The sequence below is a fragment of the Rhodococcus globerulus genome, from assembly GCF_019334125.1.
Classification (GTDB): domain Bacteria; phylum Actinomycetota; class Actinomycetes; order Mycobacteriales; family Mycobacteriaceae; genus Rhodococcus_F; species Rhodococcus_F globerula.
Genome location: NZ_CP079698.1, coordinates 4,462,539 through 4,577,881 on the forward strand (window position 1 = coordinate 4,462,539; position 115,343 = coordinate 4,577,881).

General features: G+C 61.6%; 86 protein-coding genes and 3 pseudogenes (2 of these 89 cut by a window edge). 46 read left to right on the forward strand and 43 right to left on the reverse strand.

What is annotated here, in order from left to right:
• A protein-coding gene (locus KYT97_RS20330; protein WP_033235191.1) for a superoxide dismutase crosses the window boundary here: on the reverse strand, nucleotides 1–410 show its 5' portion. Its footprint begins 214 nt before the window's first position; 410 of the gene's 624 nt are visible here — the first part of the coding sequence; its start codon is at nucleotides 408–410; the stop codon falls past the left edge of the window.
• Nucleotides 411–643: 233 nt separating this feature from the next.
• On the opposite strand from KYT97_RS20330, the gene KYT97_RS20335 reads away from it, so the two are divergent.
• The 3 genes from KYT97_RS20335 (at nucleotide 644) to KYT97_RS20345 (ending at nucleotide 3,175) form a co-directional block, all read left to right on the forward strand.
• Nucleotides 644–1,843, forward strand: coding sequence for an acyltransferase family protein (locus KYT97_RS20335; protein WP_219110542.1), 1,200 nt, complete (start codon nucleotides 644–646; stop codon nucleotides 1,841–1,843).
• Entirely contained in the window at nucleotides 1,761–2,474 is a 714-nt protein-coding gene (msrA, locus tag KYT97_RS20340; RefSeq protein ID WP_045066262.1) for a peptide-methionine (S)-S-oxide reductase MsrA, read from the forward strand. The genes KYT97_RS20335 and msrA overlap by 83 nt, the downstream gene beginning before the upstream one ends.
• Nucleotides 2,475–2,581: 107 nt before the next feature.
• Nucleotides 2,582–3,175: an Rv1733c family protein gene (locus tag KYT97_RS20345; protein ID WP_245005885.1), complete on the forward strand. Its 594-nt coding sequence runs from the start codon at nucleotides 2,582–2,584 to the stop codon at nucleotides 3,173–3,175.
• A gap of 64 nt (nucleotides 3,176–3,239) precedes the next feature.
• Here KYT97_RS20345 and KYT97_RS20350 read toward each other — a convergent pair whose 3' ends face one another.
• The gene (locus KYT97_RS20350) at nucleotides 3,240–4,169 is read right to left on the reverse strand and encodes an LLM class F420-dependent oxidoreductase (RefSeq protein WP_219110543.1); all 930 of its coding nucleotides are present in this window, start codon (nucleotides 4,167–4,169) and stop codon (nucleotides 3,240–3,242) included.
• A 27-nt stretch (nucleotides 4,170–4,196) separates the two neighbouring features.
• A complete protein-coding gene (locus KYT97_RS20355) occupies nucleotides 4,197–5,972 on the reverse strand; it encodes a hypothetical protein (RefSeq protein WP_245005886.1) in 1,776 nt (591 codons plus the stop codon).
• 477 nt (nucleotides 5,973–6,449) lie between these two features.
• On the opposite strand from KYT97_RS20355, the gene KYT97_RS20360 reads away from it, so the two are divergent.
• Genes KYT97_RS20360 through KYT97_RS20375 form a run of 4 tightly spaced genes read left to right on the forward strand, consistent with a single transcriptional unit; the run spans nucleotide 6,450 to nucleotide 9,849 of the window.
• Nucleotides 6,450–7,307, forward strand: a complete 858-nt coding sequence (locus KYT97_RS20360; RefSeq protein WP_245005887.1) for a DUF4328 domain-containing protein — start codon at nucleotides 6,450–6,452, stop codon at nucleotides 7,305–7,307.
• The gene (locus KYT97_RS20365) at nucleotides 7,304–8,068 is read left to right on the forward strand and encodes a glycerophosphodiester phosphodiesterase (protein ID WP_033235185.1); all 765 of its coding nucleotides are present in this window, start codon (nucleotides 7,304–7,306) and stop codon (nucleotides 8,066–8,068) included. The genes KYT97_RS20360 and KYT97_RS20365 overlap by 4 nt, the downstream gene beginning before the upstream one ends.
• 30 nt (nucleotides 8,069–8,098) lie before the next feature.
• A complete protein-coding gene (locus tag KYT97_RS20370; protein ID WP_033235247.1) occupies nucleotides 8,099–9,013 on the forward strand; it encodes a DUF5926 family protein in 915 nt (304 codons plus the stop codon).
• A gap of 47 nt (nucleotides 9,014–9,060) precedes the next feature.
• On the forward strand, nucleotides 9,061–9,849 hold the full coding sequence (locus KYT97_RS20375; protein WP_172936910.1) for an alpha/beta fold hydrolase: 789 nt from the start codon (nucleotides 9,061–9,063) through the stop codon (nucleotides 9,847–9,849).
• Here KYT97_RS20375 and KYT97_RS20380 read toward each other — a convergent pair.
• The 5 genes from KYT97_RS20380 to KYT97_RS20400 form a co-directional block, all read right to left on the reverse strand.
• Entirely contained in the window at nucleotides 9,846–10,391 is a 546-nt protein-coding gene (locus KYT97_RS20380; protein WP_033235246.1) for a ferritin, read from the reverse strand. The genes KYT97_RS20375 and KYT97_RS20380 overlap by 4 nt on opposite strands.
• A 90-nt stretch (nucleotides 10,392–10,481) precedes the next feature.
• Nucleotides 10,482–11,027 carry a ferritin gene (locus tag KYT97_RS20385; RefSeq protein ID WP_219110549.1) on the reverse strand — a complete coding sequence of 182 codons (546 nt, stop codon included), beginning with the start codon at nucleotides 11,025–11,027 and terminating at the stop codon, nucleotides 10,482–10,484.
• 46 nt (nucleotides 11,028–11,073) lie between these two features.
• Nucleotides 11,074–12,411: an LCP family glycopolymer transferase gene (locus KYT97_RS20390; protein WP_371851340.1), complete on the reverse strand. Its 1,338-nt coding sequence runs from the start codon at nucleotides 12,409–12,411 to the stop codon at nucleotides 11,074–11,076.
• A gap of 16 nt (nucleotides 12,412–12,427) precedes the next feature.
• Nucleotides 12,428–13,282 carry a CPBP family intramembrane glutamic endopeptidase gene (locus KYT97_RS20395; protein ID WP_045066276.1) on the reverse strand — a complete coding sequence of 285 codons (855 nt, stop codon included), beginning with the start codon at nucleotides 13,280–13,282 and terminating at the stop codon, nucleotides 12,428–12,430.
• Nucleotides 13,254–14,051 carry a DUF2470 domain-containing protein gene (locus tag KYT97_RS20400; protein ID WP_033235181.1) on the reverse strand — a complete coding sequence of 266 codons (798 nt, stop codon included), beginning with the start codon at nucleotides 14,049–14,051 and terminating at the stop codon, nucleotides 13,254–13,256. The genes KYT97_RS20395 and KYT97_RS20400 overlap by 29 nt, the downstream gene beginning before the upstream one ends.
• Nucleotides 14,052–14,190: 139 nt before the next feature.
• On the opposite strand from KYT97_RS20400, the gene KYT97_RS20405 reads away from it, so the two are divergent.
• Genes KYT97_RS20405 through KYT97_RS20415 form a run of 3 tightly spaced genes read left to right on the forward strand, consistent with a single transcriptional unit; the run spans nucleotide 14,191 to nucleotide 16,445 of the window.
• Nucleotides 14,191–14,844: a hypothetical protein gene (locus tag KYT97_RS20405; protein WP_033235180.1), complete on the forward strand. Its 654-nt coding sequence runs from the start codon at nucleotides 14,191–14,193 to the stop codon at nucleotides 14,842–14,844.
• Nucleotides 14,845–14,865: 21 nt separating this feature from the next.
• Entirely contained in the window at nucleotides 14,866–15,780 is a 915-nt protein-coding gene (pheA, locus tag KYT97_RS20410) for a prephenate dehydratase (RefSeq protein ID WP_033235179.1), read from the forward strand.
• Nucleotides 15,777–16,445: a histidine phosphatase family protein gene (locus KYT97_RS20415; RefSeq protein WP_033235178.1), complete on the forward strand. Its 669-nt coding sequence runs from the start codon at nucleotides 15,777–15,779 to the stop codon at nucleotides 16,443–16,445. The genes pheA and KYT97_RS20415 overlap by 4 nt, the downstream gene beginning before the upstream one ends.
• A gap of 9 nt (nucleotides 16,446–16,454) precedes the next feature.
• Here KYT97_RS20415 and KYT97_RS20420 read toward each other — a convergent pair whose 3' ends face one another.
• The 6 genes from KYT97_RS20420 to KYT97_RS20445 all read right to left on the reverse strand — a co-directional run bounded on the left by KYT97_RS20420 (nucleotide 16,455) and on the right by KYT97_RS20445 (nucleotide 22,550).
• Nucleotides 16,455–18,518, reverse strand: coding sequence for an acyltransferase family protein (locus tag KYT97_RS20420; RefSeq protein ID WP_033235177.1), 2,064 nt, complete (start codon nucleotides 18,516–18,518; stop codon nucleotides 16,455–16,457).
• 40 nt (nucleotides 18,519–18,558) lie between these two features.
• Entirely contained in the window at nucleotides 18,559–19,386 is an 828-nt protein-coding gene (locus tag KYT97_RS20425; protein WP_219110550.1) for an ESX secretion-associated protein EspG, read from the reverse strand.
• Nucleotides 19,383–20,600 (reverse strand): PPE domain-containing protein, encoded by a 1,218-nt coding sequence (locus KYT97_RS20430; RefSeq protein WP_219110552.1) that lies wholly within the window; start codon nucleotides 20,598–20,600, stop codon nucleotides 19,383–19,385. Before KYT97_RS20430 ends, KYT97_RS20425 begins: the two co-directional genes overlap by 4 nt.
• Nucleotides 20,601–20,657: 57 nt before the next feature.
• Complete coding sequence (locus KYT97_RS20435) at nucleotides 20,658–20,957, reverse strand: PE domain-containing protein (protein ID WP_033235175.1); 300 nt, start codon at nucleotides 20,955–20,957, stop codon at nucleotides 20,658–20,660.
• 141 nt (nucleotides 20,958–21,098) lie between these two features.
• Nucleotides 21,099–21,449 carry a metallopeptidase family protein gene (locus tag KYT97_RS20440; protein ID WP_033235174.1) on the reverse strand — a complete coding sequence of 117 codons (351 nt, stop codon included), beginning with the start codon at nucleotides 21,447–21,449 and terminating at the stop codon, nucleotides 21,099–21,101.
• Nucleotides 21,450–21,452: 3 nt separating this feature from the next.
• Complete coding sequence (locus KYT97_RS20445; RefSeq protein WP_245005888.1) at nucleotides 21,453–22,550, reverse strand: septum formation family protein; 1,098 nt, start codon at nucleotides 22,548–22,550, stop codon at nucleotides 21,453–21,455.
• Nucleotides 22,551–22,632: 82 nt separating this feature from the next.
• Here KYT97_RS20445 and KYT97_RS20450 point away from each other — a divergent pair, with 82 nt between their 5' ends.
• The 3 genes from KYT97_RS20450 (at nucleotide 22,633) to KYT97_RS20460 (ending at nucleotide 27,913) form a co-directional block, all read left to right on the forward strand.
• Complete coding sequence (locus KYT97_RS20450; protein WP_092805552.1) at nucleotides 22,633–23,028, forward strand: ankyrin repeat domain-containing protein; 396 nt, start codon at nucleotides 22,633–22,635, stop codon at nucleotides 23,026–23,028.
• Between the two features lie 67 nt (nucleotides 23,029–23,095).
• Nucleotides 23,096–24,349, forward strand: coding sequence for a serine--tRNA ligase (gene serS / locus KYT97_RS20455; RefSeq protein ID WP_033235171.1), 1,254 nt, complete (start codon nucleotides 23,096–23,098; stop codon nucleotides 24,347–24,349).
• Between the two features lie 423 nt (nucleotides 24,350–24,772).
• The gene (locus KYT97_RS20460; RefSeq protein ID WP_245005889.1) at nucleotides 24,773–27,913 is read left to right on the forward strand and encodes a beta strand repeat-containing protein; all 3,141 of its coding nucleotides are present in this window, start codon (nucleotides 24,773–24,775) and stop codon (nucleotides 27,911–27,913) included.
• An 85-nt stretch (nucleotides 27,914–27,998) separates the two neighbouring features.
• Here KYT97_RS20460 and KYT97_RS20465 read toward each other — a convergent pair whose 3' ends face one another.
• Nucleotides 27,999–29,546 carry an MBL fold metallo-hydrolase gene (locus KYT97_RS20465; protein WP_219110554.1) on the reverse strand — a complete coding sequence of 516 codons (1,548 nt, stop codon included), beginning with the start codon at nucleotides 29,544–29,546 and terminating at the stop codon, nucleotides 27,999–28,001.
• A 167-nt stretch (nucleotides 29,547–29,713) separates the two neighbouring features.
• On the opposite strand from KYT97_RS20465, the gene KYT97_RS20470 reads away from it, so the two are divergent.
• The gene (locus KYT97_RS20470; protein WP_045066842.1) at nucleotides 29,714–30,469 is read left to right on the forward strand and encodes a lysophospholipid acyltransferase family protein; all 756 of its coding nucleotides are present in this window, start codon (nucleotides 29,714–29,716) and stop codon (nucleotides 30,467–30,469) included.
• Between the two features lie 4 nt (nucleotides 30,470–30,473).
• Nucleotides 30,474–31,208: a lysophospholipid acyltransferase family protein gene (locus tag KYT97_RS20475; protein WP_219110556.1), complete on the forward strand. Its 735-nt coding sequence runs from the start codon at nucleotides 30,474–30,476 to the stop codon at nucleotides 31,206–31,208.
• Nucleotides 31,209–31,700: 492 nt separating this feature from the next.
• On the opposite strand, the pseudogene KYT97_RS20480 reads toward KYT97_RS20475, so the two are convergent.
• The 9 genes and pseudogenes from KYT97_RS20480 to KYT97_RS31185 form a co-directional block, all read right to left on the reverse strand.
• Nucleotides 31,701–32,373: pseudogene (locus tag KYT97_RS20480) on the reverse strand (IS6 family transposase).
• A gap of 231 nt (nucleotides 32,374–32,604) precedes the next feature.
• On the reverse strand, nucleotides 32,605–33,471 hold the full coding sequence (locus KYT97_RS20485; protein WP_219110558.1) for a hypothetical protein: 867 nt from the start codon (nucleotides 33,469–33,471) through the stop codon (nucleotides 32,605–32,607).
• A gap of 1,186 nt (nucleotides 33,472–34,657) precedes the next feature.
• Nucleotides 34,658–34,906, reverse strand: coding sequence for a hypothetical protein (locus KYT97_RS20490; RefSeq protein ID WP_219110561.1), 249 nt, complete (start codon nucleotides 34,904–34,906; stop codon nucleotides 34,658–34,660).
• A gap of 285 nt (nucleotides 34,907–35,191) precedes the next feature.
• Nucleotides 35,192–35,938, reverse strand: coding sequence for a DUF4839 domain-containing protein (locus tag KYT97_RS20495; protein ID WP_219110562.1), 747 nt, complete (start codon nucleotides 35,936–35,938; stop codon nucleotides 35,192–35,194).
• Between the two features lie 136 nt (nucleotides 35,939–36,074).
• Entirely contained in the window at nucleotides 36,075–36,635 is a 561-nt protein-coding gene (locus tag KYT97_RS20500; RefSeq protein WP_219110564.1) for a hypothetical protein, read from the reverse strand.
• A gap of 87 nt (nucleotides 36,636–36,722) precedes the next feature.
• On the reverse strand, nucleotides 36,723–37,769 hold the full coding sequence (locus tag KYT97_RS20505) for a hypothetical protein (RefSeq protein ID WP_219110566.1): 1,047 nt from the start codon (nucleotides 37,767–37,769) through the stop codon (nucleotides 36,723–36,725).
• A gap of 87 nt (nucleotides 37,770–37,856) precedes the next feature.
• Entirely contained in the window at nucleotides 37,857–38,012 is a 156-nt protein-coding gene (locus KYT97_RS20510; RefSeq protein WP_219110568.1) for a hypothetical protein, read from the reverse strand.
• A gap of 142 nt (nucleotides 38,013–38,154) precedes the next feature.
• Nucleotides 38,155–38,979, reverse strand: coding sequence for an O-acetyl-ADP-ribose deacetylase (locus KYT97_RS31180; protein WP_342393917.1), 825 nt, complete (start codon nucleotides 38,977–38,979; stop codon nucleotides 38,155–38,157).
• A gap of 159 nt (nucleotides 38,980–39,138) precedes the next feature.
• Nucleotides 39,139–40,077 (reverse strand): annotated as a pseudogene (locus KYT97_RS31185) (ADP-ribosylglycohydrolase family protein); the annotation flags it as partial.
• Between the two features lie 60 nt (nucleotides 40,078–40,137).
• On the opposite strand from KYT97_RS31185, the gene KYT97_RS20520 reads away from it, so the two are divergent.
• Nucleotides 40,138–40,818 carry an NUDIX hydrolase gene (locus KYT97_RS20520; protein ID WP_219110571.1) on the forward strand — a complete coding sequence of 227 codons (681 nt, stop codon included), beginning with the start codon at nucleotides 40,138–40,140 and terminating at the stop codon, nucleotides 40,816–40,818.
• Nucleotides 40,819–40,946: 128 nt separating this feature from the next.
• On the opposite strand, the pseudogene KYT97_RS20525 reads toward KYT97_RS20520, so the two are convergent.
• Nucleotides 40,947–44,015, reverse strand: a pseudogene (locus tag KYT97_RS20525) (DEAD/DEAH box helicase); the annotation flags it as partial.
• Nucleotides 44,016–44,129: 114 nt separating this feature from the next.
• On the opposite strand from KYT97_RS20525, the gene KYT97_RS20530 reads away from it, so the two are divergent.
• Nucleotides 44,130–46,781: a DEAD/DEAH box helicase gene (locus tag KYT97_RS20530; protein ID WP_219110573.1), complete on the forward strand. Its 2,652-nt coding sequence runs from the start codon at nucleotides 44,130–44,132 to the stop codon at nucleotides 46,779–46,781.
• Nucleotides 46,782–46,911: 130 nt separating this feature from the next.
• Here KYT97_RS20530 and KYT97_RS20535 read toward each other — a convergent pair whose 3' ends face one another.
• The 3 genes from KYT97_RS20535 to KYT97_RS20545 form a co-directional block, all read right to left on the reverse strand.
• The gene (locus KYT97_RS20535) at nucleotides 46,912–47,202 is read right to left on the reverse strand and encodes a hypothetical protein (RefSeq protein WP_219110575.1); all 291 of its coding nucleotides are present in this window, start codon (nucleotides 47,200–47,202) and stop codon (nucleotides 46,912–46,914) included.
• A 385-nt stretch (nucleotides 47,203–47,587) separates the two neighbouring features.
• A complete protein-coding gene (locus tag KYT97_RS20540; RefSeq protein ID WP_219110576.1) occupies nucleotides 47,588–48,427 on the reverse strand; it encodes a hypothetical protein in 840 nt (279 codons plus the stop codon).
• Between the two features lie 38 nt (nucleotides 48,428–48,465).
• Entirely contained in the window at nucleotides 48,466–49,347 is an 882-nt protein-coding gene (locus KYT97_RS20545; protein WP_219110578.1) for a ribonuclease H family protein, read from the reverse strand.
• Nucleotides 49,348–49,525: 178 nt separating this feature from the next.
• Here KYT97_RS20545 and KYT97_RS20550 point away from each other — a divergent pair, with 178 nt between their 5' ends.
• From KYT97_RS20550 to KYT97_RS20575, 6 genes are all read left to right on the forward strand, one after another.
• A complete protein-coding gene (locus KYT97_RS20550; protein WP_219110579.1) occupies nucleotides 49,526–51,610 on the forward strand; it encodes a helix-turn-helix transcriptional regulator in 2,085 nt (694 codons plus the stop codon).
• Between the two features lies 1 nt (nucleotide 51,611).
• Nucleotides 51,612–53,225 (forward strand): class I SAM-dependent DNA methyltransferase, encoded by a 1,614-nt coding sequence (locus tag KYT97_RS20555; protein ID WP_219110581.1) that lies wholly within the window; start codon nucleotides 51,612–51,614, stop codon nucleotides 53,223–53,225.
• The gene (locus KYT97_RS20560) at nucleotides 53,222–54,436 is read left to right on the forward strand and encodes a restriction endonuclease subunit S (RefSeq protein WP_219110583.1); all 1,215 of its coding nucleotides are present in this window, start codon (nucleotides 53,222–53,224) and stop codon (nucleotides 54,434–54,436) included. Before KYT97_RS20555 ends, KYT97_RS20560 begins: the two co-directional genes overlap by 4 nt.
• Entirely contained in the window at nucleotides 54,433–54,906 is a 474-nt protein-coding gene (locus KYT97_RS20565) for a DUF6508 domain-containing protein (protein WP_219110585.1), read from the forward strand. The genes KYT97_RS20560 and KYT97_RS20565 overlap by 4 nt, the downstream gene beginning before the upstream one ends.
• 15 nt (nucleotides 54,907–54,921) lie before the next feature.
• A complete protein-coding gene (locus tag KYT97_RS20570) occupies nucleotides 54,922–55,857 on the forward strand; it encodes a hypothetical protein (protein WP_219110587.1) in 936 nt (311 codons plus the stop codon).
• A gap of 96 nt (nucleotides 55,858–55,953) precedes the next feature.
• Nucleotides 55,954–57,270 (forward strand): AAA family ATPase, encoded by a 1,317-nt coding sequence (locus tag KYT97_RS20575; protein ID WP_219110589.1) that lies wholly within the window; start codon nucleotides 55,954–55,956, stop codon nucleotides 57,268–57,270.
• 1,568 nt (nucleotides 57,271–58,838) lie between these two features.
• On the opposite strand, the gene KYT97_RS20580 is transcribed toward KYT97_RS20575, so the two are convergent.
• Nucleotides 58,839–59,462 carry a DUF4352 domain-containing protein gene (locus KYT97_RS20580; protein ID WP_219110591.1) on the reverse strand — a complete coding sequence of 208 codons (624 nt, stop codon included), beginning with the start codon at nucleotides 59,460–59,462 and terminating at the stop codon, nucleotides 58,839–58,841.
• 57 nt (nucleotides 59,463–59,519) lie between these two features.
• Entirely contained in the window at nucleotides 59,520–60,113 is a 594-nt protein-coding gene (locus tag KYT97_RS20585; protein WP_219110593.1) for a hypothetical protein, read from the reverse strand.
• A gap of 260 nt (nucleotides 60,114–60,373) precedes the next feature.
• On the opposite strand from KYT97_RS20585, the gene KYT97_RS20590 reads away from it, so the two are divergent.
• Both KYT97_RS20590 and KYT97_RS20595 read left to right on the forward strand, forming a co-directional pair.
• Complete coding sequence (locus KYT97_RS20590) at nucleotides 60,374–63,559, forward strand: type I restriction endonuclease subunit R (RefSeq protein ID WP_219110595.1); 3,186 nt, start codon at nucleotides 60,374–60,376, stop codon at nucleotides 63,557–63,559.
• Between the two features lie 693 nt (nucleotides 63,560–64,252).
• Complete coding sequence (locus tag KYT97_RS20595; RefSeq protein WP_219110597.1) at nucleotides 64,253–65,011, forward strand: hypothetical protein; 759 nt, start codon at nucleotides 64,253–64,255, stop codon at nucleotides 65,009–65,011.
• Nucleotides 65,012–65,528: 517 nt separating this feature from the next.
• On the opposite strand, the gene KYT97_RS20600 is transcribed toward KYT97_RS20595, so the two are convergent.
• Together KYT97_RS20600 and KYT97_RS20605 are read right to left on the reverse strand one after the other, a co-directional pair.
• Nucleotides 65,529–65,786, reverse strand: coding sequence for a hypothetical protein (locus tag KYT97_RS20600; RefSeq protein ID WP_245005890.1), 258 nt, complete (start codon nucleotides 65,784–65,786; stop codon nucleotides 65,529–65,531).
• A gap of 77 nt (nucleotides 65,787–65,863) precedes the next feature.
• Complete coding sequence (locus tag KYT97_RS20605) at nucleotides 65,864–66,526, reverse strand: hypothetical protein (protein ID WP_219110600.1); 663 nt, start codon at nucleotides 66,524–66,526, stop codon at nucleotides 65,864–65,866.
• Nucleotides 66,527–66,955: 429 nt separating this feature from the next.
• Between KYT97_RS20605 and KYT97_RS20610 the strand changes: the two genes are divergently transcribed.
• Nucleotides 66,956–68,773 (forward strand): lipase family protein, encoded by a 1,818-nt coding sequence (locus KYT97_RS20610; protein WP_219110602.1) that lies wholly within the window; start codon nucleotides 66,956–66,958, stop codon nucleotides 68,771–68,773.
• Nucleotides 68,774–68,973: 200 nt separating this feature from the next.
• On the opposite strand, the gene KYT97_RS20615 is transcribed toward KYT97_RS20610, so the two are convergent.
• Nucleotides 68,974–69,168 (reverse strand): hypothetical protein, encoded by a 195-nt coding sequence (locus KYT97_RS20615; RefSeq protein WP_219110604.1) that lies wholly within the window; start codon nucleotides 69,166–69,168, stop codon nucleotides 68,974–68,976.
• A gap of 75 nt (nucleotides 69,169–69,243) precedes the next feature.
• Here KYT97_RS20615 and KYT97_RS20620 point away from each other — a divergent pair, with 75 nt between their 5' ends.
• Nucleotides 69,244–70,083, forward strand: a complete 840-nt coding sequence (locus KYT97_RS20620) for an HAD family hydrolase (RefSeq protein WP_219110605.1) — start codon at nucleotides 69,244–69,246, stop codon at nucleotides 70,081–70,083.
• A gap of 33 nt (nucleotides 70,084–70,116) precedes the next feature.
• Here KYT97_RS20620 and KYT97_RS20625 read toward each other — a convergent pair whose 3' ends face one another.
• Complete coding sequence (locus KYT97_RS20625; protein ID WP_154883477.1) at nucleotides 70,117–72,015, reverse strand: N-acetylmuramoyl-L-alanine amidase; 1,899 nt, start codon at nucleotides 72,013–72,015, stop codon at nucleotides 70,117–70,119.
• A 331-nt stretch (nucleotides 72,016–72,346) separates the two neighbouring features.
• Between KYT97_RS20625 and KYT97_RS20630 the strand changes: the two genes are divergently transcribed.
• Nucleotides 72,347–73,900: a SpoIID/LytB domain-containing protein gene (locus tag KYT97_RS20630; RefSeq protein ID WP_154883479.1), complete on the forward strand. Its 1,554-nt coding sequence runs from the start codon at nucleotides 72,347–72,349 to the stop codon at nucleotides 73,898–73,900.
• A gap of 96 nt (nucleotides 73,901–73,996) precedes the next feature.
• On the opposite strand, the gene KYT97_RS20635 is transcribed toward KYT97_RS20630, so the two are convergent.
• Complete coding sequence (locus KYT97_RS20635) at nucleotides 73,997–75,490, reverse strand: PucR family transcriptional regulator (protein WP_219110606.1); 1,494 nt, start codon at nucleotides 75,488–75,490, stop codon at nucleotides 73,997–73,999.
• A 155-nt stretch (nucleotides 75,491–75,645) separates the two neighbouring features.
• Here KYT97_RS20635 and KYT97_RS20640 point away from each other — a divergent pair, with 155 nt between their 5' ends.
• The 3 genes from KYT97_RS20640 (at nucleotide 75,646) to KYT97_RS20650 (ending at nucleotide 79,519) form a co-directional block, all read left to right on the forward strand.
• The gene (locus KYT97_RS20640; RefSeq protein ID WP_219110607.1) at nucleotides 75,646–77,088 is read left to right on the forward strand and encodes an amino acid permease; all 1,443 of its coding nucleotides are present in this window, start codon (nucleotides 75,646–75,648) and stop codon (nucleotides 77,086–77,088) included.
• A 95-nt stretch (nucleotides 77,089–77,183) separates the two neighbouring features.
• Nucleotides 77,184–78,365 carry a thiolase family protein gene (locus tag KYT97_RS20645; RefSeq protein WP_045066844.1) on the forward strand — a complete coding sequence of 394 codons (1,182 nt, stop codon included), beginning with the start codon at nucleotides 77,184–77,186 and terminating at the stop codon, nucleotides 78,363–78,365.
• Nucleotides 78,366–78,367: 2 nt separating this feature from the next.
• On the forward strand, nucleotides 78,368–79,519 hold the full coding sequence (locus tag KYT97_RS20650) for an acyl-CoA dehydrogenase family protein (protein WP_219110608.1): 1,152 nt from the start codon (nucleotides 78,368–78,370) through the stop codon (nucleotides 79,517–79,519).
• Nucleotides 79,520–79,549: 30 nt separating this feature from the next.
• On the opposite strand, the gene KYT97_RS20655 is transcribed toward KYT97_RS20650, so the two are convergent.
• Complete coding sequence (locus tag KYT97_RS20655; RefSeq protein WP_219110609.1) at nucleotides 79,550–80,116, reverse strand: DUF3558 family protein; 567 nt, start codon at nucleotides 80,114–80,116, stop codon at nucleotides 79,550–79,552.
• Nucleotides 80,117–80,254: 138 nt separating this feature from the next.
• Here KYT97_RS20655 and glf point away from each other — a divergent pair, with 138 nt between their 5' ends.
• The 13 genes from glf (at nucleotide 80,255) to KYT97_RS20720 (ending at nucleotide 100,980) form a co-directional block, all read left to right on the forward strand.
• Nucleotides 80,255–81,469 carry a UDP-galactopyranose mutase gene (gene glf, locus KYT97_RS20660; RefSeq protein WP_045066334.1) on the forward strand — a complete coding sequence of 405 codons (1,215 nt, stop codon included), beginning with the start codon at nucleotides 80,255–80,257 and terminating at the stop codon, nucleotides 81,467–81,469.
• Nucleotides 81,466–83,379, forward strand: coding sequence for a glycosyltransferase (locus tag KYT97_RS20665; RefSeq protein ID WP_045066335.1), 1,914 nt, complete (start codon nucleotides 81,466–81,468; stop codon nucleotides 83,377–83,379). The genes glf and KYT97_RS20665 overlap by 4 nt, the downstream gene beginning before the upstream one ends.
• Nucleotides 83,360–83,893: a phosphatase PAP2 family protein gene (locus KYT97_RS20670; RefSeq protein ID WP_092805589.1), complete on the forward strand. Its 534-nt coding sequence runs from the start codon at nucleotides 83,360–83,362 to the stop codon at nucleotides 83,891–83,893. The genes KYT97_RS20665 and KYT97_RS20670 overlap by 20 nt, the downstream gene beginning before the upstream one ends.
• Nucleotides 83,890–84,795, forward strand: coding sequence for a decaprenyl-phosphate phosphoribosyltransferase (locus KYT97_RS20675; protein ID WP_033235162.1), 906 nt, complete (start codon nucleotides 83,890–83,892; stop codon nucleotides 84,793–84,795). The genes KYT97_RS20670 and KYT97_RS20675 overlap by 4 nt, the downstream gene beginning before the upstream one ends.
• Nucleotides 84,773–86,689, forward strand: coding sequence for an arabinofuranosyltransferase AftB family protein (locus KYT97_RS20680; protein ID WP_280639067.1), 1,917 nt, complete (start codon nucleotides 84,773–84,775; stop codon nucleotides 86,687–86,689). Before KYT97_RS20675 ends, KYT97_RS20680 begins: the two co-directional genes overlap by 23 nt.
• A gap of 318 nt (nucleotides 86,690–87,007) precedes the next feature.
• Nucleotides 87,008–88,018, forward strand: a complete 1,011-nt coding sequence (locus KYT97_RS20685) for an alpha/beta hydrolase (protein ID WP_116103834.1) — start codon at nucleotides 87,008–87,010, stop codon at nucleotides 88,016–88,018.
• 379 nt (nucleotides 88,019–88,397) lie between these two features.
• On the forward strand, nucleotides 88,398–90,284 hold the full coding sequence (locus KYT97_RS20690) for an alpha/beta hydrolase-fold protein (RefSeq protein ID WP_116103832.1): 1,887 nt from the start codon (nucleotides 88,398–88,400) through the stop codon (nucleotides 90,282–90,284).
• Nucleotides 90,285–90,402: 118 nt separating this feature from the next.
• Entirely contained in the window at nucleotides 90,403–90,954 is a 552-nt protein-coding gene (locus tag KYT97_RS20695; protein WP_033235159.1) for a DUF732 domain-containing protein, read from the forward strand.
• Nucleotides 90,955–90,957: 3 nt separating this feature from the next.
• On the forward strand, nucleotides 90,958–91,911 hold the full coding sequence (locus KYT97_RS20700; protein WP_033235237.1) for a cutinase family protein: 954 nt from the start codon (nucleotides 90,958–90,960) through the stop codon (nucleotides 91,909–91,911).
• 157 nt (nucleotides 91,912–92,068) lie between these two features.
• Nucleotides 92,069–92,344: a hypothetical protein gene (locus tag KYT97_RS20705; RefSeq protein WP_033235158.1), complete on the forward strand. Its 276-nt coding sequence runs from the start codon at nucleotides 92,069–92,071 to the stop codon at nucleotides 92,342–92,344.
• Nucleotides 92,345–92,508: 164 nt separating this feature from the next.
• A complete protein-coding gene (fadD32, locus tag KYT97_RS20710) occupies nucleotides 92,509–94,398 on the forward strand; it encodes a long-chain-fatty-acid--AMP ligase FadD32 (protein WP_033235157.1) in 1,890 nt (629 codons plus the stop codon).
• 37 nt (nucleotides 94,399–94,435) lie between these two features.
• The gene (gene pks13 / locus KYT97_RS20715; protein WP_219110610.1) at nucleotides 94,436–99,442 is read left to right on the forward strand and encodes a polyketide synthase Pks13; all 5,007 of its coding nucleotides are present in this window, start codon (nucleotides 94,436–94,438) and stop codon (nucleotides 99,440–99,442) included.
• Nucleotides 99,439–100,980 (forward strand): acyl-CoA carboxylase subunit beta, encoded by a 1,542-nt coding sequence (locus KYT97_RS20720; RefSeq protein ID WP_045066350.1) that lies wholly within the window; start codon nucleotides 99,439–99,441, stop codon nucleotides 100,978–100,980. The genes pks13 and KYT97_RS20720 overlap by 4 nt, the downstream gene beginning before the upstream one ends.
• 62 nt (nucleotides 100,981–101,042) lie before the next feature.
• Here the strand turns inward: KYT97_RS20720 and KYT97_RS20725 are convergent, their stop codons facing one another.
• Nucleotides 101,043–101,975, reverse strand: coding sequence for a LysR family transcriptional regulator (locus tag KYT97_RS20725; protein WP_219110611.1), 933 nt, complete (start codon nucleotides 101,973–101,975; stop codon nucleotides 101,043–101,045).
• Nucleotides 101,976–102,049: 74 nt separating this feature from the next.
• Here KYT97_RS20725 and KYT97_RS20730 point away from each other — a divergent pair, with 74 nt between their 5' ends.
• A complete protein-coding gene (locus KYT97_RS20730) occupies nucleotides 102,050–102,979 on the forward strand; it encodes a DMT family transporter (RefSeq protein ID WP_371851339.1) in 930 nt (309 codons plus the stop codon).
• Here the strand turns inward: KYT97_RS20730 and KYT97_RS20735 are convergent.
• The 3 genes from KYT97_RS20735 to KYT97_RS20745 all read right to left on the reverse strand — a co-directional run bounded on the left by KYT97_RS20735 (nucleotide 102,976) and on the right by KYT97_RS20745 (nucleotide 111,532).
• Nucleotides 102,976–106,209 (reverse strand): arabinosyltransferase domain-containing protein, encoded by a 3,234-nt coding sequence (locus KYT97_RS20735; RefSeq protein ID WP_373557463.1) that lies wholly within the window; start codon nucleotides 106,207–106,209, stop codon nucleotides 102,976–102,978. The genes KYT97_RS20730 and KYT97_RS20735 overlap by 4 nt on opposite strands.
• Nucleotides 106,210–106,349: 140 nt before the next feature.
• Nucleotides 106,350–109,631, reverse strand: a complete 3,282-nt coding sequence (locus KYT97_RS20740; RefSeq protein WP_425332389.1) for an arabinosyltransferase domain-containing protein — start codon at nucleotides 109,629–109,631, stop codon at nucleotides 106,350–106,352.
• 59 nt (nucleotides 109,632–109,690) lie between these two features.
• Nucleotides 109,691–111,532: a glycosyl transferase gene (locus KYT97_RS20745; protein ID WP_219110612.1), complete on the reverse strand. Its 1,842-nt coding sequence runs from the start codon at nucleotides 111,530–111,532 to the stop codon at nucleotides 109,691–109,693.
• Nucleotides 111,533–111,885: 353 nt separating this feature from the next.
• Here KYT97_RS20745 and KYT97_RS20750 point away from each other — a divergent pair, with 353 nt between their 5' ends.
• On the forward strand, nucleotides 111,886–112,632 hold the full coding sequence (locus KYT97_RS20750) for an MspA family porin (RefSeq protein WP_072782726.1): 747 nt from the start codon (nucleotides 111,886–111,888) through the stop codon (nucleotides 112,630–112,632).
• Nucleotides 112,633–112,672: 40 nt separating this feature from the next.
• Here KYT97_RS20750 and KYT97_RS20755 read toward each other — a convergent pair whose 3' ends face one another.
• The 3 genes from KYT97_RS20755 to KYT97_RS20765 form a co-directional block, all read right to left on the reverse strand.
• Entirely contained in the window at nucleotides 112,673–113,290 is a 618-nt protein-coding gene (locus KYT97_RS20755) for an ANTAR domain-containing protein (RefSeq protein WP_095887651.1), read from the reverse strand.
• Nucleotides 113,291–113,419: 129 nt separating this feature from the next.
• On the reverse strand, nucleotides 113,420–114,028 hold the full coding sequence (locus tag KYT97_RS20760) for a TetR/AcrR family transcriptional regulator (protein WP_072782704.1): 609 nt from the start codon (nucleotides 114,026–114,028) through the stop codon (nucleotides 113,420–113,422).
• Between the two features lie 101 nt (nucleotides 114,029–114,129).
• A protein-coding gene (locus KYT97_RS20765) for a galactan 5-O-arabinofuranosyltransferase (RefSeq protein ID WP_245006176.1) crosses the window boundary here: on the reverse strand, nucleotides 114,130–115,343 show its 3' portion. 631 nt of this gene lie beyond the right edge of the window; only the last 1,214 of its 1,845 coding nucleotides appear in the window; its start codon lies off the right edge, out of view; its stop codon occupies nucleotides 114,130–114,132.

A 115,343-nucleotide genomic window follows, 5' to 3' on the forward strand; every position in this document is an offset into this window, starting at 1 on the left:
CGTGCGCCGATGGAATCCCACGCGAGGATGGACCAGCCGGAGCCCTGGATGGCGTTGGCGTTCGCGGAGAAGTGTGCGCGGAAGAGATCGAACGAACCGAAGTTGTCGTCGATCGCTGCGGCGAGTTCGCCTTCGGGCTTGTCGCCACCGTCAGCGCTGAGGTTGTTCCAGAAAACGGTGTGGTTGGTGTGGCCACCGAGGTGGAAAGCCAGGTTCTTCTCGAGCAGGTTGGCCTGCGCGGCGATGGTGTCGTTCTCGCGAGCCTCGGCCAGCTTCTCGAGTGCAGCGTTGGCGCCGGCGACGTATGCCGCGTGGTGCTTGTCGTGGTGCAGCTCCATGATCTTGCCCGAGATGTGCGGCTCGAGGGCTGCGTAGTCGTAGGGGAGTTCCGGCAGCGTGTAAACAGACACGAGGGTCCCTTCTTTGCGGGCTCCGTGAGCCCTGCTTCTTCGAGAGTATGGTGCTTGGATTGCGGATCAATCTTGGGTATCCACCCAATAACATTCGTACACGGTCTGCAACAGTTCAGCTCAGGTAGTCATTCCCTGACAATAAAGTTCGGGTAACCGAAAACTGCGTGATCTCGGACATTGGGGCATCCGGAAATTCGTCGTAAAGGTGAACGGAACCTTAAACTTGCTCGATGCCCGCACCAGTTTTTCTCCCGGAGTCATCAGAGGCGGCACCGCCTCGGGTGTACCTTCCGGGCGCTGACCTGCTGCGCGCACTCGCTGTTGCGGCGGTAATCTACTCCCACATCTCGTTCTACGTCATCGACGATCTCGGCTCCGGTTGGTGGCTGATCGACGTCGTGTACGGCGCCTTGATCGAACCGGCCCAGCTCAATCAGCACCTGTCTTTTGTCGGAGTCGCGACGTTCATGATGTTGACCGGCGCCCTGGTGACTCGGTCCGCGATACGTGATCGGCCCGGCAAATTCCTGACCAACAGATTGAGTCGACTGGTACCGGCCTTCTGGGTGGCAATTGCGATAGCCATCTTGTTGGTTCGTCTCGGTATCAACGGCATGTTCAGTGGCCAGGACGGTATTTCGAATACCCAGGCGCTGATGAGTTTCTTCCTCGGCGGGTTCTTTCTCACGCCTGAAGTGGCTGTTCTCGGTGTGACCTGGACGTTGACGGTCCAATTCCTGTTCTACCTTGCCTGCGTGGCGCTGCGGCCGATTCTGCGCATGCGGCCGGTCATCATGCCGCTCGGCGGGGCAGCGCTGTGTTCGCTGGTGTTGCTCTACAACATTTACGCACCGATGCCGTACACCGTTCCGATGCTCTCGAAGATCGCGGCGACACTCCCGGCGGTTTTCCTCGGACAGATCATGTACCTCGCGTGGGCGCGGCTGGCCCCGGGGCGGTGGCTGATCGTCGCCGTTCTGGCACAGATTCACGTGATCCTCGTGGCCACCGAGTTCCGCGTCTACTGGGCCGGTGAGAACTACTTGTGGACCATCACCGTCGTAGCCGCCGCGGTGGTCCTCATCGGCCGCTACGACGGCGGCCCGACGCGCTGGGCGTTCGTGAAGTGGTTGTCGACGCGGAGCTACATCATCTACCTCGTCCACACGCTGATTCTGTATCGCGTCGTCGAGAACACGACCCCCCACGTCGGTCCGACGCTCGCCTTCGGCCTCTTTCTTGTTGTCACGGCGATCGTCGCGGAATTCGGATATCGCTGGGTCGAACTGCCAGGTGCCAGAGCCATCACGGCATGGCGGAACAAGCGCTCACGCGTAGAATCAAAGAATGAGCTGGTACGACGACATTCTGGGGCGAGCGTCCGCACAATCCACCCTGATCAGTCCGCAGGACGCACTGCCAGGACGTGAGACCGCGATGCCAGTGCCTGCCGCGCATTACGTGAACGGGCATCCGCTGACGCCGCCGTTCCCCGAGGGGATGCAGACCGTCGTCGTCGGTATGGGTTGTTTCTGGGGTGCGGAGAAGGAGTTCTGGCAGCTTCCGGGCGTCTACAGCACCGCTGCCGGATATGCGGGCGGATACACCCCCAATCCCACGTACGAGGAAACCTGCTCGGGACGCACCGGGCACACCGAGGTAGTGCTCGTCGTCTTTGATCCGGCCGTCATTTCGTACGAGCAGATCCTGGCTCACTTCTGGGAAAATCACGATCCGACGCAGGGGATGCGTCAAGGAAACGACCAAGGTTCGCAGTATCGATCCGCGATTTTCACGACTTCCGAAGATCAGGAACAGATCGCGCACGCATCTGCACTTGCATTCGGCAAACGATTGACTGACGCCGGTTATGGCGCAATTACGACGGAAATAGGTCCGCTGCGTGATTTCTTCTATGCCGAGGACTATCACCAGCAATATCTTGCAAAAAACCCCGGCGGATATTGCCCAGTGCATGCCACGGGAGTCAGCTGCCCGGTAGGACTATTGCGCCAAGATCAGGTGCCGGCACAAACCGATATTCTTCCGCCTCACGAATAGTTGGTGTTGGAGGACACATGTGATTCCGATCGTTAATACTTGCAACTAGATCGAAATAGAGGGAATCTCGATAGCAAGAGTGTCTTGTCGAGAGAACTGAGCGCATCATGTCCGCTAGTACGCGAGCAACAGCGTCGTTGCTCCGACGCACCATTCACGTCGGCCACGACCCGATGGTCAGGCGTAGTGATCGCATCGAAGGATTCATGTCCTTCGGCTTGATCGTTCTTGCGATCCTGCTGGTGCCGTTTGCCATCTGGGCAGGCGGCGCTACGGCGGCAAGCCAGAATGCCCTGATCGCCGACCAGGCCAGGAGCACCCATTCCATCGCCGCCGTCACGACGGGCGACTCGGTCACGTCCAGTGTCGCGACCGCCGATTACATTCCTGCGAACACCGAAACAGCACCGGCTCAGTGGAACTGGAACGGACAGGTTCATCGCGAAGACATCACCGTCGACGAGACCACGCCTGCCGGCACTTCCGTCGACATCTACGTCGACAACAACGGTGACAAAACCATTGCCCCGATCACGCAGAGCGCAGCTGACGTAGCCGCGGTTGTGACCGGAATCTTCACGTGGTTCAGCATCATGTCGCTGCTGACCATCGGTTTCATGCTGATTCGGGTATGGCTCGACCGTAGCCGCGACGCACAGTGGGACCGGGACCTGCGCGCATTCCTCGACGCACACGGCTAAGGGCTTCGCCCCTGTGCGCCTTTTTGGTAGTGGGCGCTACCAAAAAGACGCACAGGCCGAAGGCCTAGGCGATCTGCGGCATGACCTCGCTCGCCACCAGTTCGAGATGATCGAGATCGCTGAGATCAAGCGTCTGCAGGTACATACGCTCTGAACCGGCCTCGGCAAATGCTCCGAGTTTGTCCACCAGCTCCGACGGCGTTCCCGCCAAGCCGTTTTCGCGCAGTTCGGCTACTTCGCGGCCGATGGCAGCGGCCCGCTTGGCGATTTCCGCCTCGTCACGTCCGCAGCACAAGACCAGTGCGTTGGAATACGTCAGCTCGTTCGGGTCCCGGTTGATATCGACACAGGCCTGACGAACGCGCCCGAAGATCTCCTTGGTGTCGCCCGCGGACTGGAACGGGATATTGAACTCACTGGCATACCGCGCAGCCAAAGCCGGTGTCTTCTTCTTACCGACGCCGCCCATCAGAATGGGCGGTCCGCCGGCCTGGTGCGGCTTCGGCAACGCCGGAGAATTCTTGATCTGCACGTGCTTGCCGTCGTAGTCGAACTGCTCGCCGACGGGAGTGCGCCACAAGCCCGTCACCACGTCGAGGGTTTCCTCGAGCAGCTCGAACCGGTCCTTCAGCGCCGGGAACGGAATCCCGTACGCCTCATGCTCCTTCTCGTACCAGCCGGCGCCGATACCGAAGTCGACGCGGCCGCCACTCATCTGGTCCACCTGCGCGACGGAGATGGCAAGCGGGCCGGCGTACCGGAACGTTGCCGACGTCACGAGCGTGCCGAGGCGGATCGTCGATGTCTCGCGGGCAATGCCGGCCAGCGTGATCCACGCGTCGGTCGGTCCGGGAAGGCCGTCGGAATTCATGGCCAGATAGTGATCGGAGCGGAAGAACGCTCCGTACCCGAGCTTTTCGGCCGTCTGGGCCACCGCGAGTAGTTGTTCGTAAGTAGCGCCCTGTTGGGGTTCGGTGAAGATACGTAGATCCATGCGCTCAACTCTGCCACTGCGGGTGCGTCAGGGCAGCGCGGGAACGACAACACCCACCTGTCCGGCGGCAAGGCACAGTGACAGTCCGGGGGTCCGCGGCGCTACCTTGACGGTTGTGCCGTCGCCGACAACCTGCACGAATGCCGAGTGCAAGCCCTGCTTCACGGGTACGGAGACCGCGTCACCGGTGGTCAAGGACACGTCGATCGTTCCGTCTGCGCTCGCGAGATAGTTGAGCTGAACTGTCCAATCCCAGACGGCCAACGGTCCGTCCAACGTCAGTTCTGTCGGGCCGTCGACACGTGTTCCGCACTGCGGATCCGTGCCCTCGGGAATCCGTCGCGTGAACGTGACTTCGCCGTCGACGACAGTGCCGTTGTCGTTGATCAGTCGCAGAATCGGTGTACTGGAAGCAAATTCGGGTCGATCGGGCAGTGGGCCGAGTACCTGGGAAGCCATGTTGTTCGGGTTGGTGAAAGGAAGGAGAACCCAGATCGAAACCGGCTGATCGAGCAGCGGCGTATCCGTGTTCTGCGCCAACGACACCCGGGCATTCTGAAGATAGTCACGGGTTGGGCTTTCCCGCCAGACATTCACGAACGAGAATGTCGAGACCAGGGAACTGACGACAAACAGAACCGAAAGACCCACGGCAATAGCGCGGATCGGCACCGTGGTGTGGGAGTCGACGCGGGGTTCGACCCGGGGTGGCGCCGCGAAGTAGAGCGCAATTGCGAGAGCGAACACCGTGGCCGAATCCGTGAAATACCGCAGAGTCTGTGCCAATTCGTACGTCGTGCCCTCGGCGGTGCGGGTGACGGTCATCGCAGCAACCGACGCCAGAAAATACACAGCGGCGCAGATCCAGATCCAGGCAGCGCCTTGTCGGGAGCGCACGGTGACCACGAGTGCGGTGAGAAGCATGATCCAGGCAGCAATGACCAGGAACATCGGGGGATTCGCCCACGCGGGACCCGGAATCCATCGCTCCCACTGCCACGGCCCACCCAACAAAGTCGGGAGCATTCCCAAGGAAGTTCCGTGGTGCAGCAGGGCCGTGGACATGCTGCGACCGTTGCCCGTCACCGGCGATTCGACGGTGAACAGGTACACCGGAATCCAGATCGCGAGCACAACGGCGCACGGAATCCACAGCGCCTTGGCTTTTTTCGCAGCGGTGAGAATCGGCGACGCGTCGGACTGCGTGCGCAGATACAAGACGACGAACACGAGCGCCACAAACGGCACGAGTACCGACTTCTCGAAGAACAGCAACGAGACCACAAAAACAGCGGTCCCCGAGACGGCATAGTGCCGTCGGCCGGTCCGCACGAGTTGTATCGCGTCGCCGCACACCCAGGCGAGAGCAATCTGCAGGGGAAGCGCATTGAGCGCCGCCGACCACCAGGCAAATGCCGGCAGAGTGAGCGGGATGAACAGATAGCCGAGCAACGGAATCAGCAGCGCCGGACGCCATCCGAGCACCAGTCTGAGCGTGCGGAGCAGCGCGAGTGATGCCAACGCCTGACCGAGGACGAGCAGCATCACCGGAAGAGCCCACTGGTACGGGGCAATTCGCGTCACGAGGCCCGTCAGGAAGAAGGCTGCCGGCATGAAGTGACCGTCGTGGTCGTAGAGCAGCAGTTCGCTCGAGAAGAGGGGGAAGCGAGCTCCGCGTCCGATCAGGATGAGATCGTCCCAGTAGAAGTAGTTCTGCGACGCCACCCACGTTCGAATACCGAGTGCGATCGCGATCGACGCGAGTGCAGTCGGCAAAACGCACCTGGCACTGGGCTTGGTCATCGGGAGAGTCATCGCCTGGCAATGCTGCCAGGTGCCGTCCCACAGTGCTGCCAGGTGCCGCGTGAACGGATTGTCCGGTGGACTCCGGCCGCGAATTCACAGGGAATTCGCCCGCTTGTCAAATTCATCCTCGAGCCTGTGCATCGTTCGCTAACACCTGTCAGTAAACCCACAACCCATGAGCCCTGACCTGTGGATAAAGGTCTGTGGATTCATCCCAAGCTGGGGATGAACCTGTGGATAGTGTGGATAACTCGAGTTTTTCGGTGTCGCAGGTCACATTATCGGCACAAAGTTGTACCTGGAGATGAAGTTCAGGTTACGGAACAGCTCCGAAACCATTTGCTGCCGTTACCGATACGGCGTGACAGAATCGAGCATGTGAACCAGCTACAGGTCTGCGCACGGTGCGCCGCACGATGGCCCGTCGTCGGTCCCGCGGGTAGATGGTGTCCCCGCTGCGGCGGTGTCCTCCTCATGCCGGTCCGCACCGACGTGTATCTGCCCCCTTCCCGTCGCGGCTTCCGGTGGATCGCCCGCAACCCCGGGGAACCACGTGGCGTCGGAGATCCCAACCCGCCGCGCGCCGACCCGTCGACGCCCCGCTACGACGCCGTCCCGACGTGGGGACTCACCGACGTCGTCGACACCAGCCCAGCCGAGGAGTCTCGCGCCGACCGGATGGCCGATCGCGTCGGCTCGTTGCTCACCATTGCGGCAGTCCTGTACGGGTTGGCCGTCTTCGCGGAACTCGGCCGCTACACGATCCTGGTGTACAACCAGACCCGTCTGGTCCCACAACTGTTGTTGCGGCTGTCGGACGCCGCCGTCTACTTCACGCAACTCGGTGGGCTGCTTACGGCTGTTCTCGCCGCCGTGGCCGCGGTGTGTTGGCTGCTACGTGCGCGCCGCGACCTGTACGCGCGGGAAAAGCGCGCTGATCCGCGCTCACGCGGTGAAATCCTGGTCGGCTGCGCCGTGCCGGTCCTCAATCTCGTGATGCCGCCCGTATATCTACTCGAACTCGTGCGCCGCGACCCGCGCGGGAGCCGGCTCGTCAAGATCTGGTGGGGGTTCTGGGCGTTCAGTGGCTTCCTCCTTGTCGTGAACGCGTATTGGCGCTCGCGACCCGGCCTCCAGGCAATGGCCGATGGAGTGCTCCTCTCGGCCTTCATTGCGTTGATCGCCGCTGTCACCGCTGCGCTCCTGCTGGCGGTGATCCGGCGTATCGAGCACAAGGATTGGCGAGGCGAACCGGACACCGCGACCAGATGGGTGCCGGTTCCACGATCGGTGCTGGAAAACGCCGTGCCGGAAAAAGCAGCCGCTCAGTGAGCCCGGATCGCCGAGGCCCGCTTGTCGTAGCGCATCGAGGCGCGTCGGCTGCGCGGCCGGAACACACGCTTGCCGCCTACGAGCTTGCCCTCGAAGAAGGGGCAGACGGGCTCGAGTGCGATGTCCGGCTCACCCGCGACGGCCACCTGGTCTGTGTCCACGACCGCAAGGTCGACCGCACGTCCAGCGGCACCGGCATCGTCAGCGAGATGACCCTCGATTCCCTGACCGCACTCGACTTCGGATCAACCGGCGAGCCCGCAGATCTGCTGACCCTGTCCGAACTCATCACCTTGGCGCTGGATTTCTCGCGTCCGGTGAAACTGTTCATCGAAACCAAACACCCCGTGCGGTACGGCGGACTGGTCGAAGCGAAACTCCTCGCCGAACTGCACCGCTTCGGCATAGCGTCGCCGCCGTCCGCGGATCATTCCCGGGCCGTCGTGATGTCCTTCTCGGCCAGCGCGGTGTGGCGCGTGCGCCGAGCAGCTCCCCTTCTGCCGACGGTCCTTCTCGGGGATGCGTCGCGGTATCTCGGCGGCGGCGCGTCGACGGCTGTGGGAGCGACGGCGATCGGCCCGTCGGTCAAGGCGCTGCGAGAGCATCCCGATCTTGTGGACCGCGCCGCTGCGGCCGGACGCGCTACCTACTGCTGGACCGTCGACGACAAGGCGGATGTGGACCTGTGCCGTGAGCTCGGGGTCAGTTGGGTGGCCACAAACCATCCCGGACGCACGAAGCAATGGCTGGGCAGTGCTTGATCGCGGGTGATGCCGTGTAGTTTTGCCCTCGTGGCTAAGAAGAGCAAGAGAAACAGTGGACCGAAGGTAGACAGTGGGCGCGCAGCGAAGCTCGCAGCCCGCCAAGCAGAGCGTGACGCCGCATCAGGCGCGGTCAACCGCCCGTTCGAAGGCCTCGCGGCAGAGTGCGACCTGGTTGCCATGCGCGAATTCGTTCCTTCGGCCACGGCTCCGCTGCCCGTCATCGGCTCGGATCGTCCCGTCACCGTCGCGACGGTTCTTCCCGGCGCTGTTGCCGCTCTCGTCCGCAACGAGGGTGAGACGGCAACCGGATTTGTCGGTGTTCAGGTTCAGGCTCACTCCGCAGATCTGGGCGCAGACCTCGCCGCATCCGTGACGTGGGTTGCCGACGCAGCCCCCGGCGACGCGCTCCCCGCTGCCGATCCGGCGGAGGACACCCCGGCCGTCACCGCTGTCGTCGATCCCGCCGCACTGCTCGACATCACCGTCTACCAGGATTTCAACTGGTGGATCCCCGAAGGCACCGAAACGGATGCCCAGGTCAAGGCCACCGTTGAGCAGGCCAACGCGGCAATCATGCCGTCGGCTCGGCTCGAAGGTGACGGCCTCGTCGCAGCCTGGTGGGTAGACGCCGGAGAGAAGGCGCACCTGCGTTGGGTTCGCCCCGAAAGCGAAGACGATCTGATGCTTGCACTGGCTCGCGTTCACGCTGCCGGCGGACTGAACCTGGGTGAGGGTTCGCGTTACGCGGGATCCTTCCGCACCCACGGACTGCTGGTTCCGGTCTTCGACCTGGACCCTGAGAAGCACGCAAACGAGTGGGTTGCGGCAACGGTCGAGTTCGGCGATCGCCTGGCGCAGGCCCTGGCCGTCGACGCACCTTTGACGTCGGCCGAACTGCGTTCGCGCGACGGACTGCGTGGACGTCAGGTCACGCTGCGCTGATAGCGCTTCTATAGACGTTACGCGAGGTCACGTATAAAGTTCTACGGATGACCTTGGCGCACGACATCTCCGGTAGCGGTCCCACGCTTGTGCTCGTCCATGGCATTGTTCATCGGCGCCAGGCGTGGGATTCGCTTTTGGATCAGTTGACGCCGTATCGGCGCGTCGTCACGGTTGATCTCCCCGGTCACGGGGATTCTGCGCTGCCCGAACTCGGGACTGATGTCATGGGCCAGTTGATCGACGACGTCAGTGCATTCATCACAGAGGTGACGCCGCCGGGCGAGCGCGCCCACGTCGCCGGTAATTCTCTCGGCGGGTGGATCTCACTCTGCCTCGCGGCACGCGGCGACGTTGCTTCGGCAACGGCGCTCTCGCCGGCCGGATTTTTTGTCAATCATCTGGATCAGGTGCGCGCGATAGGCACGTTTCAGGCACTCCGAAGCACGGCCAAACTCTTCGGCGACGGATTGCCCCGCGCGTTGCAGTACAAGCTGATTCGCTATCCGGCGCTTGCCGCATTCTTCGCGCATCCGAGTCACGTCGACTACTCCGCTGCCCTGGCCGACTGCCGTTCACTTATCTCGAATGAGCTTGTCGATCTAGGGATGGAACTCGATTTTGTGCTGCCGCCGATCGTGAATCCGGCTGTGCCCGTGACAGTTGCGTGGGGCCGACGCGACCTGATCCTGCCGGTCTATCAAGCCCAGCGCGTGAAAAAGCCCTTCCCGCAAGCAAAACTCATAGTTTTGCCTGGGGTAGGGCATGTTCCGATGACCGACTCACCCGAGCTGATCAGCTCGATTCTGCTGGCCGGCAGTGAGTTGCGGCGTTAGACGGCTCCACCGGCAACGGCGGGTGCTCCCGAAGAATCGCCAACGACGCTCATTTCACGAGACACGAAATCCTCGATGTCGAACAGGTTGGCGCCCGCACGATCCGCGATGGTGAGAAGTGTTGTCATGCTCGCAACTTCCTCGACCTGCTCCTTGAGGAACCACTGCATGAACTGCTCACCCAAGTAGTCGCCTTCCTCACGAGCGGTGCTCGCGAGCTGAACGATCTGCTCGGTGACGGACTTCTCCTGGGTGAGTGCAAGCGCAATGGCTTCCCGGACATCCTTGAAGTCGGACTTGGCGCCGTCGACACCCGTGAGTTCGACGTTGATGCTGCGATCGAGGAAGTACTGGACGATCATCATCGCGTGATTGCGCTCTTCAACGGCCTGCTTGTAGAAGTGCTTGGCAAGCTGCGGAAGATCGGCGTAGTCGAAATAAACAGCAGTTGCCGTGTACTGGTGCGAGGCGTTGAATTCGTTGCGAATCTGGTCTCGGAGGAGCGCATGGAATTTAGTCATGTGTGTGTCACCAGAAGTCATGAACCCCAAGATAGTGCAGGTCAGGGGCACTGTCATCCCAGTGCAGCCTTATTGTGGTAAGCGTTTCCAAACTAATGGAAACCTAATTATTCAAGCCCCGGCACCCGCAATTTTCGGAGCAGTGGCATCGGTTGCGGGCGGATTGTTCATCTCGCGCGCCACAAAGTTTTCCAAGTGGAAAAGATTGTTTCCTGCCCGATCCACGATCGACAACAACGTGGTCATACTCGCGACTTCCTCAACCTGTTCCTTGAGGAACCACTGCATGAACTGCTCACCCAGATAGTCTCCGGTGTCACGAGCAGTGCGAGCCAGACGCGTGATCTGAGCCGTGACGGTGTGCTCCTGCTCGAGCGCCAATTCCACAGGTCCGCGCACATTTTCGAACTTCGTGACAACCTCGCCGACTCCGGGAATCTCGACGTCGAGATCGTTGTCCAGCAAGTACTGGATCATCATCATGGCGTGGGAGCGTTCTTCGCTCGCCTGGTTGTAGAAACGCGTCGCCATTTGCGGAAGATCATGCGAATCGAAGTACACGGCCACCGCGACGTACTGCTGAGACGCCGTGAACTCGTTCCGGATCTGCTCACGCAGAAGAAGGGTGAATTCGCTCGAGTTCTTCGCCTGTGTCATGTCTCCAGGTTACTGCGTGCAGGCCGCCGTCCGGGATCTACGTTGCTCAGCCGGGTGTGACCAATTCCGCAGGAATCTGCTGATCATTGGCGAGCGCGTCGAAGAATTGTGATGCCTTGGTCTTGTCCCACAGCAGAACGTCACCCGAGCCGTCGACGTAATCGAATCCGCCGACGGGAACCGTTGTAGTTGTCATGCCGCCGCGCAAAGCCCACGCGAGTGACGCCAGATTCCAGATGTGGTCACCGTTGTCGACCTGAAGCGACTTTGCCGTGTCGGTGGCAAGGGACCACAACCGGAACGGATTGAGGAACGTCGTAGGACTGGTGGCCTTCGACAGCAGAGCCGACATGAACTTGCGCTGATTGTTCATGCGATCAAGATCGGCCAGCGCCGTTGCGCGGGTACGCACAAATCCGAGCGCCTCCGAGCCTGTCAGGTCCTGACACCCGGCAGGCAAGTTGATACCGGCAAGGGGATCGTCGATCGGAGAATCCAGGCACACGTTGACCCCGCCGACAGCATCGACGATTCCCGCAAAACCGCTGAATCCGATTTCCGCGTAGTGGTCGATCCGCAAACCCGTTGCTTCCTCGACGGTCTGCACCAGCAACGGCGCTCCGCCCCACGCGAATGCGGCATTGATCTTGTCGGAACCCTCACCCGGAATCGGAATATACGAGTCACGCGGAATGCTGACCATCGTGGTCTTCCCACTCTTGGGCACATGGACCAGCATGATCGTGTCCGTGCGCTTGGGTCCGGTATCGCCACCGGTCGCGAGCGCCTGCTCCTGCTCCGGAGTCAGACCGTCGCGGCTGTCCGAACCCACGATCAACCAGTTCGTGCCAGGTGTATCCGCGACGCGGCCGGCGTAGTCGGGAAGTGCGTCGATCCGATTCAGTGAATTGTCGACGTAGAAAATCGCGCCGACAAACGCGAGAAGCAGCACCAGCAACGTGATGCCGATGCGCTTGCCCCAATTCTTGCGTCGACGAGGCGCCGACGGCGGCTGCTGACGCGGCGGTGGCTGGCGGGGTGGCTGATTCGGCGGCGTCCTCCGCGGGGGTGGCGGGGGAGCTTGACGGTATTGCTGCGCTTGCCGATCCTGCGGTGGCTGCCGGTTCTGCTGGGGGTCCCGGTACGGCTGTGGTTGCTGCGGCGGGGCCCAGTTGTTGCGGTTTTGGGGTGGCGGGGTCTGCGACCACGCCCGGTTCTGGGGTGGCTGGTTCTGGGGTGGCCGGCCGTCACGGCGAATGACCTGAGTTCCCTCGGGCGGGCGCTGTCCCTCGGGCGGGCGCGGCGGCTGACGCCGCGGCGGCGGACCCTGAGGTGGAGGACCCGGTCGCGGCGGGCGCTGAGGATAGGGGGAGTCGCCGGTCACCAGTTCACGGTACCGGTCACGGCAACCAACCCACATGATCGCGAAGCAGGGCGTAACCGATGAACGCCACCATGTCGATGAGCGCGTGGGCGATGATCAACGGCCACAGGCGTCCCGTTCGCTGCCAGTACCGACCGAAGATCAGACCCATGACGACGTTGCCGACACCACCACCGAAACCTTGGTACAGGTGATAGCTGCCCCGCAGCAGCGACGACGCGAGCAACGACGAGTTCTCGCCCCACCCGAGCAGGCGCAGCCTGCTGATCAGATACGCGACAACAAGAACTTCTTCGGCGCTCGAGTTCGCGATCGCCGAGAGAATCAGGATCGGGACGCGCCACCAGTGATCGTCGAGGGCACTCGCCTGGACGGTGAGATTGATGTTCAACGCCTGCGCCGCGAGATAGAACAGCAGTCCGGGAAGGCCGATCAAGGCGGCAAGGCCAAAGCCGGGCGCGATGTCGCGTCGTAGCTTCGGTTTGGGAGGAAGGCCGGCTGCGGTCGGGCCGATACCCGCCCGCCAGAGCAGGTACAGGCCGAGTGCAGCCCACGCGAACAGTCTTGTCACACTCAGCAATTGACGAGCAAGGTCGATCCAGTCGATCGCTGCCTGCGACGGATTGAGCGCCACCGTCTGATCGGACAGGGCGACCGGCGTCGCGAGGGATTCGAGGAGCGACAAGACGCCGGAAAGGCCACTGAGGCCGAAGGTGACCAGCAGGACGATCGTGATCTCGATCCGCACACCGCGACGTTCGGACGCATCGAGAGCAGGTCCGGCGGGAGCGGGTGGGTTCAACCACGAGCGGACGGTTTGGCGGGCATTCACCCGCGCAACGCTATCCGTTGGCGGCGCCGCCTGTGACATGTGAACCGCCGGGGCGCAGGCCGTTGAGGAACGGGCAGCCGACAAGGATGCGGATCGCGCGGGACAGCGAGATGGCGTCGTCGACGGGGTTGGCAAACGGCATCCAGACGTCCCGGTCGCCGGTGTGGTCCTCGACGCGCAGACGCAGTCCGTAGCGATCGATTCCGAGGGGGCGTACCCGTCCGGTGCGCAGGTACGAGGGCAGTTTGCGTGTGAGCATGTCCACAAGGTCGCTGTGATCTTCGTCGAGGTGCTGCAACCACGCCGTTTCCATTTCGCAGAACGGATCGGGATGAGCGGCGAGCAGGTCTTCCACGGCGACGGGTTCGGCTCCTGACGAGTCTGCGACAACGGCCGACGCGAGGCTCAACCGGAGTAGTACCGAGGTGTGACCGAGGTCGAGGAGTGCCGGGTGCGGGTGTTCGGCGGCGACGTCGTCGGCCAGTACCCGCGATTCGTAGTCCGGCACCGCGTGCAGTGTGCCGCGCAGCCAGACGAGTGAGCGGACAGGTTCGCGCAGGGCCAGCGGCGCGTGGTCGGTGAGCTCCAACACTGCAGGTAGGCCGCCGTTTCCGGCGCTCCAGGCAAGTGCTGTTGCAGCCGAGCCGGAGGGGACGGCCACAACGATGTCGCCGTTGGATCGCAGGTGGTGCACCGATGTGACGGTCGGTTCGCTGCCTTCGATCGCGAGAACCGCATCCTGGGCTCGGGCGCAGGCGCTACGTACTCGTTCGGCGGTGGATGGACCGGTGCTCGTTTTCGTAGCCATGCTGCCCCCTCGGTGGGTGTTTCCGGTTACCTCACCGGCTGATGAGGTAACCCTAACCTAAGCTGCTGTGGTGTGAATCGCAAGACTTTTGCGCAACTCGCCTGAAATCCCCGACCGCACCCGCCACTACGGTGGAGCGGTGGCCATACCTCTTTCTCTCGGGTTGCCCCCGAAAAGTTCCCGTGGACTGCTCGACGGACTCCTCCTCGGCGCCCCTGGCGAACCCCGCGTTGTTCCCGCATCTGCCCTGCTCGGAGCCGAATCCGCTGGACGCGTCGTAGTTCTCCTCGATATCGACCCCGCGCGGTTGCGAGCGGACGCCGGTGCGTCGTACGAAGCGGTGCGCTTTGATCTGGAGTGCACAACCGAACAGATCGACGACGCCATCGCACTTCGCGTGCCCGCCCCGCTCGCGGTGTACGTCGACGGCGGCGACGAGGTTCTGTCTCCGGCCGAATCGGCTGCGTTGCTCTGTGAAGGAGGACGCATCCCGGGCCTCGATTCAGGGCACTCACCTGCCGAAATCGCCGATTTTCTGGCCGTGCTGGCCCACGAATCGGTGGGATTTGTCGCCCGAGCGGCCGACGCGGACGAGGTGATCGGATTGCTGTGCGGAACCATGGCGGCCCTGCGCGGCGACGACGCCCGCGCTGCCATTCTCGACCCGCAGCCGGCAAAACTGGCTGCGCTCATCCCCGAAGCCCAGTCCGCGTTGCGCGAGGTTCTCCTCACGATCGAGGTATCCGACCCGACTTCGGTGGAAACGGCACTGCATTCGGCAGGTTTGAGCTGATCGTTGCGTAACCTTTGAGGCGTGCCAAAAATCGCGTATTTCGGTCCGTCGGGAACCTTCACGGAGATAGCGCTCGCCCAGTTCGAGGCAGAGGGCGCATTCGACGAGCTGGTCGAACGGGTGCCTGCCGGTAGCCCACCCTCGACGCTCGACCTGGTTCGTGACGGCGTTGTCGACGGCGCCGTGGTGCCGTTCGAGAACTCGGTGGAAGGCGGTGTCGCGCCGACGCTGGACTCACTCGCCTTGGGCTCGCCGCTGCAGATCGTGGCCGAGACCGAGATCGAGGTGAGCTTTTCCATCCTCGTTCGCGACGGCATCAGTGCTGATCAGGTGCGCACCATCGGTGCCTACCCGCACGCGAGCGCCCAGGTGCGGGGATGGATCGCGGCCAATCTCCCGAACGCGGAAGTTGTGATCTCCTCGTCCAATGCCGGTGCCGCGCTGGACGTGCAGGCGGGAACCGTCGACGCCGGTGTGTCCACGGCCTTGGCCGGCCAGATGCTCGGATTGTCAAGCCTTGCAGACAATGTCGCCGACGTGGGAGGCGCGGTGACGCGCTTCGTGCTGGTCACCAAACCTGCGCCGGTACCGGCCAGAACCGGCGCAGACCGCACCGCCTTGGTGCTCCATCTGGACAACGCTCCCGGATCTCTGGTCCAGGCACTATCTGAATTTGCCGCTCGCGGAATCGATTTGACGCGAATCGAATCGCGTCCGATGCGCACGGAGCTCGGAACCTACCGATTCTTCGTCGACTGTGTTGGGCACGTCGAAGACTCCCTGGTGGCCGAAGCGATGCGCGCGTTGTACCGAAAATCCGGAGTTCGCTTCCTGGGGTCGTGGGCGACCGCGAATTCAACAGGGCCACAGCCTCCTTCGGATGAAACAGCGATCGCGTGGATCGAAGACCTCAAACGCGGAGAGGGAGAACGATGACCGGCAGGCTCATTCTCGTTCGGCACGGCCAGACCGAAGCCAACGTAGCGAAGCGGCTCGACACAGCGTTGCCCGGAGCCAAACTCACCCCGGAAGGGCTGGCGCAGGCCGAAGTTCTGGGCAAGGGTCTGGCCGCCGCGCCGCCGCTCGCCTTGGTGTCGTCCTTGGCGTTGCGCGCAAGGCAGACAGCGGGATTCGTCGAACAGGCCGCCGGGGTCTCACTGGACGTGCGAGACGGTTTGCATGAAGTGCAGGCAGGTGACCTGGAAGATCGCACCGACGAAGACGCGCACCGTCTGTTTGTCGAAACCTTCCATCACTGGCACACCGGCAACCTCGGTATGCGTATACCCGGTGGCGAAACCGGTTACGACGTCTTGGAACGGTATGTCCCCGTGGTCAACTCGCTGCGCGACGAGTTCCTCGAAGGGTCGTCGGGCGCCGGCGATATCGTTGTCGTGAGCCACGGCGCCGCCATCAGGCTGGTCGCAGCTCAGCTCGCGGGCATCCCGGGACTGTTCGCGGCGAACAATCACCTTGCGAACACCGAAAGCGTCGAACTACTGCCGCGCGCCGACGGCGGTTGGGATTGCTTGCGCTGGGGAACGGTGAACCCGCCGTTCGAGCACCGGCTCATTCCGGGCGCCGACGACGTGATGGGCTGACGCTCCAGCTCACCACCAGGTTGTCGCTGAACCTAACTGACGGCCGAGTTCCGGCGTCAAGGTTCGGACGTAGCTTGCTGTGAGGTGGTGGGAATCGTGGTACACCAACACATTTCCCTCCGTCACGCGGCATAGATCGGGACCACAGACACCATCGCTCAGATCCAGTAGCGCTACGTTGGAGAGTTCCGCAATTGCCTCCCACGCCGGGTTGATGTCGCTGAGCATGTCTGCCCGCGGCAACGCGCAATGATCCGCTGAGGTAGCGGTTGCCAGGCAGTCGATGGCGCGATACGGAACGCCGTCGTGGTGCAGCCATGGAGTATCGCGGATCGCGAGAACCTGAACGCCGCTCTGCTCCAGCTCGTGCCACACCTCGACGTAGGCTTCGGGCGTCACGTCGCCGGGACCGTCCGGACTGGGCCGGCTGGCGGTCGTGAACACATAATCGGGTGTGGTGGCGGCAAGTCGGTCGATGACCGCGCTCGACCACGGCGCACAATCCGGCACGTCGCTGACGGCGGGGCTCTCTCCCGCGACCAGCGGACAACCCATCTTCAGATACGTGTCGACCCGGAAACCATTGCTGCGGCCGAGTTCGTCGAGTGCGGTGATCCAGTGCTCGGAGTGGGATCCCCCGGCCAGGGCGATCGTGCGGTCTGCGTTCACGTCACCGTACGTGCAGGTCACGATGTCGATCTGCTGGAAATCCGAGATACAGCCGTCGAGCGTGGTTATCGGAAGATCCAGTGGTGCGTCGAAAATGGACGGAACCATGGAGGCTTGCGGGACTGAAACCCCGTCGGTCAACGTCAATGCGCCGGGGTGGGTGGGGATGTCGAGGGTATCGGCTGCGCGCTGACCCGTGCTCTGACTTCCCACGTAGGCCTGCCAACCGAACATTCCGGTGACGATGACCGCCGCACCGACGACGGAGGCCAGCAGGATCGGCCTCCGTGCCGGAGCATCGCGCTCGATCGGTACCTCGACCGCCATCCGCAAGCCGTAGGCCACCGCGAGCGATGCGGCGATAATCAACGTCCCGCCCACAAATCCGGCTTCCGGGCGCCCGGTCACAACGAGGGTGAACACCAGGATCGGCCAGTGCACCAGGTACAGCGCAAAGGCGAAGGAGCCAAGCTGCGAGAGGGCGGGGTGCGCGAGAATGTGTGCGGTCCAAGTCTTGTTGCCCTCGCCGCTGACTATCAGTGCGATGGCCGCGAGCGTGGGAACCAGCGTCCACGGTCCGGGGAATTGCTCGGCGCCGTCGAGGAAGAACCCACACAGCAGAATCGACGCCAATCCGGCGATGCCGAGAGCTGTTTTCAGTGCAAGTGGCCACGCTCCGACCCGCGTGATATTCCAGCGTGTCAGCATCAACGCCGCGAGTGCGCCCACCGACGGCTCCCACAGGCGGGCCGCGGAATCGTAGTAGTTCCAGGCTTGATCGTGGCCCGACATCACTGCGGCGTAGGTAAACGACGCAACAGCAAACGCGCCGAACACCAGCGTCAGTGTTGGTCGCAGAAGCTCTGGGCGAGTGCGTGATACGCATGACGCAACCACCAGCACCACTGCGATGGCCACGAGATAGAACTGACCCTGCACGGCCATCGACCACAAGTGTTGGAGCGGAGACACCGAACCGTCGGCCGCCAGATAGTCGCTCGACGTAAGCGCAAGCTGCCAATTCTGGAAGAAGCCGAGAACGGCTGTCAGCTCGTCGGCGAGGCCGGCCCATCGGGTTCGAGGCAACAGCACCAAGGCCGCCGCCGCGGTCAGGAACGTCACCGCCGCGATCGGGGGGAACAATCTGACGAATACCCGTTTGAACGCCGGTAGGGGATTGAGCGAGCCACCGGCCTCGGCGCGGCGAACCAGCGAACCGACAAAGAAGTAGCCGGACAGAACCAGGAAGACGTCGACCCCGCCGGATACCTTGCCGAACCACACATGGAAGACCACCACCAAGGCGATCGCGAGTCCCCGAAGCCCGTTGAGGTCTTCGCGGTACTGCCGTGTTCTCGGTTTGTGCGGTGACTCGACGGTGGTGGTGGGGGTGGTCAAAGGCATGCTGGGTGAAGGCTCCGGGCGTCTAGGGGATCGCCCTAGGTTACCGGGAGACGGCACCAGGCGATTCGGACAGCAGTTCTACCAGCGAATTCACCGCCTGTCGGAGCCGTTGGGGTGTTCCGGAACTGATCGAGCTCCACTGCGTACCGTCGGCCGACGTGCTTGACGACGCGACAACGCGGCCATGCGCGGTATTGAAGACCGACACCACTCCGGCGGGGAGATTCTCGGTGCCGACGCCCCGCGGGATGCCGACAATTTCGGTGAAGGACGTGCAGGTGACCATCGCACTGCCGAGCTGGCCGGCCTCGACGGGTGGTACGCCGGCTTGGGTCAGAGCGTCGGCGACGGTGTCTGCGTCGGGTCCGGCGTTCAGTGCGGCGCTCAGCATGTCGGTGGGTGCGTTGATCACGGCAATCGGCATGGGTTCCGACGGGCCGAGTGCGCGCACCACCGCATCTGCCGGATTCACGACTTTGTGAAGTGTGTAGATTCTGGTTTCTTCGTTGAAAGATGCTTCCACGCAAAGCGTTTCGTCGGCGGCAACGCACACCCGGGTCAGTGTTCCCTGGTTGTGGCTGCGCAGTGCAAGTTCCCATGCGGGGCGCGTCAGGGTGCGCAGTGTCGCAGCTATGCCGTGATGGATCTCGCCGCCCAGGAGAAGATCTCGCGCAGCCAAAGATGTTGCTGCACTGCGCATTGCGGCATCGTATTCGGCTACCGAATCCCAGAGTGCTGTGCCGCCGAGTACCACCGGGAGCACGTCGAGGCCGAGGCGCTCGCGGGCATACTCGATCTCCGCCGACGTCAGATCGACGGAGGGGAAAGCGTCGGTGTCGGTGGCTATTCCGAGATCAAGGGTGCTCACAGGCGCGATTCCAGATCGGCGGCACCGATCACCGAGGTGATGACGGTACGCCCATCGGCAAAATGCTCGAAGTGCTTGAGGTAGTCGGGGGTGTCGTGGAATTCGGTGTCGTCGTCATCTGCCGCGGCATGCCGACCGCTGGCGACGGGGCCCGTTCCGGAACTCGGCGTAGCGCGGACGGCGTCGGAGCGCACACTTTCGGTGCCGACAGCATTGACTACTGTCCCGGACGCCGCGCGGGGCGTGATCTGGTCGGCAGAACTGACCGAAAGCCCTGCGCCGGTCGAATATGCGCCGACGGGTGTTGTGGCAGACGCTGCGGTGGTGGCTGTCGCATGCCGTCCAGTGCTGTTACCGCCGGTCAGGGCGGTCAACGGTGAACTCAGGAATGATGTTGCACCCGCGCCCAGCCCACCGGCTAACCCACCGCCCGCACCGACCGCCGCCGACACGGCACCAGCCGCCGCGGTAGCCGTGGTTGCGGCTGCTGTTGCTGCAGTGGTGGCGGCGTTGGATCCGGCGAGTACGGCACCGAGCTGGGAAGCGGCCGCAGTGACTGCAGGGTTGGAGAGCACCGACGTGATTGCCGCCGCAGCAGTGCGGACCGGCTCGACAAATGCGTTGACGGTCTGTTCGGCGACGCTGACATTCTGCTGGGGGCCTTGGCCGGCAACGTCGGACATGGTGATGGACGGCGGCGGCTCGAACTCGTCCCGCACGGCGAGGGGAGCCGTAGCGGAATCGTAGGTTTCCATGGCCGCCGCTGCCCGGAGCTTGAGCTGCTCTGCAGCCAGTTCAGCCACCGCAGCCGATCCGGTGAGGGCGCCGCCGAGCGTGTACGCGGCCAGCTTGGCTGTTTCGACGGCAGCGATTTCCGGTAACGACGGCATGGCGATAGCCGCGACGGTGTACGTCGCCGACTGAACCTGTGCTTTGCCGCCGGTCTTCTGGGCGAGCATGGAAGACCGCGCCGCCCACTCCTCGAACGGTTTGAACTTGGCGAGAGCGGCATCGGCAGCGTCGCCCGTCCAGCCGATTCGTAGATTTGCCATCACTCGGCTGACCGTCGACGCAGTGTCTCCGAGTCCGGCGGATACTGCCGTCCAGGCTCCGCCCGCGACGCTGAGTGGCACCGGGCCCGCGCCGGCGATCAACGCAGCTGAATTGGGCGCTGCGCCGCGTGGATACCAGATGACGCCGGTGATGCCGACCATTGTTCTTCCCCCCAGAAGTGAAAATGTGCGAAGTAGTGACGTGTCTGCGGACGAGGATCAGAGTGGAGCCGAAGCCAGATCCGCCTGCGTCCGGTTGTCCTCGAATTCATAGGCGGCGGCGTAGCGGCGCAGTGCGGCGGCTGCGTCTTCGAGTTCGGCAACAGCGCGGTCGGCTGACGATGCCAAGCTTTCGGACGTCGCATTGAAACTGCTCGCGGCGCTGGTGGACACTTCGTCGGAGCCGGACGGCAGGACTTGCCGGGCGGGTCTTGTGGACGCGACGACTCCGCGCAGCCGTGCGGCCCCGGCTTCGAGTTCGAGGGCAGCGGTAATCAGTGCGTGAGGATCGACGTGCATGTGCCGAACTCCTAGGTGACCAGTGCGAATGATGGGCGAGGATCATCATCCGTCGCCCTACAGACGCCGAACGTCAAACTCCCCGCACCTACTTTGATGCGCGCCGGGAGCTGTCGGTTCCCTCGAAATCGGACTGGTTTCTCAACCCCACCCGAGTTCGTGCAGACGGTCCTCTTCGATTCCGAAGTAGTGGGCGATCTCGTGGATGACCGTGACCGCAACCTCGTGCACGACCTCTTCTTCGGACTCGCAGATGTCGAGGATCGCGTCGCGGTAGATGGTCACCGTGTCCGGCAGGTATCCGCCGTACTGAGAGTCACGCTCGGTGAGGGCAATGCCCTGGTACAGCCCGAGAAGCCCCGGTTCCTCGGGGTCACGAGGTTCGACCAGGACAACAACGTTGTCGATGGCCTTTGCCAATTCCGGCGGAATGAGATCGAGTGCCTCGCCGACCAGGTCTTCGAACCGGTCGTCGTTCATGGTTACCGTCATGGCTTACGACGGCGGGGACGCGCCGGGCAACGGCGTCGGCACTGACCGACCTTCCGGTGCTGAAGGCGGCGGGACCGGAGCCGCGCCGTTGATCAGGATTTCGCCTTTGGCACTGCCGGTGATGGCCGCGAACCCACCGGTGGCGACTTCCGTGCCGACGGAGCAGTTGACGCGTCGGCTGCCGGCCAACCAGCTCTCGAGGGCGATGTTGTCCCAGAACAGGGTCAGTGTCTTGTCGCGCAAGGCGTCGGCAGAACCCAGGTACTCGTTGGCAGCCTGCGTGCAGACTCCTTCGAGATAGGCGTCCTGATCCTCGACCGACGGCATGCCTGCGGGAAACTGAGTGCCCAGGTCGATCACCGAGATGACCTCGTACGCGTGGGGGTTTGCGCAATCCACGGGGTCGGTCGGGAGATTCTGGTTGATGCCGATGCAGGTTCCGACGTCCCAGACATTCGACTGATCCTGATCGGCAACCCTGCCGATGAATGGCAGAAGTTCACCGGTTGTGGTCGAGAACTGCAGACCACAGCGCAGCGAACGGTCGCCAGACGTCCAGGACGATTCACTCGGGAACATCAGTCCGACGCTGAACTTGCCCTTCGGGTCGAACCGCGAGCCGAGGTACGAGTTCACGATCGGAGTGCAGTGCTCGTCGCGCAGTTCTGCGAACCGCAGCGCGCCCGGGTATCGCGATCCGGGGCCGAACTCCGCGCCCGGGAACACCGACAAGTCGAGCGGGCCGGCAACTTCGAAGCGGTGCTCGGTGTCGCACGAGACGATGGACATGTCGGTGCGATCACCACCCGATGCCGTCGCAGGCGTCCAGTTCAGGCAATCGCCCGCGCCGGCAGACGTGAAGGCGTTTTCTTCGGCGGACTTGTTGGTGGCCTGAGAGCCGATTCCGCCGACAGTGGCAGCTGGCTTATCGCCACTGTTCAGGCCGCCGGAAATCGCGATTGTCGCAATGGCGGCAACAACCGCGCCCACCGCAACAGCAGCCAGAACGCGTCTGGTGCGGTGCGCTGAGACGGTTTTCTTCTCCGACGCGCCCGTCGGGCCCGCCGGATCGGACGGCTTCTCGATCTTGTCTTCAGGCATCGATCCCATCATGCCTGTTTTCCATGCCGTACCGAACCTTCACGGCAAAACGTTTACGTCCGAAGCAGGTATTTTATGGACTATGACCGAAGAATCCGGGCTCGAACCCGAAGCCGTCGAACTTGCCGGGCGCCTCTTCGACATGGCGCGGACCGGCGACGCGGCGTCTCTGGCGTCGTACATCGACGCCGGGATTCCGGTGGATCTGACCAACAGCAGCGGCGACACGCTGGTGATGTTGGCCGCATATCACGGCCACGTTGATGCCGTCGTTGCTCTGATCGAGCGTGGCGCCGACGTCAATCGGGCCAACGACAAGAACCAGACACCCCTTGCCGGTGCCGTCTTCAAGGGTGAGGACGCCGTCGTAAAAGCACTGGTGAGCGGGGGAGCCGACCCGCGCGGCGGGCATCCGAGCGCTATCGACGCGGCCCGGATGTTCGGACGCGAGGACTATCTTTCCCTGCTCGAATCCTGAGCGTCGCCCGGAGCGGCCGCGGACGTGACCGTTGGCGACCTGGGGTGAGTGGGTAAAGTTCCTAGTCGTGATTGACCTCAAGTTCCTCCGCGAGAATCCCGAAATCGTCCGCGAGTCGCAGCGCACCCGTGGAGAAGATCCCGGACTGGTCGACGCTCTGCTCGAAGCCGACGCGTCCCGACGCGCCGCTGTGCTGACCGGAGACAACCTCCGCGCCGAGCAGAAGGCGTTCGGCAAGAAGGTCGGTCAGGCATCTCCGGAGGAGCGTCCCGCACTGCTCGCGGGGTCCAAGGAACTTGCGGCCAAGGTCAAGGAAGCCGAAGCCGCGCAGCACGAGGCTCAGGCCGCGCTCGACGCTGCCCATCGCGCGATCTCCAACGTCGTGCAGGAGGGCGCCCCCGCCGGCGGCGAAGACGACTACATCGTCCTCGAGACTGTCGGCGACATTCCGTCGTTCGACTTCGAGCCGAAGGATCACCTCGAGCTCGGTGAATCGCTCAACCTCATCGACATGGAGCGCGGCGCGAAGGTCTCGGGTTCGCGTTTCTACTTCATGACCGGGTACGGCGCGATGCTCCAGCTCGGTCTGCTGCAGCTCGCGGCGCAGAAGGCGATTTCCAACGGCTTCACGATGATGATTCCGCCGGTGCTCGTGCGCCCCGAGATCATGGCCGGTACCGGCTTCCTCGGCGCTCACTCCGACGAGATCTACCACCTCGAGGAAGACGACCTCTACCTCGTCGGCACCTCCGAGGTCCCGATGGCCGGTTACCACTCGGGTGAAATTCTCGAGCTGAACGAAGGCCCGAAGCGCTACGCCGGTTGGTCCTCGTGCTTCCGCCGTGAAGCGGGAAGCTACGGCAAGGACACCCGCGGCATCATCCGCGTCCACCAGTTCGACAAGGTCGAAATGTTCACATACTGCCGACCGGAGGACGCCGACGCCGAGCATCAGCGTCTCCTGCGTTGGGAGCGGGACATGTTGGACGCCATGGAGATTCCGTACCGCGTCATCGATGTTGCCGGCGGAGACCTTGGTTCCTCGGCCGCTCGTAAGTTCGACTGCGAGGCATGGGTTCCGACGCAGCAGGCGTACCGCGAACTGACCTCGACCTCCAACTGCACCACGTTCCAGGCGCGACGGTTGAGCGTTCGGTACCGCGACGAGAACGGCAAGCCGCAGACAGCTGCCACCCTCAACGGCACCCTCGCCACGACGCGCTGGATTGTGTCGATCCTCGAAAACCACCAGCAGGCCGACGGCACCGTTCGCGTGCCGGCAGCACTGGTTCCGTTTGTCGGCACGGATGTGTTGCGCTGACTTCTTCCTAGCTGAAAAGCCGAGGCCGCGACGATTTTGTCGCGGCCTCGGCTGCTTTTCTGCCCGACCAGGTGTGTTCGGCTTGGGGGTAGTTGTTTCGCGCAGAGCGGGGCTGAAGGTCTGATGATCTGCAGCTCCGCTCTTGTCTATTTCGGCCTCCTTAGCTCACCCAAGACGGTGGCCAGCAACATTTTGCTCCTTATTGGACGTCCGTCTTACCAAAACTGATACAGGTAGCAGTTTTCTAGCTACTCTGTGATTCAACTTTTGATCAACAGTTCTTAACCAAAATGTCGACTCGCTGGGTGGGCTTCCCTTCTGCTGCGCAAAGCAGATTCGGATTTAGCTCAACTGCTGCTGTGGCACTGGCTGCGGCGGTTGTTCCGTCCAGTCAGTGCATCGCAGAGAGAGGGCTCGAAGCACATGAAAGACAAGAAGTTACGTCGGTTGTTAGCCGGCGTCAGCACCGCAGCGATGGCGGTGGGCTTCGCGACGTCGTTCGGCGTCATGACAGCGTCCGCTGCGCCCGTGAGCACATCGACGACGTCCGGCAGTTGGACATTCAACCGAACGATCAGCAACGGTACGCCCGTCCCCGGCGAAACAATCACAGTCACGAACAACATCCGGTGGAACGGTGGTATCGCTCCGACCATCAGTGCCTTCAAGGACATTCACCCGGACTGCCTCACCTACGTCGTGGATTCGTCAAAAGTCGCCGGTAAGGGCGTCGGCACGAATACGACCTCCACATCTGTGAGCATGACGGGATCGTGGATCCGCAGCGCCGTCGATCGGAACATCGACTACACGGTCAAGTACACCGTCGGCCAGAACTGTGCCCGCGACGTAGCCCTGATAACGGGCGCCGGCATCAGCGCGAACCAGGGTACGGGCTCTGAAACCGCCAATACGGGTCCGTCGATCACCGTTGCAAAGGCTGCGACGCAGACCACCCTCGCCGTAGCGCCTGCACCGCAGGCCGATCGGGCCTCGACTCTGACGGCCACCGTCACAACAGGTGCCACCGGCGACGTCGCCTTCTTCAACAACGACAACCCCATTGGTACCGGCACGATCGCCAACGGCACCGCTACCTACGCGTGGACCCCGTCCGGCGCGGACGCCGGCAAGCCGTACTCGATCACCGCGAAATACCTCAGCGACGCCACCAACGCAGTATCGACCTCGACCGCGCAGACCGGAACTGTGGCAGCTGCGCCGACCGCCCCTGCGGCGCCGACCGCAGTCACCGTGAACCCGACATCTGTTGTTGTCGGCGGCACCGTGACGGTTTCCGGTACTGCTGAGGCCAATTCGGAGGTCACTGTTATTGCTGGTAACAAGACGTGCAAGGCTACCGCTGGTGTTGCCGGTGCTTTCAGCTGTGACATCGTCACCAGCGAGGTCGGCCCTCTGACCGTGACTGCCGTTGCGGCGAATGCTGTTGGCGTCGGTCCGATCTCAGCTCCGGTCACTGTGACTGTCTTGGCTCCGCCTGATGTTGATACGACGGTTGGTTTGACGGTTCCGTCTGCGGCGACGACGGGTGTTGCTGTTGATTTGACGGCGACGGTTGCTCCGGCTTCTGCGGTGGGTTCGGTGTCGTTCAAGGTTGGCGGTGTCGAGGTTGGTTCTGCTGTTGTGTCGAATGGTGTTGCGACGCTGTCGCACACGTTTGCTGCTGCGGGTGTGCAGTCAGTGACGGCGGATTTCTTGGGCGCTGGTTTTGTGGCGTCGAGTGCGGGTCCGTCGACGGTGACGGTCTCTGATCCGGTTCCGGTTGATGTGGAAACGTCGCTGGTGCTAAATGTTCCGGCTGCCGCGACGACGGGTGTTGCTGTTGATTTGACGGCGACGGTTGCTCCGGCTTCTGCGGTGGGTTCGGTGTCGTTCAAGGTTGGCGGTGTCGAGGTTGGTTCTGCTTCGGTGTCGAATGGTGTTGCGACGCTGTCGCACACGTTTGCTGCTGCGGGTGTGCAGTCGGTGACGGCTGATTTCTTGGGCGCTGGTTTTGTGGCGTCGAGTGCGGGTCCGTCGACGGTGACGGTCTCTGATCCGGTTCCGGTTGATGTGGAAACGTCGCTGGTGCTAAATGTTCCGGCTGCCGCGACGACAGGTGATGCTGTTGATTTGACCGCGACCGTTGCTCCGGCTTCCGCTGTGGGTTCGGTGTCGTTCAAGGTTGGCGGTGTCGAGGTTGGTTCTGCTGTGGTGTCGAATGGTGTTGCGACGCTGTCGCACACGTTTGCTGCTGCGGGTGTGCAGTCGGTGACGGCGGATTTCTCGGGTGCTGGTTTTGTGGCGTCGAGTGCGGGTCCGTCGACGGTGACGGTGTCTGATCCGGTTCCGGTTGATGTTGACACGACGCTTGGTTTGTCGGTTCCGTCTGCGGCGACGACGGGTGTTGCTGTTGATTTGACGGCGACGGTTGCTCCGGCTTCTGCGGTGGGTTCGGTGTCGTTCAAGGTTGGCGGTGTCGAGGTTGGTTCTGCTGTGGTGTCGAATGGTGTTGCGACGCTGTCGCACACGTTTGCTGCTGCGGGTGTGCAGTCGGTGACGGCGGATTTCTCGGGTGCTGGTTTTGTGGCGTCGAGTGCGGGTCCGTCGACGGTGACGGTGTCTGATCCGGTTCCGGTTGATGTTGACACGACGCTTGGTTTGTCGGTTCCGTCTGCGGCGACGACGGGTGTTGCTGTTGATTTGACGGCGACGGTTGCTCCGGCTTCTGCGGTGGGTTCGGTGTCGTTCAAGGTTGGCGGTGTCGAGGTTGGTTCTGCTGTGGTGTCGAATGGTGTTGCGACGCTGTCGCACACGTTTGCTGCTGCGGGTGTGCAGTCGGTGACGGCGGATTTCTCGGGCGCCGGTTTTGTGGCGTCGAGCGCTGGTCCGTCGACGGTGACGGTCTCTGATGCAGTGGTTGTCGACACGACTTCGACAACCGTGCTCAGTGTTGCCGGTGAAGCGAAGGTCGGTGTGGAACTGGATCTTTCCGCTGCGGTTGCCGGTCAGCCTTCAGGTGATCCGGCTCCGTCAGGCGGCACGGTCGACTTCAAAGTTGACGGTGTCAGCGTTGGTTCGGTTCCGGTAGTCAACGGTGCAGCGACGTTGCCGCATACGCTCAACACTGCCGCTACGGTTACGGTGACTGCTGTGTACAGCGGTTTCGGTACGTTGGCCGGCTCGACGTCGAATGCGGAGACTGTCAATGTGACTGTTGTAGCGCCGACTGATGTGGATACGACGACAACGTTGAATGTGCCGGCATCAGGTGTTGTGGGTAAAAGTGTTCAGTTGAAGGCCAATGTGTCTCCGCTGGGCAGCGTCGGTACAGTGCAGTTCTTCGAAGGCAATGTGCCGCTGGGCGCAGCGGTGGACGTGGTCAACGGTGTTGCTGTTCTTGATCACACCTTCGCCACTGCGGGTAATCATTCGATCACTGCGGTGTTCAGCGGTGGTCCCGGGATGAAGGCGTCGGAATCTGCCGGGTCGACAATCAACGTCACCGAAGCGGGTACGGTACCCGGTGGATCGGGTTCGCTGGGTAACATCTTCGGCTCGTAGAGCGGAATTGATCGTTCTTCGCCCGTAACATGAAGTGGGGCTGCAGGTCTGACGACCTGCAGCCCCACGTTTGGCTAGGTCGAGGCTAGAGCTTGCGGGTGCGCAACTCGTGTCCCTTGGACGTCTTGCAGGCGCCGGTTTCGAGATCCCACTGCCAGCCGTGCAGGTTGCACGTGAGCTTGTTGCCTTCCACCACACCGAATTTGGTGAGGTCGGCCTTCAGGTGCGGGCAACGGCGCTGAATCTCGTAGCCGCCCAGTTCGATTGAGGCGGTGTCGTCGTGTGCTTCGGAGAACCAGCCGTCGGCGTAGGCGATGCGTTCGTCGGTGAGGCACTTGAAGAACGTGTAGAGGAACTCGTTGTACCCGCCCACTCGCCACGCCTGGAAGCGGGTGGAGAGGAAGATGGTGTTGACCCAGTCAGGTTCGTCGTCGCGCAGGACGGTGCGAACCAACTCGGGTGCGATGCGGAATCCGTAGCGGTACTTGCCTTCACCGTCGATGGGCTCGCGGACGAGTCGCTTCGGGAAGTCGAGGACTACGGTCTCGTCGCCCATGACAAGTCCGACGGGGTAGCCGATGCCGTCGCAGATGACGTCCGACTGGGCCATGATGGGTTCGAACTTCGCCTTGATCGCTTCGAGTAGCGGCTCACCCTCGGCCGGTGCCCACGACGCCTTTTCGGCGGCGAGGACGGGAGCCATCTTCTGGGCCATGTTCTCGATGTACTCGGCTTTGTTCGAGAAGATCTTGTCGACCTCGGCATCCGGAATCGGATGGGACAGAACAGCTTCACTGCCGTGAATATCCACGACGGAGCCGGGGATCATCAGCAGGCCACCGTTATTGCCGTGGATGCGCATCTGCTCGAGGAACACGATCTGATCGGGGAAGATGTTTCCTTCGTCCTCGTGATCGTCGTTGAGGTCGCGCAGAGCGTCGTCGAGGAAAACCGGCGGGCCGGCCGACGGGACGACCCAGGTAGCGTCGACCTGCTCGATGTAGCTACGGCAGCGATCCATGCCGCGCTGACGCTTCTGCTTGCCGAAGTTGCGCTTGGTGCCCTTGGGGATGTCGTAGACCATCGGGTACCAGATGGCGCCCGAGTACTGCAGAAGGTGGATGTCGATCTTGCCGAACTGCTCGCCCAGAACATCCATGTCGACGGGACGCGCGTCGTTCATGTTGAAGCAGGTGGTCTCGCCGTCGGAAATCACGATGCCGGAGTCGCCGATCGGGCCGTCAGCCGGAGCGCGCAAGGCAATGATCATGATCTCCAGGTCACCCTTGGGGCCTGAGACGGTGTGCTTGACGGAGTCCTCGGTTTCGAAGAATTTGTGGAAACCGAGCTTCTCGAGCTCACGCTTGAGGTCCGGGACCGGATAGTCCGGCAGCAGGACCGTGGCGTCCTTGTTGACGTGCTTGCTCAGGTTCTCGGGATCGAAATGATCCTTGTGAAGGTGCGAGACGTACAGGTAATCGCAATTACCGATGGCGTCCCAATCCAACTCCGAGTTATCCGGGAACGGGAACCACGACGCAAAATACGCGGGGTTGACCCACGGATCGCACAGGATCGAGCCTGCGGTCGTCTGAATGTGGAATCCGGCGTGACCGACGCTGGTGACCTGCACTGGTATGCCTCCTGAAAATGTGCTGAGCGACGGTACCAGGGTAGGCCCTCCGCGCGGCGGGTTCGATCAGGCAACCCCTGGGCATCGCGGATAACCCGACGTCACCACCGGAAACACGCGCCCACGCGGTGGGTCAGATCACCGGTTCACCGCTAGGCTGGGAACCTGTGGACCCCGTATACAGAACAGTCATCGGCATCGCCCGTACCGTCTTCGCGTTCGAAGGCCTGAAGTTCTCGGTTCAGGGCGATCGGAATATCCCCGCAACCGGTGGTGCGGTGATCGCGATCAACCACACCGGATACATGGACTTCACCTACGCGGGTCTGCCGGCGCGCACCCCGAAGCGGTACATCCGGTTCATGGCCAAGAAGGAAGTTTTCGACAACAAGATTTCCGGGCCCATCATGCGAGCCCTCAAGCACATCCCCGTCGACCGCGGCGCGGGCGCTGACTCCTACAAAGCGGCCGTCGACTTCCTCAAGCGCGGCGAACTGGTCGGTGTGTATCCCGAGGCCACGATCAGTCGGAGCTTCGAGATCAAGGAATTCAAGTCCGGCGCTGCCCGCATGGCAATCGAGGCCGGTGTTCCCATCATCCCCGTCGCGATCTGGGGTGCACAGCGCGTGTGGACCAAGGGCTACCCGAAGCGGTTGGGCCGCACCAATACTCCGATTTCCATTGCTGTCGGTGAACCCATCCAGCCGTTCGAGCCGGCCAGTGAGCTGACGGCCAAGCTGCGCACGACGATGCAGGAACTGCTGCTCGAAGCTCAGAAGGGCTACCAGCATCCCGCAGGCGAGTACTGGGTACCCGCACGATTGGGTGGCAGTGCGCCCACCCTCGAACAGGCAGACAAGATGGATGCCGAAGAAGCCGAGGCCAAGGCAAAAGCACGCGAGGCCCGCAAGTCGGAAGGCTGAGTCCGTGACCGCCGAACCCGTGTACACGGCAGTCGAGACCACCGCGCGTGTTCTCTGCCGTCTACAGGGTCTGGCGGTCACCCGAACCGGCACCGAGAACGTTCCGCGTATCGGCGGAGCGGTGATCGCGATCAATCACACGAGCTACCTGGACTTCATTCATGCGGCCCTTGCCGTGCGCGAGTCGAAGCGGAAGCTTCGAGTGATGGCCAAAACAGAATTGGCGAACAACAAGGTTCTCGCGTTCCTCATGCGCGGCTGTGGCGTTATCGAAGTGGATCGCTCGGCCGGTGCCGAGGCCTTCCAGGTCGGCGTCGACGCACTGGGGCGTGGCGAATTGGTGGGCGTGTATCCCGAGGCGACAATCAGTCGGAGCTTCGAGATCAAAGAATTCAAGTCCGGCGCGGCCCGGATGGCCATCGAAGCGAATGTGCCGATCATTCCCGTGATCGTCTGGGGTGCGCAGCGATTGGTGACAAAAGGTGGACCGAAGAACTTGGGCCGCAACCACTTTCCAATCTCCGTGGAAGTTGGGGCGCCAATTGATCCGGTCGAGCCGGCGGACGCACTCACCGAAATCCTGCGGATCGAGATGGACGCCATCTTGCGTCACGTTCAGGATGGGTTTGCCCATGAGCCGGGTGGGTACTGGGTCCCGCGTCGGCTCGGGGGAGGGGCGCCCACTCCGGAGGAAGCTGCGGTAATGGATGTGGCGGAGCGGGCGAAGAGAGGGCGTTGAGGCCAGAGCGAAACCGCCGTTGGACAGTTGTGGGTCACTTCGATTCCCCATGGCCATCTAACAATGGTCGGAGACAACGAAAGGGGCAGTAGTTAGGTCTCTCGATGATCGTCCCGATCAGGTCCGCATCGGCCCCTAATTGAAAGGCCTTTGCGTATCGCCCGATAATTTGTCCGGGAGACGGCAGTGTTCGAGAATTCACCGACACGCCGGGTAGTGAACGACCAGTTTTGGACACGAGTTTCGGCACGCATCTTCTCCCAGTTCGCCGAAAATCGCCTCTCATGTTTCATATACGAAGGTCGTATTTGAAACGAGCAGGACAATGTGACTTTCGGAATCATTTGGCACGAGTTTCACGGAATTATCTGGCACGGTGACGGCTGTCGAAGGTAGCGGTAGAGGGTGGTTCGTCGGATGCCGAGAGGTGTTGTCAACTTGTTTTTGTGCAGCAGTTTTCAGGTGCAGTAGGGCATCACATAGAGCGGTCGGTCAAGCAGCGAGGACCAGTTCGGTAACCTGATCCCGTACCTGGAATCGGGCGGCTAGTTCGGTGCGGTGATCGGTGGCATTCATACGGTGCCGTGACGGTCGGAAGTGCGGGGAATGCGACTGAAATCGGACAGAACCGTTGCGCTGCAACGACAGTGCGGAACCTTTTGATCGCCCGTTCGCCTTGCCGGGTCGGTAGATGGAGTTCTCGGCTCGATTGTTCAATATTTCGATTGCCGGTGTTCGACCGTCGACATGGTGGTGCGGCGCGCGACCTGGTAGCTGGGAAGCTTGTCGGTGATCAGCACCCGCGGCGGGTGACCCTAATGTTTGAGGAGTGTGCGAAAGAACCTGGTCGCAGCTTTCCCGTCCCGCTTCGATTGAATGAGGACGTCGAGGACGTTGCCGTGCTGGTCGACTGCCCGCCACAAGAATTCTGGACGCCAACGATCTTGATGAACACTTCGTCGAGATGCCATTTGTCGCTGGCCTGTGGTTGACGTCGGCGCAGGCTGCGGGCGTATTCGGGACCGAACTTCGTGCACCAGGTGCGGATCGTCTCGCACGTCACTTCGATCCCACGCTCGGCCATGAGTAGTTCGACCTCTCGGAACGAAAGCGTGAATCGGTGGTGGAGCCATACACGGTGGGCGATGATCTCTCGAGGGAACAGGAACGCTTGTAAGTGGACGACACGACCGCATCATCCCAGATCCGGCATTTTCAACAACTTGACAACGCCAACGTGTGGGAGGATCAGCAGGCCCGATATTCCAGCGGCAAGACGAACTGCTCGACTTCGATCCGATGCAGTGCCTGCGGGTCTTTGGACTCGTTCAACCCGCCCGGTGAAGGATGCGCCACACCGGTGACGGTGAGGTCGACCGCGAATCGGACGATGTTGTCATTCTGCCGTTTGCGTCTGACTCCGGGACGCTGACGCCATTTCAGTATCGTTGGGAGTTCGCCCCGTAGGCCCTTGTTCTGTCTCGGAGGTCGTCCGCGGCGTCGGCGTCGGCACCTGATGGCCAGGCTTGGTCAGAGCCAAGCTGGCAAGGTGCTTGTCCAAGCGGTACGCCATCGGGCGGAATGTCGCGTAGGTGAGCCCTCCTGAGAACACAGCCCCGGCAACAGGCACGGCCTTGGCCGCGATCCCCGCGTATATCTGCTTTGTCATGCGGACGCCGAGGTATGCGGCTACCTTCTTAACCACTGGATATAGCACCCCCTTGGTCAGAGCCTTCTGAGGCAGCTTCTTTACGACCTGACCACTCATCAGGGCGGCGATCTTGGCCACGCCGCCCTGTGCGGCTACCACCCCGAACATGACGCCGACGAATAGCGTGAGAATGCCCTCGGTTGCGTCGTCGATTCCGTCGCCGTCCTCGCCGAACAGGTCTGGCCAGCTGTAAATGTAGGCAAGTTTTTGCGCGATACGCAGAACATGGCCGAAGTACTGAGCCAGGTCTGCCGGGACCGTGCCGGCAATCGCCCATCCGCCGGGGAGGCCCGCCGCCACAGACAGCGCGGTTGCCTTGCTTGTCTCATATTTGATCGCTGTGTTCGCGATCGCGGATATCACATCCGCTGGGACGTTCGCTGCGGCTGGGGTCGTGGCGACCGCGCACTCGATCTGCTCATCCGTGCAGTACCGTTTCAACGATGACCGGAGGTATGCGCTTCGGTCGATCCTCACTCCGGGGAGTTGAGCCGACGCCTCCAGCGTCTGAGTGAACTTCGATGCATGGTCGATTTGCTTGCCCTTGGCCATGCGACGAACTTATCGGACGCTGCCGACAACTCTGCCCAGAGGAGCCGGATAAAGAGTTGTCAGTCAAGGTGCACCTTGACTGACTTCAGGCCACGAACGTGACGACGTCCGGTTAGGATTCCGATCGGCGTTGCTTGACATCCACTGACCGTGCCAGATAATTCCGTGAAAAACGTGCCAAATAACTCCGAAAGTCACAAACAGGCTCTCGAGTTTCAAAAACGAACTTGGTCTCAACATGTCAACGCACCATGCAGCGTATCGGGCGGCGCCGAAAATCGGGGCCGATCGACTGCAGAGACCACCATGGACGCGCTCGCGGCCGTCGGCACCGTGAGTGGCCCGCGAGACAACAGTGTGGGCACCGTGGATTATCAGGCACTGGTCGATCACGCGAACGCTCAGTTCGGATACCTCCTCCGAATGGCTGCGCGATTTACGAATTAGTCTCTGGTATTGCAATCGCTTTTTATTTCTGGAGGGCAAAGGCCTTTGGAATGCGGCCAGATACTCGGCGCCCATCGGTCGAGCGAAATAGGAGATCCCTAGTGAAAACAAAGATCGTATCGTTGAACGCAACGAAGAACCCAGATGGCAAGTCCAATGGTCGCTGTAGGAAGAATTTTGAGCAGAGTAGAACGCCAAGACTCTCTAAACTCTCAGAACTGTTCAATGTGGATTGTCTGAAAACAGATTACAGAATGATATTTCATGCTAATCTCGGTGAAGTCAGGAATTCAACTACAGAAAATGGTGCAATATGTCCAATGGCATTCTCCTATCAGTCATGCTTCCCTTCGGTCTAGTGTTTAGGTTTCTGATGCATAAAGGCTTAGGGCTGCCCTTCAGTTCAGGGCTGTGATACATTCTCGGACAATCGAGATGGTATGTGGACTTTTTCGAAAAGAATCTGTCAAGATCGTACTGCTCCTGCGGTCCCTGATGTTAAGTTTTCCACGTACCTGCATCCGAGTCATTTGTGAAGATGAAAGGTCGCGGAGAAGGTCTTCTCTGCCGGCAAAGCGCGCGCGAAATCTCGATGCCTCTCAACGTGGGTGGGTCAGAGCCGAGGTCATCGATGCTTTCGAGGCCGCACATTAGGGCCCGAGAACAGTTTTTCTTCTCATGATTATCAACTAGTAGTGCGCTTGTAACTGGTGATTCTCGTTGGTGAGAGAAGAAAGATTCAGGCGAGTTCGAGACCGCCCTCGGCCGCGAAGATCAAACGGCCGTCGTCGAGGGCGATCGCCCACCGCAGCACCAGCGCCCAATCCCGTCCCAGATCAGAGTTGTCGATGACATTGTCGGCGTAGTCATCGACCACGACCCCGAACTGTGGCTCGGTATCGCCGGACCGTGATCCGGAGGTCCGGATCACTTTGACCCGAGAACCCACCGCAATGGGGTCCCTGCGTTGAGGGCCAGAATCGAACATAGACCTGATTGTGGCAGAGAATCCGCCACACCCACCGGTCACGATCGCGTTGGACGTGCAACCGATTCAATTCGAGACACTCAACCACGTCGCAAACGAGGCATGAAACTACCGGCGTATGTGCAACCGGAAGCGTCGTAAGCGTCCTGGAACTGCAGAATTGACGTTGCCGACCGAATGACGGCGGTGCGGCCGTTACGACAGGTACGGCACCAGTGGCAGATTGAAGAACCAGTTGGCCAGGCAGATCAAGATCGGCTCGGAGTGCTAGTGATGGGGCGGTTGCTATCGGATCTCGGTGGAGACTGGGTCAAGTTGGAGAAGACAGCCCCGCTTTTCCTCGAATTCTTCCACGACCGCGGTGACTCGAAGGGTGTCTTTGACCCCCAAAGTGTCGGGGATGTCGGGACCGATGAGCTGCAGATCAGAGACGATGTTGACGTCCCGGAACTGGAACGCCGGCCCGCCGGCGTCGCTTTCGTCGAAATCTCTGGCACCAATCAGAATGTCATAGCGCGTTTTGTAGTTGCCGTGGTTGTTCATCGCGGCGATGTGACCGTCGAACTGGATGGTCCGGCCTGCATACTGGGTAGCGAAATCGGTGACTGGTTGGCCGCAGTTGTCCGTATCGTGCAGGATCCGGGCGAGATCCTCGTTGTTTTCGATGGTGAGTATCTCAGCGGTTTCAGGGGCCGCAGGTTCCGCTGCCGGTTCGGGAGCAGGCTGCGGGGAGGGTTGCTCGGCGCTCGAGGCTGCCACGGCTTCGGTCGTGGACGCGACGCTGTCGTCTTCCTGCAGCGCCCCGACGGTGATGATGCCCGCCAGGATGACACCGGCGCCGCCGAGTGCGGCCCACAATCGCCAGGGGGTCTTTGGCTTTGGTCGGCGGAAGGTCATGGTGGTTCGCAGGCGGCCTTGGTGTTGGGTGACCAGTTCCCAGCCTTCCTGCTGCTTGCTTGTGATCGTTTTCGCCTCGGTGCCCCGGATCGCCTTGATCTCGGTGAGCTCGTACTGTGTTTCCTCGCCGGTCATGTCTCTTTCCGTCCTTCGGATAGGGGTGTTGTGGGAGAACCTGTACCCAAGGGCAGGGAAGCAAGGTGCATGGTGGGCTGGGATGCCCTTATCCCACCGTGGTTGACGTTGTCGGAAGTTGAACCAGAGTTGAGCTTCAATTTCCAGTCAGGTCTTCGGGAATGAACCATGTCGGCTGATTTCCTGACAAGGTGCAAGCGATCAACGCGTCAGTGTACGAATTCACAATAGGAGTCACATCCGACTCGGCTGATAGAACGCCATTTTCTACATCGGTGTAGTGCTGTGCAATTCGGTCGGCATCACGAATCATTTTCGTAACTGCTAGGCGGACATCAGAACTTGCTTCGTTGATCGTTTCCGAACCGTCAGTTTCATTGCCCGTTGCCGCAATCGTAGTGAGGGACACGAGTTGTGCAGAAAGGGTGACTGGTTTTATGGAGGATTCGTCGGTCAAAATAATCTTTTTGAACGTGGGATAGAAGTCTTTCCCACGATTCTCCAATCCGTCTTCACCACTGCAGACGATGGCATCGGTCTTCGATGTGGAGGACATGACCGCAGTAGGCGTCGAAGACGTCGCACTACTCGAGGTCATACCGCTCTCGGGTTCGGGAAGGGCGGTGGGAGCCTCGTTCGAGCAGGCAGTGAGCATGCCGGCGCACACGAAACCTGCCAGATGGCGAAATTTGATCATTATCGTCCTTGTCGAGAGTATGTCATCCTAGGGAGGATGAAGAGGAAATTAGCATGATAATTTTTCTGTGCAGAGATTGTTCGATACTCAGTGTAAATCTGAGTACCTCTCGACATGGGAAGTCAATGCGACCAATATGTCAGCCAATTCTTCATGTGTCATTCCGGGCGGAACAGTGCGGTAAGTGTATGAAATATTCGGCTCTTGAGAATGCCATTTCATTTCGGGTGCGTCGTCGTATAAACCGTAATTGACTTTCGGCATCGAGGTGAAATCGAAGAAGTCCGAAAAATTCTTTCTAGCGTACTGTTCCTTCTTTATGCTCTGTCCCCGCCACCGCTCCACGTCCAGGTGGTCAAGTTTCATCGTGAGGCGAACACGCCCTGCCTGGTATTTCCAGCCGAAGAGATGACCCGAATTACTCGGGGCTGAGTACTGGATGGATCCGTGCGACTCGGAAAGGTCGACGCCGACCTGGAGGCCGCAGTGTTGTTCGAGGTTTTCCGCGAATCGTGACAAACGAATCTTCTCGACGAGTGGCAGCAATCTCGCGTCCTTGAGGCGTCGGGTTTCGTCCGCGTCCAGGACGGCAGCATCACGTGCGTCGGTCTCCAAAGGGTGGTGATCACGCAGGTAGATAAGCCTTTCGAGAAGTTTAACGTATCGGCTGAGTAGGTTCGCTTCGTACTCGTGTGATCCGGTCTCTCTCAGATTTTCTGCCGACCACTGAAGAGGGCGGAGGAGTTCGTCGTAGGAGACGTGTCGCCACGGTTCTGGGAGTTCGTCGGCGGGGTGGATCAGAGAGATCACCATACGGTGGGTGAAGAAACGGGTGCGCCCAAGATGTGCAAGCTTTTCCCCGTTCGGGATGCTGTGCAGCGTATTTACCGCGCCGAGCTTATAACCACCCATGTCGTCATGGCCAACGTAAAGGTCGTATCCGTTCGCGACGCGTTCGACGATACTTCCATAAAAGGAAAGAGAAATTTCCTTCAACGGCCTTGCCTCATTCAGATGTGTACTGAGCAGCCAGTACAGCATTCCGGTGTGAAATCCGTCTTGGTCCGAGGCAGAGAGTTGGTACAGGGGATCGTGTGCCAAGGCTTCGACAACGTCGCCTTTTTCTACTCTCATCTTTTCTCTTTCACTATGCTGCCAATCAGCGGGGCGCCGAATTTGTACAGTACGGGGGAGTCTCTACGGCAGATGCGGTGTTGGCCGCTATCGGAGTTTCTGCGGGGTCTCGGCGGTCGGACGCCAGTTCATCGGCATGTTGGCAAGGCCGTAGTCGACGAAGAGTCTGATCATGTCGGAGCGGTTGGGTTCGCCGTCGCCTTTGACGAACTCTTCGAGAAGTGCACGCTCATCCAGTCTCATCAGAATGTCATCACCCAGGCGTAAGGCGGTGGCTGCTCTTCGGGGGCCGGGCCTGGGCATGTGTGTATCCGTTTCTGTTGTCGGGCAAGGGAATCGTGGTGATGGGGCGGTGCGTGGTGCGGGCGGCAGGAAATGTGATGTTCTACTGGAGGGCGTTGCGCATCAGTGCCGCGGTTTCTGCGTTGTAGGCCACCAGGGTCACGACCTCGACTTTTGTGTCCGCGGATCGGATCGCTGCGACGGCCTGGCGTACCGCGTCCGCCTTCGGCCAGCCGTACGAGCCGCCGGAGATCAGCGGGAAGGCGACCGTGCGGGCGCCGACTGAGTCCGCGGCAGCGAGACTGCGAGTGTAGGCCGCCCGCAGCAGCGCCGACCGATCCTCGCGGCGCGAGTACCGCGGGCCGACGGTGTGAATCACCGACTGTGCGTGGAGGTTTCCGGCGGTGGTGGCGACGGCGGCGCCCACGGTCAGACCGTCGGGCAGGCTGGTGGCGCGCAGGACCTGGCAGGCGTCGAGGATGTCGGTTCCGCCGGCGCGGTGAATGGCTCCGTCGACTCCGCCGCCGCCGAGCAACGACGGCTTGGCGGCATTGACGATCGCATCGACGTTGAGGGTGGTGATATCGCCTTCGATAACGTCGATCCTGGTCATTACTTCTCCGCCGCGGTCGTCGGTGTTCGACGTGGTGGCGGCCTGCCAGAGTTCGGTCTTGGGACGTGCCCAGGGCATCGCGGTGAGCACCTCGTCGGGGTTTGCTCCGAGCAGCCTCGAGTACCGGGCCGCGACAGAGGGGGTGCGGCTGTGTGCCTGGACGCAGTGCAGGAGAACGCGTTTGCCTTCGGCGCGCAGTGCCTGCACGGTGCGGGCGGCATCGTCGAGGACGAAGTCGAGGTTCGGGTTCTTGTCTCTGCCGGCGTCGATGAGCCGGAACTCGATGTGTTCGCCGCTCACCTGCTTGGTTCCCATTCGGCACAAGCTCACTACGGCGTCGAAACCGGTGCCGTCGACGGCGTCGCTGCGGCCGAGCAGTACACCGTCGTCGTGGGGGTGGCGGGTCAGGTGCCCGGTGCCACGGAAGTGGCTGTAGTCGAGGACTGGGGTTGACGGCCAACCGTGTTTGTCGTTGGCGCCGCCGTTGGCGGTTTTCACGGCCAGGCGCACCAGGTCCGTCGCGGTGTATCCGGGCCAGCCGTGCAGGATCCGACGCCACCGCGCCGGCACTGCGGACGCGCCCCACCGTGCGCCGAGCAGGCCGCCGGCGATCGCGGCGGTGGTGTCGGTGTCGCCGCCGGCGCGGACTGCGGCTTCGAGCGCTCGCTGCAGGTGGCGGGCGTCGCCGGCGTCGGTGGTGGTGATCGCCCACCACGCGGTCTGCAGTGCGTGCACCACCCAGCCGTTGTTCGCGAAATCTTCGGGGGAGCCGTTCTCGGCCTGATCGAGCAGCGGTCCCCAGAACTCGGCGACGTCGGCCGGGACGTTGGTCAGGTAGCCGCGGACTCCGTCGAAGGTGCCGTGCAGAACAGCGTAGCGGATCGCGTAGGTCCACAGCTGGCAGGCCTGGACGGCGCGTTCGTCGTCGTGGGTGAGCGCCGCGATCTGGGCGGTAGCGGCAATGCAGCCGGTCGTGTTGTCGAGGTAGGCGAGGGCCACGGGTGCGGTGCGCATCAGTGAGCCGTTGCCGCCTTTGCGTCCGGTGATTGCCCTGGCGCGGGCTGTCATGGCTTCGGCGTTTGCGGGGCGCTGTGAGAGTACTGCGCGGGTTTGGTTGCCGATGTCCGCCGGGTTCGAGTCGAACCACCGAACAAACTGCGCTGCAACGGCATCCAAGCCGGCGCCGTGACCGATATCGGCGCCGGTTGCGGCGACTTCGGCGATGGCGAGCGCCATAGCGGTGTCATCGGTCCATTCGCCCGGCGCCCAATTGAACGGTCCGCCGCCGATCATCTCGATAGCTGTGTCCGCGCTCGGGTGGGTGAATTCGTAGCCGGCGCCCAGTGCGTCACCAGCGGCGGTAGCGAGCAGAACCCCTGCTGCGCGATCGGACTGCCGTGCGTTCAGGTCCATGACATCTCCTTTGATCAACTTTGCGCTAACTATAGATCAGATTTGAGATAATATGCAAGAGTGAATGAATGGACAGATTCGAAAGGCAAGTCTCTCGGGGACTACACGCGTCCCTCGGTGGCGGTGGATGTTGCAGTGCTGACCTACTCCGGCGGCGCACTGCAGGTGTTGGTGGTCGAGCATCGTCGTGGTTCGTTGGCGTTACCGGGGACCTTCCTGCACGAGGGCGAACTACTCACCGACGCGGCCGAACGGGCACTGCGCACCAAGGCAGGGCTGGTCGATACACAGTTTCATCAGCTGGCGATGTTCGATGATCCCGCCCGCGACGAGCGGGGTTGGGTTCTCTCGATGGCCCACACCGCCGTCGTACCTGCCACAGATCTCCCTACCAGTGCCATCCTCGTGGGCGTGTCCAATGGGAAGGTCGACCAGGAGTTGGCGTTCGATCATGCCGACATGGTGCGTCTAGCAGTCGAGGATCTGCGGTCAAGGTATGCGGCGCAAGTCGACCCCGCTGGTCTGCTGGGTGACTCGTTCACCGTGCTCGAGTTGCGTCAACTCTACGAGGTGGTGTTCGATCGCGAATTGCAGAAGGACGCATTCCGGAGGTATGTCATCGAGGCGCTCGAGAGTACGGGGGAGATGTCGAACCCGGGTAACGGTCGCCCTGCCGAGATGTTCCGCAGGAAAGGCGAGGGGCGACTTCCTGCGCAAGCGTCGGTGTTGCTGACCGGATAGCGATAGCGTTCAGACACGAAACCCAATCCGAAAGGTTATGCGAGGGAGGGACGATCGGGCATCCTTCCGATCTACTCCCCGCTGTTTCGCCTTGGGATAGCGTCCACACTGGAGTCTCCGGAAACTCAGGCCAAGACGAGGTCGACGCACCGGCGTTCGACTTCCTTGGTTTCTTTGGCGTGGATTGGCGCGGTAGCGGGCAGGTCGGCTTTCTTCGATCATCCCATGGGGAGTACGAGAGCCGCGGTCAGGATGAGCGGCGGTTTGGTGGACATGAGGGCCTGTTGGTCGAGAAGTTCCAGGCGCTGACGCAGGCGGTAGTCGAGTTCGACGGCCTTACGGTTCAGGCTTTCTGACGATTCCTTGGGCTTGTCGCCCGTTTGCTCCTTCTCCGCCGCGACTGCGGCATCGAGGAGGAGTCTTTCCGTCTCGCTTTGAAGGCGTTTGGTGACGAGTTCGCGGGTTTTGTGCAGCTCAGCTGCTCGCTGGGGTTGAACCTCGGCGAGGTACTCGGGGAGCTGCTGGGAGATGATCCAGCTCGCCGCTTTATCTTCCGCGTCGGATAGCCAGGGGAGCGAGCGTGCGGTGGTGACAGCCGGCACGTCAGGAGCCGCCGCACAGTCCAGATACGGTGCCGGTCCGGCTGGTGTGACGGTGCCGTAGTGATCGACAAAGGCGTACCCGAAACGGCGAGCCACCGAAGACCCGGTCGCGTCAGCGACTTCCTCGATCACTCCGACGAGCAGTTGTGGCTCCTCCAGGGTGGAGGACACCAGCACGGTGCCGGCGGTGAGAGCGCCGCCGAATTGTCGGAGTGCTTCGTCCATGACCGCGTCGTGCAGCGGGTGGCCAGGAGCGAGCAGATCCGCGCGGCCGAGGTCACCCGGTTGGACATGGGGCAGATCGAAGGTAACCCGGCCGTAGCGGGTTGCGATAGGGCCGTGCTTGCTAGCACGGAGATGGGCGGGCACATTGGAGATTTCGTAGCGGCCCTTTTCCCGTTTGGCGATGCGCCCACCGAGCCTGGTGAAGGCGGCCTTGAACGCCAGCTCGATGTAGTGCGGCTGAAGCCGGCGGGCGCGGGCATCGTCCATCGCAGCTCGGAGCGCGGCGAGGTCGGAGTCGGCGAGATGCTCGGAAGCGAGGGCGCGTTCGTCGAGCAGCTCTTTGAGTCCGTCGCCGACCGAGCGGTCGATGACCTCGTGCATCTTGGCTTTTACTTCAGGCTGCTCGCCATACTGGATGGCATTCATCAGCAGATCGCGCAGGGGAGTATCGGCGAACGCCTCACCGAGCACGTCGAACACCTTGCCGCCATAAGCTTTTCGCTGCTCCTCAATCTTTCCGAGCAGCCTCGTAAAGACTGCACCTTCGCGGGTGTTAGCTGCGACGAGGTTCCACAGTCGGCAGACCTCTTCCTGGCCGATGCGATGGATGCGGCCGAAGCGTTGCTCGATGCGGTTCGGATTCCACGGCAGGTCGTAGTTGACCATCAGGTGCGCAGCCTGAAGGTTGAGGCCTTCACCCGCGGCGTCGGTGGCGAGCAGGATCTGGCAGGCGTGGTTCGTGGTGAATTCTTCGGTGATCTGGCGGCGTTCGCCGCGGCGAACACCGCCGTGGATGGCTTTGACAGTATCGGGGCGACCGAGGAGGGAACCGATCCTGGCTTGGAGGTAGTCGAGGGTGTCTCGGTGTTCGGTGAAGATGATGAACTTGCGGGGCCACCCGTTGCGGTCGGTGGTGAGGGCGTGGTCCTGCAGGATCGTGGACAGTTCGGTCCACTTGCGGTCGGTTCCGGCGTCGCGAACTTGTTTGGCGAGTCGTGTCAGGTCGGCGAGTTCGAGTAGTTCGGTGTTCAGTTCCTCCACGGTCTGGGCGGCTGTCGCGGCGTCGAGGAGTTCTTCTTCGAATTCTTCGATCTCGTCGGCGTTGTAGTCGTCGGTGTCGAGGGCTGCCAGATCGAGGCTCGGTTCCGCCTCGGTGTAGGTGCCGTTGAGGATGTCCTGTTTCTTGCGTTCGAGTCGTTCGGTGCGGCGAACCAGACTTTTGTAGATCGCTTCGGGACTGGAGGCGAGCCGGCGTTGGAGGACGGTGAGGGCGAACCCGACGGTGTTCTTTCGTTTTCCGCCGACGCGTTCGGCGCGGTTCATTCCTTCGCGGACGTAGGAGGTGACCTGTTCGTAGAGGTCGTATTCGATCGAGGTCAGTTCGTACGGGACGGTCTCGGCGATGCGCTCGGGAAAGAGTTTCTTACCCTCGAAGGTGAGCAGGTCTTCCTTGACCATTCGGCGCATGATGCCGCTGGTATCGGCGGTGACTTTGTTTTTACCTTCGAACCGGTCTTTGTCGAGCAGGGTGAGGAACAGTTGAAAGTCCTCTTCCTTCCCGGAGTGCGGGGTTGCCGTCATCAACAACAGGTGACGAGTGACTTCGCCGAGTGCTTCACCGAGCAGGAACCTTTTGGTTTTGTTCAACTTCCCGCCGAAGTAGTGGGCTCCCATGCGGTGTGCCTCGTCGACGATCACAAGGTCCCATTCAGTTTCCTTGAGCTGATCCTGCAATTGTTCGTTGCGGGAAAGTTGGTCCATCCGAGCGATCAACAGCGGATTGGAGTCGAAGACGTTGAGATTGATATTGGCGTCGATCAACTGATTCGTCAGCAGATCGAACCGGAGCCCGAACTTGAAGAACAACTCGTCCTGCCACTGCTCGACGAGCCCGCCCGGAGCGACGATCAGACATTTACGAACGTCGTCGCGCAGGATCAGCTCCTTGATGTAGAGCCCGGCCATGATCGTCTTGCCGGCGCCGGGGTCGTCAGCGAGGAGAAACCGCAGCGGAGTGCGCGGAAGCAACTCCCCGTAGACCGCTCTGATCTGGTGAGGGAGCGGCTGGACGTCGCTGGTAGCGACGGCGAGCATGGGGTCGAACAAGCCGGCGAGGCTGATGCGTTGCGCTTCGGCGACGAGTTTGAAGTCCGAGGCCGAGGCATCGAAGGGGCGGCTGCCGGTCTGCGCGATGTCGAGCTGAGCTTCGTTCTTCCGAAAAATGACCTGTTGACCGAGCCCGCCGACGGTCGTCTTGTAGGTCAGCTCGAGAGCATCCGCGCCGTGCCACTGCACCGCGATCACAGTGACCACTTCGGCGGGAATCAGCCCCTGTAGGCGTAACCCCGGCCTCAGTTCTTCGAGCTGCACGTTGAACCTCCTGATCGACAGTTGGTTAACGCTAGCGGAGTGCGACAAAGCGGATCATCGCACCAGCAGCGCCGGGCTATTGTTCTGAGCAAAAACGACTCGGTGGTCAGGGCGATGGAACGAAACGACAAACAACAACTACGGGTAATTACCGCTGAAGTCTCGACCTGGATCAACCAGGCGAACACTGCGCGGGAACACCGCGCAACGATCGAGCCCGCAGCCCGAAGTGCTGTTAGTGCGCTGCGCGGTTCAGTTGTATCAGTGAACCGGAACGGAGCGGCGCTCTGTCGGGTTCTCCCGCTGCGGACGTCCGACGAGGTTTTGCTCGGAAAGCTGGCAACCGACACCGCCCTCACACCGCTCACCGTCGCTGAAGAGCGATTGCTGCAGGTGCTCCAGATCGACGCGGCCGCTGCTATCAAAGAGGTACGTGAGAATTCGGGCCTTCGTCGGTTCGTTCGGGGCTCCAAGAAACGTGCCGCAGGTCGTAGTGCTGCTGATTTTTTGGTGGAGTATCGAGACGGGGCAGTCAATGCTGATGTGACGGGCATCCTCGCCCGCCTGGCCGGGCCGAGTGTGCCCGAGCGGGTTAATACTGCGGAGGCGTTGTCTGATCGGGTGGGCCTGGTAGCGCGGTTGAGCGACTTCGGTCACTGCAGCGAAATCCTCGGAGCTGCTGCAGCGGCAGAGTTACCGGCGGCAATCGTCGTTCTCGAACAGGCTCTCAAGGACGAGACCATCTCGCGTAGCCAGGCTGAGAACGCCGGAAACGAAGTCCGCCGCGCGGAGACACAAGCGTTGTTGGCCGAGATGCCGGTAGAGCGACTCAAAGAAGCAACTCGTGATCGCCTTCGCGTCAACGCTCTCATCGATGCCGGCATCACGACTGTTCAGGACGTCTTGGAGCTCGGTCACCGGCTCGAGCAGCTACCCGGGATCGGCGGTACGACCGCCACTCGAATCCGCGGCGCAGCCCAGACACTTCGGCAGACGACGTACGACGAGATGCCGACGAGGATCGACATCAAGAACAGAACAGCCTCGACGACGGAGTTCCTTCGTTGTCTCTCGGCGTGGGATGCCACGCGGAAGATCAAGGGGGCGACGGCTGATCTCGCCCGCGTCGAAGAACTCGCCCCGCTGGCGCGTGCAATTGGCCGCGATGTCCGCCATCTTGTCCTGTTCGCGGAAAACACCACGACCTTCACCGATCTCCAAGTCGATATCGATGCGGTCATCGACCGCGCTCAGCTCGTGGCGGGAGCAACCAATGCAGCAGGGACAGCTGATCCGTGGGACGACTTCCTCACACGACCCGCCGACTACTTTGCGCTGCTCGCCGAACTCGGATTCATCACCGAAGACGAAGAAAAGACCCACGGTGACCTCCCCGACGACGTCATCGAGGCGGTCCGCGCCCTGGAACTGGACACCGAATACCTTTCCGCGTCCCTGCGCGGTTATCAGAGTTTCGGAGCCCGGTTCGCCCTCGTCCAACGAAAAGTCATTATCGGAGACGAGATGGGGCTCGGGAAAACCATCGAGGCGCTCGCCGTGCTCGCCCACCTGCGGTCGAAGGGCTCTCACCACACCGTGGTCATCTGCCCCGCCGCGGTCGTGACCAACTGGATCCGAGAGATCTCGTCCAAGTCTCGGCTGCGTCCCCACCGCGTCCACGGCCCCGGGCGGGAAGGTGCCGCTCAGAACTGGATACGCAACGGCGGCGTCGCTGTGACAACGTTCGAAACTCTGGCATGGTTCGACGTCCACGTCACAACCATCTCCGACTTGGGTTGTGTAATCGTGGATGAGGCGCATTACATCAAGAACCCGGACACGCTTCGTTCACTACGCACCACCCGACTCCTTGACTCGGTGGAGCGCGCGATCCTCCTGACCGGCACACCGCTGGAGAACCGCATCGACGAGTTCCGAAATCTCGTCGGCTACCTTCGGCCCGAGCTTGTGGTCGATGCCACCGAACTGACTCCCCGCCTGTTCCGGAAGCAAGTCGCCCCCGCTTACCTTCGCCGCAATCAGGAGGACGTGCTCACCGAGCTGCCGGATCTGGTCGAGGTCGAGGAATGGCTCCCGCTTTCGACCGCTGATGCAAGCGCTTACCGGGATGCCGTGGCGGCGGGGAACTTTATGGCGATGCGCCAGGCCGCGATGTCCCAGGGAAAGCGATCACAAAAGATGGAGCGGCTCCTCGAAATTGTTGCGGAAGCCGAGGAAAACGGCCGACGAGTGATCGTGTTCTCCCACTTCCGAGGAGTGCTCGAGCAAATTGTTCTCGCGTTGCCGGGCAAGGTATTCGGGCCGTTGACCGGTTCCGTCCCGGCAGCGACGCGGCAGACGATGGTCGATCAGTTTTCCGCGGCCGGTCATGGCGCAGCTTTGGTGTCGCAGATCGTGGCTGGCGGTGTGGGTCTGAACATTCAAGCAGCGTCGGTGGTGGTGATCTGTGAGCCGCAACTCAAACCCACTACCGAATGGCAGGCCATCGCGAGAGCACGCCGTATGGGGCAGCTGGAATCCGTTCAGGTTCACCGGCTTCTCACAGAAGAGGGGGTTGACCCGCGCATCACCGAGATTCTGGCGCGGAAGCGTGAGGTGTTCGACGAGTTCGCCCGGGTCAGTGATACCGCGCAGAGCGCGCCGGAGGCTTTCGACATCTCGGAAGCCGAACTCGCGCGGGATGTTGTCGCCGCTGAGCGTGAGCGCTTGTTCTCCGCTCCGCAGCTCGATAACCCGGCCAGCTGATTAGTCCGCGGAAGCCAGCGACGAAGATTCAGCAAACCTGTCGACGGATTCGAAAGCAGGAGTGAGCATCCAGTTCGGTCCGGGAGCGGCCCATGCCCCAGATGGATGGGTGCACGTGCGCGCGTTGTGATCAGGAGTTGCTGTGCTTGGCGATTGTCGCCCGCTTGGCTGCGGCGAACTCCTCCGCGTCGAGCAAACCTTGGCTTTGCAGGTTCGCAATCTGCTGCAGCTCCTCGGCGAGGCCGCCGGCGGGCGTGGCGGCAGGCGCGAGCTGCGGGGCGTGATGGACGATGACCTGTGGCCGTTTCGAATCGGCGATCTTGCGCTGCAATTCGTTGATCCGCGGCAACGCCTGACTATGAAGCACCTTCTGCAGCGGAAGGCAGTTAGACAGCGTCCAAGGGTCGTCGGCCGTGACCATGCCCGCTGTTGTACTCGATGTTCGTGATGTCGGCGTAGGGGGAAGGTGGTAACCCGTCCGCCGCCGAGTGAACCGGTCATGAACCCGGCGATGCCGCCGACCTTGGCGATGATCAGTCGATCTTCGAAAGCGGCGAGGAATCCGGCAGAGCCGTTGTTGAGGATGAACCACGGCAATTCTCTAAGGTCGGCATGATCGGTATCGACACTGTTCCGGTGCGCGGCGAGGTCTAGTCCTGCTTGAGCGGTTGCGCCGTGTTGCTGGGTTGCGTTCTCGGCTTCGTGTGTGCGGATGGCGTCCCGGACGTCAGTCGAGAATCCGGTCGAGATTGGGAAGTCGACATAGTGGCAGACGAACTCGATCTCGAAAACAGAATGCGTGGATCTCACTTCGGTGAGTGCGGATACAGGTGTTGGAAGTTCGCGCGGTTCTCGTGCAATGTACTCAGATCCTCGACCGTTTGAGCAGTTCCCGCGACGTGGGACAGAAGGCCGATCGCCAGCCCTTCGGGACATGATGGGTGCAAGGCGAATTGAATGAACGTCAGATGATGCTCACTTGGCTCCGTCGACCGTATATATCGAGCGGTCTCGGCTTCGATCATGCTTGTAAAGACTTCGGTGGGCAGATGCGGCCGCTCGAGCAGGTCGGGTATCGATGATTCCATCGTGGACACCGCGAGAAGGATGTCGTCGGAACATGCGGGATTCTGTAGCGCGAGTGAGCGGACATCGTCGCCGGGATACTCAAGGGCAATCCACCCGATCAACGAGGAATTTCCGGACTCGGCTGCGCACGTCAGGGCACAGTGTCGTTCGAGCGAGACATAGACGTGCGAATACGGCAGCCTGCCAACGGGCACGGGTTGAGAGTCGATTTCGCATCCGAAGTTGCTGGTGTGCAGCGATTCCGCGACGATTGCTTCGGCCCGGTTCAAGGGCACGCCGAATCGGGCGTGGATTTCCTCGCTCGAGTGCGGGCGGAGATAAGTGAGGATCTGGTCGAGAGCGTCGAAAAGGCGTTCCTCGGACCACGTCACGTCGCACCGAATGACTGCATTCATTCCGATGCATCCGTCGATCGTCATTGCGCGGAGTTCGACGACACAGTCGTTGAGGAGTGTTGCGGTGCAACCGCTTCCGAATATGCTCGCGCGGAGAGTTGTGCTGTTGTAGACCAAGAATCCTGCGGCTAGGTAGTGCTCGGACCAGCTGTGCTCGGACACGGTTACTCCATTGGAATCGTCAGGGAAGTGGAATGTACTCAGGCTGCGAAAGCCACACTGCGCAGTGGTGCGACAATCTCGTTTGCGATTGCGACTTGCACGCTGGCCGGCACAGCGGCTTCGTGATTGCGGCGGGCGGCCACAGCAAGTCGATCAGCGGTTTCATTGAGCGGATGTCCGGAATGCCCTTTGATCCATGAGAATGTGATCGATCGGCCAACCATCAGTCGATGAATCCGGTCGACAATGACAGATTCTTCACCGGACAGTTCGCGGAGGGGAGCGCCGGGTTTGCGCGTGACTGCTGCGATCGCGTCGCGACTGTCGGAGAGAATGCGCAGTTTTCGGTTCTGGAAACTCGACAGCGCAAGCTCGATGGCAAGGAGTTCTCCTGCAAGAACGGACTTCACCAACGGAAGCATCTTCTGTCTCCGGATGCCGTCCTCACTGACACAGGCGATTCCTACACCGCTGCGACGAAGGGATTTCGAGGCGTCGGTGGCAACAGTCAGGGGAGGCAGACTTGCAATGCGTGTGATCTCCTGTGCTTCGAATTCTTCCTGAAGTCTGCGGACAAGCAGGCCGATCTGGTTGGCGGCTTCCACCAGCGCGCACAGAAGGGGCCCGCGAGCGGTTTCGATGAGTTCGAGTGAGGGAAACGAACCTGAGGCAGTTGTCAGCTCACCGCGCAGGCCGGCGTCACTGACATGGAGCACGGCGGTGCTATTGCTGGACCGTAGAACACCGAGAAGATGTTCGACCGCATCGAGTCCAACGCCGTACCGCACCTGGGTGGAGGTGCCTTCTCGTCGGAAGAGTGCAGTCTGTGGAACATCGAGATTGTCGAACCACGTCAGTGCTGCGCACGTGAAGCGCTGTCCCGCGGCACCTGACTTACGAATGTGAATTGCGGCGATCATGCTGGTCTCCCATCGGCTCGGTGTTGGAAGCCAGCATGCATCGCAGTTGACAAGAATCAGAAGAAAGTTTTGATAAGGGGGGATATCACGCATAAGTTGGACAAGAAATCGCGGTCGACTAGTTTTAATCTGTCCGTTGTGACGTTCGCTGCAACAGTAACGAAGGAGTGTGACAACGATGCTCGAATCAGCTTTGGGGGCACGGCTCCTTCTCTCCAAGCCTGACATCGCCGCGCTGGCCAAGGTGCAACGTCCTGTTGTCACGATGTGGATTGCTCGCAACAAGTCAGCTATGTTTCCGTTTCCGTCTCCCGTTGCAGGGGGTCAAGGAAATGAAGTTTTCGACGCTGCCGAAGTTGTCGAATGGATCAGTCGACGAGGTTTGGGGAATAACGACTCGTTGCACGAAGATCTCGCGATGTATGCGGCACTGGAGCACGAATCTGACCTCGACGCGGACACCGTTTTCGATGGACTTACAGCATTGTTGTGTCTGAAGTCGACGCTCGATTGCCAGTTGGATGAACTTTCGTCCGCCGACCTGCTTGATGAGGTAGATGAACTGGACCCTGACGATGAGTACATGTACTCGGAGATCGAGGCGTTCGGTGAGCAGTTGGCTACGTTCGCGTGGTTCGTGGACCGCATGACCGATGCGTCCTTCGGTCCGGTCCGAGCATTTGAAACGCTTGTGGCACAGAAACTTCGACGGCGGAAGAGTAGCTTCTCCGAGACCGCTTTGACCCAAAGCGCATTGAATTTGGTCGCCCGGGTGGGTGCATCGTTGGTGGAGGACGAACGAACTCGCTTTGTTGATCCGTCCACTGGCGGTAGCGACCTGATGGTGGCGTTGCGCCGAGCGCTACCTGAAACCATGTCGCCGGTTGCTCTGTACAGCGGTGCCGATACTGCCGAATCGCGAATGAAGTTGCGCAGGCTCGCAGTGCACGAGTGGCACAGCCAAAAGGTCGACCACGACGGGTTCGATCAAGACTTCACTGTTCCAGGTCCGGCATTGTTTCTCGCCCAGTATCCATCGCCTACCGCGGTGGCATACTCCGATGTAGAGATTCTGTCCGCAATCGACAATATCGCGATGCAGATGAACGATAGTCATCGAGCGGTGATCATCGCTCCCGCAGCAGTTCTCGTCGAACCGTTGCGTCGTCCAGATGCAGCACGGCTGCGCTCGGATTTGCTACGTTCCGACCGGGTCAGAGCAGTGGTTCGCTTGCCTGAGGGTTTGGTGGTCTCGCGACCAGGACAACCCATGGCATTGTGGGTACTCGCCTCGGCGCACGCCGACGTCAAGCCGGTTGATCGGTGGACCGTGATCGCGGATCTCGGTGCAACCGAACTTGATGATCAGGCGATTGAGGGTGTGGTGTCGGATGTTTCGGCGGCAATGGGATCCTGGCATTCGATCCGCGCGCATGCGTTCTATTTCGGCGTCATCGCCAAGACTTCGGTTCTACTCGCTGACGATGCCCGCGGGCTGAAGGTTCGGAGACAGCGAGATCACCGAATCCGAACGTCAGGAGCAGAGGCTGCCGGTCGGGTACTGGAGTTGACGGATTCGTTGAATGTCATCGGACGGCGTGTTTCCGCCAGCGTATCGGTTGCCGTGGAGTACTCGGAATCATTCTCGCAGAACTCAGTTTTGGTGGCAGATCTGATTGCACGTGGCGAGATCAAGATCGTTCCAGGCAACAGAGTCGACGATTCGGACATTGCAGGAGGTGGAGACATTCGGGTGATCGGAAGTGATGAAGTACTGGCGCGCTGCAAATTGGGTGAGCGAACGATTGACCGCCTTGCATTCACTCATCAGAACCCGAGTGGGCGGTACACCGAACCTGGCGACGTGGTCTTCTGCACGAGTCCGGCTTTTGGTGTCCTGGTTGATGCCGAGGGTTCGTCTGTGGTGATCTGGCCGGCACGGATACTCAGGGTCATCGATCCGTGTTCTTCGGGACTGATTCCGGAACTCGTTGCGCGTTACCTAATTTCACAGCAGAGCGGAAGTCGTCCAACCAGTGCCATCAGGTCGGGAGCCAGGTGGAGGTCGTGGATGCTCCCGCGAGTATCGCCCGAGGACGTTCATCAGGCGCTTTCCACGCTGGAGGAGTTACGCGAGCGGCGAAGGGCCGCCGTCGAGTTGATCGAAACGATAGATACCTTGACAACGACATTGGCGGACGGCGTGGCGCACGGTGCGCTGACTGTCGTTTCGCCGAACGTGCAACACACTGAGAGAGGCTGACATGCCACCCAAGAAGAAATCTGTTGTCGGCGCGCCGTCAACGATGAAGGAACTGAAGGATACGTTGTGGAAAGCCGCAGACAAGCTGCGCGGATCAATGGATGCGTCGCAGTACAAAGACGTCATTCTGGGGCTCGTATTCCTCAAGTACGTATCCGATGCCTTCGACGAGCGCCGCGAAGCAATCAAGGCTGAACTTGCCGGCGAAGGCATGACCGAAGATCAGATCGCAACTCTGATCGACGATCAGGACGAGTATCTGGCCGGCGGTGTCTTCTGGGTGCCGGAAACCGCGCGCTGGAAGTATCTTTCCGAGAATTCGAACGGCGTCCAAGGACTCAATGGTGAAGCCGGCAAGACAGCGGGTGAATTGGTTGACGCGGCGATGCGCAACATCATGCTCTCCAACACCACCCTAGCTGGCACTCTTCCAATGATCTTCAATAGCGACAGTCTCGATCAGCGCAGGCTCGGTGAGCTGATCGACTTGTTGAGCGACACTCGTTTCACCGGTCACGGTTCGACGAAGGCTCGCGACTTGCTCGGTGAGGTTTATGAGTACTTTCTCGAAAAGTTCGCTCGTGCTGAAGGCAAGCGAGGCGGCGAGTTCTATACGCCTGCAGGCGTTGTCCGAGTCTTGGTAGAGGTGCTCGAGCCCTACAGTGGACGCGTCTACGACCCGTGCTGTGGGTCGGGTGGCATGTTTGTTCAGACAGAGAAGTTTGTCGAGAGCCACGGCGGAAACCCTGCCGAGGTTTCGGTGTTCGGTCAAGAGGCGAATCAGCGCACCTGGCAGATGGCCAAGATGAACCTCGGTATTCACGGCATCACGGGAAACCTTGGTGATCGCTGGGAAGACACGTTTGTTCAGGACAAACACCCGGACATGTTGGCAGACTTCGTGATGGCCAATCCGCCGTTCAACATCAAAGATTGGGCGCGCAAGGAAGACGACAAGCGTTGGAAGTTCGGCGTCCCGCCAGCTGGTAACGCCAACTATGCCTGGATTCAGCACATCATCTCCAAGCTTGCTGCCAGAGGTAGCGCAGGCGTGGTCATGGCAAATGGCTCGATGTCATCGAATTCGGGCGGTGAAGGAGACATTCGCGCACAGCTCGTCGAGGCCGATCTGGTGTCGTGCATGATTGCTCTGCCCACGCAGTTGTTCCGCAGCACGGGAATCCCAGTGTGCGTGTGGTTCTTCGCCAAGGACAAGAGCGTTGGGCCAAAGGGGTCGATCGATCGCCAAGGCCAGGTTCTGTTCATCGACGCGCGCAATATGGGCACGATGATCGACCGTGCTGAGCGGGCACTTTCGGACGAGGACATCAAGAAGATCGGTACGACCTTCCATTCGTGGAGGGGCGCCAAATCTGCCGAAGGTGTTGAATACCAGGACGAGCCGGGATTTTGCTATTCCGCAACTCTCGCGGAAATCAAGGAAGCGGATTACGCACTTACCCCGGGCCGGTATGTGGGCGCCGCAGCGATCGAAGACGACGGCGAACCGATCGGGGAAAAGATCGAGAGATTGACCTCTGAGCTGCTTGCTCGGTTCGATGAGTCTGATCGGTTGCAGGCGTTGGTTCGCGAGCAGTTGGGGAGGGTGTTGTGAGGACGACAACGCTGGGAGAACTCTGCCGCGAAGGTGGCGGTGGTATTCAAACAGGTCCTTTTGGCAGTCAGTTGCATGCAGCAGACTATGTCTTGGACGGCATTCCGAGTGTCATGCCTCAAAATATCGGTGAAAACACGATTTCCACGGCAGATATCGCCAGGATTACAGCTGTCGACGCAGCGCGACTCTCGAAGTACTTGTTGGCAGAAAACGACATCGTGTATTCACGGCGCGGAGATGTTGAGAAACGTGCGCTGGTTCGAGCAGAACAAGCGGGGTGGCTGTGCGGAACGGGTTGTCTGCGAGTTCGTTTCGGCCCGCAGGCCCAATGCGACCCGAAATTTGTTTCGTACTATCTCGGTACGGAATCGAGCAGGTCGTGGATAAGGCTCCATGCTGTGGGGGCGACCATGCCGAACTTGAATACAGGAATCTTGTCAAACCTGCCGATTTCTCTCCCAACTCTGACAGAGCAGCATGCGATTGCGACTATTCTCGGTGCACTCGATGACAAGATTGCCGCGAATCTGACCCTTCTTGAAACTGCGGATAGCCTGGCATGTGCTCTCTTCCTGCAGGCGCGTCTGGGCTCGCCTGAATCTGAATGCACGTACGAACAGATTGCCGATGTTGGTGGCGGCGGAACCCCACGCACGGCAGTGGCTCAATACTGGGATGGTGATGTTTCGTGGGCCACACCAACTGACGTAACAGCCCTTAATGCTCCATACCTTCGATCGACTAGTCGAATGATTACGGATGATGGATTGGCGAACTGTTCCTCCAGATTATATGAGGCAGGTTCAATTCTAATGACTTCACGTGCCACGATTGGAGCTTTTGCCATTGCGGAGAGCCCAATGGCTGTTAATCAGGGTTTCATCGTGGTCAACGCAAAAGATCCGCGACATCAGTGGTGGCTGTTCCATGAGATGCGATCTCGTGTTCCAGATTTTATATCGCATGCTAATGGCGCCACGTTCTTGGAGTTGCCACGAGGGCGTTTCAAATCCCTGCCCGTACCGTTGCCAGACGACGCCGTCCTCGCTAAGTTTGACGCAGAGGCGGAATCACTTCATTCCGCAGCATCCGGTGCAGACAAGGAATCTCGAAAGCTGAAAGAGATCCGTGACGTTCTTCTCCCGCAACTGATGTCGGGCAAACTTCGGGTTCGTAACGCGGAGAAGGTCGTCGAGGCGGTGCTGTGATAGGTGCGTCGAGTGATGATCCGTTCCTAAGCTTGGATCCAAGGCTTCGAGAGGTTCTGGAAACACTTGCAGTCGAGGATTGGGCAGTGCTTGAGTCTTTGGTTGCTCGGATTCGGGAGCATCCGGGTTCATTCGGTGAATGGGTTCCGCCGCGGCGTATCGACGACAAGCGGATGGCAATGGGATATTGCGTGGCGGGCGAACTGGTTGATGAGGCGTTAAATTTTCTGTACTCGCATGGATTCATCTTGACTGGATTCGATTGGGCCCACTGGGGACACGGGCGCACACTGCTCAACGGTGAAAACAGTTCAGATCTCACTGTTGAAGAGACCCTCGGGCTGATTACGATGATTGTGCGCAGTGATCGTTTCAGTGAAGGCGCATTGCTCCGTGCCTTCGACAGTGGGACGATGCCGAAACTGTTTGCACACCTACTCGACTTCGCAGATATTGCGAAAAATCCCTGAACGCGAAGGAACTCGATGAATATTCGAATTTCTGCAGATCAACTTCATGCGCTACACATGAAGACCGTAGACGCAGCGAAAGAGCTTACCTGCGAAATCGAGTTTGCTTTGGAAGTAGTTCGCGACGGGACGATCGTCGACGGAAATCTCCACCGCCGGATCACCGAATGGAACCAGGCTCTCAAAGAGTTAGCGATTGAGGTGCACGGTGAGGCTCGAATCCCGGGCGGCGGATTAGAGTGGGTGCCTGAGGAAATCGAGCGTCGTCGTGCAGCAGAGACTCGGCGAGAGACAGAGCTCGCCGAGTATCGAAAGGCGCAGGCGGAACTCGCTGCCAAGCAACAGGAGGTTGCCGAACTGGCAGCCAGGCTTGGACTTGGGGACTCGGCTACGAGATCTGACGACAATGCTGTCACCCCTCCAGTGATCTCTCCGTCAAACGTGAAGTCACCGGCCTCTCCGATTTCAAGAAGCGCAGCACCAGCCACGAAAGCCTCCACCGCATCCGTCGTGGTAACACCGACTGTGGTTACGGCACCTCCTGTCACGAAGTTCTCCTCAGCATCAGGTGTTCCGCCGAAACTGCGAGAGTGTGAGGTCTGCAGATCACGAAAAGGACTGCAAGATTTTGCCGGAGGTGCTCGCTGCAAGCAATGCTACTCGGATGAAATGACCGTCCGGAGGGTGCATAACACACTCATTTCCTTCGGTGTGAAACCTTTGGGCGAACGGTCCGGAGGTGAATCGCCGGCATTGGCGCGGATGCGGAAGGAAGGCGAAGACGCGAAATATGCGTTGCTGGCGCGGCGGCAGTCGAGTCGGTCCGCGCCGGTGGCCCCGCGAAAGGCGAATGCGAAACCGGGTCTGGAGATTCGAACTCAGCAGAGTCCGGCGGTGAATAGTTTCAAGACGGAGAAGGGGAAGCTCCAAGACCGGTGGAACAGAAAGTGATCGTGTGTACTCTGGGACTCTTCACTCGTAGGACCGATAGCCTTCGGACCCGGTGGAGTAGTACACGTACTCAACGTGGTGAATAGTGAGTTCTTGATGCAGACATTTGAGTTTCCCGTGGGAGACCATGACCATCTGGCCGGTGAGCAGGACTGCGTTCGGCGCAGTATCGAACTCATCGGCCAGATTTTGTCCGGTGCTGCGCAACGCAATGACAGTGCGGACGCATTTCTCGCGAGGGCTCTGGATTCGCCTTTGCCCATGCTGATTTCCGAGTCTGTCGTGCTTACCGCGTCGACTGCTTTGACGGTATCGGCTGTACTAGGGGAACTCATCGAGCGGCATTGCCCGTTTGTAGGGCCGGGCGAAGGTTCGGATCCGCCGTCATGGCAGCGGGTCAAGATCGACGACGATCTGATTTCGGTTCCGCACACATTGTCGGCTCACTTTGCGGCGGGCACGATTGCCAAGGGTTCGACCGTTGTCCGCATCGGTATCGGTAGCTACCTCGACGATCGGCTGGTGCTGCGCGCATACGCTAACGGTGGAGCGGCAGAAGACGCACGGGCGGTTGTCGATTCCATCATGTCGCACGCTCGTGGTGAGCGAAACTTCCTGCGTGGCAAGGTGCTTCTCGCGAGTTTCGAGAACGGGCTTAAGTTCGACGTCACCGAGCTTTCAGAGTTGGACCGTGCAAGTCTGATTCTGCCGCAGGAGGTGTGGCACGAATTGGATACCAACATTGCATCTCTGACGACACGTGCTGATCTGATGCGTGAACTCGGATTGGGTACTCGGCGCGGTGTGTTGATAGCCGGCCCACCAGGGGTCGGCAAGAGTGCGATCAGTCGGACCATTGCCGCAGAGTTGGTTGGACCCTTCACTGTCATCATTGTCGATGCCAAGACTGCAACGGACGCTCTGCGCGAGGTGTACCGGGAGACAAAGCATCTCGGCCCGAGCGTGATTCTGCTCGAAGACCTTGACCTGTACATCGGAGATCGTCGTCGAGGCAATGCAGGTACGACGCTGGCCGAGTTTTTGTCAGTGCTCGACGGCAGTGAAGAATTCGACGACGTATTGACGTTGGCCTCGACCAACGACCCCGACTCGTTGGACAGCGCCGCGACAAGATCGGCGAGATTCGATTCTATAATTCACCTCGGCTATCCAACGAAGCGCGCAGTCGCACAGATACTTCAGAGGCTTCTCTCTCGTGTGGATTGCAGTTCTGAGATCGACTGCGGTGTGGTTGCAGCTGCCTTGAGTTCGGAGGTATCGGGCGCTGACCTCCGAGAGGTTGTTCGTAGAGCTGTGCTCGAGTACGGATCAGAGCTGACAACCGAGCGACTCCGCCGGGTTATCGAAGACGGGCGTTGGAAAACTGCAGAGTTGACAGGGCAGTACCTCTAATCATGTGCTTGCCAGATCTGGATCCGCGAGATTGACCATTGGTTACTCACACCATGGGCTACCTTCGCGCCTTGTATCGATGCTCCCCGGAATCGGGTGGGCGTGAATTTGATGGTCAATTGCAGGTTTCCGTTGCTGGTTCTGCCGACGTGGCTTGGTCGGCGATCAGGTGCGCGAGACAGTAGTTCCTCATCCTCGTTGTCCGTGCTGCCTTGGGCGTTGCTCGATGCAGGAGAGTCGGAAATGTGCCGGGGCACGACCTTAAGGGCGAAAAGGTATGTAGACCATCGCGTATCGACGGAATTCTCTCAATTGCCGGTGCATGTCTTGGACTCCAGTGATCAGATCGGCACACTTCGACGCGGTGAACACTCGCGATTGTGGAGGCCGACCGAACAAATGCATCTCCAACTTTGCCCGTTTCGTACCAACCAAGATGCGGGCAATCGATGGTCAGACACAACTGACCGTCTGCGGTATCACTGAGCTGAATGAATCGTGGCGACGCGAGTTGTTCGAGCTCAGCACGTATCTGTGCTGGCAATGTGTCCGAGGTGCCTACGAAATAGACGGCAATGGTGAATCCGGGATCGCCGACTGGAACACCATAGAGTCTAAACTCATTCAACGAACCGCCCCCTAGCCGGTTCTGAATCATGATTGGTCGGTTCTGCGCTGGATGCCTCGCATGAGACCGGCTCGGTACTCTTCGAGGCGTCTAAATCGAAGTTCCCGTTCGGGTGTGATTGCGTGATCTGACGATCGTTCGGTATCAAGCAGTTCCGTCACCCGATTGACCTCCGATGTCATTCGAGCAATAGTTGCTTCGGTGGACTCCACTGGCTTTTTGGTAGCCTTGCTTGGAGCTTTCGCCTTCTTCTTTGATGCAGTCGCGGCTGGTTTCTTGGCAGCAGGCTTGCGTGGCGCCAGTTTCACTGAATTGAGTTTCTTTTGTGCAGCCAGAGCCGAACGTCGATGTGACAGTTCTGCATCCGATTCAGAGTCCTCGGAACCACCGATCGGCCTGAGGCCGTGGCTCGCTACGTAAGTGTGTGCTGCGGCAATGACGACCTCGAGCTTCCGGCACCGAGCGCATCGGCGAGGCGTCGACGCATCGACTTTGGTCGTGCTTCCACACCACCTGCATTTTGGGGTGCTGGGTGGGCGATGCTTCGCAAATTCGGGATTGGACCCGGCGATGTCGCGGGCTCCCCACGGTGGGGAGTTGTCGCGAACCGGATTGCCGGTGTGAAGTCGAACGCGCGCCACGTTGTCCTCATCTCAATCGATTTCTGAATATTGCTACTGCACAAGGTCTTCGCGGGACCACAGTCGTCATCGACAGTCAACTGGTAGAGGGGTCAGCGTGCCAGTTGGGTCACGAAGTCTTGTTCGGTGGTAGGCACGTTCCGCCTTCACGTAGTTGTCTGCTGAACAACCTCGACCGATTAGATCACTTTCGTTACTCGTCCAGTCTCAGACGCAGGTGCAGTTGGTAGCTTTCCAGCCGGACGGTATTCGACCATGCAGGTCAAGCGACCGTCCGACTGAAGTGGATCGTCGGGACATTACGTCAGCGATACCCGTGTGCCGCCCGAGAACATGGAATCGTGAAGTTCGATCTCCGCAGGAACTGCATCTGTCGGCATGTCGAAGACCACGCGCATGGTGACAGCGTTTCCGGGATTGATCTCATCCCAAATTGCGACGTCGGTGTCCAAACTGAAAGCTGCTGACGTATCCGCGCTGAACTTACGGCCCTTCGCGTCGTACATTTCCTGATCGCTCGGACTCAGGGATTTCGGCTGGTCGGAAGTGTTCTGGACAGTCATCGTCACGATCACGAACTGTCCCTGGGCCTTCTCCGTAAGGAAGGGATTGTCTCCGAGCGAACTCAGACCGCTCTCGATTTCTGTTACGACAAACTCGAATTTGCCATCACGGACCGGTGTGTTCAGTCCAGGAACGGATGCGGGCGTCGTAGTCACCGCCTGTGGGCTCGCATCGACAGACGCTACCTCGGCCGAGGCGGTCCGGGCTGTGGCAACTTTTGGATCATCTTTGTCGCCCCCATTGCTCATTGCACTGATAACCAGGAGTGCGGCGACGACACCGACTACCCACGGCCACTTCTTCTTTTTCTTGGGGAGCGATACCTGCTGCGGCTGAGAATTGTTCTGGGGAAAGGTCATAGCTGAATCCGTTCGATCGACGTGAAATGTGATGGGGAGTGAAAAGAGTGAAGGGTGTTAGCTGCTGCCGAGAGTCAGACCGACGCCGTCGGCTGCTTCTTCTTCGGTGTACGAGATCCCGCCACGATGCGCGATCTCGACCTCATAGAATTTGCTTCCCCGAGGGACGCCAGAAACGGTGAAAGAGAAGACGCAGTATGAAGATCCGCCTGTGCTGCTGTCAAGAGTTCCTTTGGCAAGTAGCTTTCCAGCTTCGTCAGAGATCTTGACTGCAGCGCCAGGGCTCAGGTCGTCATATCCCTTGGTGCCGACACAGTCGTATCCGCTCGGTGCCGACGCTGTCGTTGCGCCCGACGTCAGGGAGATTGTGCCGGCGATGTCGAAAGTTGAGTCTTGCCCTGAACTCTGGAGTGCTGCGTTGATCCCGAATCCGAGTCCGGCAACGACTGCGGTCGCTACGATCCCCGAAGCCACACCGATAAGAAACGGCTTGCGACTGCCGCCCGACCGGGTCGGCGGACTTGTTGTCGGGTGGGTCGGTTCCGGAAATGCTTCGGCAGTCTGTACGCCTGAATGTAGGACCTCGGTGGGGCGCTGTTCGGTAGTGCCTAGAGGTTCGGTAGTGCCGTGGGCTTCGGTGGGGCCAGTCATAGCGACTCCTGGTTTGTGGATGTTGGGTTGAATCATTACGAAAAGTGCCCGTCATGTATAAATGGATGATTGATAATGGGGGTTATCGAAACCCAAATAGCAAGACCAAATCTGGTGGCTATTGTGGGTGAAGAGTAATAATTGTCGTGTCGATCGGTGTTTGCCGTGGTTGCACGGATATAAAGAGCGCAAAGCGATTTGTCTCGTTGTGCGGTTATGCAGCGACGGCAGCGTCCAAGTTGGGGAAGGCAGGGTTTGCAATGAGTGTCCGAGGACTCAGCGAGGACGACTGGGAGCAGATGGCTCTCGATGACCTTGGCGAACTGGGTTGGAAACCCACCGCAGGCTCCGACATCGCTCCAAGCAAGGGCGAACGCGAGTCATGGGCCGAACTTCTGATCGCACCACGCCTTTCCGCTGCAATCGCGCGGCTCAATCCGCACCTTCCTCACCATGTCGTTGAACAGGCTGTTCTTCACATCGCGACGCCCGGTTCGTCGGATGCGATCGCTGAGAATGAAGTCATTCATCGGTACTTGACCGAGGGCCTTCGAAAGATCAGTTATGTGGACCACACCGGAGTGGAGACCACGCCGACAATCCGGCTCGTATCAAGTCGCGCCGAAGACAACGACTGGTTGGCTGTCAATCAAGTGACGGTCGAGCGCGGTGATTTCAAGCGCCGATTCGACATCGTTTTGTACCTGAACGGGATGCCGGTCAGTGTGATCGAGTTGAAGAAGGCCGGCAACGAGCACGCAGGGCTGCTCGAAGCGCATGCGCAATTGCAGACCTACGTAAGGGAATTCCCGCTCGCGTTTAGATTTGCAGTCTTCAGCCTCGTGTCCGACGGAATCACCGCGGCCTACGGGACGCCGTTCACGGCATTCAATCACTTTGCGCCTTGGAACGTTGGTGAGGACGGAAAGCCGGTCGCTTACGACAATGGGGACTTTACCCCGCTTGGCGTTGCGTTGTTCGGCATCTACAACCAGGATCGTTTTCTGCAACTCTTGCGAAGCTATACCGCATTCGACAAGGGCGAAGATGGACTGCTGAAGCGAATTGCCAAGCCTCACCAGTACTTCGCCGTCATGAAAGCCGTCGACAAGACTGTCATCGCGGTCGAGAGCGACGGCAAAGCCGGCGTTGTCTGGCATACCCAGGGCTCGGGAAAATCAATGGAGATGGAACTCTACGCAAACCTGGTTATCCGCCATCCGAAGCTGGCAAACCCCACGATCGTAGTGATCACCGACCGCACCGAATTGGACGGGCAGCTCTTCGAAACCTTCGCGCGTTCACAGCTCCTCCCTGAACAACCACAACAGGTCCGCAAGCGTGAGGAACTGCGTGGTGAACTGTCCGGGCGCAAAACCGGCGGTATCTACTTCACGACATTGCAGAAATTCGGAAAGACCAAAGCCGAACGTGAATCGGGTGAGAGTCACCCGCTGCTCTCTGCCCGACGCAACATCATTGTCATGGTCGACGAGGCGCATCGCAGTCACTACGACAACCTCGACGGGTATGCCCGCCACCTGCGCGATGCACTCCCGCACGCAACACTGATCGCGTTTACCGGTACACCGATCTCCTTTGCCGACCGTGACACGCGTGCCGTGTTCGGCCCAGACATCGATGTGTACGACCTCACCCGCGCAGTCGAGGACGGTGCGACGGTCCCCGTCTATTTCGAAAGCCGGCTAGTCAAGGTTTCATTTGCCGACGACGTCAGCGAGGAACAGCTCGACGCCGCAGCAGACGAATTGACTGTGGGGCTCGATGATACGGACCGAGAACGTATCGAGAAGAGTGTCGCTGTGGTCAATGCCGTATACGGTACGCCAGCGCGACTGGCCATGCTTGCGGCAGATTTTGTCGAGCATTGGGAGACACGCAGCAAGGCGATGAGTGCATTCATCAGCTCGGACGAGAATCCATCAACACCCGGCAAAGCCATGATCGTAGGTGCGACCCGAGAAATCTGCGCGAATCTCTACAGTGAGATCGTGAAGCTTCGCCCCGAGTGGCACTCTGACGAATTGTCTTCCGGCCGTATCAAAGTGGTGTATTCGGGCAATGCAACTGATGTCGATCCAATCAGTCGACATGTGCGTCGCGACTCCGCAAACGCAGCCGTCAAGAAACGATTGAAGGACGTCGATGACGAACTGGAAATTGTCATCGTCAAGGACATGATGCTTACGGGCTTCGATTCACCGCCGCTGCACACGATGTATCTCGATCGGCCGCTCAAGGGCGCTCTGCTCATGCAGGCCCTCGCTCGGGTGAACCGCACCTTCCGGGGTAAGCAGGACGGACTGCTCGTTGCCTACGCTCCGATTGCAGAGAATCTTGCAGCTGCGCTCGCCGAGTACACCGAATCGGATCAGAAGACCAAGCCGTTGGGACGAAATATCGATTCGGCAATCGATACTGCCAAGGACCTGCTGACTGTTCTCGAGTCGATGCTCCACGATTTCGACTGGCGCGCAGAGTTGCGCAAGCCGGGGCGTCGGGCGTACTTCCATGCTGCGAACGCAACCGTCAACTATCTTCGAGATCCCCGCAATCCACAGAATCAGGTTGGAGACGGAGAGGAGTCCCTTGCGGCCCGCTACCGCAAATTCGCATCGCAACTCTCAAGAGTGTGGGCACTCTGTGGCAGCCGCCCCGAGCTCGCCGAAGATGCGCTCACCGCACGGTTTTTCGAAGAAGTGCGCGTCTACATGGCGAAGTGGGATGCTGCAGACAGGCAGGCCCGTGGGCAGGCGGTTCCCGAGGATGTTCAGCGTGCACTTCGTCAGTTGATGGCGGCTTCCGTCGAATCCGGTGAGGTACTTGATATCTACGATGCTGCTGGAATGCCTAAGCCTGCGCTCAGCGACATCAACATCGAGTTCATCAAGAAGACCACCGAGGCGAAGAATCCCAACCTTGCGATCGAAGCTCTCCGGAAACTGATCAACGAGGAATCACGAAAAGCGGCGAAGCACAATGTTGTTCGTCAGCGTGCGTTCTCCGAGCGGCTACAGGATCTGATGCTCAAATACACGAACAGTCAGTTGACTTCCGCTGAAGTGATTGCCGCGCTGGTTGAGGTAGCGAAGGAAGTCGCGGCTGAGGCCGACCGGGGAAGCAAATTCACACCGCCACTCACCAGTGACGAACTTGCTTTTTATGACGCCGTGGCAGAGAACGAGTCTGCCGTGGAATTGCAGGGCGAAGGAAAGCTTGCAGACATAGCTCGGGATCTCGTCGGTGTAATGAGGAGGGACGCGACGACGGATTGGGCAGTTCGCGAGGACGTCAAGGCCAAACTCCGCTCGAGAATCAAACGTCTGTTGACGATTCACGGGTATCCGCCGGATCGCCAACCCGACGCGATCAAGTTGGTCATCGAACAGATGGAGGCGATCGCACCGTCTATGGCGGGGATCTGAATTCGATCGCCTCATTCCTATCTCCATTTTATGTCTGAGTGAGGTGCGCTGGCAGGAGCGCCCTATCCGAGGCTGTCCGATTCACGGAGCAACGGCAGAAGTCAGGGAAGGCTGCGTCGGCGGCCGTTGCGGTGCTTGGTGATTCGGGCGCTTGAAATCTGCGAAGTGTCCGATCCCTGCGCGATAGTCGGTGAATCTCGTTCTGGCGTAATCGGACCAGCATAGAATTTGGGTCCTGAACTCGACGCAGACAGTCGGACGGCTGAGGCGCATCCTGGCCCGGGTCCTCTGCCTGTGTCGAGACGGGAGTCCGGTAGGCATCGTTGACGCCGAGGAAGTTCACTTTCGCGCTGGGGATCCGACGTAGTGTTACGCGACACGCCACCGCGATATACGTCGTCTCGTCGGGCCCCGCCGCGCATGCGACTGGCGGCGAAGAGAACTTTGAGCGCCGCACCGTGAAGGTAGCGCGATCCTTTGTGCCTAATCGGCCCGTGCTGGCAGGCCAGTTCAAGGGTCGATGAAAAACGTTATGTCGGTCTATCTTTCGCGATGATGCAGCTTCTGGTCAGAAATCGTTGAATATTTACAAACCGACCGGTATGTGTTATTTTTCTCTTGTCTACACACCCCGACTATGGGTCCACCCATCTCCGTTCGATGCCATTCCCTTCTCGAGAGGTCTCATTTCTCATGTCTAAGAACATCCGCCGCGCCGGAACCGTTGCCACCTTCGTTGGCGCCGCAGCACTGATCGCGCCCGCATTCGCGGGAGCCCTGCCCACCGGTTCGCTCGGCTCCATCGACGATGTACCAGCAGCAGGGTTCGCGTGCTCGGCGATCTCCACAGAGACGACCGTTAATGGCTGGGGCATCCCCTTCGACGATGAGAAGAACCAGGTCGCCGCATACACGGCCGACAACGTCTTCGACGACGACGGCGCCCTGGAACTGTCCGTCCACGGCCCGACGGACCGCTCCGTGTCCTACCACTCCGCCGCCAGCCTTCCGCTCGCCGACGTGATCGCCAAGGAAATCGGTTTCTCCGAGCGAGCTGACGTCGCGAAGGCCTCGTTCCAGCTGCGCTTGGGCGGAACCACCGGCGGCAAGTTCACCGACACCACCGGGTTCACCACCCTCGTTTGGGTGCCGAACCCCGCGCTCTCCGCAACAGATGGCGTGGTCCACGCCAACATCCAGGACGGATTGTGGTGGAGCACCCAGAACATCGACGGTGCAAAGGATTACGCACTCGTTACGCTTGACGCTATCTCAGCAGCGCAGCCGAACGCGGTCGTCGAGCACTACGGCGTGAGTATCGGTACCGGCTCCGCCGAAACCTCTACCCTCGTAGACGCAGTGAAGTTCAACGGCTGCACCACAAACTTCGCCAAGAACGACCCAGATACCGACACGAACAGCGGCTCGCTCGGAAACATCTTCGGCAGCTGATGTGAAATGAGTTAGCTATTCCCGCCACCTCCGGAGGTGGCGGGAACGGTACGTGAAGGTTCCCACGAATCCGGGTTTTCGACGGTGGCGCTGTCCACAGATAAATAGATGCTATTTGGCAACACCCACGGTCTTTCACCCAGTCTATGGGCGGGCGGCCGCGAGCTCAGCTTCGGCGAGTTGCCGGCAGTGTGACGACTTTGTATGCAGACTGCCGTTTGCGCATCAAATCATGACCGTCGCAAGTCCGGCATTCGCCGGGCGACGGCCTTTGCGATGCCGATGTATATCTGGTGGTTGGCGCATTCGAACCGGTACTGACCGCACCGCTCGATCGGGAATGTGGTTCTGAAATATTTCAGTCGGGTGCGAAATTATCGTCGGGCATAATTCTTACGACCATGCCGCGAATCGTGCGAGTCGTGGTAAGTGGAGCCGCAGTTGGGTTTCCATCGGCCTAAGGTCCATTGCCTAGGCAGGCCGGGGTTGCCGCGGTAGCGTGCGTTCGGTTTCGGCATTACCACGATCGTGGCCGGTAGATGGACGTAGCCCAATTGGCAGCACTTGTCAGCTGATCCTCGTCGATCTCGAAGGTGGTGTCGGCGTCCGGAGATAGTGGATCACAGGGGCAGTGTCCGTTAGCTGGACCCGCATACGTTGAAATCACGGCACCGCCATCGACGACGAACACTTTCGGATAGATTTCACACGCCAATTGTCTCCGCACTTTCGTGAGGTGAGTGGCCTTGACCTCGTAAATGTTCGTTCCTTTCATCGAGAGTCTCTGTTGCATTTGCTGGGTAGATCTAGGTGTTCGCCCAGTGATGGACGAGGCGCCGGGCGCCAGGGTTGCTACTCTTGCCACCGGGCCAGTTCGCGTTTGCGTCGCAATCCGTCAATCTTGTCGGGGATGTCGACGAGCCATCCCGCTCCCCGGAACAAGTGGAAAAGGCCGGCGAAGCCCGCGAGCGGCCCCGAGATTGCGAGTGCGGCGCCTACGACGAAAATGATGGTGCCGAGTGTAATGGCGACGGTGGCGGTAGGGCCGCTGATCACTCCCGCGAGGCTTAGTAGAGCAAGGACGATGATCGCCAGCATCGCGACGGGGATCAGTCCGAAAAGCGCCGCACGGTTCTGTTGGGTTTGATAAATACGATTGAACTTATCGGCGCCCTTGTTGCAAGGGATGACCGCACCGGTCGTATCGATGCGCAAGAGCGGCCAGAGATGGAACTCTTGTGGGTCGCAGGCGAAAGTGCCAGCCGTGATCACTACTACCGATTTTTTCTTAGCGTTGTTCTTGCTGTGCCTTTCGATGATTCTTCGCAGATCGGTGGCCGTGAGCGAGCGGTCGGAATGGACGATTTGCCCTCGCGCCCGGGGAGTGCTGAAGTCGAGGTGGCCGGGGACGTTGGTTTTGTAGGTGCGGAGACGGACTTTCTTTCTCCGTTCGGTCGACGCTAGGTACGTCGATACAGCTGCGACGGCTTCTTTTTCGCTGTAAACAATCGGCACGGGTGTTCTCCTCGGTGATGAAAATCAACAGGGTAGCGCTGGTATCGGACAATCCCTGCATATTCACAGAAATTATGGGCCGCGCGCCCTGCGGGGAGGCCGGGCAGAGGGGGTGAGTCAACGACGCATCGGCCACTAGGCAATTCTTTCGCCACAGATTGGCTGCTCGTCGATGGTTTCCGCGGCGATCGCTCGGTGAAACGACCCATTCTTGGCCTATCGTCAGCGGGCCAGTCCGCATTGAAACTTCATGTGAAACCTACTCTGGTCGCGAAGGTTGTCGGAGTTGCTCGGTACTGTATTACGAAGTTAACTGCAGAGAACCTCTGCGAGTTTTTTGGTGGTCCTCGTCTTTATCGAATTTTTGTAGCGAATAGCAGTAATTGTGGTGAGCGATGTCAGGGTTCGACCTTCGAGAGGGACTTGGTTGTGAAGATTGTTTTTCTGCACGGAATCGGTGACGGCGATCCGAAATCGAGTTGGCTCGACGGCCTGGACCGCGGTCTCGCGCAGGCTGGTTTCGGTGCGGTCAATCGGGATATGGTTATCGCACCTCACTACAGCTCGTTCCTCACAACAAACGGTATTGGTGCGAAGCTGCCGCCGGTGACATATAAACCGCGCGACGACTCGGCCAGTCGCCGCGGCTTCGAGCGGCGTCAGGCGAAAGTCCAGCGGATTCTGGGTCTCGAGGGTGGGGTCCGCACCTTCGGTTTCCACCGCGTGCCCGGGCAGGTTCTCGCTCCACTGCAGCAGGCCGCGATCGGAGCGCTACCACTCTTCGATCTGCAGCAAGTACGCAAGTACGTCCAGGAGGAGCCGGTCCGCGGAGCGATCCTGCGGCACATCCTCGACCATCTACCCACCTCCGGCGAGATCATCCTCATTGGCCACAGCCTGGGCAGCGTCATCGCGATCGACCTTCTCGACCACCTTCCTGAAAATGTCCATGTCCGCAGGTTCATCACCATCGGCAGCCCGGCGAACGTGCAGGCCGTGCACGATGGCAGCGAGCGACTACTCAAGAAGTTTCCGTACGGCCGGGTCGACGACTGGTCGAACTTCCTCGACGTCGGCGACGTCGTCACCGGCGGCAGGGGGCTGGCGACCACCTTCCCAGGCGCCCAGGATTTCGTCATCGACAACGGCGCATCCCATGCGTCCGGGGCGTATCTCGGACATCGCGCCCTCGCCATGCTGGTTGCAGATCTGCTGTACCCGTCGAAGGAAATCGCAATCCGCACATCGGATATCGCGGTTCGTCTCAATGACAACGAGGCCTCGGTTTTGTTGATGCTGCACTACGCACACGCGGTCCACCGCAACCTCAAAGACAAAGCGCTGGCCGAACGCTACCGACATGCACTCGACATCGTCCAGGACAACATAGTCGCGCAAGTAGAGCAGGCCGCGTCAGTTAGTGGACAGCCCGTCGCAGTCGAACTGCAGCAACTGGTCAATGGTCAATTGCCGATGATTCCGCATCGATGGGAGGTACACGAAGTGGTCGGCGAGTTGGTGGTGCTCGCGCTGACGAACATCATCGATCCGTATGAACTCGAAATCGGGAACGCCCCCCGCGACGCACTCGCCGACATTGCCGTCGAACTCGGGTTCGTTCGTCAGCTCGGAAAGACAGTGAGCACCGCTCTCGAAGAAGTCCAGAAATGCTTGGACAGTCGCGGTGGCGTCCCCTGGGGCCGGGTAATTACAGCCGCAGTCGGTCTCGCCTTGGTCGCGGCCGGACCGGTCGGGCTCGTGCTGGCAGCGCCGGCCGCCGCGGCAGGTGGCGCCGCTATCGTCGGCGGGCTTGCAGCATTCGGGCCGGGAGGGATGATCGGTGGTCTCGGAATGCTTGGTGGTTTGGCCGGAGCGGGCGCGGCGGTGGCCGCGGGCGCGGCGGTGGGCGGCAGTGCCCCTGATCAGCCGATCACGGATTCGACCACGTTGATCCTGCGGGTATCGACCGAGCATGCACGCAAGATGCTCGGCCTTCCTCATGACGAAGCGCTCTGGTACCAGTTGGCGGATGTGGAGACGAAACTCTCCGCCCGAATCAACCGCCTTACGGCGTTTAGCGATCCGAAGTCGGGGAAGTTGGCTCAGCTGCAGGCAGCGAAGTCGACAATCACGAAACTGATGGCATTCATGCTCGATCGAGGATTGGCGCCGCGAGCCATCGAAGCCGCGACGGGGGAAAAGCCCTTGGCTGACAAGGAATTGATCGATACTCCAGCCTTGACCTGAGCCCCCAAATCTTCCGATGGTTTCTGATGCGAGCAACACCATGAAGCGCTTTCTTGGATGCGGTGATCGTCGAACTCGCCACCATCGCGTCGAAGTCGAGCGATTAATCGGAAATCGTTAGCTACAGCGAACATCAGCACAGAGACGCGGCCCCAACTCAAATCGAGAGAGTTGGGGCCGCCAGTCGCTTTCAACGTCGATCAGTCGAACAAACCCCTTGTGAGATCAAGGTCGGGGAATACAAAGTCATCTCTCGTCGAGGGTTCCGATTCGACGGACAACCCCTCACCAACCGCGATGAGATCCGCATCCGTGATCACCCGCGCGTGCTTGGTCGCCTGATAGGCAGCAGCTTCCACTGCCGATCGTTTGCGCGGAGAGTTCCTATCGCTCATATGCCCCACCTCTCGATGTATCAATAATGTCGGACACCGAGCGAGACCGTCGTACCTCACAGGCACAATGGCGGGGTGAGCCCAGAGCGCCCGACCAACCCAGCCCGCCCAACACTTGTCGCGACAGATGTCGACGGCACCTTGATCAACGAGGACGAGTTGGTCAGCGCTCGCACCCGCGAGGTGATTCATGCCGTCGTGGAATCAGGAACACCGTTCCTGCTGGCAACGGGCCGTCCGCCGCGCTGGATTTCACCAGTCGTCGAGAGCCTGGGTTACGCACCTTTGGCGGTCTGCGCCAACGGCGCTGTTGTCTACGACAGTTACGCAGACCGCGTGCTCAGCGCCGCAACCTTGTCGGTGGAGGCTCTGATCGAACTTTCCGGACTGGCGCTCAGCGTGCTTCCCGGCGCCGGCCTGGCAGCGGAACGAGTGGGGGAGAGCGCCCACGACGCGGCCACCCCACAATTTGTCAGCTCCCCGGACTACGAACATGCGTGGCTCAACCCCGACAACACGGAAATGTCCGAGGACGACGTACTGGCGGTCCCGGCCGTGAAGCTGCTGATCCGTCGGCCGGGAATGACAAGCACCGCAATGTACGACGCCCTGGCCCCGCACGTCGGGTCGTTGGCGGACATGACGTACTCCACGGAGAACGGGCTGATCGAACTCTCGGCTCCCGGCATCACAAAGGCGTCGGGCCTGGTGGCTGCGGCGAATCAGTTCGGGTTCGACCTGTCCGGACTGGTGGCATTCGGCGACATGCCCAACGACATTCCGATGCTTGCGATGGCAAATCTGGGCGTCGCGATGGGGAACGCTCACCCCGAGGCAAAAGCAGCAGCAGACGAGGTTACCGAGACCAATTCCCAACACGGGGTCGCAAAAGTCCTCGAGCGCTGGTGGTCGTAAAACCCACCAGCGCCCGAGGACTTCCCACAGGAGTTATCCCACGGCATTGAGAATCTGTGTGACTACACCGGTGATCTGGTTGAAGATCAGGGCGCCGTTCTCGAAGTCGCTGCGGAACCCGTCCGGAATCGAGTACTCGTCCGAGATGGGGAGTCCGAGCGAACCCAGATCCGATCCGTAGCTCTGCCATGCCTTGAAGATCTCGCCGACCACGGTGTACACGCCTCCGTTGGGGGAGGTGTAGATAGCGCCGTTCTGGAACAACGCTCCCAGATTGCCGAACTTGGCCTGCAGTTCTCCGGTGATCGCCTCACCGAGGCGGCCGAGGTCGCCGCCTTCGGCGATCCACTTCTGTGCGAGCGGTGAATCGTCGGTCAACTTCAGAACCTGGTTGACGAGGTCCGTCACGGAAGACCCGGTGCCACCGGCAACGGTGTCGGCCGGAGTGTTGGGCTTCTGGACTGGAGGCGTGACGGGGTTGGCCGGGGCCGTTACTCCGTTAGCCGCATTGGCTGCGATCTGGCGGATTTCACCCATGCGGGCGTACGCGGCATCGCCCGGGCAGGCGGTGCTTCCGACGTCACGGTGAGCGAAGATGATCGGCAAATCGACTGCAGCACCCTGCGGGTACGGCGTGTACGGCGTGCCTTCGGAGTACATCGTGGTGCGGCCCATCGGATTGAGGCCGGCCAACTTGAGTCGCCACCCGAGGAACTGACCAACCGAATTCAGCATGGCCGACGACGGCTGAACGGTGGAGTAGTCACCCATCATCGCGATACCGACGGTGTTCTCGTTGAAACCACCGGCATGTGCACCCTGGACGGGCTTGTCCAGACCGCCTGCGCGGCCTTCGAAGATCTGACCGTACTTGTCGACGAGCACGTTGTATCCGACGTCGCACCAGCCCAGGGTCTGTGCGTGGTAGGCGTAGATCGAACGGACGATCCCAGCCGACTCGGCCTTCGTGTAGTTGTTGACACCCGCGGTGTGGTGCACGGTGGCACCGCCGAGGCCGTCGTCGTACGTCGGGCCGTCGCAACGCAGGCCTTCGTCAGCACCCCACTGCGAGCGAGTGATCACTGCGGGACCGCCGGTCGAGAACGGCGCCGCAACTGCCTGCAGATTGTCGTCCGACGGGCTGGTGCCCGGATCGATGAGTACCGCCGTGACTTCGTCAGCGGTGGTCTCGACCTGGCGAAGCGGCTTCGACACCGATGCCGGGGTGTAACCGAGTTCGCCTTCGGGAGCGGGGGCAGCTTCGGTGGTGGGCGCAACCTCTGCCGGTGCCGATGAGGCGGGCGCGGGTGCTGCATCGGTTGCCGGTGCGTCGCGCGGCGTCAGAATCTGGATGGCCTTGGTGAGCCCGACGTAGAGGGGCTCGGTGGCGGAGAGAGTGTTCGTCGCCTGTTCGGCGTCGATGGCATCGGGGGAGAACCACGGGCCCCAGATGCCGTCCTCGGACAGCGCGCGGATCTTGGACTGCGCCGAATCGACGGTGTCCGAGGTCAACGCGACCATGCTGAACGGGGCGTCGCGAGTGAGTTGCTTAACCACAGCGCCGGGGAATTCCTCGTCCTGAACAGGCGTTTCCGTCGGCGCAGCCGGATCGGCCGGTGCCGGCAGAAGCTCCGTCGGAATCGTGATTCCGGGAGGCAACGCGATGTCGGTGGGGATCAGTGCCTTGAGATCACCGAGGTTGATGTCGGGCAGATCGAGCCCCGTCAGTTCCTTGAGCGGAATGACGATGTCGGGAACCGACGCGAGCAGAACCTGCGAGATCTGGGTGGGCACCGCCACGGACGACGTCTCGTTTGCCGAGCGGACGTCAGGCGTGTCGTTGGTGAGGCCGTATACCGCAAAAGGACTTGCGACAGCCAGTGCGGCTACGGCCCCAAGTACGAATGAGGGCTTCGGTCGACGGTGTGGCAAGGGATGACTCCTCGGTTGTAGTTACTTACGAGCGAATTTCAGGGCCGGTAACGGCCTCGAACAGAATCGGCCGGAACCGGATCCGAGCAGGTCGGAGGCCATGTTGCGCGGATCAACTCCATCTTTCGGTCGCATATGTCTGCAACTCGTGATGCGGATGTGACTCATGTGACTGGTGTTGCTAAGTCCAGGCACTCTTGCCACACTAGTCACAAGAGTCCATAACGCTCAACCTTAGGGTGAGACTTTAGCCAAATCGTTGTGGACTGGACCACGTGCGGAGAACCGACTTCGCAGCCCCGTGAGTCCGGTGGCGATGAGGAGAGCGTTGATGGCGAAGAACGAGCGAAGCGGAACCGCAGGTAAAAAGCCTGTTAGACGCCGTTTCCTGGTGAGTGGACCCGGTCGACGCCGTTCCGTGATGCGTATCTCCGTGCTGGGATTGATTCCCGCTCTGGCGCTCGGAATTGCCGTCGGAGGTATCGGAACTCTTTACCAGGACGAGCCGTCGGTTATGCCCGTCGTGTCCGCCGACACCCAATTCACACTCTCCGGCCACGGCAACGGTCACGGCCGCGGAATGGGTCAATGGGGCGCTTACGGCTACGCCAAAAACCAAGGTTGGTCCGGCGAGCGAATTCTCAGCCACTACTACGGGGGCACTGTTCTCGACTCCATGCCGGCCGCTCAGATGAGCGTTCGGCTGACAGCCCGCGACGACGAAACACTCGACGTGTACTCCGCCGCCGGAATGGTCGTGAACGGGCAGCGCACCGCGCCCGGTGAAGCCGCCCACCTGACCGCACTTCCCGGAGGTGGCGCCAGCGTTGTCGTCACCAGCGGCTGCGGCGGCGGTGTCGTCTGGGAAGCGGTCACAAACCATCCGTGGGTGGATCCGGTAGATCTGTCCCCGGACCGGCCCGCCGACCAATTCTTGACGATGTGCGACGACAACGCCCCGTATCGCGGCGCGCTTGGTGTTGTGCTCGACAACGGAGCGGCGCGCACAGTCAACCTACTCGACATGGAGGACTACCTACTCGGAGTGGTGCCGGTGGAGGCGAAGGCCGATTGGGCCGATTCCGGTGGAGCAGAAGCACTGCGGGCCCAGGCCGTCGCCGCGCGTTCGTATGCCGCAGTCGAGCATCGCAGCTCGTACGCCGACACCTGCGACACGCAGGACTGCCAGGTCTACGGCGGCGCAGGCAAGGAAGATCCACGAACCACCGAGGCCGTGCGCAGCACCACCGGGGCTGTACTCTCGCGCGATGGCGACATAGTTGCAACCGAATTCTCCTCGTCTACAGGCGGTTACAGCTCAGGTGGAGCATTCCCGGCTGTGGCAGACGAAGGTGACACCATCTCGCCCAATCATGACTGGACGCAGATGTTTTCCGCCGGCGAGATCGCGGAGGCCTTCGGGGTCGGCGAATTGACGTCGCTGAAAGTTCTCTCCCGAAACGGCCTCGGCGTCGACGGCGGCCGCGTCACGGCTCTCGAAGTTGTCGGAACAAAGGCAACCGTCGGTGTCACCGGAATGCAGGCGAGGATGAAATTGGGGCTGAAATCCGACTGGTTCACTATCGGTGACGGCGCTGGTGTGGTAGAGAGTCCGGTATCGGAAACTGTAGCGCCAGAACTAAATTCGCAAATTACTGATTCGTCCGGTACGGTTGTCGAGACGCAGATCGAGGCAAAGTATCGAGAGTTCGGTGGCGCCACCGGCACTCTCGGCGCTCCGGTCGGCCCGGAGATGCAATTGCCCTCCGAGGCAGGCACCTTCCGCGTCTTCGAAAATGGAACCATCATCTGGACCGAGATTTTGGGTGCGCAGGTAGTTGATGCCAACGTGCTCCGCGAGTGGATACCGACGGATATGAGCTAGGGGAAGATCGGTCGATATTTACCTCGCACAAAAACGATTCTGTCGGGCCTCGCCGCAATCCGGTGCAGGCCCGACAGGTCGTTTACGGCCCGGAGATCAGATGGTGGGCGCGTCGCCGAGCAGTCGATATTCGAGCCACAGTTCGGCCCGTTCGGTAGGGGAGCTGAGATCGAGTTGGAGCAGGCTCTCGATGCGAGCGAGCCTGCTGCGCAACGTATGTCGGTGAATGTTCAGTGCAGTGGCCGCAGCGTCTCCCACTCCGTTGTGAGCCAGCCACATGGCCAAGGTCCGGTAGAGGTCGCTGCCACCCTTTGCTTCGAGGAGTGGTCGAAGATGGGCCGCCGCAAAAGCCGTCGACCGATCAGGGTCGAGAAATGCCGACAATCCACTTTCGGAGAGTTCCGCAAAACGCATCGACGGCAGGTTACGGGCACTGGCCTCGGCTGCTGCCTGCGCGGCCTGCCTTCTGGCCCGCGAGAGATCGTCCCACCACAGCATGTCCGACACTCCGACGGTTACGTCGATGCCTTTGATACGACCGAGGATTCGTTCGCTGTCCGTGGCCGAGACGACGGCGATGAGCGCGCCGTCGGTGATGCCGAATGCCAGATCGCGACTCAGGCCGTCGAGCAATGAGACGGACACGCTCTCGAGTAGGCCGACGGGGCCCGCGACGTGGAAGACCTGAAAGGGTTCAATCGGAAATCCGCCCCATAGCTCTCCGGAGATGTTGCGCGCGAGCGTATTCTGGCCCTCGAAGAGCTGATGCATCGCCACCGTGCGTAAGTGATTCATCGTCAGTTGCGCATCTCGGGTGCGGGCCGTCATCAACGTGAGAAGGGAAGCGGCGGTGATCACGATGCCCTGATTCAGTGACCCGACGGCGCCGGGGCAGCCGGCGACGAGGTATCCCATCAGCTTTCCCCGCGACGTTGTCAGGGGATGGGAGATGACGTCCTCGTTCTCGCTCGTGACAAAGCTGACCTCCATCGGGCGGGCCTCACGCTCGGGGGCGGTGCGCTCGATTCCCGCGGCTGCGGCGGTGTGCGATATCTCGACGGTGTGGCCGGCCGAGTCCAGCAGTGCCGCCCATCCGCCGATCAACTCCGCGACCCGGCGCACAACTGCTCGGGTCCCGTTGACCGTCACAGCGGCTTGGAGGAGTCGCCGCACGCTCTGATAGTTGTTGCGCAGGGCTTTCATGTCGTCCTCGGACTGTGCCCGGGACACCGCTTTTGTCAGTGCGATGAACGGCGTTCGCAGCGGGACGTCGAGAAGAGGCACGTTGAAACGTGTGGCCGCATCCACGAGAGCCTGCGGTACTTCCTCGTATCCGAGGCCGGTTCCGAAACCGATTCCGGCAATTCCGACGCCCACCAGGGTCCGCACGAATCGGGTTGTTCCCGCGGCCGTCATGGGTAGCGACACCCCGGTGATGAGGAGTAATTCGCCGCCGTCGAGGAAGGGCGTCGGGTCGGGGAGTTCGGAGACATGTGCCCAGGTCAGGGTGCGGTCAAGTTGATCTTGCCCGGCCAGTACTCGCAGGCCGAACTGTTCGGTCGCGCAGAGCTGGCGCAGGGTGATGGGCATGGGTTCAGTCTGGCACCTTGTTCGCGCCACTATGTAGTGCCTGCGGTCACGTTTGTACAAAGTGGAGCCTGTCGCGAGGGGGTTCGAGGTCCGACACTGGCGCTAGCCAAAAAGCGCCACCAAAATCCCACCGGAGAATCCCACAAGGAGTTTCGATGTCCAGTACGGACCAACCCGCGCTTCAGCACACGCTGAAGAAGCGGCACCTGTCGATGATCGCGATCGCGGGCGTCATCGGGGCCGGACTGTTTGTCGGCTCCGGCGTGGCGATCCAGGAAACGGGCCCCGGCGTCCTGATTTCCTACGCACTTGCCGGCGTCGTCGTCATCCTCGTGATGCGCATGCTCGGTGAGATGTCGGCAGCGTCCCCGGAAACCGGGTCGTTCTCCTCGTACGCAGACAAGGCCATCGGCCGCTGGGCCGGCTTCTCCATCGGCTGGCTGTACGCGTGGTTCTGGATCATCGTCCTCGGAATCGAGGCCACCGCAGGCGCTCTCATCATGAACCGATGGGTACCGGGTGTTCCGCAATGGACCTGGGCACTGATTCTGATGATCGTGCTGACCTTGACCAACATCATCTCGGTCAAGTCGTTCGGTGAGTTCGAGTTCTGGTTCGCGTCCATCAAAGTTGTTGCCATCATCGCGTTCCTCGGCATGGGTGTCGTCGCGATCTGTGGATGGATGCCAGGCGTCGAAGCACCAGGCATGACCAACCTGACCGGCCACGGCGGGTTCCTGCCCAACGGCACGGGAGCCATGCTTGCCGCAGTCCTTGTGGTGGTGTTCTCGTTCTTCGGAGCTGAAATCGCCACCATTGCCGCTGGTGAATCGGCCAACCCGCTGGAAGCTGTTCGCGCAGCCGTCAAATCCGTCGTGTGGCGAATCCTCATCTTCTACATCGGCTCGATCGCCGTTGTCGTCACCCTGCTGCCGTGGGACAGCGCGTCTGTCGCGCTCAGCCCGTACGTCGCCGTCATGGACTCGTACGGCATCCCGGCCGCGGGCAACATCATGGACGTCGTTGTTCTCACCTCAGTCCTGTCCTGCCTGAACTCCGGCCTGTACACCGCAAGCCGCATGATCTTCTCCCTCGCCGGACGCGGCGACGCCCCGAAGGCGCTCTCCCGCATCGAGAAGACCGGCGTCCCGATGCGCGCCGTGCTGGTCTCGACCATCGTCGGATTCCTGACGGTTGGCATGAACTACCTGTCCCCGGACAAGGTGTTCCTGTTCCTCGTGAACTCGTCCGGTGCGATCGCGCTCTTCGTGTGGCTCGTTATCTCCGTGTCCCAGTTGCGAACTCGTCGCAAGCTCGAAGCGTCGGGCCAGGAACTGGAACTGAAGATGTGGCTCTTCCCGTATCTCACCTACGCCACCATTGCCGCGATCATCGCGCTGTGCATCGGCATGGTCGTCCTCGACTCGACCCGTAGCCAGATGTTCGTGTCCCTGGGTCTTGCGGCGATCCTCGTGGGCATCGGGCTCTACCGCTACCGCAACGACGACAAGACGGACGACAACAAGACCGGGGCCGCCCCGGCAGAGGTAACCCCAACGGTGGAAACGACAACAGCGGCAGTCACTACAAAGGCCTGACGCCTACGTCCCCATCTGCACGATACTTAGATGTCCTAGTATCGGCCACGGACCGAGAATTTCGAGCGCCGTGCGCACAGCAGATGGGGACAATCATGACCACACCCGAACCGATCGTCATCGTCGACGGGGCTCGCACCCCGGTCGGCAGCTTCGGTGGCGTCTTCAAGGACGTCCCCGCACACGAGCTCGGCGCCACGGCTGCCAAGGCCGCGCTGACCCGCGCCGGCGTCGCACCTGAGGACATCGACGAGGTTGTCATGGGCTGCATCGGCCAGGTCGGCCCAGACGCCTACAACGCGCGCCGCGTCGGCATCGCAGCCGGACTGCCCGAGAACGTTCCCGCGTATACCGTCAACCGCCTCTGTGGCAGCGGTCTGCAGGCAATCTGGTCGGCAGCAATGCAGATGCGCTGGGGCGCTGCCGCCATCACGCTCGCCGGCGGCGACGAGAGCATGTCCCGCATGCCGTTCTACGATTTCTCGGCCCGCGCCGGCTTCAAGTTGGGCGATCACGGTCTCGTCGACGGCACCGTCGCGATGCTCACCGACCCCTTCAGCAACGCCCACATGGGCCGCACCGCCGAAGCCGTCGCCCGTAAGTACGGCGTCAGCCGCGAGCAGCAGGACGAGTTTGCCGTCGAATCGCAGCGACGCGCAGCTACCGACGCTGCAAAGGCCGCTTTCGCCGAGGAGATCACCGCGGTCGAAACCGGTGGCCGTCGCTCCGTCACCGTCACCGAGGACGAGCACCCCAAGCCCGGCACCACGATGGAAACCCTCGCGAAGCTGCGCCCCGCATTCGAAGAGGGCGGCTCCGTCACCGCCGGCAACGCGTCGGGCATCAACGACGGCGCAGCAGCCCTCGTTCTCGCGACGGGCACCGAGGCAGCCAAGCGCGGCCTGACCGGTCTGGTCACCCTCGAAGCTGTCACGACGGCGGCCATGGAGCCAGGCCTGATGGGCTACGCTCCCGTGCTCGCCCTCGAAAAGCTCTTTGCACAAACAGGTTTGAAGCCGTCCGACATCGGCACCGCCGAGGTGAACGAGGCATTTGCTTCGCAGGCCATCGCCGTCATCCGCGACGCCGGCCTCGACCCGGAGAAGACCAACCCGTACGGCGGCGCCATCGCCCTCGGCCACCCCGTCGGCGCAACCGGCGCGATCCTGACGCTGCGCGCTGCCCGCGACATGGTGCGCCGCGACCTCGAATTCGGCATCGTCACCATGTGCATCGGTGGCGGCCAGGCCCTCGCCGCCCTGCTCAAGCGAGTCTGATCATGGGAACCAAGCGCAAGCCGTCGTGGTACGACGACGAGATCACCGCAGTCGCCGAACTGGCTCGCGGTTTCTTCGATCGTGAGCTGATCGCCAAGCGTGAGCAGTGGGACGCTCAGCATCGCGTCGACCGTTCCGTGTGGCTCGAAGCCGGCAAGCTCGGCCTGCTGTGCTGCTCCATTCCCGAGGAATACGGCGGGGGCGGCGGAACCTTCGCGCACGACCTCGCTGTCTTCGAGGCGCAGGGGTACTGCGGCGACTACGCGCTTGGTAACTCCGTGCACAGTGGCATCGTCGCGCACTACGTGCTCGAGTACGGCAACGAAGAGCAGAAGCAGGCGTGGCTGCCGGGCATGGCGACGGGCGAAATCCTCGGCGCCATCGGAATGACCGAGCCGGGAACAGGTTCCGACCTCAAGGCAATCACGACGTCGGCTATCCGCGACGGTGACCACTACGTGGTGAACGGGTCGAAGACCTTCATCACCAACGGTGGCAGCGCCGACATGATCGTGCTCGCCGTCAAGACGGACCCCAAGGCCGGCGCCAAGGGTGTCTCGCTCTTGATCGTCGATCTGCGCGACTGCCAAGGCTTCGCGGTGGGCCGAGTGCTCGACAAGGTCGGCCAGCACGGAGCCGACACATCCGAGCTCTCGTTCACCGACGTCCGCGTTCCGGTCTCGAATCTCCTCGGCGAGTCCGAAGGCCTCGGCTTCGGTCAGCTGATGGCGCAGTTGGTTCAGGAACGCCTCATCATCGGCGCTCAGGCCATCGGCACCATCGAGCGGGCGGTCGAGGAGACCGTCGCGTACACCAAGGCGCGTCAAGCGTTCGGGCACAGCCTCTTCGAGTTCCAGAACACCGCCTTCGAACTGGCCGAGTGCCAGACGATCGCACGCACCTGCCGTGTCTTCCTCGACAATTGCATCGAGGATCACCTCAACGGTGAGCTCGACGGCGCCGACGCCGCGATGGTCAAGTACTGGCTCACCGAGCAGCAGTGTGCCGTCGTCGACCGTTGTGTTCAGCTCTACGGCGGCTACGGCTACATGCGCGAATACCCGATCGCGCGCATGTACGAAGACTCCCGCGTGCAGAAGATCTACGCCGGCGCCAACGAAGTGATGAAGGGAATCATCGCGAAGAGCCTGTAGACGCCAGCTCTCGAGGACGTCCTGGCCATCTCACTCCAGGGCGTCTTCGATAGCGGTGGCGGCAGAACGGACGCGAGAACACATGCTGGCGCGACTGATGTAGGTGTCGTCTTCCCTGATGACCACCATGCTGTTGTCCATCATGTCCAGGACGATCACGCAGCCGGGTTCGAACTCCTCCTCGGATTGGGTGAGAACAAATGCCTGATGTGTGCCGATGGTGATTTCTTTGCTGTCGGCTGAGACTTCCTGCGCAAGACGCGCTGCAAATGGGGCGGCAACAACGTCGTAGCTCGCGATTCGCAACTCGAAATCCGGGCCACGCCACGCGCAGTCGTCCAGCAGCGTGGTAGCCGATTCCATCGACCGCTCAGCGGTGGACTTGTCGACGTTCAACTCCGTCGCGACGTCGTCGGGAATGTTGCACAAACCGTCGTCGGCTGCTGGTTCGGGGGACGGTGTGGTGCTGGTAGGGGACTGTTCGAGCGTGGCCGTTGCCGCCTGCGCCCGCGCAGTCCCTTCGACGCTGCGACCGCATCCGGTCATCACCGAGATCAGAACGGTCGCCAGCATCAGCGCTCCGGCTATGCGTGTCATGTTGGGCCCCACCTCCCGCTGCCCACCCGGGCAGCCCACGTGCTTGGACGCATCGGACCGGGGTATCGGTTCCACAGCGGGTGTGATCACGACTGCTAATACGCCCCCGGTAGATCAGGTCCGATACCCTGGTTCATCGTGACCGCTGCAAATTCAGAGACCGCCCTTGCTCAGTACGACCTCATCGTCGTCGGTTCGGGATTCTTCGGGCTGACCATCGCCGAGCGCGCCGCCACCCAGTTGGGTAAGCGAGTGCTGGTTCTGGATCGCCGTCACCACCTGGGTGGCAATGCCTACTCCGAGCCCGAGCCGGAGACAGGCATCGAGATCCACAAGTACGGAGCGCATCTGTTCCACACTTCCAACAAGAAGGTCTGGGACTACGTCACCCAGTTCACGGAATTCACGAACTACCAGCATCGCGTCTTTGCGCTGCACAAGGGCCAGGCGTACCAGTTCCCCATGGGGCTTGGCCTCGTCTCGCAGTTCTTCGGGCGGTACTTCACGCCGGAAGAGGCACGCGCGCTCATCGCGGAACAGTCCAGCGAGATCGATGCGAAGGACGCCTCCAACCTCGAGGAGAAGGCGATCTCGCTGATCGGCCGCCCTCTGTACGAAGCCTTTGTGCGTGACTACACCGCCAAGCAGTGGCAGACCGATCCCACGGAGCTGCCCGCGGCCAACATCAGCCGCCTGCCGGTCCGCTACAACTTCGACAACCGCTACTTCAACGACACGTACGAGGGCCTGCCCGTCGGCGGCTACACCGCGTGGCTCGAGAACATGGTCACGGACCCGAAGATCGAGGTCCGCCTCGACACCGACTACTTCGACGTCCGGGACGAGCTGCGCAGCGCCAACCCCGACGCACCCGTCATCTACACCGGCCCGCTTGACCGCTACTTCGACTACTCCGAAGGTGAGCTGGGCTGGCGCACCCTCGACTTCGAGACCGAAGTTCTGCCAGTCGGCGACTTCCAGGGCACCCCGGTCATGAACTACAACGACGCGGACGTCCCGTTCACCCGCATCCACGAGTTCCGCCACTTCCACCCGGAACGCGAGTACCCGGCCGACAAGACCGTCATCATGCGCGAGTTCTCACGCTTCGCCGAGTCGACCGACGAGCCGTACTACCCGATCAACACGCCGGAGGATCGCGCCAAGCTCGCCGCGTACCGCTCACGCGCCAAGGCGGAAACCGCTGACAACAAGGTGCTGTTCGGTGGCCGCCTGGGCACCTACCAGTACCTCGACATGCACATGGCCATCGCCAGTGCGCTGACGATGTTCGAGAACACCCTGCGTCCGCATCTGGAATCGGGTGCGGAATTGGCAGGGGAGAGCGAATGAACGCACGTCATCTACTCGAGGGTGAAAACGCCGACGTGGGGGACGAGGTAAGTTACCTCGGTAAGTCGCTTCTCCAGCGGATCATCCTGCCGCGCGCCGGTGAACCGCTCGACGTTCGTACGCTCTACTTGGAAGAGTCCTGGTCCAACAGTCGGCGGGCGCACTCGACTTCGCGCACGTCTGTAGCGCTCGGCGCCGAGACCGAGGTCTCGTTTGCCACCTACTTCAACGCTTTCCCTGCCAGCTACTGGCGACGCTGGTCCATCCTGAAATCGGTGGTCCTGCGTCTGGAACTGTCCGGCCACGGCCGCGTCGACATCTACCGTTCCAAGGCGGATTCCTCGCGAATTCACGTGGAAGGCAAAGAATTTGCCGACGGTGATGCAGCTCTGGAATTCGACGTCGAGCTTGCTCCGTTCGAAGACGGTGGCTGGATCTGGTTCGACATCACCACCGATTCGGCCGTGGTTGTCGAGAGCGGCGGCTGGTACGCCCCCGTCGAGGCTCCCGGCGAAGCGACTGTCGCCGTGGGTATTCCGACGTTCAACCGCCCGACGGATGCCGTGAAGGCACTTGCCGCGCTGGCATCCGATCCGCTGGTGTCCGACGTGATCAAGGCAGTCATCATGCCGGATCAGGGCACCCGCAAGGTGCGCGACGAGCCAGGATTCGCCGAAGCTGCTGCAGCGCTTGGTGATCGGCTCACCATTCACGATCAGGGCAACCTCGGCGGCTCCGGCGGATACAGCCGAATCATGTACGAGGCACTCAAGAACACGTCGTGCCAGCACATCCTGTTCATGGACGACGACATCGAGATCGAACCCGACTCGATCCTGCGCGCCCTGTCCTTCTCTAGGTTCGCGAAATCGCCGATGCTGGTGGGCGGCCAGATGCTCAACCTGCAGGAACGCAGCCACCTCCATGTGATGGGTGAAGTGGTCAACCGCGGCATCTTCATGTGGACCGCAGCGCCGAACGTCGAATACGACCACGACTTCTCGAAGAAGCCGCTGCGCGAATCGAAGCTCCTGCACCGCCGCATCGACGTCGACTTCAACGGCTGGTGGATGTGCATGATCCCGCGCCAGGTCGCCGAAGAAATCAAGCAGCCACTCCCGCTCTTCATCAAGTGGGACGACTGCGAATACGGTTTGCGCGCAAAGAAAGCCGGCTACCCGACCGTCACACTTCCGGGTGCCGCGATCTGGCACATGGCGTGGAGCGACAAGGACGACGCCATCGACTGGCAGGCGTACTTCCACCTCCGCAACCGTCTCGTGGTTGCCGCACTGCACATGCCGGGCAACGGACGCGGCCTCGTGGTCAACACGGTGAAGGCAACGCTCAAGCACCTGCTGTGCCTCGAGTACTCCACCGTCGCAATCCAGAACAAGGCCATCGCCGACTTCCTTGCCGGCCCCGAGCACGTCGCGAACATGCTGCCGACCGCACTCGGTGAGGTACACGCCCAGCGCAAGGAATTCTCCGACGCCGTCGTACTGCCGTCGTCGACGGAACTGCCACTGCCGTCAGGTGCCGACGTCGGAGACGTGAGCTTGCCGCTCACCACCGTCGCGAAGGTGACCCGAGTCCTTCGGGCAGCCGTTCACAACGTGAAGCCGGCCAAGGCCGAACACCTCGAGCGACCCCAGCTCAACGTGCCGACCATCGACGCCCGCTGGTTCCTGCTCTCGCAGGTGGACGGCGTCACCGTCACCACCGCCGACGGCCGCGGAGTCGTCTACCGCAAGCGCAACCCCAAGCAGGCACTCGAACTGCTCAAGGAAGCCACCCGGTTGCGCCGCGAACTCGCCGCCAGGTTCCCCGAACTGAAGAAGCAGTACCAGGATGCCGTTCCTTCACTGACCAGCACGGAAAGGTGGGAACGTGTCTTCGGTATCTCCTGAGGCTGTATCTCCCGAGGTCAAGATCCTCGCCGGAATCCAGTCGACCGTCGGGCAGGTGCCTGGAGCCGTCGCCGTTGCTCGCGGAATGTCGCACTTCGGTGAGCACTCACTCGGCTGGATCGCGATCGCTGCCGTCGGCGCTGCCGTCGACAAGCCGCGTCGCCGCGAATGGGCGGGCGCTGCCGTCGGTGCCTTCGGGGCACACGCCGCGTCGGTCGTGATCAAGCGTGTCGTGCGGCGCAAACGCCCGTCCGACCCGTCGTTGCAGGTCAACGTCTCGACGCCGAGCAAGCTGAGCTTCCCGTCCTCGCACGCCACGTCGACGACGGCGGCGGCATTCCTGATCGGTCGACTCACCGGGCTACCCTTACCGGCGTTGCTGGTGCCCCCGATGATGCTTTCGCGCCTGGTTCTGGGAGTTCATTACCCGACCGACGTGCTTGCCGGTGCGGCACTGGGCGCCGCATCCGCGGCGCTGGTGCATAAGGCCGAACAGAAATATGGAGAGAAATGAGCGAGGAAGCGGCCACGGTCAGCGGACCCCCTAAGTCCCTGCCCGCCGGCATCGTCAAGGCGCTCCGCCCACGCCAGTGGGTCAAGAACGTTCTTGTGCTCGCCGCGCCCATCGCGGCCGGCACAGCCACCGAAGCCGACGTGCTCTTGCCCGTCGCGCTGGCATTTGTCGTGTTCTGCATGGCGGCGTCCGGCATCTACCTCGTCAACGACGCAATGGACGTCGAGGCAGACCGAGCGCATCCCACCAAGCGCTTCCGCCCCATCGCGGCCGGAGTTCTGCCCGTCAACATCGCGTACGGCATGGCCGTGGTGCTGCTGTCCGGTTCGATCGCTCTCTCGTTCATCGCCAACTGGCAACTTGCCGTGGTGATGTCCGTGTACATCGTCATCCAGCTTGCGTACTGCTTCGGTTTGAAGCACCAGGCCGTCATCGACATCTGCATCGTGTCGTCCGGATTCCTGTTGCGCGCCATAGCCGGTGGCGTGGCAGCCGAGATCGAACTGTCGCAGTGGTTCCTGCTGATGATGGCATTCGGTTCGCTCTTCATGGCTGCCGGAAAGCGGTACGCAGAACTGAAGCTGGCCGAACGTACCGGCGCCAAGATCCGCAAGTCGCTCGAGAGCTACACGATGACCTACCTGCGGTTCGTGTGGACGATGGCCGCGACGGCACTCGTGCTCTGCTACGGACTGTGGGCCTTCCAGCAGGACGACATCAAGGGCACCAACTGGTACGCCATTTCGATGGTCCCCTTCACCGTCGCAGTGCTGCGGTACGCCGTGGACGTCGACGGCGGCGAAGCCGGTGAGCCCGAGGAAATCGCGCTCGGTGACCGGGTTCTGCAATTCCTCGCAGTGGCGTGGATCGGAGTAGTGGGTGTCGCTGTCTACATCGTCTGAGCCGGCCACTGAAGCCGACCAGGTCGCCGACACCGCGGCACCGAGCACCACCCCTAACCGAGCAGTTTTCCTCGGCGGGGTGGTGCTTGCTGCCGTCCTCACGTTCTGGGGAGCGTGGGAGCGTCGATGGATCGCCGACGACGGACTGATCGTCCTGCGCACCGTGCGAAATCTGCTGGCCGGCAACGGCCCCGTCTTCAACGCCGGTGAACGCGTCGAGGCGAATACGAGCACCGCGTGGACGTACATCGTCTACGTCTTCGGCTGGCTGACGCAGATCCGGCTCGAATATGTCGTCTTGGCAATCGCTTTGGTGCTCTCGACCGCAGCTGTGGTCTTGGCGATGCTCGGAACGGCCCGCCTGTACCGCGATCTGCGACCAGGCGTCGGCGGGACGGTTTTCCTCGTTCCGGCCGGCGTTCTCGTCTACATTGCTGTTCCGCCCGCCCGAGATTTTGCGACGTCCGGCCTCGAGACGTGTCTGGTGATTTTCTGGATCGCGCTGCTGTGGTTGCTGATGGTTCGGTGGGCACAGGCGTCAGTACCGTCGACGGCGTCGATTCTGATTCTCTCTTTTGTTGCCGGGCTCGGGCCCCTCGTGCGCCCGGAGATGGCGATCCCTGGTGCTCTTGCACTGATGATGATCGTCGTGTCCGCAGGCTTGACGTGGAAGGTCCGCGCGATGATCGTGGTTGTCGCCGGACTCGTTCCGGTGGCGTACCAGATCTGGCGCATGGGTTATTACGGACTTCCGTACCCCAATACCGCGGTCTCGAAGGATGCAGGCGGTGCAAAGTGGTCGCAAGGATTTGCCTATCTGTGGAATCTCGTCGGACCGTACTTGCTGTGGTTGCCTTTGCTGTTCCTGCTGGTCGGTGCGCTGCTACTTCTTGCGATCGGCAGGAACGAGCGCACGTCCGCGCCCCAGACCGTTTCAGGGTCACGCTGGGTGCGGTTGCAGGCGTGGTTGCGCACCCCACGCGCTGTTGTCACGTTCATTCTCGGCAGCGGCCTGATTCTGGGTGTGTACTCGGTTCGAGTCGGTGGCGACTTCATGCACGGCCGCGTCCTGCTTCCGGTGTTGTTCTGCCTTCTGATCCCGGTGGCGGTCATTCCGCTTCGGGTCCCGGCGCGCACGGCATTCGGCCGCAACCGGGACACCGCGATCTTCGGTGTCTCCGCAGTGCTGTGGGTGGGGACCATCGTGTGGGCAGCCGTCGCCGCAAATACCACCGGCATGCCGGAAGGCTCGATCGTCGGACGCTCGGGCATCGTCGACGAGCGTGCGTTCTACGCTCTCAACACCGGTCACGAGCATCCGATCCGAGCCGAGGACTACCTCGACTACCCCTGGATGCGAGCAATGGTCGAGACCATCGCGGACACCCCGGACGGTGGACTACTCATTCCGTCTCCCAGTTACAACGCGTGGTTCGTCGTTCCGCCGCCAGGGCCGATAGACGAATCGGGCGAGCATGTCGTTTTCTTCCTGAACCTCGGTATGACGAGCATGAACGTCGGGCTCGACGTTCGTGTGCTCGATCAGATGGGATTGGCGTACCCGCTCGCCGCGCACACGGAGAGGCTGGAAGACGGCCGTATCGGTCACGACAAGAACCTGTATCCGGATTGGGTGGTTGCGGACACCGGGATGGTCGACGTCCACCCGTGGCTGCCCTTCTTCCTCGACGAGGAATGGGTAGCTGACGCGAAGCTGGCGCTGACCTGTCCGGAAACGCAGGAGTTGCTGACCTCCTACCGCAGTGAATTGACGTGGGCGCGATTCAAGCAGAACTTCCGTCAGGCATTCGACTTGGCAAAATATCGATTCGATCGAGTGCCCGCGTACGAACTACAGCGATGTGGTCTTGTGCCACTTGAAACCCAAAAGTGATGCAGATCACTATGCCGTAGGAGAAAACATGTTGCGATCCCGTAACGCTCCCGTGATCGGCGCCGATGTATCCGAAGACGATTCACCTACCCGAAATGCTCCCGTGAGCACCAGGGGAGAAGCGCCCGGTGGTTGAGATCCATTTGTCACAACCAAACCTGTGACATAGGGTCCACCGAGCGCAGTGTGACTTGGAACGAGGTCCGCTGCCAGTCTGGTTTGTCCAGGCTGGCGCACATACCTGTTCCCCGACGGAATCCGTCGGTACTTCCCCTAGTCGGGGGTAGCTACCGCAGACGAAGAGAGAGAGCAGTATCCATGCGATTTGCCCCGACGAGGCTGACACAGCGCCTCAAGCACCGAGCACTTGCCATCGGTGCGGCAGCACTCGTGCTTCCCCTTGCCGCAGGCGTCGCCGGTAGCGCAGTTGCTACCGCTGCTCCCGCGCACGCTGCGCCGGTCCAGACCGCGCCGTGGGGCGGATTCGAAGAGCTGTGGGTGCCCTCCACGATGGGCAACATCAAGGTTCAGGTCCAGTGGGCCGCTCGCGGCGGAAACGCTGCCCTCTACTTGCTCGACGGCCTCCGCGCTCGTGACGATGCCAATGCGTGGTCCTTCGAGACCAACGCTCTCGAGCAGTACCGCAACGACAACATCACCCTCGTGATGCCGGTCGGCGGACAGTCCAGCTTCTACACGGACTGGTACGCACCCTCGAACTTCAACGGTCAGCAGATGACCTACAAGTGGGAAACCTTCCTCACGGAAGAGCTGCCCAACTTCCTCGAGAACTACGGCGTCTCGCCTAACAACAACGCTGTCCTCGGCCTGTCGATGGGTGGCAGTGCCGCACTGACTCTCGCCGCGTACCACCGCGACCAGTTCAAGTTCGCCGGCTCGCTGTCGGGTTACCTGAACATCTCGGCTCCCGGTATGCGTGAAGCAATCCGCGTCGCGATGCTCGATGCCGGCCGCTTCAACGTCGACTCCATGTGGGGACCCCCGTGGAGCCCGGCATGGCTGCGCAACGACCCGTTCGTCTTCGCGCCTCGCCTCAAGGGCCTGTCGATGTACATCTCCGCAGCAAGCGGTCTGACCGGTAAGTACGACAACCCCAAGGGCTTGGTCGGCTACTACAACACGGCAAACGCCATGGGCCTCGAAGCACTTGCGCTGGCCAACACCCGTGCATTCCAGATCCGGATGAACACGCTCGGCATTCCGGCCACCTACAGCTTCCCGTCCAACGGCACCCACTCGTGGGCGTACTGGTCCGAGGAACTGTTCAAGGCCCGCGGCCAGATCCTCGACACCATGAACGCCTGGTGACCATGCTTCACCGCTTTACCGTGCATCACTGCATGACGCTGCACCGCAAGACCTAGACAGACGAGTGCCGTTCCGGACTTCCGACAGGAAGACCGGAACGGCACTTCTGTTTTGGAGATGCCGTAAACAGGAACTTCGGTAACAATTGCACCACCAGTAACAGCGCGGCAACCCCTAGTCGGAGTCGTTTCCGTGTAGAAAGAGTTTCGACAGGGCTCTGGTCGCCGAGGTGGCGTGCGAGGCAGAGATGCCTCGCCGCGTAGGCACTGAACACGTGAGATACCGAAGACGTGAGACACCGAGTACGTGAGATACCGAGTACGTGAGACACCGGGTAGTAAGACACGCGGACCGGAAGTAAGGGAAAGAGAGTGAACTCATGCGAGTAGGCCTTGCCAAGCGGGACCGCAGTCGGTCCTTCGGGACCTATAGAACCAAGGTCGTCGGAGCGCTGGCAGCACTGCTGGTTCTGCCGATCGCAGCAGGTCTGACCACTGCAGGCACGGCTGCCGCTGCGCCGAGCCCGGCTCTCACCGCGCCCGCCGCAACCCAGAACCAGGGCGGCGCCACCGTCGGCAAGGTCGAATGGCTCAGCGAGCGCCGTGTCGCACTGTGGATCAACTCCCCGTCGATGGGAATCCCCATTCAGGTTCAGATCCTTCTGGCCCGCGACTGGAACGTGAACCCGTCGGCAACCTTCCCGTCCGTCTGGATGCTCGACGGCCTTCGCGCCACCGATATCGAGAACGGCTGGACCGCCGAGACCGACGCCGAGTCGTTCTACGCGGACAAGAACGTCAACGTGATTCTCCCCGTCGGTGGACAGTCCAGCTTCTACTCCGACTGGCTCGAGGCCGACAACGGTGTGTTCTACCAGTGGGAGACGTTCCTCACCAAGGAACTTCCGTCCATCCTCGAGAACGATTGGCGCACAACGCAGACCCGCGGCGTGGTCGGTCTCTCCATGGGTGGCACGGCCGCGATGTCTCTTGCCGCGCGCAACCCCGGATTCTTCAAGTTCGCCGCGTCGCTCTCGGGCATCCTCACCACGACGTCGCTCGGAATGCCGCAGGCAATCCAGTTCGCGATGAACGACGCGGGCAAGTTCAACTCCGCAGCGATGTGGGGCCCGCCGTCGAACCCGCAGTGGGCAGCCCACGATCCGTACACCCAGGCCGACAAGCTCAAGGGCGTCAGCCTGTACGTCTCGAGCGGTAGCGGCACCACCGGACCGTACGATCAGCCGTCGGGAATCCCCGGTGTCAGCACCAACTACGCCGGTATGGGCCTCGAGATTCTTGCGCGCCTGACCTCGCAGACATTTGCGACCAAGCTCAACTCGCTCGGCATTCCCGCGCAGATCAATTACCGCCCGTCCGGCACGCACTCGTGGCCGTACTGGCAGTTCGAGCTTCATCAGCTGTGGCCGCAGCTAGCCAACGCGCTCGGCACCGACGTGGAGAAGCCGGCATGTGGCGCTTCGGGTGCCATCGCGGCAACCGCAGCGGCAAACAGCTGGATCGGTGACTGCGTCACAGCCGAGTACAGCGTCGCGGGTGGCCTGGCTCAGGACTTCCGCAACGGCCGCATCTACTGGACCTCCGCCACCGGCGCGAACCCCATCGCGGGCCGTATCGCCGGCGAGTACATGAACACCGGCGCAGCTGCCGGCCCGCTCGGCTTCCCGACGACCCCTGAACTCGGAACCCCCGACGGTCAGGGACGGTTCAACCACTTCCAGAACGGCTCCATCTACTGGACCTGGTGGACCGGCGCACACGCCGTCCGCGGAGCGATCCTCAACGAATGGGCAGCACAGGGCTACGAGGGCGGTCCGCTCAAGTACCCCACCGCAGCTGAGATCGCGACCCCCGGCAAGGCCGGAAATGTGCAGGGCTTCGAAATCGGCGCCATGTACAACAGTGCAAACGGCACGTACGCCGTGCTCGGCATGATCATGGGCAAGTACGGCGAACTCGGTTGGGAAAACGGATGGCTCGGGTTCCCGAAGTCCAACGAAGTGGCGATCAAGGACAACGGTCGCTTCACGGAGTTCGATGGCGGCAACATCTACTGGAGCCCCGCAACGGGCGCCTGGTCCGTCGCCAACGGCCCGATCTTCGACGGATGGAAGAGTGTCGGCTACGAAGGCGGCAAGCTCGGATACCCGCTCAGTGACAAGTTCGACATCCCCGGTGGAACTCAGCAGAACTTCCAGTTCGGCTGGATCACGGTGATCGACGGCAAGACCGAGATTCACCCGTAGGACGCAACGTACGACACACAACGCACGGCGGGCGGGCCCGATCACGGATCGGTGCCTGCCCGCTGTGCGTTGCGTAACCTGATGATGGACTTTCGACTGAAGGCAAGGACGGACATTGATGTCGCTTTTCTCGGGTAACCGAAATACTTTTGCGCGCGCGATCGCAGTGGGCTCTCTGACACTGATCACCGGTGGGATGCTCGTCGCTTGTGGAAGTGACGACTCGACGGTCACCTCCACCCCGACCACGACGTCCGCCGCGGCATCGTCGTCGGCTGCGAGCAGTTCGGCTTCCGCGAGCGCGACCACAACGGCGTCCGCAGCGCCCACCAGTCCCGGAGCGGCCGCTACGGCTCCGCCGGAGCAGCCCCAGAGCATCGAGGGTTTCCCCGGTCCGACAGAAGTAGAGGTCAACCCGCAAGCACAGGCATTCCTCGACGGTTTGAAAGCCAAGGGAGTTACTCCCGAGGGTGACGGCAGCATCGCGATCAACACGGCCAACTACATCTGCGCCGCGAATGTTCAGGGCACCTCGGACGAGGAGATTCTTGCGTTGGTGACGGCCGTCGTGGGTTCCGCGGCGACGGATGGCACTGCGATCACGTCAGAGCAGGCCACCGCCAACGCTCAGATCTACATCGATGTCGCCAACGCCACATTCTGCAAATAGATGATGGCGCGAGGCGGAAAGCGTCGGGGTTGCCTGGTCCCGCTGCTGATCATTCTGGTGGTCGCTGCCGTGGTGATCGGCGGTTGGTACATCCTTGCCGGGCGGGTGCCGACACCCGAGCCGTTGCCACCCGGACCGGAGAAACCGGCGTCGCAGCCGGCTAGTTGTCCCGATGTCCAGGTAGTTGCCATCCCTGGAACCTGGGAGTCCAGCGCTGCCGACGATCCGTATGCTCCGGCGGCAAATCCGGCTTCGTTGATGCTCAACGTCACGGGTCCTTTGCAGAATCAGTTCGACGCTTCACGTGCGGATGTCTACACGGTTCCTTACGTTGCGCAGTTCTCGAATCCGGTGGCGTTTCCGCCGGACGGGCAGCAGTCGTACAACAACAGCCGGGGTGCGGGAACTGCTGCCACCAACGACTTTCTGGTGCAGCGCCATGCCGAGTGCCCACTGACGAGTTACGTACTCACCGGCTTCTCGCAGGGCGCGGTCATCGCCGGTGACGTAGCCGCGAGTATCGGCAACGGGACGGGCGCAGTGCCGGCAGATCTGGTGCTCGGTGTCGGCTTGATCGCGGACGGGCGTCGTGATCCCGCGTACGGAATTACCGTTGGCCCAAGCGTTGCCGGTGTGGGTGCCGAGCTGTCGCTGAACGGTTTGAAGTTGCCGGGTCTGACGATGACGGGTCCCCGTGAGGGTGGGTTCGGCAAGCTGAACGACCGCACCTATCAGATCTGTGCGCCGAGTGACGGAATCTGTGACGCCCCGGCAGGAGCGATGAATCCGGGCAACCTCATGACGTCGCTGCCGCGTTTGGCGGAGTACTACAACAATCCTGTGCATGCCATGTACAACTCCTTCCAAGTTGATTCGGATGGCACGACGGCGACCCAATGGATGGCACAGTGGGCAGCGGACATGATCAACGGGGCGCCGACGCCCCCGCACAGTTGATCCTTTTTGTCTGGCTGGGGTGCGTCGGCGAGTAGTCTGCTGGATTGGTCGTGGCAAAGTGCGACCACTGCTCGCCTGGTCCTCTAAAGTGCTGTCACGAACGTGACTGGCGAGTAAGTTCGGATGTTCCAGCCTGTTGACTACGAAGGAGTGATCCATGGGTTCCACCCACAGCCTTGGTGCGCGTCGCGCGCCCCGGCTCGCAGTTCGCTGCAGGGTGGGGATGATCACAACTCCAGGTCACGGCATCCCGCGGGGTGCAGCGGTGGAGCGCACGCGCGGCGCCCCGGAGCCGCCAGGCTCTGCGTGCCTGGCAGTCGGCACTTTCGAGGAGTGCGAATCGGCTGTGTCGACGCCGCTGGACACGATCGCCACGATCGGTTCTTCGCTCGCCACGATCCCTGAGGCCGAGCACGCGCGGCGATGCGGATGATGCCGATCTGTAACATATCGATGGTTTGGGATCGATGAAGTGATTCAGGTGAGTTGCGCACGTAGTGCGTTTCGATTGATTGACGATATACCCGAGAGAGCGAAGGAAGTCTGGGGCGCAAGCATGACCAAAAATGCTTGTGTGATCGCTTCGGAGGAGATGGAATGAACGCGCTGTTCGATGGTTTTCTCGACGAGAAGGGCCGGATTCGCCTGAAAGAGGGCTTCACTCTGGTCGACTACGTCGAGCAACACTCGCGTGTGAACGCGGACGAGCTCGCGTACCGCTACATCGATTACTCGCGTGAGCGTGACGGTGAAGCACAGGAGCTGACGTGGCACCAGTTCGGTGTACGTCTGCGTGCTGTTGCCGCCCGCCTCCAGCAGGTCACCAAGCCTGGCGACCGCGTGGCGATCCTGGCACCTCAGGGTCTCGACTATGTCATTTCGTTCTTCGCGGCCATCCAGGCCGGTTCCATCGCCGTTCCGCTCTTCGATCCGGACGAGCCCGGCCACTCCGATCGCCTGCACGCCGTTCTCGGGGACTGCAAGCCGTCGGCAATCCTGACTGCCGGATCATCGGCCGCAGGTGTGCGTGCGTTGTTCCGTTCGCTGCCCGCCGCCGAACGCCCGCGCATCATCGCCGTCGACGCCATTCCCGATACCGTCGGCGAAACCTGGGTTCGCCCCGATATCGGCTTCGACGACATCGCCTACCTGCAGTACACGTCGGGTTCGACGCGAGTTCCGGCCGGTGTGGAGATCACCCACCGTGCTGTCGGCACCAATGCACTGCAGATGGTCGACTCCATCGAGCTCACCGAAGATTCACGCGGCGTCACCTGGCTGCCCCTGTTTCACGACATGGGTCTGCTGACGGTCATCCTGCCTGCGTTCGGTGGCAAGTACATCACCATCATGAGTCCGCGCGCCTTCGTTCAGCGGCCCAACCGCTGGATCAAGGAACTCGCAGCGGCCTCGGACGGCGCAGGCACCTTCGCGGCCGCCCCCAACTTCGCTTTCGAGCATGCTGCTGCCCGTGGCCTGCCCAAGGACGGCGAGCACCTCGACCTGAGCAACGTCATCGGCCTGATCAACGGCAGTGAGCCGGTCACGACGGCGTCGATGCGCAAATTCAACGAGGCGTTTGCGCCTTACGGTCTCCCCAAGACGGCGATCAAGCCGTCGTACGGCATGGCGGAGGCGACGCTTTTCGTGTCGTCGACCAAGCATTCCGACGAGGCCAAGGTCATCTACGTCGACCGCAACGAGCTCAACAACGGCCGCATGGTCATCGTCGATCAGCACGCCGACAACGCCATCGCGCAGGTGTCCTGTGGATACGTCTCACGCAGCCAGTGGGCCGCCATCGTCGACCCCGAAACGCAGACCGAGGTCCCCGACAACCACGTCGGCGAGATCTGGCTGCACGGCGAGAACATCGGCGTCGGTTACTGGGGCCGCCCCGAAGAGACCGCCGAGACGTTCCACAACACGCTGACCAACCGCCTGCCGGAAGACAGCCACACCGACGATCTGCCGCTGGACGCGCACTGGATGCGTACCGGCGACTACGGCGTCTACGTCGACGGCGAGCTGTACATCACCGGTCGCGTCAAGGACCTGGTGATCGTCGACGGCCGCAATCACTACCCGCAGGATCTCGAGTCTTCCGCTCAGGACGCGAGCCCCGCATTGCGTCCGGGCTTCATCGCGGCGTTTGCCGTTCCGGCAAACCAGTTGCCTGCCGTCGTCTTCTCGAATTCCCACTCGGGTCTGACGTTCGACGACGACGATTCCTCGGAGCAGTTGGTCATCGTGGCCGAGCGTGCACCCGGTGCCGGTAAAGCCGACCCGCAGCCGATCGCGGATACGGTCCGCGCCGCGATCTCGACTCGTCACGGTGTGACCGCACGCGACATCCTGCTTGTTCCGGCCGGTTCCATTCCGCGTACGTCCAGCGGCAAGATCGCTCGCCGCGCGTGCAAGGCAAGCTACATCGAGGGGACGCTGCGTGGTGGCTATCAGCAGACGGCATTCCCCGATAGCGTTTGAGGAACATCCCCTTCATGATCGGTAGCTTGGTGAGTTGATGGTTGAACAAGATGGTGCGCAGGACAGTTCCGTAGACGTGAGCGCTACTGCTGACGCGAGCGGTGTCGACATGAGTGTCGCGCAGCTCCGTGAGTGGTTACGCAACTGGATCGCCGACGCGACCGGTCAGCCGGCCACGACGATCACGGACGATCGTCCGATGGAGGAGTTCGGGCTCGCATCACGTGATGCGGTTGCCCTGAGCGGCGACATCGAGGATCTGCTCGGAATCACACTGACTGCCACCGTTGCGTATCAGCACCCGACCATCGCGTCGCTGGCCACTCGGATCATCGAGGGCGAGCCCGAGGTGCCGGAAGAGAGCGTCGACGCGTCGTACTACGCGCCAGGCGCCAGCATGGATGCCCACGACATTGCCATCGTCGGCTTGTCGACTCGTTTCCCCGGCGCCGGACATACGCCGTCTCAGATGTGGGAGATGCTGTCCGCGGGCCGCGACGGCATCAGCGACCTGCCCGAGGATCGTTGGGTCGAGTTCAAGTCCGATCCCGCTCTCAAGGCCGCGATCGAGAACGCCAACACCAAGGGCGGCTACCTCGACGACGTCAAGGGATTCGACGCGGAGTTCTTCGCGATGTCCCCGCTCGAGGTCGTCAACGTCGATCCGCAGCAGCGCCTCGCTCTCGAACTGACCTGGGAAGCGCTCGAGCATGCGCACATTCCCGCGAGCGATCTCAAAGGCAAGCAGGTTGGTGTCTTCATCGGCAGTTCCGCCAACGACTACCAGCTGCTCGCGGTCAGCGACCCCACGAACGCACACCCGTACGCACTGACGGGAACGTCGACGGCCGTCGTCGCGAACCGTGTCTCGTACTTCTTCGACTTCCGCGGGCCGTCCATCGCGCTGGACACTGCGTGCTCGTCTTCGCTGGTCGCAGTGCACGAAGCTGTGCGCTCGCTGCGCAGCGGCGACTCCAACATCGCTCTTGCCGGCGGCATCAACATGCTGCTGGCCCCTCCCGGAACTCTCGGGTTCGATCAGATCGGCATGCTCGCTCCCGACGGCAAACTGCGCGCCTTCTCGGCTCAGGCACAGGGAATCGTTCGCAGCGAGGGCGGCGGACTTGTTGTGCTCAAGCGTCTCGAAGATGCCGAGCGTGACGGCGATTCCATCCTTGCGGTCATCGCCGGTTCCGCCGTCAATCAGGACGGCCGCTCCAACGGACTGCTTGCACCCAACCCGGACGCTCAGGCCGACGTGTTGCGTTTTGCGTACCGCGACGCCGGCATTCTGCCGAGCACCGTCGACTACATCGAAGCTCACGGCACCGGCACCGATCTCGGTGATCCCATCGAGGCCGACGCGCTCAGCCGCGTTGTCGGGCGTGGACGTGACGACAACAAGCCGGCACTGCTCGGCAGCGCAAAGACCAACTTCGGGCACCTCGAGGCCGCAGCCGGCGCTGCCGGCCTGATCAAGGTTGTCCTGGCGATGCAGGAAAACAAGATTCCCGCGACGCTCAACTACCTGGGCCCGAACCCGCACATCGATTTCGAGAAGGCGCACCTGCAGGTGACGCCCGAGGCCACCGAGTGGCCCCGCTACACCGGCAAGGCCATCGCCGGTGTGTCCGGCTTCGGTTTCGGTGGAACCAACGCGCACGTCGTGGTGACGGAGTACGTGCCGGCAGTCGCTGTTGTTTCGGACTCCGATGCTGATCTGGATGTCGAGACGCTGGATGTCGAGACCGAAGCTGCCGGTGTTCTTGCCGACGCAGCGCAGTCGATGGGGCTCGTCGAAGACCAGACGGTTGTGCTCGCGGTTTCCGGCGCATTGCCGTCGCGTCGTCGCCGCGCCGCTGCTGATCTGGCGGACTGGCTCGAAACCGAAGAGGGCAGCACGACGCCGCTGGTGGATGTCGCGCGCACACTCTCGCGTCGTAATCACGGCCGCTCACGCGCCGCCGTTGTAGTCAAGACTCGTTCCGAAGCCATCAGCGCCCTGCGCGCCGTTGCTGCCGGAAAGCCCGCTGCCGGTGTGTTCTCCGCCGACGCACCGTCGCCCAAGGGGGCGGTGTGGGTGTTCTCGGGCTTCGGTTCGCAGCACCGCAAGATGGCCAAGCAGCTGTATCTGGAGAATTCGGCGTTCAAGGCAGCCGTCGACGAGGTCGACGTGCTGATCCAGGACGAGGCCGGGTACTCGGTGGCCGAGATGTTCCTCGACGACTCGTTCGAGTACAACGTCGAAACCGCTCAGGTCGCGATCTTCACCATTCAGGTCGGCCTGGCCGCACTGCTGCGTCATCACGGCGCCGACGCCGACGCTGTTGTTCCGCACTCGATGGGTGAGGCTGCGGCGGCCTACGTGTCCGGTGGCCTGAATCTGGAAGATGCTGTCCGCGTTATCTGTTCGCGTTCGCGTCTGATGGGCGAAGCCGAGGGCGCTCTGGTCGGTGACGACATCCGCCTGATGGCTCTGCTCGAATACAGCGCGACCGAGATCGAAGCGCTGCTGCCCACGTATCCCAAGCTCGAGGTCTGCGTGTACGCGGCGCCGACGCACACGGTGATCGGTGGACCGCAGCCCGATATCGAGGCAATCGTCGCCGCCGCTGAGGCCGACGGCAAGATGGCTCGCGTTCTGCAGACCAAGGGTGCAAGCCATACGTCGCAGGTAGATCCGCTGCTCGGCGAACTGGCTGCCGAATTGGCCGGTATCGAAGCGTCGACGTTGAAGGTGGGCGTCTACTCGTCCGTCGATCAGGACACGTTCTACAAGGCCGGCCACGAGCCGATCCACCAGGAAGCGTACTGGGTCAAGGGACTGCGCCACAGTGTGTACTTCACCAACGCTGTGCGTCTGGCAGTTGCCAACGGCCACACCACGTTTGTGGAACTTGCTCCCAATCCGGTGACCTTGATGTCCGTCGCCGCAACGGCATTCGATGCCGGCCTGCACGACATGCAGCTCATTCAGACGCTCAAGCGTAAGGAAGACGAGTCCGTCGGCGTGCTGTCGGCTTTGGCTCAGCTGTACGTTCACGGTCACGCTGTGAATCTCGAATCTCTGCTTCCCGCAGGTGAATTCGCAGTTCTGCCACGCACTGCTTTTGTGCGCAAGCCGTACTGGCTCGACATTCGGGTCAATGCGGGCGGCTCGGGACGCGCTCCCGGTTCGCACGTTGCACTGCCCGACGGCCGCCACGTGTGGGAAGCCGACGCATCCGTCGTCTCCGACCTGGCCGCTCTGGTGACAGCCGCTGCAGCTCAGGTTCTTTCGGATGTGACGCTCACCGCGGCCGTCCCGCACGGCGAGCTTTCAGGCGCCACGACGGTCACCACTACGCTCAACCCGCACCCGGGCGGAGCGTCGGTGCAGGTGCATGCCCGCGAGAACGGCTCCTTCCGATTGCTGTTCGACGCGGTTGTCACGTCGGGTGAGGCTTTGCCCGAGCTTGTCGTCGCCGCACCGGCCCGTCCGACGGGCACTATGGAAGCTCTTGCCGAGGTAGTCGAAGATGCCGGCGACAAGTGGGATCCCCACGGTTCGCAGAGCCTCGACGACCGTCTGAGGATCGTTGTCGCGGAATCCATGGGTTACTCGCCGGAAGATCTGCCGGCCGAGGTTCCGCTCATCGAACTCGGTCTCGATTCGCTCATGGCGATGCGCATCAAGAACCGCGTCGAGTACGAGTTCGACATTCCGCAGTTGCAGCTCCAGGCAGTCAAGGATGCAAGCCTGCTCGAGGTCAACAAGTACCTGCGCTACGCCATCGAGAACCGCGAAGAGGTTCAGGCGATGGCCGATCAGCAGGCCGCCGAGAAGTTGGCGGCGGATGCCGGCGACGTCGAGGTGGTTTCGGCGTCGGCTTCGGTTGAGCTCCCGGTGGAGATGCCTGCTGCCGATCCTTCCCGTGCGGGCACAGCGGACGACGCAGGTTCCGACGTCCCGCCGCGAGATGCCGCTGAACGCTTGACGTTTGCGACGTGGGCAGTGGTCACCGGCAAGTCGGCCAAGGGCATTTTCAATGCTCTGCCCACCGTCGACGACGATCTGGCACAGAAGTTGGCTGTCCGGCTGTCCGAGCGGGCCGGCGGCGAAGTCACCGTCGACGACGTACGTGGTTCCGGCACGATCGAAGACCTTGCGGACGTTGTGCGTCAGTACCTCGAAGACGAGGGCAAGATCGACGGTGTGGTGCGTATTCTGCGCGGCCGCCCCGAAGGTTCCACTGCCGTACCGGTATTCGTGTTCCACCCGGCCGGTGGATCCACCGTTGCGTACGAACCACTGCTCAAGCGTCTGCCTGCCGGCACGCCGATGTACGGGTTCGAGCGCACAGAAGGCCCGATCGAGAAGCGCGCCGAAGAGTACGTGCCGTTGCTCCGTGAAATTCAGGGTGACGGACCGTACGTGTTGTGCGGTTGGTCGCTCGGCGGCGTGCTGGCGTATGCCGTCGCAGCCATCCTGCGCAAGCAGGGGGCCGATGTGCGGGTTGTCGGCATGCTCGACACCGTCATGGCCGGCGAGGACGTTCCGGACACCGCGGAGGAGCGACGGAAGCGGTGGGAGCGGTACGGAGCCTTCGCGAAGCGCACCTACAACCTCGATGTGCCATTGCCCGTGGATGTTCTGGCCGAAATCGAATCCGATGAAGATCAGATGCAGTTCCTGATGGACATGATCAAGATGAGTGGCGTCAAGATCCCCGGCGGCATCATCGAGCACCAGCGGACGTCGTTCCTGGACAATCGCGCCATCCAGACCGCCAAGTTCCAGAGTTACGACGGCGACGTCGTGATCTACATGGCAGACAAGTACCACGACGAACTGATGACGCTCGAGCCTGCATTCAAAACCCGTAAGGCAGACGGTGGTTGGGGCAGCTACGTGAAGAACCTCGAGGTCGTCTACATCGGCGGGGATCACCTGCAGATCGTGGACGAGCCGTATATCTCGAAGGTCGCGGCAGACCTCACCACCAAGCTGGCCCAGATCGAAACAGCCCAGATCAAAGCAGCGGAAACCGGAGTTCAGAAGTGACGACAACCACCGCGGAGAAGCTTGCTGAACTCCGCGAAAAGTTGGAGAAGGCAAAGGAACCCGGCTCCGCCCGGGCCATTGCCAAGCGCGACGAGGCAGGGCACAGCACGCCCCGTCAGCGCATCGACATGCTTCTCGATCCAGGCAGTTTCATCGAGATCGGCGCGTTGGTCAAAATGGCGGGCGAAGGCAATCCGTACAGCGACGGCGTCATGACCGGACACGGAACCGTCGACGGGCGCCCCGTCGCTGTATTTGCGCACGATCAGACGGTGTTCGGCGGCGCTGCCGGCGAGATGTTCGGCCGGAAGGTCGCCGCTGTCAACGACTTTGCCCTCAAAGTGGGCTGCCCGGTCGTCGGCATCAACGATTCCGGTGGAGCCCGAATTCAGGACGCGGTCTCCTCACTTGCGTGGTACGCCAACATGGGTTCACGTCAGGAGCCTTTGTCCGGCGTGTGCCCGCAGATTTCGGTGATTCTCGGAAAGTGTGCCGGTGGAGCGGTATACGCGCCGATCAACACCGACGTCGTGGTTGCCACCGAAGAGTCCTACATGTTTGTCACCGGCCCCGACGTCATCAAGTCGGTGACCGGCGAAGAGGTCAGCCTCGACGACCTCGGTGGAGCGCGCAAGCAGGCAGAGAACGGAAACATCCATCACGTCGCCCCGGACGAGAAGGCTGCGTTCGAGTGGGTGCGTGAGTACCTGAGCTTCATGCCCTCCTCATGGCAGGAGAAGGCGCCGCTCATCAATCCGGGCCTCGAACCCGAGATCACCGAGACGGACCTCGAACTCGATGCCTTCATGCCGGACGCGGACAACGCCGGCTACGACATGCACGACATCATTCTGCGGATCTTCGACGACGGCACCTTCCACGAAATCGGAGCCCAGGTCGCGCACAACGTGATCACCGGGTTCTCCCGCGTCGACGGCTTGCCTGTGGGGGTTGTCGCGAATCAGCCCACGTACCTCAGTGGTGCCCTCGATGCGGCGAGTTCCGACAAGGCTGCGCACTTCGTCCGCCTGTGCGACGCGTTCAACATCCCGCTCGTCTTTGTCGTCGATACACCGGGTTTCCTTCCCGGCGTCGATCAGGAAAAAGTCGGCGTCATCAAGCGCGGCGGGCGTTTCCTGTTCTCGTACATCGAAGCCACTGTGCCGAAGGTGACCGTGGTAGTTCGTAAGGCGTACGGCGGCGGGTACGCCGTCATGGGTTGCAAGCAGCTCGGCGCCGACATCAACCTCGCGTGGCCGACGGCGCGTATCGCTGTGATGGGCGCCGAGGGTGCCGTCAACATCATGGGCCGCCGTCAGCTTGCCGAAGCGGGCGACAACGCACCTGCCGTGCGTGCGCAGCTGATCAACTACTACAACGAGTTTGTCGCGACGCCGTACATCGCGGCTGAGCGCGGATACATCGACGCGGTGATCGAGCCCTCACAGACGCGTCTCGAAATCCGTAAGGCTCTGAAGTTGCTCAAGGACAAGACGATTTTCAAGAACCCGCGCAAGCACAACTTGATGCCGCTGTAACCGTTCAGTTGTCGCGGCCCGGTACTTCTTTCGAAGTGCCGGGCCGTTGTCGTTGAATTGTCCTAGTCAACCGTGTCCTGTGCCGTATCCTGCGCTGTATCCAGGGCATCGAACTGTTCACGCAGCGCCTCGATCGCTGCCCGCACAGCGGGCCGCTCGCTGTCGGTCCGCCAGGCCACGTAGATGTCGCGTCGCAGCGGCGGAAGAGTGTCGCGCATCCGAACACCTACCGGTGGTATCACTCTCGCGAGACGCGGAATCAGCGCTACGGCAAGCCCTTGCGCCACAAATTCCACTTGCGCGGGGAACTCGGCTACCTCGTAATCGATTCGTGGGTCGAATCCTTGTGCGCGCAAGACTCTGACGGTGAAGGTGTGGAAATCCGTGCCGCGCGTCCAACCCGCCCACGCGTGGTCGGACAACTCGCGCAGCGCAACAACCTTGTTCTCCGCCAGCGGATGTGACGCGGGGATGGCGACCACCGCGACGTCGTCGTACACCGGGGTGAACGAGAGCCCGTCAGGAAGTTCGATGGGTAGAGTGCTCCAGCTGTCGACCACAACAACATCCAGGTCGCGGCGGATGAGGGCGGGGAGAAGTTCCTCGGATTCGCCTTCGGTGAAGGTGATCTCGAGTTGGGGATGCGCGCGTTTGATCTCGGCGACAGCTTTCGGCAGCACCGTCCGGCTGGGAGAGACGAGTGCGCCCAGGCGCAGTCGTCCCGTCACTTCGCTGTGCAGTGACGCGATTTCGGCCTCGGCCTGAGCGAGTACCGAGAGAACCTCGGCGGTTCGCCGGGCGAGGACGCGGCCCGCTTCGGTGAGCCGTACGCCTCGGCCTTGGGGAACGAGTAGCGCCACACCAACTTCGCGCTCGAGTTTGTTCAGCTGTTGTGAGATGCCCGACGGCGTGACGTGCAGAGTGCGCGCGGCAGCGGCAACTGATCCGTTTTCTGCGACGGCGTGCAGGGCACGCAGCCTTTCGAGGTTCAACACGGTAGTAATGCTACGCAATATGCGATCCGAATATTTGCTTGTGCTGAATAGTTAGCGGCAGGAACATTGTGGGAGTGACCACCTTGACCTCACCCACGCGCACGCCCACCCGAATTACTCAGGCTCGCTTCGATCCTCGATTACTGGTCATCGGCGGCGCCGCTGCTATCTCCGTCAGTTCGATTCTGATCAAACTGGCAGATGTGTCGCCGTCGACCGCGGTCTTCTTCCGGTGTTTCCTGGCCTTGCCGCCGCTGGCCCTGCTGGCGTGGCGCGAGTATCGACGAGTGGGAATGCCAACCCGAAGGGCGCTGGTGCTGCAAGCATTGGGCGGCATCCTGCTCGGGCTGGACTTTGCTCTGTGGTCGCAGTCGATTCTCATGATCGGCGCCGGGATAGCAAGCGTCGTCGTGAATGTGCAGGTGATCGTGGTGCCCGCGTTGTCCTGGCTGGTGTTCGGCAATCGCGTTCCGCTGCGCTTTCTGTTTGCGTTGCCCTTCATGTTCACCGGAATTGCCTTGGCGGGCGGTGTGTTCGGCGGCGCAGCGGCCGGGACGGATCTGCTGTGGGGAACAGTGCTGTCCCTGATCTCCGGAATCGCCTACGGCGGCTACATCTTCGTTGTCGGCCGGATCGGCGCGGCCGACCGTGCGGCGAGTCAGGTGCTGGTGTCGACAGCCTCGGCAGGAATTGCCGGTTCCCTGATCGGATCACTGTGGGGACAGATCGATTTCACCCCCGGCTGGGAATCGTTCATCTGGCTGGCCGCTCTTGCTCTGGTCGGCCAGGTGTTCGGCTGGATGCTGATGGGCTATTCGCTACCTCGGCTGCCTGCGGAGGTGGGTGCGACGCTACTGCTCATGCAGCCGGTACTTGCCGTACTGCTGGCGGTCGTTCTCCTGGGTGAACGGCCAAGTGCTGCGCAGCTACTCGGGTGCGTCGTAGTTGTCGGAGCGGTCTCGGCCGTCTCCGTACGTCGCACCCGAGTAGGTAGTGCCGTCTAGTGCACCCGCATCTCGCCGGGCATCCACATTCCCGAGCGGGTTGCGGTGCCCGTCTCCACTTCTGCCGGAACGGCATTCGGGAAGTACCGGTCGTAACGTTCGAGAGATCCCCAGTCGCGGGCCCAGTCGTTCTTCAGGTACGTCGGGACTGCCGTGGCCTCGGCCAGGACCTCGGTGAACCCGAGCGGCCCGCCGTTGTCCGCGGACTGCCACGTGTCGGTCGAACTGACAGCCAGTGGCCGGTCCGGGAGGATGCGGAAGTTCGGCATCTCCGCGACGCCGTTCACATGCGAGAACGGACGCTGGCACGGGAACTGAAGGCCGACAGCCCAGTCCAGCAGAATCGGCTGCTCGCTGCCGAGGTACGAGTTGAGTGACTCGAGCTTCGGCACGCGAGGCGGCGTGAACGCCATCCACTGATCGCCGGTGAGGTTGGGATCGAAGGCAACCACGCGGACTGCGTCGGCGTCGGTGGCGAGTTCGTCGATCGGGATACGAACATTGCGCCACGACGGCGCCGGCCCGATGTCGCGGGGCATGTACGAACCCTGCAGTGCCACTGTCCCGTCCGGCTGCGTTTTGCCGTACTCGACGAGCAGTGACTGGCCGTAGGTCACCGCTCCGGTGTTGTCGACGGACCAGACGCGTCCGGCCACCGACATGACAACAAGCGGAGATTGTTCACTGCGAGCGGGTAATTGATACCAGCTCGAGATCAGTGACGCCGGTTCCTGCACGCCGGCCTGGTAGCTGCCCATGATGGGCGTAGTGGCCGGGTCGAGGCCGTATGGGAGTTTGGCGGTGGACCCGTTGACGCCGATATTGCCGGTGCCGCCGCTGGTTCCGGAGTCCGAACCGGTTTCGAATGTGGGGCCGACGCTTTGGGTGTCGGTGTTTCCCATGCCCTGCTTGACCTCGATGTAGTCCGCGGTCAGATCGGTGGGAACACCGTTGGCGGAGAAGCCCTTCGCCTCTTCGCCGGCCAAGGGGTCTTCGGCATTGAATCCAGGGCCGGGGATGGGCGCCAGGTTGCCGGAGTTGACGTCGGTCTCGGCCAACACGTCTTCGGCCATGCCGCAGGTTTTTCCGGCGAGGGCTTCGATGTTGCTACGGCCCAGTGAGTATGCCGGGTACTGGGAGACGGCGCCCTTGAGGAGAGAGAGGACTTCGAAGAGCACCATGAGGCCGGCGATCACGGTCAGCGGCGCTGCGGCAAATTTGCGAATCCGCTTGCCCTTGACGGTGTTCGGCTTTTCCGGTGCCGCCGCAAATCCTTCACGCAGGTACTGCCAGGCCGCGACGGCCAGAGCGAGCCCGAAGAGTGCGAGGAACAGGGTGTTTGATTCGTGTCCGCTCAAGGAAACAGTCTTGTCGAACCACGGCACACCGTAACTCGAGACATACCAGTAGCCGTTGATGCCGGCAAAGGTCAACGCCAGCATCAGGAGCAGGCCAGCTACGAACACCGAGCGGTTGCGGCGCGATCGCAGTGCAGACGCGGATACAGCAACAGCTGTCAGTGCCGCGAGCGAACCGGCGATGCCGGCGTACGCACCGAAGTGGTGAGTCCACTTGGTGGGGTTGAACATCATGAAGAAGATGGTGCCGAAGACAACTCCGACCAGACGCCACGACGGACCCGTAGCGGCGCCGGGAACCCGGCCGCGTCGGAGCAACACGAAGAGCGTCGTGAAGAGGCACAGGATCATCGTCAGGAAGGCGAATCGGCGGGCTACCGAGCCGTCGACCGTGTCGACAAAGAGGTAGTAGTACCGCAGGAAGTCTTTGTACCACTCGAGATTCGGTCCGATGATGGTCCGGACGCGGGTGGCCTCGAGAACGCCGGCCAGCGTCTGATCAGCAAAGATGACGACAAGCACCAAGGTTCCGGCCGCCGCGATCGGTGCAAGCAGTGGCAGTGTGCCGACCTCACGGTGACGCTTCACGACGATTCGGATGAGCGGCCGGATACCCGCGAGAAGTGCTGCGATACACATCAATCCGGTGGGGGCAGCAGCGAGGGTAAAGGCGCCGATCAGCACTGCAACGGCAGCCGGGAACAGTCGGCCGGTCGCGATGGCGCGCTCGATGGAGCACCACGTCAGCAGGGCGCCGAGCGCGACGATGGGCTCGGGTCGCAGACCGTTGTTGTATGCGAGCCAGAATGCGAGGAAGACCATCCCGCCGGTCCACAGCGCGACGTTGCTCCGGCGGACCGCACGTCCGAGGCGTGGAACAACTTCACGGCTGATGACCATCCAGCACAGGATTCCGGCAATCAACGCGGGCAGGCGCATGAACGGGCTGGCCGTCGAGATCTTGGCCATCACCGCCAGCACGTCGTAGTACCAACCGAACGGGGCTTCGGGGACGCCGAACCAGCGGAAGTAGTTGGCCATGTATCCGGCGTCGGGAGCAACGCGGGCCATGGTGAGGAGATAACCGTCGTCGGACGTGTTTGCGCCGATGAAGTGCCACAACGTCAACGTGCCGACAACAACGCCGTCGAGTCCGGAGAACTTCCACCAGCGTGCGGGGAGGAAGCGGCGGTGAGTGCGGCCGTCGATTCCGTCGAGCTTGGCGAGGGCGATCAGCGACACGATCGTGGACAAGACGGCCACGATCATCGCAACCAGCTTGAGCGTCGTCGGACTGGACGAGAACCGGGAATCGACGGTCATCGAGAATCCGAGACCCTCGGGGGCCGCGCCGTCGGGGAGGTCGCTGAAGACACCGACCACCTGGGGGCGGAAGTCGCCGTCGAGTTGTCCACGAACGGGGTTGCCGTCGGGGTAGGTGAGTCCCTCGAATGCTGCGGCGGTCCGGTCGACGTCGGAGTTGAACGTGATGGCGGTGCAGCGACTGGACTCGACGTCCTCACGCGAAGCCGACGCCACGACGACATTGCGGTCAAGGACGTCGACGTTGCTTTCGGACACACGCACAAACATGGAACTGAGGGCCGCACCGTCGCCCTGAGCGGGGGCCGTGGACATGAGAATGCCGCCGCCCGCGGGAAGGGAGCCGACAGCGGTGCAGGGTATCGACGCGTTGACGTCGATGGGGACCTGAGCCATCAAGGGTGCCTCGACGTCGCCGATCACGCCGTTCTGCGGCCAGTTGACCGCTGCCGTCGTCTGCACCACCGGAAGAAGCGGGGTGGCGAGTGCCAGAACAAATCCGATGAGGCCCGCGATTATCGCGATCAATCGCGTTTGTCGGAAGCGCATCCGTGCATCCGGACGGGATGGCGGCGAACTCGGAGTTAAGGGTGGCACTGTGGCGACGTCTGGCACGGCTACCGATGTTATGCGAGTGTTACCCGTGGACCTACCGTGCCCGGGAGGTTTGGTAGGTCCACCGGTAACAGTTATGACTGGTAACGAATCGGACCTGGTGTCCAGGTGCCCGAACGGGTCTCGGTTGTCACGTCGATCTGAGCGGGTTCCGCCGCCGGATCGAGCGGTGTGTACTGCTCGAGCGAACCCCAGTCGCGATCCCAGTCGTTGTCGAGATACGTCGGCAAGGTGCGGGCTGCAAGCAACTCACTGGTCCAACCGAGCGGACCGCCGCCGTAGTGGTCCTGCCAGGCATTGGTGGACTCCGCACCGATGCGATCGGGAAGGATGCGCCAGTCCGGAACTTCGGCCACGCCGTAGAGATGATCGACCGGACGTTGGCACGGGAACGCAAGACCCACAGCCCAGTCCATCAGTACCGGATCGGTGGATCCGACGACGCTCTGCAGAGTGCGCATGTCGGAAACCCGCGGCGGGGTGAGTGCAACCCACTTCTCGCCGCCGATGTCGGAGTCACTGGCGATCACACGCACGGTGTCGGCATCGGCGGGGAGCTGATCCATCGGGACACGCAGGTTGCGCCACGACGGAGACGGGCCGATGTCGATCGGAGCGATCTGGCCGAGCGCTGTCACGCTGCCGTCGGCCTGCGTCTTGCCGTATTCGACGTGGACAACTGCACCTGGTGTGACGATGCCGTCGGTGTCGACGTAGCGGATACGCCCGGCGGCAGCGATGGTCAGCAGCGGCGCCGCGTCACTGCGCTGCGGCAAGGCGTACCAACCGGTGGTCAGGGAAGCGGCTTCCGACGAGCCGAAGCTGCCGAGAACCGGAGTGGTCGCGGGATCGAGGCCGAACGGGAGCGCAACGTTGCTTCCGTTGATTCCGGCCGTCGACGCCGATCCGCCTCCGGTACCTGCGCCCGTTCCCGGGGTGGTGGTGCCGTTTGCCGACGTGGTGGTGTCGAGGCTGTTGGCGCTGCCGGCAGCCTTGTCCTCGGCATCTGCGGTCAGGTCGCTCGCCACTCCGTCCGGGGTGAATCCTGTTGATTCGGTTGCCCCGAAAGCGCCTGCGCCTGCCAGGTCGGCGGGGCGGTCGATCAGCTGCAGAACACCGGTATCGGGATCGGATTCGACCAGGACCTCACCGGCGAGGCCACAAGTTCCGCCGAAGACGGATTCGACGTTGGATTTGCCGATCGAGTACGCCGGATACTGCGCGACTGCGCCTTTGACCAGGGACAACACCTCGAACAGCACAACCGCGCCTGCCGCGATCGTCAACGGGGACGCTGCGAGCAGGCGAGCTGTCCGGCCGTTGTTCTTCTTCGGAGTCGACTTCTCGAGGGGTTCACGAACGTGGAACCACGCAGCCAGCAGCAACGCGAGAATCGTCAGGCCGAGGAACGCGGTGGAGAAGCCCTTGCCGGCGATGGACGGCGGCTTGTCCCACCACGGGACGCCGTAACTCGAGACGTACCACCAGCCGTTGGAGCTGGTGAACGCCACGGCCAGGATGAACAGGATGCCTGCGGCAAAGAGCGCGCGGTTCCGTTTCGAACGCATGCTCGACGCGCTGACTCCCACCGCGGCGAGCACGGCCACCGTTGCTGCCAGCCCCGCATACACGCCGAAGTGGTGAGTCCACTTGGTCGGCGTGAACTGCATGAGGAGCAGCGACGCGAACACGATGCCCAGGATCCGGCGCGACGGCCCGATCGCGGTGCCGGGAATCCGGCCCTTCCGCAGGATCAGCATGACGCAGAAGATCAGTCCGACGATCATCACGAACATGCCGAAGCGGCGTGCCAACGAGCCGTCGGGGGAGATTGTCATCAAAGCGTCCCAGCGAACTCGCTCCTCGAACCACGGGACGTTGGGGCCGATAGCTGTTCGCACCCTGGTCGATTCGAGCACCGTTGCCAACGTCTGATCGGCAAACACCGCAACAAGTACGACGGTTCCGGCCGCGAGGACCGGCATGATCTGCGAGAAGAAACCCACTCGTTTGCCTCGGGCGATCAAGATCTGCACGATGGGGCGCGCCCCGGCGAGCAGTGCACCGATCGCGATGAGTCCCGACGGGCCGGCAGCGAGGGAGAACGCGGCGATCAGCACCGCAACCGCCGCAGGCAGCAAACGGCCTGTGGCAACGGCACGTTCGATGGAGCACCACGTCAGCAGAGCGCCGAGCGCGATGATCGGTTCGGGACGCAAACCGTTGTTGTACGGCAACCAGAACGCCAGGAACACGAGGCCGCCGGTCCAGATGGCAACCTTGTTGCGGCGCACCGCAACACCGAGCCGCGGGATCACCTCGCGGCTGATCACCATCCAGCACAGGATGCCGGCGATCAACGCGGGCAACCGCATCCACATGCTGGCAGTGCTCACCTTGGTGAACGCCGCGAGGACGTCGTAGTACCAACCGAACGGCGCTTCGGGAACACCGAACCAACGGAAGTAGTTGGCCATGTATCCCGAATGTTCCGAAACCCGGGCCATGCCGAGGAGGTATCCGTCGTCGGACGTGTTGGCGCCCACCACATGCCACAGCAGGAGCGTGCCGATGACCAGACCGTCGACGCCCGTGAATTTCCACCACCGCGCCGGGAGGAACCGTCGTGCGCGTCGGCCGTCGACGCCGTCGATCCGGTGCAGCGCGTACAGCGAGACGATCGTGGAGAGTGCCGCGACGATCATCGCAAAGAGTTTGAGAAGTGTTGGGCTGGAAGAGAATCGGGAGTCGATGTCCATGTCGACGGACAGGCCCGCCGGCGGAGCGCCTTGCAGATCGGTGAAGATGCCGACAACCTGCGGACGGTAGTCGCCGGTCAGGGTTGTTGTCAGGCCGTCGATTCCGGTGACGGTGGCGACGGTCTGCTGGTAGTCGCTGGTGATGGTCAGCGCGGTGCATCCGGTGAGTTCGCCCAATGGCGCCGAGATCAGGACCGATTCGCGGGTGATCGCCTCGAGGCGATCCGCGGTGGTCCGAACGGTCAGGCCGCGCGCATCGCGGTCGGGCGCACCGTTCGGCATGGTCGAGACCAGCGTGCCGCCGTCTTCGCCGAGCTGGCCAAGCGCGGGGCACGGGATGGTGATGTCGAGGGAGGTCGGGGAGTAGGAGATCAGCGGCGCCGAGACGCTGTTCAACGACCCGTCCTGCGGCCAGCTGACACTTGCTGCCTTCTGGTCGACCGGGAGGAACGGGGTGGCGAGCGCCAACAGCATGCCGAGCAGACCGGTGACGATCGCGATGATTCGTGCCTTCTGCACCCGTTGGGCATCCGACTCGGGGCGAGCGTCGGGGCCAGTGGGCGGAGACTGCGGGGGCACTACTACGTCAGACGGCACAAGGAACGATGTTAGGCGAGTGTCGCCCGTTACATCCTGAGAGACGACTTAAGGAAGCGCTACTTGTTGGTCGTCTTACCGCTCACGAGGTCACGGACGTCCCACACCCAGACGTCGTCGACCGAGGTGGCGTCGAAGCCCACCAGAGCGTTGACCGTCTGACGCAGCGCGTTGTCGTTGCTTGCTTTCGGGAGTACCAGGACGTCGGCACGCCAGAACCGCAGGTCGGTGAGGGCGTCGGCGCGGGTGGTGGCGTCGACAACGGGGATCTGACCGGTCTCGTTGGTCTTGACCAGAAGCGACGACGTGGGGCGGAACTCAGCCCCGTAGATGCCGCCGCGGGTAATCGAATGAGGGCCGACGAAGTAGCCGCCGGCGATCGGGAAGCCGAAATCGGCATCGATCTGCCAGCGCATGGCCCGCGCTTCTTCACCGCTGGACACGGGAACCGACACGAGGCTGCCGTCGCTGACGTAGTTCTCCCACGATCCGCTGGTGATGAACTTCGGGGTGTCCGGGCGTTCGACGGTATCGATGCGCGTCGGAATCAGGACAACCACTGCGAGCGCCAGCACCGCCAACCACGCGCCGGGCAATATCAGGCCAGGGCCGCGAGAATTGCCGCCGCGGGGATTACGAAGCTCCACCAGCGCGCGATACGTACCCAATGTCAGCAGCAACCCGATGGCGGGAATTGCACCCATGGCAAAGCGTGACTCCAGGACCGACTCGAACAGCGGCAAGTGGGCCAGGAACTTCCAGGGCAACGTGATGCCGGTGTGATCGCCCTTGTAGACAAGCTCGGACCCCAGTGACAGCACGCCCATCACGACGATGACGGCCGCAGCGGCGCGAGTGAGCTTCATCTTCCACAGCCATACCGTCGCGAAGAAGATCAGAATGACGATCGGCCAACCGAAGTACGAGTTCTCCTCGGTGGGGTTCATGCGGTACTCGGCGCCGGTCTTGTCGCCGCCCACCGATTCGGTGGGGAGGGTGGTGAACGCGCCGAAGTCGGCTCCCGCCTGGCCGTGGCCGACGCCGTCGTAGCTTGCGGGGCCGAAGAACTGTGAGTAGAGCGGTATCGCAGTGATGAGGATGGACACGATTGCGCCGACGGCCAAGCCGGGCAGGCTGCGCTTGATCGCAGCCCGCGCTCTCGGAAGATCCGAGAGTGCGTACACAGCGCCGAACACCATCGCGGACATGGTGAAGATGAGGAGTGGTTCTTCGCCGAGGAAGATCTGCCACGCCATGAGCAGGCCAAGGACGACGCCGTCCCTGACCACATTGGTTCCACGTGAAACGCGGATAACCTGCATGAAGATGAACGGAATGACAAAGAAGGCCACAAAATTCGGGTGACCGTTTGCGTGCGAGATCATGGCCGGGGCAAATCCGCAGAACCCGCCACCGATCGCGGCCGCACACTTCACCCGAACGGAAACGCCCGTCAGCACATACCGGGAAAACGTCCAGTACCAGGCGATTGCGGTACCGGCCAGGCCTAATGTCAGCCCGATCGCATAAGTCGGCGTCGGCCCGAAAAGCAAGGTGAGCGGCGCCAGCGGCATGCTGATGCCGAACATCGCGGTATTGGCCATCAGGTTCACGCCGAGCGGATAATTCAGCAGGTCGCTGTACAACGGTGTGCGGAACTGAGAGAGCGCGTGCGCGGTGTCGGCGAAGAACCATTCCCACATCGACTGGTCGCGGCCCGCGTTGACCAGATAACCGGACTCCAGGTTGCGCCAGAGATTCGACATCACCCAGAACGCGGCCAGGACAAAGAGCACCATGATCGCGAGATCGACCATCCGGCCTCGGCTGATAACTGAACGGACCCGCCCTGGTGTCGCCTCGACCAGCTGTTGTTGAGGTTCGGGCAGAGTCTCGGTCATGCAGTCGGCGCCTTTCGGATGAAACCAATCTCGGTGGTTGCCTCGGTGGTTGTCTCGGCGGCTCCTCGATGGTTACGAGGTACCCGCTGAAGGTATCGATTCGATAACTTATCCCGCCAGCGTAACGAACGATGGCCTGGAGACCAGCCTGCAGCTGCGCGAGCAGGCCGTATTCGGGGCAGTTCAGGCTCGCTCGTGCCTCGTTCGAGATAACCGGTCGGTCGAGTTTGGCGGCTTTGTGACATGGGTACCTCGGAGGTGTCCTGCTCGAATTCGTGTACCCCGAATTCGTTCACACAGCCCCGACGGATCGCGTTCTCGACAAAGCGGGAACCCATCGGGGTCACAACCTGATGGGATGGTGCTTGTGCATGACGAACACACGGGTTTGCGGCGGCGCAGGGGGTAAACGCGCAGCGAGTAGGAACAAGGCTCGTAACGGGGCTCGCATCGGGGCTGTCGGGGCAGTGGCCGCCCTTGCCGTCGCGTTCGGCAGCACCAACGCGTCGGCGGGAGTCGACAACGCGAGTTCGATCACGGACGTCAAGGGAAACCGCATAGAAGTCCTGCAGATGGACACAGCCATCCACACAGTCCCGCCGCTCGACAGTTCGCCACTGAGCGTCGAGTTCTTCCACGACGGCGTTGCGTCGGTGCGCATCGACGGCCCAGACGCGGACAGTTTCACCGGAACCCAACTGACGATCGGCTACCAAATCGGCTACCCGATCGCGTTGACCGGTGCCACGGTTGTCCTCAACAGCCCCGGACTCGACTGGGGCGTGGAGAGCGGAACCAACCTCGGAATCGGGTTCATTCCCGAACCGGCTCTGGGACTCGACATCTCGAATGCATTTGTACTCGGTGGAGACATCATCCCGTCACAGGAACTTGACGTGGATTTGGCGCCGGGTGGAATTACCGACGTGGAGTTGCTCGAAGATCAGACATTCGACGGCCGCGAAGCGACGGTGCGGATGCAAGGAATCCACGGATACGTACAGGGTGCCATCGGTCCGGTCACCATCCGGCCGTACGCAAAGGCCGTGACATCCAATGGGGACACGGTCGTCACATACGGAGCGCCGCAGAGACTTTGACTTTAAAGGGCAGAGGCTTTGATCGTTACGACTCTCACCGTCACGCTGCAACAGTGTGACGGTGAGAGTTGTTGGGAGCCTGCGTATTCGACCGGTATTCGGTAGGGATCGACCGGCGGTGAGTGCGGGAGGCGCGGACGGCCTTCATTGCGAGTGCCACCGCCGCCCACGCCGTGCATGCCGCCGTCACAAGAAGTAACAGCGCCCAGTCGTGGGCAAAGAATCCCACAATCGCAGCGATGGTGAACGCCAGCGACACAAAGACGATGCGACCGGCAAGATCTGTCGAGAGCAGGTAATCGACAGCAGGTTCGTCGGCTGGGTGACTTTCTACCTCGGCGTCGTCGGTGTCGTGCGCGTGCAGTGTTTCCCGGGTGGGGAGATCCAGAAGTGCACCCCACTGCGCCGCAGCGACGGTATGCGGTAGATCCTTCGGAAGGCTCTCAGGTTCACGTGTCTGCGACACGTCGATAAGAGCCCGCGCCAAAGTGAGCACCGCGATCCGATGCTCTGTCGCAACACGGAGCAGCTCGTGAAATGCCTGCTCGGGGCCGTATGGCTTACCTCGCGCAATGACAAGAGTGTGCTCTGCTGCGTCCAGGATCGCGCGATGTGGAACCAATTCGTGACTCTGCGCAACGAGTTCGCTCAATGTCATCACCTGCCCCGCCACGATGGGTGCGCAGTTGTCATGTCAACCGCGTCGTGAAGCAGTCGAATACCCCGGTGGTGGCGAGGACAAACTCGACCCCTGTCTGACTAGGGGTCTAACTGGGGCCGGGTGTGATCAGGGTTGGGGTGCCGGCGCGTTCAACGCACCGAGGCAACTCTCGATCAGATCGGCCACGATGAGCTTGGCTTGTGCAGGGCTGTGAACTCGTCCTTCCCAGGTAGCAAATGTCACGATGGCCAAAATGCTGAGTGTGCCCGCGCGAAGATCCGCGATATCGGCCGGCAACTCCGACGCCGACGCAATGCGCTGCTGAACGTCGCGAAAGGTCGCTGCCTGCAGGTGGTCCCGGATGACCGTCGACATTCCCGGATCGAAGATGGACTGCACCAGAAAGCGCGCGTACAAACTGTGCTCACGTTCGATCGTCTGCTCGGCCAACGGCAGCACCGACGCCTCCACGAGTTGGCGCATGGTCGGCGGTTGCTGTGCGACGTCGATCGCGTTGAGGAGATCGTGTCGGCGCTCCGCAGCCGGCTTCATGCGTGACTCGATCACCGCGGACAGCAAGCCTTCGCGTGAACCGAAGTGGTACTGCGCTGCCGACTTGTTTGCCTGCCCAGCCTCGATCTGGACGTCGCGCAAGGTCAGTGCTGCTAAACCGCGCTCCGCCACCAATCGCTCGGCCGCATCGATCATGGCCGTGCGGGCATCGGTTTTTGTCACGTTATGAAGTTAGGGGTGCGGAGGGGGCGCGTCAACGACCGTCACCGGCAAGCCGACTGTGAAGAATATCCCGTTTGTTTACTGTTATCGGGGGTACCGCGTCAGTTGCGGGTGACAACCACGAACGGTCCCTGCTCGGTGATCGTGAAGCGAGGATCGTCGAACAGCTCCTTGGGGAAGGTGACCGTGTACCTGCGGACATTGGGATCGTTGGGGTAGACATCCTCGGCCAGGCGCAGGGTGTATCCGTCGGCGCCCTGGCGGAAGACAAATGCGTCGGGGCTGCGCCACGGTGCGGCATCCAATGCGGCAATCAACTCGTCGGGTGTCTCGAGTTCCGACCACTTCTCGATCAGCTCCGCGCGGGCCCGGAAGTCTGCCAACGGATTTGCGTAGTGCGACGTCAATCCCTGGAAACCGAAGTACGGGTAGAAGCTCAGGAAGCCGATATCGGCTGTCAGGACCACCAGATCGTGGGGCTCGCGGCCCAATTGTTCGCGGATGATGCGGTCGATGTCCGCGTAATTCGCTTCGGCTCCCGGCGGGCGCTTGTCTCCGCGCTCGCCGTTTCCGTCGGTATCGCTGTATGCCACAGCGATATCCGGGGCCAGCACCTGCGGGATGTTCTGTGCAAAGGAAATCGCGCCGATGACGCCGAGAGCAACGAGTACTGCTTTGACCCGCGGATTCTCGCTCGTGGCCAACACGATCCAGCCGGCGAACTCGAAGAAGCCGAACACACCTGCCGCGGCGAGGAGCCCGATCAGAACCGGCTCGAGCCGGAATCCGAGAAGAGTGCTGCCGGCAACCGTGAACATCATCGACAACAGGGCCCACAAATACACCGCAATCACGCCGATACCCAGCGCTCGTGCCCTGCGAGAGAACAGGAACCGGGAAATCAGCCAGATCGTGCCCAACATGCACAGCGCGCCGACGAGTGAGAAGTGCAGCATCGGGAAGGGGAGTACCGCGCCGGAATCCGGGAGGTAATGCATAGCGGTGCCCGACTCGGCGGGAGCGCCCGAGAGCGCTTCGAGCAGGTAGGGAGCCCAGACAGTCAGAGCGACCACGCCGGCGATGACGGCGATGACGATCAGTCGGATCAGTGGTCCGAGTGCGGCTTTCCAGGTGTTCTGGGCGCGGGCTGCGAGAACCGCCGCGACGATACCCATCAGTGTTACCGCAAACGCGGCAAATCCGAGGTACAGCGTGTAGACGGTCGCTGCGTATCCGAGGAACAAGCCGGTGCCGAGAACTGCTCCCGCTCCGGCAAACCGGGACGAACCCGGGCGATCGAGGGCGCCCCAAGCGA

Coding starts and splice junctions, on each gene's coding strand:
- KYT97_RS20500 (WP_219110564.1), bottom strand. CDS start 36,635: ATGATCAAATTTCGCCATCTGGCAGGTTTCGTGTGCGCCGGCATGCTC.
- KYT97_RS20440 (WP_033235174.1), bottom strand. CDS start 21,449: ATGACGGTAACCATGAACGACGACCGGTTCGAAGACCTGGTCGGCGAG.
- KYT97_RS20700 (WP_033235237.1), top strand. CDS start 90,958: ATGGCGCGAGGCGGAAAGCGTCGGGGTTGCCTGGTCCCGCTGCTGATC.
- KYT97_RS20585 (WP_219110593.1), bottom strand. CDS start 60,113: ATGACTGGCCCCACCGAAGCCCACGGCACTACCGAACCTCTAGGCACT.
- KYT97_RS20600 (WP_245005890.1), bottom strand. CDS start 65,786: ATGAAAGGAACGAACATTTACGAGGTCAAGGCCACTCACCTCACGAAA.
- KYT97_RS20385 (WP_219110549.1), bottom strand. CDS start 11,027: ATGACACAGGCGAAGAACTCGAGCGAATTCACCCTTCTTCTGCGTGAG.
- KYT97_RS20675 (WP_033235162.1), top strand. CDS start 83,890: ATGAGCGAGGAAGCGGCCACGGTCAGCGGACCCCCTAAGTCCCTGCCC.
- KYT97_RS20415 (WP_033235178.1), top strand. CDS start 15,777: ATGACCGGCAGGCTCATTCTCGTTCGGCACGGCCAGACCGAAGCCAAC.
- KYT97_RS20510 (WP_219110568.1), bottom strand. CDS start 38,012: ATGAGACTGGATGAGCGTGCACTTCTCGAAGAGTTCGTCAAAGGCGAC.
- KYT97_RS20650 (WP_219110608.1), top strand. CDS start 78,368: ATGGGAACCAAGCGCAAGCCGTCGTGGTACGACGACGAGATCACCGCA.
- KYT97_RS20450 (WP_092805552.1), top strand. CDS start 22,633: ATGACCGAAGAATCCGGGCTCGAACCCGAAGCCGTCGAACTTGCCGGG.
- fadD32 (WP_033235157.1), top strand. CDS start 92,509: ATGAACGCGCTGTTCGATGGTTTTCTCGACGAGAAGGGCCGGATTCGC.
- KYT97_RS20750 (WP_072782726.1), top strand. CDS start 111,886: ATGGGATGGTGCTTGTGCATGACGAACACACGGGTTTGCGGCGGCGCA.
- KYT97_RS20355 (WP_245005886.1), bottom strand. CDS start 5,972: ATGACCAAGCCCAGTGCCAGGTGCGTTTTGCCGACTGCACTCGCGTCG.
- KYT97_RS20555 (WP_219110581.1), top strand. CDS start 51,612: ATGCCACCCAAGAAGAAATCTGTTGTCGGCGCGCCGTCAACGATGAAG.
- KYT97_RS20550 (WP_219110579.1), top strand. CDS start 49,526: ATGCTCGAATCAGCTTTGGGGGCACGGCTCCTTCTCTCCAAGCCTGAC.
- KYT97_RS20615 (WP_219110604.1), bottom strand. CDS start 69,168: ATGAGCGATAGGAACTCTCCGCGCAAACGATCGGCAGTGGAAGCTGCT.
- KYT97_RS20350 (WP_219110543.1), bottom strand. CDS start 4,169: ATGGATCTACGTATCTTCACCGAACCCCAACAGGGCGCTACTTACGAA.
- KYT97_RS20635 (WP_219110606.1), bottom strand. CDS start 75,490: ATGCCCATCACCCTGCGCCAGCTCTGCGCGACCGAACAGTTCGGCCTG.
- KYT97_RS20380 (WP_033235246.1), bottom strand. CDS start 10,391: ATGACTTCTGGTGACACACACATGACTAAATTCCATGCGCTCCTCCGA.
- KYT97_RS20570 (WP_219110587.1), top strand. CDS start 54,922: ATGAATATTCGAATTTCTGCAGATCAACTTCATGCGCTACACATGAAG.
- pks13 (WP_219110610.1), top strand. CDS start 94,436: ATGGTTGAACAAGATGGTGCGCAGGACAGTTCCGTAGACGTGAGCGCT.
- KYT97_RS20640 (WP_219110607.1), top strand. CDS start 75,646: ATGTCCAGTACGGACCAACCCGCGCTTCAGCACACGCTGAAGAAGCGG.
- KYT97_RS20685 (WP_116103834.1), top strand. CDS start 87,008: ATGCGATTTGCCCCGACGAGGCTGACACAGCGCCTCAAGCACCGAGCA.
- KYT97_RS20490 (WP_219110561.1), bottom strand. CDS start 34,906: ATGTTCGATTCTGGCCCTCAACGCAGGGACCCCATTGCGGTGGGTTCT.
- KYT97_RS20580 (WP_219110591.1), bottom strand. CDS start 59,462: ATGACCTTTCCCCAGAACAATTCTCAGCCGCAGCAGGTATCGCTCCCC.
- KYT97_RS20595 (WP_219110597.1), top strand. CDS start 64,253: ATGTCTAAGAACATCCGCCGCGCCGGAACCGTTGCCACCTTCGTTGGC.
- KYT97_RS20335 (WP_219110542.1), top strand. CDS start 644: ATGCCCGCACCAGTTTTTCTCCCGGAGTCATCAGAGGCGGCACCGCCT.
- KYT97_RS20430 (WP_219110552.1), bottom strand. CDS start 20,600: ATGGTCGGCATCACCGGCGTCATCTGGTATCCACGCGGCGCAGCGCCC.
- KYT97_RS20460 (WP_245005889.1), top strand. CDS start 24,773: ATGAAAGACAAGAAGTTACGTCGGTTGTTAGCCGGCGTCAGCACCGCA.
- KYT97_RS20545 (WP_219110578.1), bottom strand. CDS start 49,347: ATGATCGCCGCAATTCACATTCGTAAGTCAGGTGCCGCGGGACAGCGC.
- KYT97_RS20695 (WP_033235159.1), top strand. CDS start 90,403: ATGTCGCTTTTCTCGGGTAACCGAAATACTTTTGCGCGCGCGATCGCA.
- KYT97_RS20395 (WP_045066276.1), bottom strand. CDS start 13,282: ATGTCACAGGCGGCGCCGCCAACGGATAGCGTTGCGCGGGTGAATGCC.
- KYT97_RS20645 (WP_045066844.1), top strand. CDS start 77,184: ATGACCACACCCGAACCGATCGTCATCGTCGACGGGGCTCGCACCCCG.
- KYT97_RS20530 (WP_219110573.1), top strand. CDS start 44,130: ATGGAACGAAACGACAAACAACAACTACGGGTAATTACCGCTGAAGTC.
- KYT97_RS20360 (WP_245005887.1), top strand. CDS start 6,450: ATGCCGGTCCGCACCGACGTGTATCTGCCCCCTTCCCGTCGCGGCTTC.
- KYT97_RS20345 (WP_245005885.1), top strand. CDS start 2,582: ATGTCCGCTAGTACGCGAGCAACAGCGTCGTTGCTCCGACGCACCATT.
- KYT97_RS20630 (WP_154883479.1), top strand. CDS start 72,347: ATGGCGAAGAACGAGCGAAGCGGAACCGCAGGTAAAAAGCCTGTTAGA.
- KYT97_RS20735 (WP_373557463.1), bottom strand. CDS start 106,209: ATGCGCTTCCGACAAACGCGATTGATCGCGATAATCGCGGGCCTCATC.
- KYT97_RS20705 (WP_033235158.1), top strand. CDS start 92,069: ATGGGTTCCACCCACAGCCTTGGTGCGCGTCGCGCGCCCCGGCTCGCA.
- KYT97_RS20375 (WP_172936910.1), top strand. CDS start 9,061: ATGACCTTGGCGCACGACATCTCCGGTAGCGGTCCCACGCTTGTGCTC.
- KYT97_RS20655 (WP_219110609.1), bottom strand. CDS start 80,116: ATGACACGCATAGCCGGAGCGCTGATGCTGGCGACCGTTCTGATCTCG.
- KYT97_RS20665 (WP_045066335.1), top strand. CDS start 81,466: ATGAACGCACGTCATCTACTCGAGGGTGAAAACGCCGACGTGGGGGAC.
- KYT97_RS31180 (WP_342393917.1), bottom strand. CDS start 38,979: ATGGGAACCAAGCAGGTGAGCGGCGAACACATCGAGTTCCGGCTCATC.
- KYT97_RS20485 (WP_219110558.1), bottom strand. CDS start 33,471: ATGGCCAAGGGCAAGCAAATCGACCATGCATCGAAGTTCACTCAGACG.
- KYT97_RS20535 (WP_219110575.1), bottom strand. CDS start 47,202: ATGGTCACGGCCGACGACCCTTGGACGCTGTCTAACTGCCTTCCGCTG.
- KYT97_RS20690 (WP_116103832.1), top strand. CDS start 88,398: ATGCGAGTAGGCCTTGCCAAGCGGGACCGCAGTCGGTCCTTCGGGACC.
- KYT97_RS20400 (WP_033235181.1), bottom strand. CDS start 14,051: ATGGCTACGAAAACGAGCACCGGTCCATCCACCGCCGAACGAGTACGT.
- KYT97_RS20745 (WP_219110612.1), bottom strand. CDS start 111,532: ATGACCGAGACTCTGCCCGAACCTCAACAACAGCTGGTCGAGGCGACA.
- KYT97_RS20505 (WP_219110566.1), bottom strand. CDS start 37,769: ATGAGAGTAGAAAAAGGCGACGTTGTCGAAGCCTTGGCACACGATCCC.
- msrA (WP_045066262.1), top strand. CDS start 1,761: ATGAGCTGGTACGACGACATTCTGGGGCGAGCGTCCGCACAATCCACC.
- KYT97_RS20420 (WP_033235177.1), bottom strand. CDS start 18,518: ATGCCTTTGACCACCCCCACCACCACCGTCGAGTCACCGCACAAACCG.
- KYT97_RS20445 (WP_245005888.1), bottom strand. CDS start 22,550: ATGCCTGAAGACAAGATCGAGAAGCCGTCCGATCCGGCGGGCCCGACG.
- KYT97_RS20435 (WP_033235175.1), bottom strand. CDS start 20,957: ATGCACGTCGATCCTCACGCACTGATTACCGCTGCCCTCGAACTCGAA.
- KYT97_RS20590 (WP_219110595.1), top strand. CDS start 60,374: ATGAGTGTCCGAGGACTCAGCGAGGACGACTGGGAGCAGATGGCTCTC.
- KYT97_RS20575 (WP_219110589.1), top strand. CDS start 55,954: ATGCAGACATTTGAGTTTCCCGTGGGAGACCATGACCATCTGGCCGGT.
- KYT97_RS20755 (WP_095887651.1), bottom strand. CDS start 113,290: ATGACATTGAGCGAACTCGTTGCGCAGAGTCACGAATTGGTTCCACAT.
- KYT97_RS20495 (WP_219110562.1), bottom strand. CDS start 35,938: ATGACCGGCGAGGAAACACAGTACGAGCTCACCGAGATCAAGGCGATC.